Raw genomic sequence first — 115,343 nt, 5'->3', positions numbered from 1 at the left:
CGCGCTCAAGGCGCTCTGGCTGCTGCGCAAGGCGGCTTGGGCGGAGTCGAATTCGCTCTGGCTGGTGTAACCCTTGGGCAACAGTTTCTGCTGACGCACGAACGCTGCGGCGCTCTGCTTGACCCGTGCCTGCTCGGCGATGACCTGGGCCTGAGCGGAATCGACGTTGGTCTGCAAATCCTTGGGATCGAGTTTGGCCAGCACTTGCCTGGCGCTGACCCGGTCGCCGACATCGACCATGCGCTGGATGATCTTGCCACCGACCCGGAACGACAGTTCGGTCTGCACCCGGGCCTGCACATCGCCGGTCAGGGTCACGGCAGCCGCGTAATCGGCGGGTTTGACCTCTTGCACAAAGACCCGTGGCAGGTACTCCGCCGGGGCTTCTTTCTTGCCGCAAGCGGTCAACAACGTGAGCAGGCTCAGCACGACAACTGTTTTCAATCCGGGACTCGCCATGCAGACTCCTTCCTGTGTACGAACGTGCAAGTGACGATACGACTGTGAGCTTAGAACAGGGTTCAACGTTCGCTCGCGCGATCTCTATATTTCCCCTGTAGGAGCTGCCGCAGGCTGCGATCTTTTGACTTTACAAAAGCAAGATCAAAAGATCGCAGCCTGCGGCAGCTCCTACAATGGTCGCCTCAAGAGAAGGATTTTCATGCTCAAGACCCTCGCGGTGGCCAATTACCGCTCGATCAACAAACTGGTGATTCCGCTGGGCCGGCTGAACCTGATCACCGGCCCCAACGGCAGCGGCAAGTCCAATCTCTACCGCGCCTTGCGCCTGCTGGCGGAGACCGCTCAGGGTGGCGTGGTCAATGCACTGGCCCGCGAGGGCGGGCTGGACTCGACATTCTGGGCCGGGCCGGAAACCATCAGCCGGCGCATGCGCAACGGCGAAGTGGCGATCGAGCCGACGGTGCGGCAGGGCGTCAAACGGCTGCGCCTGGGGTTTGCCGGGGAGGATTTCAGCTACTCCATCAGCCTCGGCCTGCCCGACTCCAACGGCCACTTCATGTTGCCGGGAGACACTCAGCCCAGCCCCTCGCGTTTTAGCCTCGATCCGCAGATCAAGCGCGAATGCATCTGGGCCGGCCCGCTCTATCGCCCGGCCAGCCTGCTGGTGGATCGCAACGGTGCGATGATCCGCGCCCGCGAAGCCCGCAGCTGGGACGTGCTGGCGCAACACACGCAGAACTTCGACAGCCTGTTCGACCAGATCGGCAGCCTGCGCAGTTCGCCAGAGGTGTTCCAGATGCGCGAGTTCATCCGCCGCTGGCGCTTCTACGATCACTTTCGCAGCGATGCCGACGCCCCGGTGCGCCAGCCGCAACTGGGCACGCGCACGCCGGTGCTGCACCACGACGGTCGCGATCTGGCAGCCGCGTTGCAGACCATCAATGAAATCGGCGACCCCGAGGCCTTGCAGGTGGCGATCAGCGATGCGTTTCCCGGCGCACGGCTGAACATCGCACCGCTGGCCGGCGGACGCTTTGCCATCGAGTTTTTCCAGGAGGGGTTGCTGCGACCCTTGTCGGCGGCGGAGCTGTCGGACGGGACGTTGCGTTATCTGTTGCTGATTGCCGCATTGCTGACGCCAAGACCACCGTCATTGATGGTGCTCAACGAACCGGAAACCAGTCTGCACCCGGATCTTTTGCCGGCGCTGGCGCGCTTGATCATTCGCGCGTCGGAACAGTGTCAGGTGTGGGTGGTGTCCCATGCACGGCGGTTGATTTCGGCGTTGCAGGAGGATCCGGAGTGCAACTGCATCGTGCTGGAGAAAACCTTCGGCCAGACCGGAATTGTCGGGCAGCGGGTATTGGATGAGCCGGCGTGGAACTGGCCGGATTGAGCCGCGCCTGAGCGAGCGCTTTCGCGAGCAGGCTCGCTCCCACAGTTGGAATGCGTACCCCTGTGGGAGCGAGCCTGCTCGCGAAGAGGACCTTCAGGTCAGCGCAGATTTATCGGCCAATCAACCCTGCCACTTGCCACCCTCGACAATCACACTCTCAGGCCGGGTGTCATCGCTCAGCTCTTTGCGCACGTATTGGTCGTATAGCTTGAGCAGGTACTTCTCTTCACCCAGCTTCGCCAGTTCGCTGTTCACCCAGTCACGCAGCTCGACATTACCCTTCTTCACCGCCGGGGCAATCGGTGCTTCGGCGCCGAGTTTTTCCTCCAGCACACGGTAGCCCGGGTTCTGTTTGGCCCAGCTGAACAGCACCAGATTGTCCTGCGCGTAGGCATCGCCACGGCCATTGGCCAGGGCTTGCAACGACTCGGAGTTTTTCTCGAACTTCAGCAGTTTCCAGTCCGGGTGGTTCCTGGTCAGCCAGATATCGGCGGTAGTTCCGGTGGTGACGATGGTGGTGCGGCTGGCCAGGTCATCCAGTTTTTTCACCGCACTGCTTTGCGGCACTAATGCCTGCACCGCCACCTTGAGGTTCGGGTTGGTGAATTCCACCGCCTCCTTGCGCTCCGGGGTCACGGTCATGTTGGCGAGGATCAGGTCGACCTTGTCGCTCTGCAGGAACGGAATGCGGCTCGCCGGCTCCACGGCAACAAACTCGACTTTGTTCTCGTCACCGAGCAGATCCTTGGCGAAACGCCGGCCGATGTCGGTGTCGAAACCGACGTAGCGCCCGGCCTCATCGACGAAACCGAACGGTGGCTTGTCGGTGAACACGCCGACGATCAGTTTGTCGCGAGCCTTGATCTTATCCAGGTAACCGGCTGGCGCGGTGCTTTCACTGGCGACTTTAGGCTTGGCCGGTTCTTCGGTTTTGCTGCAACCGGCAAGCAAGGCAAGGCTGAGCAGGGGCAGTAAAAAAGCGGCAGTTTTCATAACAGTTCCAGTTCCTTTGTCGGATTCGTTTTTGGCAGTGTTGCAACGAAGGAGAACTTCTCCAGGAACTGCTGCGCGCGTGCGGTTTGCGGGTTCGTAAAGAAAATCTCGGGCGGGTTCTGTTCAAGGATGCGCCCGGCATCCATGAACACGATGCGGTCGGCCACCGCGCGGGCGAAGGCCATTTCGTGGGTGACGATCAGCAGGGTCATGCCCTCGCGGGCCAGGCCCTGAATCACTTGCAGCACTTCCTTGACCATCTCCGGATCAAGGGCGGCGGTGACTTCATCGAACAGCATGACCCGTGGGTTCATGCACAACGAACGGACGATGGCGATGCGTTGCTGCTGGCCGCCGGAGAGCTGGCGCGGGAAGGCATCGCGCTTGTCCGCCAGGCCCACGCGTTCGAGCAGCGCTTCGGCTTGCTGCTGCGCTTCACGGCGCTGACGCTTTTGCACCTTGAGCGGGCCAAGCAATAAATTGTCGAGCACGCTCATGTGCGGAAACAGGTGATAACTCTGGAACACCATGCCGATCTGTTGGCGCACTTCGCGCCAGTCGGTGGCCTTGTCCAACAGTTCACGACCGACAAATTTCAAGCTGCCGCTGTGCGCTTCTTCCAGACCGTTGAGGCAACGCAGCAACGTACTTTTGCCACAACCGCTGGGGCCGAGAATGACGATCACTTCGCCGCTGTGCACGCGCAGGTCGATGCCCTTGAGCACCTGCTGCTCGCCATAGCATTTGTTGAAACCCTGAAACTCGATCAATGCGCTCATGCTTGCCTCCAGCGCCGCTCCAGCACGCGCGAGGCGGCCGACAGCGGGTAGCAGATAAAAAAGAAAAACAGGAACAGCGCGCCGTAGATCAACACCGATTCGTAGGTGCGCTCGATGATCTGCTGGCCGACCTTGATCACATCGACCACGCCAATCAGCACCGCCAGCGAACTGGTCTTGATGATCCGTGTGTAAACGTTGATGGTCGGCGGCGTCATGCGTTTCAGCGCCTGCGGCAGCAACACGTAGCCGTACAGTTGCGCCGCATTCAGACCAATCGACAGTCCCGCTTCACGCTGCCCGCGCGGCAATGAATGCAATGCACCGCGCGCCACTTCGCCGACTTCGCTGGCACCCCACAGCGACAGCACCAGCACCGCACACCAGAAGCTCGGCAGGCTCAGGCCGAAGAAAATCGGCAGGCCGAAAAACAGCAGGTACAACCAGACCAGCACCGGAATCGCCCGGAACAGTTCCAGATAAACCCGCAGAATCGCGTTCAGCCACGTCACGTTGAGCGTGCGCAGTACGCCGTAGAGCACGCCGCCAACCGTGCTGATGGCGATGCTCAGGAATGAGATCGACAGGGTTTGCCCGGCGCCTTTTGCCAGTTGTGGCAACGACACCCAGAGCAGTTCAAGACCCGAACTGGCCATGCTGAAGCCTCCTTTCCAGGCGGCTGAGCAACAGCGACAGCGGCAAGAACAACAGCACGCAGATCAGCGTCAGCACGGCGAGCATTTCGTAGGTCTTGTAGTAGAGCGCGATGTAGCTCTTGGTGGTGTAGAGGATTTCCGGCACCGCCACCGCCGAGACCACGGTGGTTTCCTTGAGCAGGAAAATGAAATTGGCGAACAGCGACGGCAGGCTGAGAATCCCCGCCTGCGGCAGGATCACGTAGCGCAGCAACTGACCGTGGGACAGGCCGATGGAGCGCCCCGATTCCAGTTGCGCCTGCGGCACCGCATCGATGCCGGCGCGCAATACCTCGGTGAGGTAGGCACCGCCAAGGAAAGTCATGGTAATGATCGCTGCGGTGAATCCGGAAACCTTGATCCCCAGCGCCGGCAAGGCGAAGTAGACGAAGAACAGTTGAATCAGCAGCGGCGTGTTGCGCGCCAACTCCACATACAGGCCGACGGCGCGTTGCAGGTAAGGCGTGCGGAACACCAGAATCGTCGCGTTGAGCAGGGCCACCAGCAGCGACGTGCCGATGGCAATGAACCCGACTTGCAGCGTCACGCCCACGGCCTTGAGAAAGGCCGGCAGGGTACTGAGGATAAAGGCGTAGTCGAAAGTCATGAAGCATCCTGGACGTCGCTCGGTAAGCGACGGTCATGCAGTCCATGGACAGCGGGTAACTGTCCGGCAGGTGCTGACTTTATAGGTATAAAAACAAGTATTTAAATACCGTTAAAGCATATTGATATCACCCAAAAAACTACCCTGTGGGTTTGCCGGGAAGGAATAAGAAGGCTATTTTCCCTTGCGCTGTAGGAAGGATCTTTTTTGCCTGAAAGCCCTCCAAGGACGAACAGCTTTTGGCCAGACTCCCCCGGCCAAACCATTACAAGGAAGACAACATGGACGTAAAAGTGCCGCAGCGACTGGATCCGCAGGACATCGTGAAATTGCTCGTGGCGTTGCGCCGGGCGTTGAAGGCTCAGGTGGCCTGAGTTACCACACATCAAGATCAAAAGATCGCAGCCTGCGGCAGCTCCTACAAAAGATCGCTTTCCCCTGTAGGAGCTGCCGCAGGCTGCGATCTTTTGATTCTGGCTTTAGATCCTGTGGCGATCCCATAAATCGAGCACACAAAAAAACGCCGATGACCCTCACTGGCCATCGGCGTTTTCATACCTTGAAGGGGTGGTTCAAGCGGCGGATCAGAACGCCGGCAGTACCGCGCCGTTGTACTTCTTCTCGATGAACGCTTTGACTTCAGGGCTGGTCAGGGCAGCGGCCAGTTTCTTGATGGCGTCGCTGTTCTTGTTGTCCTCACGGGCCACCAGGAAGTTCACGTAAGGCGAGTCAGCGCCTTCGATCACCAGCGCATCCTTGGTCGGGTTCAGCTTGGCTTCCAGCGCGTAGTTGGTGTTGATCATGTCCAGATCAACCTCCTTCAGCACGCGTGGCAGCAGGGCCGATTCCAGTTCCTTGAACTTGAAGTTGTGCGGGTTCTTGGCGATGTCTTTCGGGGTCGCCAGGGCGTTTTTCGGATCTTTCAGTTCGATCAGGCCCGCCTTCTGCAGCAGGATCAGGGCACGGCCGCTGTTGCTGCCTTCGTTCGGGATGGCGATGGTCGCGCCGTCAGGCAGATCAGCCAGTTTCTTGTACTTGCTCGAGTAGCCACCGAACGGTTCAACGTGCACGCCTTGCACGGTCACCAGGTACTTGGCCTTGTCGTCCTTGTATTTGCCGGCGTTGAAGCTGTCCAGGTAAGGCTTGGTCTGGAAGTAGTTGGCATCCAGACGCTTCTCGCCCACCTGCACGTTCGGCTGCACGTAGTCGGTGAAGACCTTGATTTCCAGATCCACGCCTTCTTTGGCCAGGGTCGGTTTGATCAGCTCGAGGATTTCCGCGTGTGGCACCGGAGTCGCCGCCACCACCAGTTTCTCGCCGGCCTGGGCCAGGGAAGCAGTCAGAGCAGCCGCCAATGCGGTAAACAACAGAACCTTTTTCATGCAGTGTCCTTATCGAGAATCACGGTCGCGAATGGCGACGGCTATTAATACCAGTGCCAGTGAAGTGCTATCTCTGGCGTGAAGCGGACAATACCGGGATTTTTTATTCCCGGACAATAACGTTTATTCACGTTGATATTCCATTTTGTTCATACACGCGAGATAGCCATGAAGGCGCTGCCGCAGGTAGCGATCTTTTGATTTTCAATGGTTTAAAAGTGCTGAAAGCAAGATCAAAAGATCGCAGCCTGCGGCAGCTCCTACACGAGGCCTGCGTTTTTCAGTAACCGCTTTAGCGCCTGCTGATCGGCAGCGGTGCCATTTTCCAGGATTTGTTTGAGCTGACTTTCGATCTGCACCAGCGTCTGTGGCAGGTTCAGGTGCTCCGGGAGGATTTCATCGCCGGTGCTGACCAGCAGCGCAAAGTGAATGACGTTTTCCAGCTCGCGGGTGTTGCCCGGCCAGCTGTGGCGCTCCAAAAGGTGCTGCGCGGCTTCGCTGATCAATGGCACCGGCAGATCCAGGCGCTGGCTGTAGATGCCGAGAAAGTATTCGGCCAGCGACAGGATGTCGCCGATCCGTTCGCGCAGCGCCGGCAATTCCAGTTGCCCTTCGCTGAGGTAGTGATAAAGCCGTTCGTGAAATTTCCCCGCGTCCACCGCTTGCGCCAGATCGATGCTGGTGGCCGCTACCAGCCGTACATCCACCGGGCTTGGCTGATGGGCGCCGACGCGGGTGACTTCATGATTTTCCAGGGCGGCGAGCAGTTTGATCTGGATCGGTAGCGGCAAGTCGCCAATCTCGTCCAGATACAACGTGCCGCCGTTGGCCGAACCGAACCAGCCGGCACGACTGCTGGCCGAACCGGTGTAACTGCCGGCGGCATAGCCGAACAGCTCGGCATCGGCGTAGGTCGGGCTGATCGCGCCGCAATTGACCGAGACGAACAGACCGCTGCGATCACTGGCGCGGTGGATGTGGCGCGCGAGCAACTCTTTACCGGTGCCGGTCTCGCCACGGATCAATACCGAGATTGTCCGCGGTGCCAGGTGCTCCAGCTCCTCACGCAGCTGCCGCGAACGCGGATCGACGAAGACCAGCGCCTTGGCACGGATGCTCAGGGGACTTTTTTCCGCATCGGGAAAGGTCAGCAACGGCTGACCGAACGCTTCAAAACTCATGGCAGACTCCCGCCCACAACCGCCGGGAGACGGGGGCGATCAAAAAGAAAAAATACCACTCAAGCGCGACGCCGCGCGTGGAGTTCCAGGCGGTTTTGCAGGCGATAGAGGTAAGCGAAACCCTGCTCCCAGCGCTGGTGCCCGGACTTGACGTTGATGTGCCCGGCCCCGGCGAGAATCCCCGCTTCGGCGCCCCAATCGCGCGCCAGCTCCAGCGCGCGTGGCGCGCTGACGGCGGCGTCGTTGTCGGAGGCGACGACCTGACTGGGGAACGGCAGCAGGTCCGTCGGGATCGGTGCAAAATTACGCAGCGCCGGTGCGCAGGACGGGCGCTCGACGTCGGCCGGCGCGACCAGCAACGCCCCGCGCACCTGCCGCAGGTATTGCACGGGCGCGGTAGCCGCCCAATGCGCAACGGTGACGCAGCCGAGGCTGTGGGCAATCAGGATCACTGGCGTGCTGTCGGCGGCAATCGCTTCGGCCAGCGCCGCGACCCAGTCTTCACGGCGCGGTGTCAGCCAGTCGGCCTGCTCCACCCGGGCGCTGTTGGGCAGGCTGTTCTGCCAATGGGTTTGCCAATGATCTTCTGGCGATCCTTGCCAGCCCGGCACAATCAGGTAACGGATTGATTCGTTGCGCATGGGGGAGCTCTCCTGCGTCGTGTCTGTTCCTGATCGAGTATAGGGACGGGATTTATATTCGTTAAGGAATAAGAAGCTATTTATTAAGACCCAAAAGAAATATGGTTGGCTTCGTGTAGGAGCTGCCGAAGGCTGCGATCTTTTGATTTTGATTTTAAGAACAAGAGCAAAAGATCGCAGCCTTCGGCAGCTCCTACAGGGATCGGGTGTGGGTTTGAATCGAGATAAAAAAAGGGCCGCACCCTGCCAAGGAGACGGCCCCGGAAAAACGTAAATCCTGTTACCGCGCCGTGATCACCGACAACTTGGTAATCCCCGCCCGCTCGATCGAAGCCATGGCCCGCGCCACTTCGCCGTAGTTCACCCCGTCGTCGGCCTGCAGTTGCACGCGGACTTCCGGGTCTTTCGCCTTGGCTGACTTGAGGTTGAATTCCAGCAGGTCCGGCTGGATTTCATCCTTGTTGATAAACAGTTTGCCGGCGCCGTCGATGCTTACCACCAGCGGATCTTTCTGCTCGACCGGTGCCACCGCTTCGGTCTTGGGCAAGTTGATCGGGATCGCATTGGTCAGCAGCGGTGCGGTGACGATAAACACCACCAGCAGCACCAGCATCACATCCACCAGCGGCGTCACGTTGATCTCGCTCAGCACCTCGTCGCTGTCTTGCGTGGAGAAGGCCATATCAGGACGCCTCCTTCACTTTTGTCGCGTTGCCCGGTGCCGACACCTTGTTTGCAGTCGGGTGGATCAACACGCGGAACGCACTCTTCTGCGCCAGGCTGTAGAAGTCGTGGGCGAAGTCATCCAGATCCGCCGCCGTCAGTTTCAGACGCCGCAAAAAGTAGTTGTAAACCAGCACCGCCGGCACCGCGACCGCGATCCCCACACCGGTGGCGACCAGTGCCGCACCGATCGGACCGGCGACTGTTTCCAGGCTCGCCGAGCCTGCCGCGCTGATGCCTTTGAGCGCTTCCATGATTCCCCACACCGTGCCGAACAGGCCAATGAACGGCGAGGTACTGCCAATACTCGCGACCACCGCCAGACCGGTTTCCAGCGAACGCCGTTCGCGCACGATCTGCTGGCGCAAGGCCCGCTCCAGGCGATCCTGATGGTTGATCGCCTGGCTCAGATCATTGGCCTGCGGCGCCTCACCCACCTGAATCGCCGCGTAACCGGCCTGTGCCACCCGGGCCGCAGCGCCGGGTTGGGTTTCGCTCAATTCGGCGGCGGAGTCGAGACTCGACGCCGCCCAGAAGCGTTTATGAAACTTGCGATCCTGCGCCTTCAGACGACCGAACTGCACAGCCTTGAGCAGCGCCAGTCCCCAGGTGGCAACGGAAAAAACCACCAGCAGCCAGATCACCGCACTTTCGATGGATTCCAGTGGAGAGGCCAGTAACGTCATGATGTGTTCCCTCGTGTAAACATTTAGCGCGAATAGGTTTCGGTTTAATGAATCTTGAAATCGATGGGCACGCTGACCCAGCCGTCCTGGGCGACATCACCCTGCCTGGCCGGGACGAAGCTCCACTGTTTGACGGCGTTGAGCGCTGCGTCGTCGAGCTGCTGCCGGCCACTGCTTTTCTGAATCTGGATGTCGCCCGGTTTGCCGTTGGCCAACACGTGCACCCGTAGCAATACCGTGCCTTCCCAGCCGCGACGCTGGGCCAGCGATGGATACTCCGGCGCCGGGTTCTTCAAATACGCGGCGTTGGCCGAGGCCGGCGTTACCGGAGCCGGAGCCGCGGGTGCAGGTGGCGCTGGCGCAGCGACCGGGGCGGCCGGTTGCGGCGGCGCCGGTGGTTGCTCCACGGCTTTGGGTGCTGGCTTCGGCACCGGTTTAACCACCGGTTTCGGCTTGGGTTTAGGGATCGGTTTAGGCGGTGGCGGCTTCACCGCCAACTCGTCTTCAACCGGTGGCGGAGGTTCGACCACCGGCGCGGGCGGCGGCGGTTCAACCACGGGCGGCGCGGGTGGTGCCGGATGCGAAAACTCGATGGTCATCGGTGGAATTTCCGGCGGCACGATCGGCAACGCCGGCGTCGGATGCTGGTTGATCCAGTAGATCATCGCACCATGCACCAGCAGCGCCAGCACGCCGAGCAGGATCGCTTCACGACGGCTCAGAATGCCCTTGGGCGCGCGCTGCAAACGCAACTGCCCCAACGGCACACGATGCGGCCGGCCGAGATCGACCAATTCGCCACTTGGTGTCTGACGCCACAGCAATTCCTGTGCGCTGGCGGCGGTCTGGACATTGCCCATTGATTTACTCCCTGCGGTCTCTTTGCGTTCTTTCGCTTGGCCGATCCGTCGTTTGTTGAATCCCCCACGGCGTGATCGATGGGTCAATCATTGGGCCAGCGGCTTATCTCCGAAAGTAATCTTTCATGTTATGGATAGACATTTATGGAATATGAAAAACGGTCATTTCCGCCAAAGCCACGGGCCGCAAGGCTTCCAGCGATTCGCCGAAATCGACATGCTTTCCCGGCATAAAAAGTATTCATCCAAGGCATCGGGTTATCGATGACCCGGGATTCAGTGACAACTAATACCAACGTGATAGTTGAAAAACTTTTCAAAAGGCAAACAAAAAGGCCGATGCACTTTTAATGCATCGGCCTTCGATTTACGGAATTTTTTATTGCTTCACAAACTCCCCGGCCAGCCCCACAACATCACCATCAAAGTTAGTACGCGAACCCACCGCGCGAACTTTCGAATAGTTGTGATCCGGCGAGAACAGCGTCCAGGACTGATAGCCAGTGCCGTCATTCAGCGCCGCGAACGTGATGATCGTCGGCTGCCCGGTACTGTTCTGGAAATGGTAATGCCCGTAGGCGATGTCGTAGTTCACGCCGTTCTGGCTGAACTTGCCGCTGAAGGTGCCGTTGGAATCGTTACCATCGGTGATCGTCAGTTTGGCGCCAGCGTTAGCGTTTACATAATTGCCATTAATGCTCGACATAACGTGATTTCCTTTATCGTTGGATAAGTGTCTTCCGATGAGAGCAAGTTTCCTCCTGGAAACTCACGACACACAGGATGGTTGTCCATTGACTTATTGTCCACGGCACTTATCAACGATATTGCTATATACACTATTCATGTCGCTCATAACTTATTTCGATTCCGAAGAGCCTTAATAACTAACGGCTGACTTGGGTTTGTTGCACACCAATGGCCGGCACCAGAACTGCCGTCTCTGAACGCGGCGTTCCCGCCGGAACCCAGTCATAACTCACAGGCAGCGCGCGATAGACCCAGTTGCTGATTGCATCACTGCCCGGCGCCTTGCCCAGATACGGGCTGACATATTCCCAGACGTTTTCACCGCTGGCCGTGACCTGGAAAAACCGCCCGTTCATGCCTTCGTCGATCAGCGTATTGCCATTGGGCAAGCGTCGCGCGCTGCTGATGAATGAACTGTAGAAGGCCCAACCCGGCTGCTTCGAATTCGCTGCGCTGTATTGCCAGACGATTTCATTTTTCTGCGGGTCGATTTCCAGCACCCGCGAGCCGGAAATCAGCCCGAGGGTAACGTTTGGATAGCCCGCCGAACCCTGGTTATCGAACACCAGCAGATTACCGGCACCGGGGAGCCCGGCGGGGATGATGTGCGCGTCGTGCTGACCGACAAACTGATCCACCGGACGCGGTAATTTCTGCGCGGTTTTCGGGTTGATCAGCGGCAGGTTCGGGCCGAGGCGCCACACCACTTTGCCGCTGTGCTTGTCGATGATCGCAATGAAGTTGGCATTGCGCGAATCGAGCAACAGGTTGTCCGGATTGAAGCGTTTGTCGCCGGCATCGAACCACTTGTTCGGCCCGACCACGCTGAGGTTGTTGATGTGCAGGTAATCCGGATTTTCGCTGGCGTGCACCAGTTTCAATTGCTCCGGGGTGAAGCCGAATTCGTTCAGGTGCTCCGAGGCCAGCCACTGCCATTTCACCGCACCGTCAGGACTGACTTCATAGATCGCATCGTCGATCACCTCAGGCACTTTGAAGCCTTTGACCTTATGCACCTTGTTCGCCAGCACCACCGTGTTGCCGCTGCTCAACCGGCGCTGATCGTGGTGTTGCTGTGCTGCGCCGCCAGGGGCCTTGTCGCCCCACTGCCAAACAACTTTGCCGCTCCAGTCCAGTTCGCCGACGCTCTGATTGCCCAGACCGTTACCGGCGGAGCCGAGCTTGCCCGGATCCTTGTCACTCAGTTGCAACAGCACATGCCCGCGCGCGCCGCCGACCAGTTGCGGGTCGATGATCGCCGACGGGAAACCCGCCTGTGGCCAGGTTTTCACCTCATTGCCGTTCATGTCGATCAAGTGGGTCTGCTTGTCGGCGCCACTGAAGATCACGTACTGGTTGAACGCTTTGTTCGGGTCATAGCGGGTGACGCCGGTCGGGTACACGCTGGGGGCGGCGAACACCCCGGTGCTTGAGACTGCGCCGGATAACAACAGGGCTAAAGCGGTTTTGCCTGGCAACATGATGCAGCTCCTTGAATGACGGATCAGAAGTCGTAGCGACCGGTTACGCCGAGGGTGCGCGGCGTACCGAGCAGGCCTTCATAACCGCCGTTGCCGCCGGTCCACAGCGTCGTGTAATAGGTCTTGTCGAAGGCGTTTTTCAGCCACAGCGAAACGTCCCACTGGCCCTGATTGAAATCGCCGCGCAGACCGGTGGACAGGTTGACCACGGCGTAGCTCGGGATCTGCCCGTAGTCGGAATCCTCGACCGTGCCCACCGCTTTGGAGCGGAACGCGTAACTGCCGGTGACGTAAGGTTGCAGACCGTTGGCCAGATTCCATTCGTATTTGCCGTTGGCGTTGCCGATCCATTTCGACGCGCCAACCACCTGGTGGCCGCTGAGGTCGCAAGAGGCCGGTGCGCCGGGTGCCTGGCTGACTTCCGGCGGGCACGGTGCATCTTTGTACGAGAGATAGCTGACGTCGTTGTACGAGCCGTTGAAGTTCAGGGTCAGGCCGCGCAACGGGATCACCGTGCTTTCGAATTCGACGCCGCGTGAGCGCACCGAACCGGCGTTGGTCAGGTATTGCACGCGGTTGACGTCGTCGTAGGCGTTGGTCTGGTAGGCGTTGACCTGGGTCCAGAACACGTTGGCGTTGAGCTGCAAACGCCGGTCCCACAGCGTGCTTTTGAAGCCGAGTTCGGCGTTGTTGGCCCGTTCGGTGCCAATCAGCAGCGAGTCGGCGCCGGCGGTTGGCGCCGAACCCACCGCGAGGTTCACGCCACCGGATTTTTCCCCGTGAGACAGCGTGGCATAGCCGAGCAGGTCATCGGTGATGCGATAGCTGAGGTTGAGCAGTCCGGACGGGCTGGAGCTGTACTGATTCAGATCGCCGGAGTCGTAGGCACCCGTGCGTCCGCGACGTGCGGTGGCCGCTGCGCCGCTGACCGTGGCGCCACCAACCGGCGCATCGCGGGTGACCCAGGCGTTCTTCTCTTCATAGGTGCCACGCACGCCGGCAGTGAAGTCCAGGCGCTCGGTGAGGTGCCAGGTGCCTTGGGCGAACAGGGCGAAACTGTCGGTCTTGATGTGGCCGTTGCCGACACTGCCAATGTTGGCCAGCGCGCCGCGTGGCGTGCCGTTCCAGATATCGGCTTGCGGGCCGTAATAGGCGAAGGACTTGTTGTCGAGATCCGAGCCGAAGTAGTACGCGCCGACCACGTAATCGAAAAACTCGCCCTTGGGCGAGGCGAGGCGAAATTCCTGCGAGTACTGTTTATCTTCGACAGAAACCCCGGCGTTGTAAGTCGCGGCGACGTTGAGACCGTCGTCGTTGGCCGGGGTGAAATTCCAGAAGCGATACGAGCTGATCGAGGTCAGGGTGAAATCGCTCGGCAGCGTCCAGTTGGCCTCCACCGACGTGCCGCCCTGATGCACGGTGACGTGCTGATCGTTGTCCAGATTGACCTTGCGGTGCGAGCCGTTGACCAGCGTCGCGCCGGCGGCATTGGCCCGCGACTGGTAGAGGTTGACGCCGTTGATGGTCGGCCCGGTGTTGTACAGCACGCGGGTGCCGGCGCTGGAATCCTCTTCGTTGTAGTCGCCGATCCAGCGCAGGTTGAAGTCTTCGTGGGGCTTGAACAGCAACTGCGCACGGAAGCCATCACGCGAGCCACCGTTCAGGTCATGACCGTTGTATTCGTTCTTGATGTCGCCGTCGCTGCGGGTGCGATAGGCCGAAAAACGTCCGGCCAGTTCATCGTTGAGCGGCCCGGAAATGGTGCCCTTGGTCTGGAAATAACCGTCTTCGCCAACCGAGGTTTCGATGCTGCGTTCCGGGGTAAAGGTCGGCGCACGGGTACTGATGTTGATCACCCCGGCGGTGGTGTTCTTGCCGAACAGCGTGCCCTGCGGCCCGCGCAGCACTTCGAGCTGTTCGATGTCCATCAGGTCGAACACCGCCATCCCCGGACGGCCCAGATAGACGTTGTCGATGTACAGACCGACGCTGCCTTCCAGACCGTCGCTGGCCGGGTTGTTGCCCAGGCCACGGATCGACACGCTGGACTGGCGCGCGTGCATGTAGGCGACGTTGACGCTGGGCACCAGTTGCTGCAAATCCTGAATCCGGTAGACCCGTTGCGTCTCCAGCGTCTGACCGCTGACCACGCTCATCGGCGTCGGCACGTCTTGCGAACTTTCTTCGCGACGGCGGGTGGTGACGGTCACGGTTTCCAGCTGCGAGCTGTTGGCCGCAGGCTTGCCGGCGGGAGCCGGCGGTGGGGTGTCGGCGTCGGCGGCGTAGCTCTGAGTCCAGCTGGCACTCCCCGCCAGCAACAGGGCCAGAGGCAGGCGTTTGAGCCGTCGTGGCGTTAAGGGTGACGCAAGGTTCAACGGACTCATGGCGCGGCTCCTGGTCAAAAAACACACAGACATCTTCAACGCTGCATATTCTTTTAAGTTATTTATTTATGGATTTACAAATATTTACTGCATAAGAGATTGCCTTTATAAGGAGTCGACCTAATGCATATCCAATGCATTTCCCGGATATTTTTTATGTGAAAAATGCATATCGACTTGCGCCAACTTCGACACTTCATCGCCCTCGCCGAACAACGCAGTTTCGTCGCCGGCGCGCAGGCGGTGAACCTGTCGCAGTCGGCGTTCAGCCGCAGCATCCAGGCGCTGGAGCACAGCGTCGGCTGTCAGTTGGTCGATCGCGGGCGCAAGGAATTACCGCCGACCAAGCAGGGTCAGGTGCTGCTCGAACATGCGCGGCGACTGGTCAGCGGCGCGCAGCAGATGGCCAACGAGATCAGTCAGTTCAATGGGCTGGAGGCGGGCGAATTGCGCTTCGGTTGCGGCCCGGCGCCGGCAGCCGGATTGATCCCGCGCGCGATCGGCGCGTTCATCGGGCGCTACCCGAAAGCGCGGGTGCAATTTCAGGTCGATGACTGGCAGAGCCTGAGCAAACGCCTGCTCAGCGAAGAGTTCGAGTTCTTCGTCGCCGACACTCGCCACTTCGAAGCCGATCCGGATTACCTGACGTACCGTTTGCGGCCGCGCAAATGGCATTTCTGCTGCCGCGCCGGGCATCCATTAGCGGCATTCGAACGGGTTTCGGCCGAGCAATTGATGAGTTATCCACTGGCGGTGAGCCTTCGTCCGCCGAACCTGCGCAAGGTCATCGTCGACCTCAGCGGCCGCCCGGATTTCACCCCCAATGTCGAATGCGAAAACAGCTCAAGCCTGCTCGGCGTGGTGCTGCGCTCGGATGCCATCGGCATCGTTGGCGCGTATTCCGACGCACTGCATCAGGTCAAGGGCGAACTGGTGTGTTTGCGGATCGAGGGTTTGGCCGATGACCTGGAGGAGCTGTACACCCGTTATGGGATTGTCAGTCGGGCGGGGTATCGGTTGTCGCCGCTGGCCGAGGCGATGATTGAGCAGATCAAGGCGATTGATGCGGTAGATGAGGAGGTTTGTTCACTCGAAAATTTAGCTGTCTGAGCTACCGCTATCGCTGGCAAGCCAGCGATGGTGCCGAAACAGTCACCGATGCATCCACTGCATAAAACCCATTCCCCAAATGCACTTGCCGAACACCCCCGCCGAAAGCGACAACCCTCGCCTGTCTCTCTGACCGGTGAACCCCATGTCCAACCCGCAAAACCCTGTGCGCAACGTGCTGTACATCATGTGCGATCAACTGCGCCGCGATTACCTGTCCTGCTACGGCCATCCGCATCTGCACACGCCGAACATCGATCGCCTGGCCGCCGCTGGCGTGCGCTTCAGCCGTGCCTACACCCAGGGCACGATCTGCGGGCCGTCGCGGATGTCGGCCTACACCGGGCGCTACGTCAGCAGCCATCAGGTCGCATGGAACGCCGTGCCGTTGCCGCTGGAAGAACTGACCATCGGTGATTATCTGCGCCCGCACGGCATTCGCACTGCGCTGGTCGGCAAGACCCACGCCACGGCCAACGTCGACGCCTTGCAGCGTCTAGCGATCAACCCGGACAGCGCGCAAGCCGAAGTGCTCAACGAGGTCGGTTTCGAGCCGTACTTTCGCCACGACGGGATCTTCCCCGATGACCCGCTGTTCGACGACAAACGCGAATCCGCGCCCTACACCCATTACCTGCGCGAGCACGGTTTCGACGGGCGCAACCCCTGGCACGACTGGGCCAACGCTGCCGAAGGCGAGAACGGAGAAATCCTCAGCGGCTGGCACATGCGTCATGCGCATTTGCCAGCGCGAATTCCCGAGCAGTTCTCAGAGACTGTCTACACTACAAATCGAGCCATCGACTTCATCACCGAGCAAGGTGAGAAATCCTGGTGTTTACACCTCTCCTACATCAAACCGCACTGGCCCTATATCGTACCGGCACCATACCACGCCTTGTACAGTACGAAATCGATTCTCGAAGCGGTCCGCGCGACGCCCTCCGAAGCCAGCAAACACCCCGTATACACGGCGTTTCGCCAGCATGAGGAAAGCCGCAACTTCTCCCGTGATTCAGTACGATTGAATGTAATCCCCACCTACATGGGCCTGATCAAGCAAGTGGATGATCAACTCGGTCGGCTGTTTGATTGTTTGCAGAGCAAGGGTCGTTGGGATGACACGTTGATCGTGTTCACCAGCGATCACGGCGACTTTTTGGGTGACCATTGGCTGGGCGAGAAGGAGTTTTTGCTCGAGCAAGCGGTGGGCGTACCGTTGATCGTGCGCGACCCGCGTGCGGCGGCGGACATCACCCGCGGTACGGTGGATGAGCGATTGGCGGAAACCATTGATGCCTTGCCGTCTTTTCTCCAGGCACTGGGCCTGCCGGGCGCCGAGCATCGGCTGGAAGGCCGCTCGCTGATCCCGCTGTTGCACGGCGAAAATCCCGAGTGGCGCCGCTACGCCATCAGCGAATACGACTACGCCTTCCAGGCCCCGGCACGCGAGCGACTTGGCCAACCGATCGACCGTTGCCGCATGACCATGGTGCGCAGCGAGCGCTGGAAATACCTGGCGTACGACGGCTTCCGGCCGCAGTTGTTTGATCTGCTGAATGATCCGCAGGAGTTGCGCGATCTGGGTGACAACCCGGCGTACGCGGCGGTGCGCGAGGAGCACGCGGGGTACCTGTTTGAATGGGTGCGCGGGTTGAAGCGGCGGACCACGATCAGTCATCAGGAGATCGATTTGCGCGGGCAGCGGTTTCGCTATGGCGAGCCGGAGACCGAGAAGGTGGTGCAAATCGGTGTGTGGTAGTTAAAAGCATCGCTGGCAAGCCAGCTCCCACAGGTTTTGCGTTGTTCGCATCCTTTGTGTCCGACACCAATCTCTGTGGGAGCTGGCTTGCCAGCGATGGAGCCTTATCAAACGCCGACGATATCCGCGCCTTTAATGGTCTGACTACGTTGCCCCGAAGCCCCAACCGGCACTTCACCCTTGAGCGTCACTCGCCGCACGATGCGATCCTGAGTGCCGTAATCATCAATCGCATAATGCTGGGTCGACCGGTTGTCCCAGATCGCCACATCACCAGCCTTCCAGCGCCAGCGCACAGTGTTTTCCTGACGGATCACATGGCTCTGCAACAAGCCGAACAGGTGCGCCGAATCGGCTTGCGAATAACCCTTGATGCGTTTGACGAAGTGCCCCAGCAACAAGCTCTTCTCGCCGCTGATCGGGTGTACACGCACCACCGGGTGCTCGGTCTCGTAGACCGTCGAGGTAAAGATCTTGCGATAGCGCTCGAGCTTCTCCGCCGACACGTCCGGCTTGGCCCCGGCGTAGTCGTATTCGTTGCTGTGCACGGCGACCAGTTTGTCCGCCAGCTCGCGCAGTTCAGTCGGCAGTTCGTTGTAGGCGGTCGCGGTGTTGGCCCACAAGGTGTCGCCACCGAAGGCCGGGGCCACCACCGAGCGCAGGATCGAGGCTTTGGGGTAGGCGTCGACGAAGGTCACGTCGGTGTGCCAGGAGTTGGCGCGCTGGCCCTCGGCGCCGTCCAGTTCCAGCAGATAACGCGTGCCCTCACGCACCGGCACGGTCGGATGCGCCACGGGCTCGCCGAGCAGATGGGCGAAGGCTTCCTGGCGCTGATCGTCGAGCTGGGTCTGCTCGCGGAAGAACACCACCTTGTACTGGATCAGCGCCTGCTGAATGGCTTCGACGGTAGCGGCGTCCAATTCACCGGACAGGTGCACGCCCCGAATCTCGGCGCCGATACGGCCGGCCACCGGATGGATTTCCAGCGCGTGGACAGCGGGTTTTACAGCGAGTGCGGCATTGCTCATGGGTAGACCCTCATCGACTGCTTGCGGTTGGGCGACAGCGAAACATGGCTCTATCTATATTCCATTTACATCTAATAGATATTCACATGCTTCGTTGACGGAATAAGAGCTTGCATTTAAAACCTCAAGTAACCCTCGTCGCAAATGCCTTCGAGCTATTTTTAGGATGCCGGGAAAGCATATGGATCTTCGCCAGTTGCGCTACTTCATCGCCCTCAACGAACACCGCAGTTTTGTCCGTGCGGCGGACGCAATGGGCATCACTCAACCGGCGTTCAGCCGCAGCATCCAAGGGCTAGAGCAAGAGTTCGGCTGCGTGCTGGTGGATCGCGGCAACAAGGATCTGCGCCCCACCCCCGAAGGCCAGGTGGTGCTGCAACACGCCCTGACCCTGGTGCAGGGCGCAGCGTTGCTCAGCGCCGAAGTGACGCAAATGACCAAGCTTGATGCCGGAGAGCTGCACTTTGGTTGCGGCCCGGCGCCAGCGGTGAAACTGGTGCCGGATGCGGTGGCGCAATTCATCAACGCGCACCCGAAAGTACGCACCTGTTTTCAGGTGGATAACTGGGAAAAACTCAGCCGCGCGCTGAGCCGTGAAGAGATCGAATTCTTCATCGCCGACATCCGCCATTTCGAGGCCGATCCAAACTTCCAGACCCAGGCCCTGACGCCCAAACGCGGGGTGTTTTTCTGCCGGCCCGGGCACCCGCTGCTGGCCAAGGAAAGCCTGTCGACCAACGACATGTTCGACTACCCGCTGGCGACCACGCTGATCCCGCCAGGGATTCGCAAACTGCTGGCGAACCTCAGCGGCCGGATCGATTTTTCGCCGACCATCGAGACCGAGCATTTCCCGGCGCTGGTGAAAGTGGTGCTGCAATCCAATGCGATTGGCGTCGGCACGGAAGAGGCGTTCGTCGAAGACATTGCCCAAGGTTCACTGGCGCTGCTGCACTGGCGCAACCTGCCGCAGAATCTGGAGAGCATGAATGCGCGCTGCGGGATTGTCAGTCGTACCGGGTTTCGCCTGTCGCCCGCAGCAAGAGCGATGATCGAGACGTTGGTGGCGGTGGATAAACAGGAAATCAGCGTCGCGGTTTGAAGATCAAAAGATCGCAGCCTTCGGCAGCTCCTACATGGGAATGCGTTCTCCTGCAGGCGTTGCCGAAGGCTGCGATCTTGTGATTTTAAAGCTTGGCCGCCGCCAGTTCAGGCGCCACCCAATCGCTGACCTTGAACGGTTTGCGGATCAGTTTCTGCTGCGCCGCCAGATCCACCGAGTCCTGTAATTTGCCGAGGAACACCGGGTCCAGCGTTGACGGGAACACTTCGCTGAGTTTCTGATCCTGCAGGTCCTGGGTCAGGATCAGCGGTGGATAACTCGCCAGCCCCGACACCAGTTGCACGTAGGCATCCTTGTTGTTGTCCTGGGTCAGCCAATCCACGGCTTGTTGCTGCGCCTTGAGCAGCTTCGCCACGACCTGCGGATGCTCGTCGACAAACTTGCCGGTGCCCACCAGCACTGACTGCACACTGCCGGCCCCGCCCAGATCCTTGGTGTTCAGCGGCAATTCCGCCAGCCCCTTGGCTTGCAGAGCCGTCAGCCCGGAACTGCCCCACGATGCGTCGATCTGTTTAGCCGCCAATGCCGCGACCGCTGCGTTGAAGTCGAGGTTGATCACCTTCAGATCCTTTTCGCTCAGGCCCTGACTGGCCAGCGCCGCATCAAACGACAACTGCGTGGCGGTGCCACGAAAGATCGCCACGCGCTTGCCCTTGAGATCCTGCAAAGTCTTGATCCCCGAACCCGGCACCACGCCCAGATATTGCTTCACCCCGCGCGCACTGGCGCTGAGCAAGCGTGTGTCGAGGCCGTTGGACTTGCCGATGATCGCCGCCAGGTCGCCCAGATACGCCAGATCGACCTGACCGTTGGCAAACGCCTCGTTGATCACCGGTCCGGCGCCCTTAAAGAAGCTCCATTGAATCTTGATGCCCTGATCGGCGAAAGCTTTTTCGAAGATCTGCCGATCACGCAGCACATCCACCACACCGCCGCCGCTGTGCTGGGTGCCGGCGCTCAGGTCAGGCACAGCGATCCGGATTTCCTTGAGCTCGTCGGCCTGCGCGGTAAACGCCAGCAGGCCCGCCAGTGCCGGAATGGCAAACAGACTGAAAACTCGTTTGAAGGGAAGGTTCATGGATGTAGCTCCTTGATCACGACAGGCGTTGAGGAGCCGAAAGTAGGCCGAAGCGTGACCTTCGCTTAAATACTATAAATGCACATTTTTATAGCTATTAACGCTAAGCAAGCAACAGAGCGGGCTTCAGCGGCGTATGCATTAACAGCATCGAAAATATTCTTCGAATGCATTGGATGCGCGATGTTCTGGAAGCCTTAAATGGCGCTGCTTATCTCCAAATTCAATATTTTTGATTTCGCTTATAACAATTTATTTATAGCTAATACCACTGGAGATCGCAGCCTTCGGCAGCTCCTACAGGAGCGAATTCACGGACGCGTCCCCCTGCAGGAGCTGCCGAAGGCTGCGATCTTTTGATCTTGCTCCCGATCCAACCCGACAACGGAGGTCACCCATGGCCCGTGATTCCCTGCTCAGCCTGCCGCTGCCCGCGCCGCCCCTGAAACGTCATCGGACGTGGCCAAGCCTCAACCAACGCCTGTTGCCCTGGCTGCTGCCAGTCAGCCTGTTCGCTCTGTGGTGGCTGGCCGCGCGCAATCAATGGATGAGCGAACAGATTCTGCCGGCGCCATCGCTGGTGTGGAACAGCGCCATCGAGCTGTCCCAGGGCGAGCTGTGGAGTCATTTGTGGATCAGCCTGCAACGCCTGCTCTGGGGCTTGCTGGCTGGCATCTGCGCGGGTGCGGTGCTGGGTGCCGCACTGGGTTTCAGCCGGCGCCTCGAACGGTTGGTGTTTCCGACCTTCGCCGGTCTGGCACAGGTGCCAACGCTGGCGTGGATTCCGCTGTTCATGGTGTTTTTCGGCATCGGCGAAGTGTTGAAACTGGTGGTGCTGATCAAGGCCATCGTGGTGCCGGTGACCCTGCACACCTTGGTCGGCGTTCGAGATGCGCAACCGAAACTGCGCGAAGCCGCCGCCGTGTTGCGCCTGCCGTCGTACTTGCTGATCCGGCGTCTGGTGCTGCCCGCCGCACTGCCAGCGTTCATGGCCGGCGTACGCCTGGCCCTGGCCGCTGGCTGGACGTCCTTGCTGGCGGTGGAGCTGTTGGCGTCCAGCGAAGGCATCGGTTACCTGATGGTCTGGGCACGGCAACTGTTCATGCTCGACATCGTGTTCGTGTGCATCGTGGTTATCGGTGTGCTCGGCGTGGCGATGGATCGCGGCATCGGTTTTCTCGACCGCAAACTGGTGCACTGGCCGCACCCGGCCACCGCAGAAATCCGCGGTGGCCCGCGCTATGAAGGCTGGCAGCGGCTGCAACCGTGGTTGTTGCCGCTGAGCCTGATCGGTTTGTGGCAAGTAGCGAGCGATCAGCAATGGGTCGATGCGAACATCCTGGTCAGCCCGTTCGCGGTGCTGGAAACAACAAAAAACGGTTTGCTCGACGGCACGCTGATCAGCGGCATGGCCTTGAGTCTCGGTCGTACCCTTGGCGGCTTGCTGCTGGGCGGCGGACTTGGTTTTGCCCTCGGCTTGCTGCTGGGGCTTTCACGCACCAGCGAACGACTGCTCGGCCCGACCCTCGCCGCCATCCGTCAAATCGCGATTTTCGCCTGGGTGCCGCTGCTCACCGCGTGGTTCGGTTTGGGTGAATTGGCGAAGTGGGTGTTCGTCGCCCTCGCCGCGTTCTTTCCGTTGTTCATCGCCACTCAGCGTAGCGTCGCCAGTCTCTCGCCACACCTGAATGAAGCCGCGCAGGTACTGCGCCTGAGCCTCGGCCAGCGCCTGCGCCGTCTGGTGCTGCCGGGCGGGGCGCCGGGGATTTTTGCCGGACTGCGCCTGAGTCTGATCTACGCCTGGCTCGGCACCATCGGCGCCGAATACTTCATGCCGTCCAACGGCGGCATCGGCAGCCAGATGATCGGCGCCCAACAACTGCTGCGCATGGACCTGATCATGGCCGGGATGCTGCTGGTCGGCCTCACCGGCGCCCTGCTCAACCTCATCGGCCAACGCCTGGAAATTCGCGCCACTCGCTGGAGACACGCATGAACGCACCGATTGTCAGCTTCACCCACGTAGGCAAATCCTTCGACGTCGACGGTTTCGAACTGGAGGCGATTCGTGAATTCAACCTCGACATCGCCGAGGGCGAATTCGTCGCCATCGTCGGGTCCAGCGGTTGCGGCAAATCCACCTTGCTGCGTTTGCTGGTGGGCCTCGACACGCAGTTTCGCGGGCAGATCAGCGTCGATGGCAAAGCCGTCAGCGGCATCGGTAGCGAGCGCGGCATCGTATTTCAGGAGCACCGTTTGTTCCCGTGGCTGACGGTGGCCGACAACATCGGTCTCGGTCTGGTCAACGAACCACTGAGCGCCGCCGAAAAGCAGCAGCGCATCAACGATTTCATTGAGCTGGTCGGCCTGCGCGATTTCACCCGGGCCTATCCGCACCAGCTCTCCGGCGGCATGGCGCAGCGCGTGGCGATTGCTCGCGGACTGGTCGCCAGCCCACGGATTCTGCTGCTCGACGAACCCTTCGGCGCACTCGATGCGCTGACCCGCCAGCAGATGCAGGACGAACTGCTGGCGATCCGCGACCGGGCAAAAATCACCACGATTCTGGTCACCCACGACGTCGAGGAAGCGATCTTCCTCGCCGACCGCGTGGTGGTAATGGAGCCGCGTCCGGGACGGATCAAGCAGGTGGTCGACATCGCCTTACCGCATCCACGTCAGCGCAGCAGTTTCGACTTCCATCAGTTGCGTGAAGAACTGCTGCACGAACTGACCAGTGACGACCATTACCAACCGAGCCTGCCGGTGCAGATCCGCGATCTGCCGCTGTCGTTCATTGCCTATTGAGAGGAGCTGTATCGATGCCGCAACGCCCCAACTTTCTGGTGATTCTGGCCGACGATCTCGGCTTCTCCGATATCGGCGCCTTCGGTGGCGAAATCGCCACGCCGAACCTTGATGCGCTGGCCAATAACGGCTTGCGCCTGACCGATTTCCACACCGCACCGACCTGCTCGCCAACGCGTTCGATGCTGCTGACCGGCACCGACCACCACATCGCCGGCATCGGCACCATGGCCGAAGCGCTGACCCCGGAGTTGATCGGCAAACCGGGTTATGAGGGCTACTTGAATGACCGCGTGGTCGCCCTGCCCGAGCTGCTGCGCGAGGCCGGTTATCAGACCCTGATGAGCGGCAAATGGCACCTCGGCCTGACGGCTGAGCTGGCACCGCAGGCCCGAGGTTTCGAGCGTTCGTTTTCGCTGCTGCCGGGGGCGGCCAACCATTACGGTTTTGAACCGACCTACGACGAACACACCCCGGGCCTGCTCAAATCGACGCCAGCGCTGTACATCGAAGACGACACCTTTATCGATGAGCTGCCCAAGGATTTCTACTCGTCGGACGCCTTCGGCGACAAGCTGCTGCAGTATCTCAAGGAGCGCGATCAGAGCCGGCCATTCTTCGCTTATCTGCCCTTCTCCGCACCGCACTGGCCGTTGCAGGCACCGGCCGAGGTAGTCGAAAAATACCGTGGCCGCTATGACGCCGGTCCCGAAGTCCTGCGTCTGGAACGCCTGGAAAAACTCAAAGCGCTGGGCCTGATCGAGCCGGATGTCGAGCCGCATCCGCTGATTCAACTGAATGCACAATGGGCTGCGCTAAGCGCTGAGCAACGACAGATTTCCGCGCGAGCCATGGAGGTTTACGCGGCGATGGTCGAGCGCATGGACTGGAACATTGGCCGGGTGGTCGATTACCTGCGCCAGCAGGGCCAACTCGATAACACCTTCATCCTGTTCATGTCCGATAACGGCGCCGAGGGTGCGCTACTGGAAGCGTTCCCCAAGTTCGGCCCGGAACTGCTGACGTACCTCAACCAGCATTACGACAACAGCCTCGACAACATCGGACGTGCCAATTCCTACGTCTGGTACGGACCGAGCTGGGCGCAGGTGGCGACCGCACCGTCACGGCTGTTCAAGGCGTTCACCACCGAAGGCGGGATTCGCGTACCGGCGCTGCTGCACTATCCGCAATTGCCAATCAAAGGGCAGATCAGCCACGGTTTCGGTACGGTGATGGACATCACCCCGACGATTCTCGATCTGGCCGGTGTGCGCCATCCGGGCAAGCAATGGCACGGCAAACCGGTGGCGCCGCTGCGCGGCAAATCATGGCTGGGCTTTTTGTCTGGCGAGACGGCGCAGGTGCATGACGAGCACACCGTCACCGGCTGGGAATTGTTTGGCCGCCGGGCGATTCGCCAAGGGTCGTGGAAGGCGGTGTGGATCCCCGGGCCGGTGGGGCCGGCGACCTGGCAGCTGTATGACTTGAGCAGTGATCCGGGGGAAATTCATGATCTGGCGTCGAGTCAGCCGGACAAGCTCAACACCTTGATCGGGCATTGGCAGAAATACGTGGAGGAGACCGGGGTGATTCTCAGTGCATCGCCGTTTCAGCCGGACTGAAACGGCCAGAACCACCGCTATCGCTGGCAAGCCAGCTCCCACAAGGCTCAATGTCGTTCACAAATCCTTTGAATGACACTGAAACCTGTGGGAGCTGGCTTGCCAGCGATGAGGCCCTCAAACTCAGCTATCAAGCCCGGGCAGTGCGCACCTCTTCCTGCACCACCTCATCCCGACGAACAAAACGGTTAGCCCGCCCAAACGTGCCGAAATCATTGAACCGCACGCCCATCTCACGCATCACCTTGTGCGCCACCGGCACAGTCATCTGCCGGATGTAAAACGGTTCCTTCACCACGAAATGATGAATGCCGTGGCTGCTGCCGAAGTTGAAGCAGAACGCCTGCAGCGGCCACAGCCACCACGGATTGAGCACTTGGCATTGCTGCAGCACGTTGCCCGCCTCGATGTCGCCGTAGTAATGCATGTTCGAGCTGATGAAGTGCAGGCAAAAGGTGCGCAGCACGTTCGGGCCGATGATCACCACTGCCGCGATGTCGATCACCTGCATCACTGACAACGTGGTCGCCGACCATTCGATCGGCGAACCCACGAGGTAAGCCACGCCATTTGCCGCGTGGAAGCCGAGAAACACGTACCACGCGCCCCAGTGCAGCAGCGCCAGTGGCGCATAGACTTTCAGCGTGCGCTTGATGATGTTGATTTTGTGCGCCCAGGTCTTGGCCCTTAGCATGCGGATGAACGCCGACATCACGTTGTCGCCGACCATCAGCAACCGCGCAAAACCCCATGGTTCGCCGTTGGTGATTGCGCGCTCTTCCATGTCGGTTTCAGTGCCGGACACCTTATGGTGATTGAGGTGCAGATGGCGGCGGATCCACGGATTGATCGTGCTCGGCCGCGCCAGCCACACCAGGCCCATCATCAGGTTGTGCGGCACGCGCTGCTTGCGGAAATACATGCTGTGGATCAGGTCGTGCTCCAGCTCGTGGGTCAGGGAGGCGAAAAACGCGTTGAGCAACAGACACACCCACCACGCCATGTGGCCAGTGACGTACAGCGTCGCCGAACCGATCATCCCAGCCAGGGCAAAAGCCAGAATCCCCGCACCGAGAGCGTCCTGATGCTGCAGGATCGGGTAGCGCTCACGCAGCTCGACGCCTTTGGCCAGCACCACTTCGCGAATATGCGCTGATCGCTGGGCAGCATTGTGTCGCTGGGGACTTGCAGAAGTACGGTCCATGCTTCCATCCTCTGTTTATTGATGTTCGCATCCTGCCCTGCGAACGCTTTATTGACGGTAGCCGTGAACGCCAACCTGTTGACCGGAAGCGCCAATCAGCATGAAGGAACCGACCTCACTCGCCAGCTGGACCCGTGCCTTGCGCAAGCAACTCGATGCGCTGGGGCTGGACAGTATCGGCCTGTGCCAACAGGCCGGGCTCGACCCACAGTTGATGGACGACCCGAACGCGCGTTATCCGTTGTCCGGCACCACGCGCCTGTGGCAACTGGCGGTGCAGTTCAGCGGGGATCCGGCGATCGGTCTGCGAGTGTCGCGGTTCGTCAGCCCGACCACGTTCCATGCGCTCGGGTACGCGCTGGTGGCCAGCGGCAGCCTGCGTGAGGTGTTCGAGCGCATCGTGCGTTATCACCCGGTGGTCAGCGATGCGCTGGAGCTGGAGCTGAGCCGCAGCGACGACCGCTATCTGTTTCGTCTGAAGATTCCGTCAGGCAATCCGGCGCCGGCTTTCGAAGCCATCGACGCGTTTGCCGCGATCTATGTGCGCACCTGCCGCAATCGCCTCGGTCGCGACTACGCACCGCTGGCGGTCTACCTGCGCCGCCCGGAACCCTCCGATGCACATCAATGGCACAAAGTGTTCCGCGCCCCGGTGCATTTTTCCTGCGCCGAGGATCGCCTGGAGTTCTCCCTTACCGACTTCGACAGCCACCTCGACGACGCCAACCCGGAACTGGCCGAACACAACGAAGCGGTGCTCAAGCGCACCCTGGCCCAGCTCCAACCGCTGACCTGGGAGCGCAAGGTGCGCGACGCCATCGAAGAACAACTGCCCGAAGGCGAACCCAGCGCCGAACGCATCGCCCAGGCCTTGCACCTGAGCCTGCGCAGCCTGCAACGGCATCTGGCGGACGAGGGCTGTCGCTTCGACACGCTGCTCAACGAGAGCCGCGAAAACCTTGCGCTGCTGCACCTGCGCGATCCGCAATGTTCGTTGAGTGAAGTCAGTTACCTGCTGGGATTTGCCGACACCAGCAGCTTCAGCCGCGCGTTCAAGCGCTGGACGGGAATGACGCCGGGGCAGTTTCGCGATCAGTTGCGCTGATTGATCCGGAATGTGTGCTGAACCTACTGGCCTCTTCGCGGGCAAGCCCGCTCCCACAGTGTCCGTGTCGTACTCAAAGCTCATGTACGCCCGATATCCTGTGGGAGCGGGCTTGCCCGCGAAGGCGCCCGTCAGACAACCTCAAAACCCAGCTCGAACACCGTACCTGCAGCATCACTGCTCACCCGCACCCGCCCGCCATGCAACTGCATGATCGACTGCACAATCGCCAGCCCCAGCCCACCCGAATCTCCAGGCTGCGCCCGTGAAGGGTCGACGCGATAGAAGCGGTCGAACAGTTTGCCCAGATGTTCTGGCGCAATCACCGGGCCGTGGTTGTGTACCTGCAACCAACACACACCTGCCTCATCACGGCGGCGCAGGCTGATCGGCGTGCCTTCATCGGCGTGGCGCACCGCGTTGGCCAGCAGATTACCCAGGGCGCGTTGCAGCAGTTGCTGGTCGGCCAACAGTTCGCCGTGCAGCTGGTTTTCCAGGCGCAACTGGCGATCATCGGCCAGGGCTTCGAAGTAGTCGCACAGCTCGCTGCCGAGGCTGTGCAGATCCAGTGTTTGCAAGTCGAGCGCGCGCTCCGCCTGTTCGGCGCGGGCGAGGAACATCAGGTTTTCGGCCATGCGCTTGAGGCGTTCGAATTCTTCCATGTTCGAGGCCAGCAGCTCCTGATACTCCGCCGTGCTGCGCGGATGGTTCAGCGCCTGACCGTTGCTGGCGAGCAAGGTGTGCAAAGGCGTGCGGATCTCATGGGCCAGATCGGCCGAAAACTGCGACAGCCGCTGCACGCTGTCGTCCAGCCGCGCGAGCATGCCGTTGAGCGCCTGCACCGGTTCGAGCAGTTCGGCGGGGGTGCCGCTGGCGGGCAGACGCTGGTCGAGGCTGCGCAGATCAATGCCGCGCACCGCCGCGCTTAACTGGCGCAACGGTTGCAGGCCACGGCGCAGCAGCACCAGCCCCAGCGCGAACGCCAGCAACGCACCGAGCCCGATGGCCAGGTACAGGCGCAAGCGATAACTGGCGAGCATCTGCTCGCGCTCAGTGAGCACCTTGCCGGCGATCACCGTCAGCGGTTCGCCGTTCGGCCCTTGGGCGTCACCGGACAACAGCGCCAGCTCGGCGCCGTCCGGCGCCTGCCAGGTCAGCACATCACGACGCTGCGGTGTTCGCTCGCGCGCGATGGCGTTCAATGACGGCAGCTCGCGTTGGCGCGGGTTGATTGCGATCACGTTCGAGCCATCGGCGCGCCGCACCAGCAACAGGCTGTCGAGGTTACCGAGCATGTTCTGATAGAGACGTGGCCGCGCCTGCAAGGCGCCGAGGCTGTCGCTGTCGGCGAGCAAGGCGCGCACTTGCTCCAGGCGGCCAAGCAACGCCAGATCATCCCGGTAGGCGATCTCCGAGTCGAGCGAGCGGTAGAGAAACACGCCAATCGCGCTCAACACCAACGCGCAGACCACGGCGAACGCCAGCGCCAGACGCCAGGCGATCGACCTAGACCGCATCGTCGGGCGCCTCCAGCTGATAGCCGACCCCGCGCACGGTGTGGATCAGTTTCGGCATGTACGGATCATCGACCTTGGCCCGCAAGCGGCGCACTGCAACTTCGACCATGTTGGTGTCGCTGTCGAAATTCAGGTTCCACACCTGCGAGGCGATCAGCGTACGGGACAACACTTCGCCCTGGCGGCTTGCGAGCAATTGCAGCAGGGCAAATTCCTTGTTGGTCAGGGCGATGCGCTGGCCGCCGCGACTGACCCTACGCCGCAGCACGTCGATTTCCAGATCAGCGATGCTGTAGGACTCGGCTTCGCGCAGCGGCCCGCGCCGTAGCAGCGTACGCACCCGCGCGAGCAGTTCGGCGAAGGCGAATGGTTTTAGCAGATAGTCGTCGGCGCCCAGTTCGAGGCCGCGTACGCGGTCTTCGATGGCATCCTTGGCCGTCAGGAACAACACCGGGGTGGCGCCGCGCTGGCGGATCAGTTGCAGCAGTTGCCAGCCATTGAGGCCCGGCAGCATCACGTCGAGGATGATCAGGTCGTAGGCCTGCTGCTCGATGAAATAGCGCCCATCAAGGCCATTGAGCGCCACATCCACGGCAAACCCCGATTCGCCCAGGCCCTTGGCCAGGAAATTCGCGGTTTTGGCTTCATCTTCTACGACCAGCAAACGCATGGCACACCTCGATTGATCAGGCACACAGGCTAGGCGCCTTCGACGGCGTTGCCCATTACAAACTTGTAATCCGACTGACGGGGTTCTGACGAAGAGCGGCGGCTAAGGTGATGTCCTTCGCTTTCGGAGCCTGTTCATGACCGTCAAATACCTTGCAGCCAGCCTCGCCCTCGGCCTCAGCGCCAGCGCTTTCGCCGCCCCTGAACTGCCGCGTCACGCTGACCTCGACCTGAAAACCGCACGCCTGCTGGCCGACACCGCGCTGAGCAATTGCACCGCGACGGTATCGGTGCTCGACCGTGGCGGCAACGTGCTGGTGACCCTGCGCGGCGACGGCATCGGCCCGCACAACACCGCGGCCAGCCAGCGCAAGGCTTACACCGCGATGTCGACGAAAACCCCGACCCGGCTGTTCGCCGAGCGCGCCCGCAGCAACCCGGAAACCGCCAATCTCAACACCCTCGACGAGCTGTTGTTGCTCGGCGGCGGGATCCCGTTGTTCGCCGGCAATGAGCTGGTCGGCGCCATGGGCGTGGCCGGTTCCGGCGGCGGCGAGCAGGACGAAAACTGTGCCATCAAGGCCGCCGAAAAGGCTGGCCTGACCCTTACCCGTTCCCAATAAGGAGACTGACCATGACCACCCTGCGCATGACCTTCGCCGCACTCGGCCTGAGTGCCTTCTCCGGCCTGGCGCTGGCCGCCGGCAATCCACTGAGCGTGCACGTGCTCAACCTGGAAAACGGCCTGCCCTCGCCGGGCGTCAATGTGACGCTGGAAAAACACGTCGGCCAGAACTGGCAGCCACTGGCCCAGGGCACCACCAACGAGCAGGGACGCATCGCCGAACTGTTCCCGGCCAAACAGCCTTTCGAAGCGGGCGAATACCGGGTGGTGTTCAAGACCGGCGAGTATTTCGAGAAGAACAAGCGCGAGACGTTTTTCCCGGAGATCCCGGTGATTTTCCAGGTGAAGCAGACTGACCAGCACTACCACATCCCGTTGCTGCTCAGCCCTTACGGTTTCTCGACCTATCGCGGCTCGTAAGCCACACTCCTGCAGGTTCTGTGGTTTGCCTCAAAGATCATGGATAGTTGAGAACCCTGTGGGAGCTGGCTTGCCAGCGATGGCATCAGCTCAGCAAGCATGCATGTCGACTGATGCACCGCAATCGCTGGCAAGCCAGCTCCCACAGTGGAATGGTGTGAGTTTTCAGACAGTGGCGACGGCGCGCAATCGCTCGGCATCGAGAATCTCGATCTCGCCATACCCCAACCCGATAATCCCCTGCCCCTGTAAATCTTTGAGGATCTGATTGGTAGTCTGGCGTGACAGCGAGAGCATCGACGCCAGCTGTTCCTGAGGCAATTGCAGGACCCGGCGTGGCGCATCGATTTCACCGTAGCCCTCGGCGATCATCAGCAATCGATGCGCCAGGCGAGCCGGGGCCGGGAGCAGGCTCAACTGTTCGAGGTTGATAAAGGTCAAGCGCAGTTTGTGGCTCATCAGCAATGCCAGATGGCGCCAGTACACCGGTTGTTCATCGAGGATTTTCAGCAGCGTGGCCTGCGGGATATTCAGCAGCGTGCACGGCCCGACTGCATACGCATCGTGAGTGCGCGGCTGGCCATCGAACAGGCAGATTTCGCCGAACCAGTGCGGTGCCTCCACCAGGCTCAGCAACGCCTCCTTGCCCTGCTCGCTCACCGCCCCGATGCGGATCGCGCCGTCGAGCACCGCGTACAACCCGCAGGGCGGATCACCGCGCTGGAACAAGCGCTGCCCCGCCGTCAGCCGCCGCTCCCGGGCCGCCACCAGCAGACTATCCTGAAAGGATGTCGGCAGATGACTGAACCATTGCCCGGTCAGCAGCCGTGAACGCTTATCCATGAACACTCCCAATTGTCGCCTGCCTGACAGAGCGAACACCGAACCCGAGGCATGCTGCACGCACCCTACAGGAGGAACAACAATGAAAAGCCTCGTCGACCATCTCAGTCAATACGCCGCCTACCACCGCGACCCGCGCAACATCGCCAGCCACTTTATCGGCATTCCGCTGATCGTGGTGGCGGTGGCCGTTTTATTGTCGCGACCAGCGTGGTCACTGGGCGGCTTGTGGATCTCTCCGGCGGTGCTCTTGGCGCTGGCCTCGGCATGGTTTTATCTGCGCCTGGAAGTGAAACTCGGCGTGTTGATGACGGTGCTGATGGGCCTGTCGGTCTGGGCCGGACATGCATTGGCGCAGCAGAGCACGATGGTCTGGCTCAGCAGCGGGCTGGCGATGTTTGTGATTGGCTGGGTGATCCAGTTTGTCGGGCACCACTACGAGGGGCGCAAACCGGCGTTTGTCGATGATGTCAGCGGGTTGATTGTCGGGCCGCTGTTTGTCGTGGCCGAAGTGGCGTTCCTGCTGGGAATGCGCCACGAGTTGAAAGCGCAGATCGAGGCGCGGGCGGGGGCGGTGCGGGTCAATCCGAATCGCAATGCGGCGGCTTAGGCCGCTTTAAAAGATCGCAGCCTGCGGCAGCTCCTACAGGAGAAACGCATTCCAATGTAGGAGCTGCCGCAGGCTGCGATCTTTTGACTTTAGAGGCTGGCGACTTTCTGCCAGACCTTCGGCTTGAAGAACAGGGTTTCACCCTTGGCCAGTCCGATCAGGCTGTCGTGATCCTTCACCACTTCGGCCTCGATCAGGTCCGTTTGCCCTTCCACCTTCAACGTCACCCGTGTGGTCGCGCCCAGCGGCCGGATATCGCGCACTTCAGCGGCGTGGTGATCTTCCAGCTCATGTTTGGACAACGACACTTCGTGCGGACGGAACAGCACGTGGTTGTCGTCGCTGAGCAACAAGCGGTTGGAGTCGCCGAGGAAGTGATAAACGAAGTCGCTGGCCGGGTTTTCGTAGACGTCGCCCGGTGAGCCGATCTGCTCAATCACGCCCTTGTTCATCACCACGATGCGGTCGGCGACTTCCATCGCTTCTTCCTGGTCGTGGGTCACGAATACCGACGTCAGGTTGATGTCTTCGTGCAGGCGCGCCAGCCAGCGACGCAGCTCTTTACGCACCTTGGCGTCGAGGGCGCCGAACGGTTCGTCGAGCAGCAGCACTTTCGGCTCCACCGCCAGAGCACGGGCCAGGGCGATACGCTGACGCTGGCCGCCGGACAGTTGCTCCGGGTAGCGATCGGCCAACCAGTCCAGCTGCACCATGTTCAGCAGTTCGTGGACCTTGGTCGCGATCTGGCTTTCGCTCGGGCGCTGGTTTTTCGGTTTCATGCGCAGGCCGAACGCGACGTTGTCGAACACCGTCATGTGCCGGAACAGCGCGTAGTGCTGGAACACGAAACCGACGTTGCGATCACGCACGTCGTGGCCGGAGACGTCTTCGCCGTGAAACACGATGTTGCCCTGATCCGGAGTTTCCAGGCCGGCGATGATCCGCAGCAGCGTGGTCTTGCCGCAGCCGGACGGGCCGAGCAGCGCCACCAGTTCACCGCTCTGAATGTCCAGGCTGATGTTGTCCAGCGCCTTGAACGCATTGAAATTCTTGCTGACGTTACGCACTTCGATCGACATGAATTATTCCTCCGCGGCGCTGGCGCGCAGGCGGTTGATACGGTTTTCGCTCCACTGCTTGAGCAGCAGGATGAAGAGCGCCAGGATCAGCAACAGGCTCGCCACGGCAAACGCGGCCACGTGGTTGTATTCGTTGTAGAGGATCTCGACGTGCAGCGGCAAGGTGTTGGTCACCCCGCGAATGTGCCCGGAAACCACCGACACCGCACCGAACTCACCCATGGCCCGCGCGGTACACAGCACCACGCCATAGATCAGGCCCCATTTGATGTTGGGCACGGTGACGTGCCAGAACATCTGCCAGCCGTTGGCGCCAAGCAGCCGCGCGGCCTCCTCTTCCTGCGTGCCTTGTTCCTGCATCAGCGGGATCAGTTCACGGGCCACGAACGGCACGGTGACGAAGATCGTCGCCAGGACGATGCCCGGCAGGGCGAAGACGATCTGGATGTCGTGATCCTGCAGCCACGGCCCGAACAGGCCCTGCGCACCGAACATCAGCACGTAGACCAGACCTGCGATCACCGGCGACACCGAGAACGGCAGGTCGATCAGCGTCACCAGCATGCTCTTGCCGCGGAACGAGTATTTGCTCACGCACCACGCGGCGCTGACGCCAAACACCAGGTTCAGCGGTACCGAAATCAGCACGGCGATCACCGTGAGTTTCAGCGCCGACAAGGCGTCCGGTTCAAAGATCGCGGTGAAGAATGCGCCGAGGCCGTTCTTCAGACCTTGCGAGACCACGATGAACAGCGGCAGTACCAGAAACAGGAAAAAGATCAGCCAGCCAAGGCCGATCAGGATTCTGCGCGAAGTGGCACTGCCACGCCGCGCAGCGTTGGCCGAGGACGCGGCCGCAATAGACGATTGGGACATGGTTCGCGCCTCCTTATGGGGTTTCGATGCGCCGCTGCAACAGGTTGATCAGCAGCAACAGGACGAAGGAAACCACCAGCATCAGCACGCCGATGGACGTGGCACCGGTGTAATCGTACTGGTCGAGTTTGACCATGATCAGCAGCGGCAGGATCTCGGTTTTCATCGGCATGTTGCCGGCGATGAAAATCACCGAACCGTACTCGCCGACACCCCGGGCAAAGGCCAGGGCAAATCCAGTCAGCCACGCTGGCAACAGCGCTGGCAGGAGGATATGGCGGAACACCTGCAACGGTTTCGCACCGAGGCAAGCGGCGGCTTCTTCGACTTCACGGGGAATGTCAGCCAGTACCGGCTGCACCGTGCGCACTACGAACGGCAGGGTCACGAACGTCAGCGCCAGGGTGATGCCCAACGGGGTGTAGGCGATCTTGAAACCGAGGTCGGCGGCAAACTGGCCAACCAGCCCGGTCGGGGTGTACAGCGCGGTCAGGGCAATACCGGCCACCGCCGTCGGCAGGGCGAACGGCAGGTCGATCATCGCGTCGATGACCTTGCGCCCCGGGAAGGTGTAGCGCACCAGCACCCAGGCCAGCAGCGTGCCGATGATGCCGTTGATGATCGCCGCACACAGCGCGGTGCCGAAACTCAGCTTCAGCGCGGCCAGCACTCGCGGTGCAGAAATGATCGTCCAGAACTGATCCCAGGTGAGTTGGGCGGCGTGGACGAACATCGCCGCCAGCGGGATAAGCACAATCAGGCTGAGGTACACCAAGGTGTAACCCAGCGTCAGCCCGAAGCCGGGTATGACGGGGGAGATACGACGCGACATAAAAGTCCTTGGTTAAAAACGCATCAATGTGGGAGCGAGCCCTGTGGTGAGGGGATTTATCCCCGACCGACTGCGAAGCAGTCGCAAAACCAGAGTTCGCGGTAGATTTGATTCACCGCAAAGGTCGGCGTTGGGGCTGCTGCGCAACCCATCGGGGATGAATCCCCTCACCACAAAGGCTCACTCCCACATCTCAAGTGCCTGAACTTCAGGCTCATTGTGGGTCAGATTACTGCGCTTGGTAGATCTGGTCGAACACGCCACCGTCGTTGAAGAATTTCGGCTGCGCGGATTTCCAGCCGCCGAAGTCCTTGTCGATGGTCACCAGTTCCAGTTTCGGGAACTGCTGGGCGTACTTCGCCGCTACGTCCTTGTCGCGTGGACGGTAAAAGTTCTTCGCGGCGATCTCCTGACCGGCCGGGCTGTACAGGTGCTTCAAGTAAGCTTCAGCGATCTGCTCGTTGCCCTTTTTCTCGGCGTTCTTGTCGACCACCGCCACCGGTGGCTCGGCAAGGATCGACAGCGACGGCACGACGATGTCGAACTTGTCAGCGCCGCCGTCTTCTTTCAATGCCAGGAACGCCTCGTTTTCCCAGGCCAGCAACACGTCACCCTGACCGTTGTTGACGAAGGTGATGGTCGAGCCACGAGCGCCGGTGTCCAGTACCGGAACGTGCTTGAACAAGGTCTGCACGTACTCTTTGGCTTTTTCTTCGCTGCCGCCGTTGGCTTTCAGGCCGTAGGCCCACGCGGCGAGGAAGTTCCAGCGCGCACCGCCGGAGGTTTTCGGGTTCGGGGTGATCACCGAAACGTCGTTCTTGATCAGGTCGCCCCAGTCCTTGATGCCTTTCGGGTTGCCCTTGCGCACCAGGAACACGATGGTCGAGGTGTACGGGGTGCTGGCATCCGGCAGACGCTTCTGCCAGTCGGCAGGCAGAGTCTTGCCAAGCTTGGCGATTTCGTCGATGTCGCCGGCCAGCGCCAGGGTCACCACGTCGGCGCGCAGACCGTCGATTACCGCACGGCCCTGCTTGCCAGATCCGCCATGGGATTGCTGGATTTTCACGGTGTCGCCGGCGTGATCTTTCTGCCAGAACTTGATGAATTCGGCGTTGTAGTCCTGATACAGCTCGCGCGTCGGGTCATACGACACGTTGAGCAGTTCGTAATCCTTGGCAACTGCAGAACCGGCAAACACGGCACTGGCCAGGGCGGCCAAAGCGTAACGGCGAATCGACGACATGGTGAAAGCTCCTGGAATTCTTGGTGGTGGCTTTTTCTTATGTATTTCGGAAATCGGGGTGCCGGTTCAAAGGTCGCAGCCTGCGGCAGCGCCTACAGCCCCCTGTAGGAGCTGCCGCAGGCTGCGATCTTTTGATCTTCAAATCAGCTCGGTTTGTTACCCGGCTGCTGCAGACGGAATTTCTCTTTGCGTTCGATCTGCACGACCTGGGCGTTGTGCACAGTGATCTCCACCGCGCCGAAACGCAGATCGCGCAGGGCGCTCTGGATTTCCCGCAAGATGGTGCTTTCGTCCTGACCGTCAACGCTGCGAAGGGATGCGCTCATGGTGCTGCTCCTTTGAATGGGATATGCCTGGCAGTGGGCGGCACTGCGTTCGGCGTGGGAGCAATATAAGAGAGCTGTGGATATTCTTAAAAAGACTATTTAAGAATGTTTATATAACTGGAAAACATTATCTGACGGGCCGAGGGTTTGCGCGGTGTTCACTGAGTTTGAAGACTGTATGAAACCCTGTGGCGAGGGGATTCATCCCCGATGGACTGCGTAGCAGTCCCTGTTTTTCAGGGCCGCTACGCGACCCATCGGGGATAAATCCCCTCGCCACAGGTTTGGTGTCAGCCAGAGCAGGACTGTTAACCGATAACAGGGGCTTTGGCCCAATCAATCTCCCCCGCCGGCACCGGCCGCCCAAACCAGTAGCCCTGTCCCAGATCACAGGCCTGCTCCAGCAGAAACGCCGCCTGCTCGGCCTGTTCGATCCCTTCGGCATGCACCTGCATGCCCATGCTCCGGGCCAGCGCGATGATCACCCGAACGATCGCGGCGTCGTCCTCGTCCCACGGCAACCCGGCGACAAAACCCTGATCGATCTTGAGCTTCTGCACCGGCAGGCGCTTGAGCCGCAACAGTGATGAGTAGCCGGTACCGAAATCGTCAATGGCCAGGCGAATCCCCAGTTCACGCAAATGATGCATCTGCTCCAGCGCCACTTCCGGATCATCCATCACCGCGCTCTCGGTGACTTCCAGTTCCAGAAAGGCCGGATCCAGACCAGTCTCGTGCAGCACCTGCGCCACTTGCTGGTACAGCTCACGCCGGGCGAACAACCGCGACGACACGTTCACCGCGACGAACGACAGCACGACCCCGGCCTGCTGCCAATGGCACATCTGCGAACACGCCTGGCGCATCACCCAGGCGTCGATTTCAGCAATCATCCCGGTGCGCTCGGCAATCGGAATGAATTCCGCCGGCGACACCAGCCCGCGCTGCGGATGCTGCCAGCGCACCAGCGCTTCGACACCAATCAGGCGACTGCTGCGCAAATCGTGAACAGGCTGGTAGTAGACCCGCAGTTCCTGTTGCTCCAGCGCGCGGCGCAGCTCGAAAGCGAGCTCGACCCGTTGCTGCGCGTGGGCGGTCAGCTCTTCGGTGTACAACGCGTACCCGTTGCGGCCGCTGCTCTTGGCCTTGAACAGCGCGGCGTCGGCATTACGCAACAACTGATCGGCACTCAACGCGTCGCTGGGGAACAGGCTGATGCCGATACTGGCGTTGATGAACAGCTCGTGCCGGTCGATGCGGAATGGCTCCTTGAGCGCATCAAGAATGCGTTGCGCCAGTGCTGCCGCCTGAACCAGTTGTGGACAACTCTCCGCCAGCACCGCGAACTCATCACCGCCAAGCCGCGCCAGAGTAATCCCGGGGCCGAACAGCTCCTGCAGGCGCGCCGCCACCGCTTTGAGCAGGCGATCGCCGATGTTGTGCCCGAGGCTGTCGTTGATCATCTTGAAGTGGTCCAGATCGATCATCAGCAAGGCGCAGCCGCGCTTGTGGATCTGCGCCGACGCCAGTGCCTGCTCGGCGCGGTCGCTGAACAACAGGCGATTGGGCAAGTCGGTCAGCGGGTCGTGGTGGGCGAGGTGCTTGAGTTCGTGTTCAGAGTCCTTGATCGCACTGATGTCGGAAAACACCGCCACGTAGTGGCTGAGACGGCCCTGATCATCGTGAATCACGCGGATGGTCTGCCACTGCGGGTAAATCTCGCCGCTCTTGCGCCGGTTCCAGATCTCCCCGCTCCATTCGCCCTCGCTCTCCAGCGTGGCGAACATCGCCTGATAAAAGCCCGGCGGATGATGACCGGACTTGAACAGGCTCGGCTGGTGGCCGAGAACTTCCTCGTACTGGTAGCCGGTGATTTCCATGAACGCACGGTTGACGTGCACGATCAGACCCTCGCGGTTGGTCACCAGCACGCCCTCGCGGGTGCAGTCGAATACCGCGGCGGCCTGGCGCAGGCGTTCACGGTCGGCCTGCCGCTCGCGTAACCGCGCACCGATGCCGAGAAATTCGCACAATCTGGCCCGCGCGAGGAAGATCAGCCCCGCGCTGACGGCAGCCCAGACGTAACCGTTGATCAGTTGCCATCGCTGCAGATCGACAGACTCATCAAAGAAACTGTTCAATAAGTAACCAGTGCCTTGCAGCCAGACAACAGCAAGCAACAGGTAAAGCAGCGCTGCACGCAGGGCATCGCGGTAAGTGGCAGGCATTCGGCTGTCCATGTCCCTACAAAAAAGGTTGGAATTATAGGTCAAGAAACATCCAGCGACGCTTATCTGAAAGGGCGACTGGTTTTATCTGTGTGCTTGGTGATAATGCAACGGCTGTTTTTATCTTTATCGAGGGCCCTATAGCCTATGTGGTACGAAGGTTTTCTTGGCTTGTCGGCCTGGTCTCTGGTCGCGGTCACCCTGCTGATGACCCACGTGACAATTGTCGCCGTCACGGTCTATCTGCACCGTTACTCGGCCCATCGCTCACTTGAGCTGAATGCCGGCCTGAAACACTTTTTCCGCTTCTGGCTGTGGCTGACCACGGCGCAGAACACCCGCGAGTGGACTGCCATCCACCGCAAACACCACGCCAAGTGCGAAACCGAAGATGACCCGCACAGCCCGGTGATCAAGGGTCTGTCCACCGTGCTGCGCAAAGGCGCCGAGCTGTATCGCGCCGAAGCCGAGAATCCGGAGACCCTGCGCATCTACGGCAAGAACTGCCCGGAAGACTGGGTCGAGCGCAATCTCTACAGCCGCTATCCGCTGCTGGGTGTGGCGATCATGGGCATCATCGATCTGCTGCTGTTCGGCACCATCGGCATCACCATCTGGGCGATCCAGATGATGTGGATCCCGGTCTGGGCCGCCGGCGTGGTCAACGGTCTGGGCCATGCCATCGGCTACCGCAACTTCGAATGCCGCGACGCGGCGACCAATCTGGTGCCGTGGGGCATCCTGATCGGTGGTGAAGAGCTGCACAACAACCATCACACCTACCCCAACTCGGCCAAGCTGTCGGTGAAGAAGTGGGAATTCGACCTCGGCTGGGCGTGGATCAAAGTCTTCAGCTTCTTCAGACTGGCCAAGGTGCAGCGTGTGGCGCCGATTGCCCACCGCGTCGAAGGCAAGGGCCATCTGGACATGGACACCGCCATGGCGATCCTCAACAACCGCTTCCAGATCATGGCCCAATACCGCAAATTGGTGATCGGCCCACTGGTCAAGCAGGAGCTGGACAAGGTCGATCATTCGGTACGCCATCAATTCCATCGGGCCAAACGCCTGCTGTCGCGGGAAACCAGCCTGCTGGAAGACCGTCATCACTTGCGCATCCAGAACATGCTCGAGCACAGCCAGGCGCTGAAGGTCATTTACGAAAAACGCCTGGCCCTGCAGCAGATCTGGGTCAAGACCAGCGCCAATGGCCACGACATGCTCGCCGCCATCAAGGAATGGGTGCACGAGGCCGAGGCCAGCGGCATCCAGTCCCTGCGTGAATTCGCCGACCAGCTGAAAACCTACTCGCTGCGCCCCGCCGCAGCCTGACCGCCATGAACGAATCCCCTGTGGCGAGGGGATTCATCCCCGATCGGTAGCGCAGCTACCGCAAATTTGTCGACGCGTTCTCATTGCTGAAACGCGTCATATCTACCGCCCGGCGGGAGCTAGCTCCCTCGCCACAAAAGCGCGGAACTTAGCACCGAAAGCCCTATCTCAAAGACACTTCGCCATCCCGGCGGGCTGTACTGTGGCCGTTGTCGAAATCGCGGCACGCCCTTTGAGATATGTGCCGATGGTCAACAACAATCAACAAGACTCATCCCTCGCGCAGTGGCCCGAGGCCGCGCAAACCCTGATGGCGCTGATGCACGCCCAAGGCGAAGTCGCCCGGCTGAGCGAGCGCGAACAACTGTTCAGTTCATTGCTGGTGAGCGTCAACGCGGTGCTCTGGGCGTTCAATTGGGAAACCCGTCAGGTGCTTTACGTCAGCCCTGCCTACGAGCGAATTTTCGGTCGCTCCGCAGGGCTATTGCTGGCTGACTACAACCAATGGCGCGACAGCATCTACCCCGACGATCTCGACTATGCCGAGCGCAGCCTGGCCGAAGTGCTGCACAAAGGCGCGGTGGAAGACCGCGAATACCGGATCATCGCCGCTGACGGCCAGGTTCGCTGGCTCAGCGACAAGTGCTTCATCAACCGTCAGGACGAGCCCGGGCAACCGGTGATCATCGTCGGCATCGCCGAAGACATCACCGACAAAAAACGCATGGAAACCGAACTGCATCGCCTGGCCACCACCGACGTACTGACCCAAAGCAGCAACCGTCGCCACTTCTTCGAATGCGCCAACCGCGAGTTCGACGACGCGCGCCTGCAAGGTTCGCCACTGGCCTTCCTGCTGCTGGACATTGATGACTTCAAGCAGATCAACGACAGCTACGGCCACCCGGAAGGCGACAACGTGCTGCAACGCATCGCCGAATGCGGGCGCACCTCGTTACGTCGCGGCGATCTGTTCGGACGTATCGGCGGAGAAGAATTCGCTGCCGTGTTCCCCGGTTGTGCACCGGACATGGCGATGCAAGTGGCCGAGCGGCTGCAGCAGGAGATTCAGCGGATGGTCTTCAATGTCGACGGCCAGACCTTCGGCATCACCGTCAGCCAGGGACTGACCAGCCTCAGGAACGATGACGAAAGCCTCGACAGCCTGTTCGCCCGGGCGGACGCAGCGATGTACGAGGCCAAACGGCAGGGCAAGAACCGGATTATCTCAAGCTGAATCCACCCTCCGATTTACCTCCCCTGTAGGAGCTGCGGCACGCTGCGATCTTTCGATTTTTGCTTTGAAAGACAAGATCAAAAGATCGCAGCGTGCCGCAGCTCCTACAGGGGGATGCTCGTGAATCCGGTTACTTGCGCATCCGCATCAATTCCGGCAACCCGATCTTAAGCAGCCGCGCCGTGCGACTCTTTGCCAGCTCCTCAACGCCCTCATGCTCGGTCAGGCGGGCCATTTGCGCCGCCATGTTCATCACCAGCGCCTCACGGGAATACACCCCGCCTCCGAGCTGGTAGACGGACGCAATCAACTCGCGCAGCTCCAGCGGCAGGCGCCAGCGCGTGCGCAACGCCGAACCGTAAGCCGCGCCAAATTCCGCCAGCGCGTCACCGACTTCCTCCCACTCATCCAACTCGCCGCCGGCCTGCTTCCACTCCTGTAAACAGCGCAACAGCGCCAGATCGCCAAGGCGATGCAGCATGCCGGCGCAATAGCAGCGCTCCTGATCCAGGTCGAGCAGGCGCGCCAGGGTGCGGGCGTATTCGGCGGTATGCAACGACAAGCCCCAATAGCGCTCGGCGTAATCCGCCAGGCACGGGTCGCTGAGTTTGGCGCTGCGCTTGAGCGCCAGGCCGAGAATCAGGTTCATGCTCTGTCCGGTGCCGAGGCGATGCAGCGCCTGCCCCAGGGTCTGTACCGCCGCGCCATGATGCTGCGCCGCGCTGTTGGCGGCGGCGATCAGCACGGCGGTAATCTGCGGATCGGTACGGATCTCTTCTTCCAGCAGTTTCAGGTCGAGGCCATTGGGGTTGAGGCTGCGTTTGACCGCCACCTGCACATCGGTCATCAATGGCGCGCCGTCGGCCTGCTCGCGGCGCCGCTCGAGGAACACCGACAAGGTCATGCCCGGCGCCAGCGTCGGCACTTCGCAGAACACCTCTTCACCCGCATTCAAGAGTAAACCCTGCAGCCGCTCGGTCAGGCTTTCCATGTTCAGCGGTTTGGTCAGGTAGGCCGTCGGGGCCAGCGGGATGGCTTCGCGCACACTGGCACTGTCGTTGCGGTTGCTCATCAGAATGAATGGCAGCGGCGGATTGCGTTTGCGCTGACGCACGCTGCGCAGCACGCTCAAACCGTCGATGCCCGGCAACTCCCAATCGACAATCGCCAGGTCGTAGGGCACGTCGGTGAGTAACGACAGCGCTTGCTGGCCGTCGGCACACAAGTCCAGCCGCGCATCGCAGCGCACGTTGAGCAACACATGTTTGAGCAGGTCACGGGACCACGGATCGGCCTCGGCAATCAGCACTCGGGGTACGGCGGGTAAATCAACGGCGGTCATGCGCGCTCTCCCTTGCAATGCCTGAACCTTAGCCAATGCTGGCCCTTCGATACAGCGCAAAAGGGTTTCCGAGGCATAAAAAAACCCGCCGAAGCGGGTTTTTTCTCGATCCGATCACACAGTGCCCGGAATTACAGCTCCGAGAAGCACTCTTCGATGATCGCCAGGCCTTTGTCCAGTTGCTCGTCCGGCGAGGTCAGCGGTACGAGAACGCGCAGCACGTTGCCGTAAGTGCCGCAAGACAGCAGGATCAGACCCTTGTCACGTGCCTTGGCTACCACCGATGCCACTGCGGCCGCGTTCGGCTTGTGGCTGTCGCCGTTTTCGAACAGCTCGATCGCGATCATCGCGCCCAGCGCACGCACTTCGCCGATCACTGCCGGGTATTTGGCCTGGATGGCCTTCAGGCCGGTGACCAGACGCTCGCCAACAGCCTTGCAGCGGTCCAGCAGGTGTTCTTCTTCGAACACTTCCATCACGGCCAGGGCCGCAGCGCAAGCGATCGGGCTACCGGCGTAGGTGCCGCCCAGGCCGCCTGGAGCGATGGCGTCCATGTATTCGGCCTTGCCGCAGACACCGGCCAGCGGGAAGCCGCCAGCGATGGATTTGGCGAAGGTGGTCAGGTCGGCCGCAACGCCCATCTGTTCCATGGCGAAGAAGGTGCCGGTACGGCCAGCGCCGGTCTGCACTTCGTCAGCGATCAGCAGGATACCGTGCTGGTCGCACAGGGCGCGCAGACGCTTCATGAACTCTTTCGGCGCGACGTAGAAACCACCTTCACCCTGCACCGGCTCGATGATGATCGCGGCGATGTCTTTCGGCTCGGCGTCGTTCTTGAAGATGCGTTCGATGGAAGCGATCGAATCGTCGATGCTCACACCGTGCAGCTCGTTCGGGTACAGCGCGCGGAAGATGCCACCTGGCATCAGGCCCATGCCGGCCGAGTACGGCACGACCTTACCGGTCAGGCCCAGGGTCATCATGGTGCGACCGTGGTAGGCACCGGTGAAGGCGATCACGCCGGCACGGCCAGTGGCGGCACGGGCGATCTTCACGGCGTTTTCCACGGCTTCGGAACCGGTGGTCACCAGCAGGGTTTTCTTGGCGAAATCACCAGGCACCTTGGCGTTGATCTTTTCGCACAGCTCAACGTACGGCTCATAGGCCAGTACCTGGAAGCAGGTGTGGGTCAGCTTGTTCAGTTGTTCGGTCACGGCGGCGATGATTTTCGGGTGCACGTGGCCGGTGTTCAGTACCGCGATACCGCCGGCGAAGTCGATGAACTCACGACCTTCAACGTCAGTCACGGTAGCGTTCTTAGCCGATTCGGCAAAGATCGGGTGAATCTGGCCAACACCACGTGGAACAGCAGCGGTACGACGGGCCATCAGATCAGCGTTAGTCTTGCTCATTACAGTCCTCATTCACCGCTCATCGGGCGGCGTGGTTCAAGGATTAAGCGGGAGAAATCGGCGGTGGCAGCATGCGATGATCGACTGCCACGGCGTTCCTGGCCGCAGAGAAAATTCCGGTTTTGAAACGACGCAAAGGGACAGCGCTCTCGTGCCCTTTGCGTTTGCAGCGATCCCTTCCCCGGCTTAGATACCCAGGCAGAGGTATTTGATTTCCAGGTAATCCTCGATGCCGTACTTGGAGCCTTCACGGCCCAGGCCCGACGCCTTGATGCCGCCGAACGGCGCGACTTCGTTGGAGATCAGCCCGGTGTTGACGCCGACCATGCCGTATTCCAGGGCTTCCGCCACACGGAACACCCGGCCCAGGTCACGGGCGTAGAAGTAGGAAGCCAGACCGAACTCGGTGTCGTTGGACATCGCGATCACTTCGGCCTCGTCTTTGAAGCGGAACAGCGGCGCAAGCGGGCCGAAGGTTTCTTCCTTGGCGACAGCCGCGTCTTTCGGCACGTTGGTCAGGATGGTCGGCTCGAAGAAGTTACCTTCCATCGGCTTGCCACCGGCCAGCACGGTGGCGCCTTTGGCCACGGCATCGGCAATGTGCTCTTGCACCTTGGCCACGGCTTTCTCGTCGATCAGCGGACCCGTGGTGGTGCCTTCTTCCAGACCGTTGCCGATCTTCAGCTTGGCCACCGCGACTTTCAGCTTCTCGGCGAACGCGTCGTAGACCGAATCCTGAATGTACAGACGGTTGGCGCAGACGCAGGTCTGGCCGTTGTTGCGGTATTTGGAAATGATCGCGCCTTCGACGGCCTTATCCAGGTCCGCGTCGTCGAACACGATGAACGGCGCGTTGCCGCCCAGTTCCAGCGAGACCTTCTTGATGTCCTTGGCGCATTCCGACATCAGCTGACGGCCGATTTCGGTCGAGCCAGTGAAGGACAGCTTGCGTACGATCGGGTTGCTGGTCAGCTCGCTGCCGATGTCGCCGGCGCTGCCGGAGACCACGCTGAACACGCCTTTAGGGATGCCGGCGCGCTGAGCCAGTTCAGCCAGAGCGAAGGCGGAGAATGGGGTTTGCGAAGCCGGCTTGAGCACCATGGTGCAACCGGCGGCCAGCGCTGGGCCGGCCTTACGGGTGATCATCGCCGCCGGGAAGTTCCACGGGGTGATCGCGGCGGTCACGCCAATTGGTTGCTTGATCACGATCAGGCGCTTGTCCGGCTGGTGGCCCGGAATCACATCACCGTAAATGCGCTTGGCTTCTTCGGCGAACCACTCGATGAACGACGCGGCGTAAACGATTTCGCCCTTGGCTTCGGCCAGCGGCTTGCCCTGCTCAAGAGTCATCAAGCGCGCGAGGTCGTCCTGGTTCTCGATCATCAGTTCGAACCAGCGACGCAGCTTGCCGGCACGCTCTTTGGCGGTCAGTGCACGCCAGGCCGGCAGCGCCTTGTCGGCGGCTTCGATGGCACGGCGGGTTTCCGCAGCGCCCATCTTCGGCACGGTGCCGAGAATTTCGCCGGTGGCCGGGTTGTTGACCTTGATCGTCTGACCGTTGTCCGCATCGACCCAAGCGCCATCAATGAAGGCTTGCTGGCGGAACAACTGGGTATCTTTAAGCTGCATGTCGGCTTTCCTTAACAGCACCGCGGCCTGCGCGGAGCAAAATTATGATTGTAGAAAGGCGCCTCGCAAGGCTGCCGTCAGGGAAATCATCTACCGGGTGAGGCGCATTGATCGTGCGTTATTCACCGCACCTGCGCTTCCACACCCCGTCAAAGAGCGTTTGAAATCTCAAACGGATCGTAGGAGCAAAGGGGTTAAAGGACAATAGGTCGTTCGAAAAAAAGAACAAAAACCCTGCGTTTGCTGGATTTTTCAGATCAACGCGCAAAAAGCCCGGCCGCAGCCAAACCATAGATCAGCCGGGAAAAAGCGCCAAGCGAGGGTTTTGCAGGACGTTACAGCTTTAAGGAATGCAGCGTTTCACACCGACACGCGCACTGACAAAACCCGCCAAAACCCGGCATGGACGCCCCGAGCCGACCTAGGTATGATGTCGCCCGCTGCACCAGTAGCTCAGCTGGATAGAGTACTGCCCTCCGAAGGCAGGGGTCGTGGGTTCGAATCCCGCCTGGTGCGCCATGAATTGAAACGAGAAAGCCCCGGACTGTGGTGGTCCGGGGCTTTTTTGTGGACGCTGACTTTCATGTGACTGCGGTCACTCCGTCGTCCAGTCAAACTCGTCGTAATCGTCGTCTTCCTCTTCTTCCCCAGCCTCCTCAAAAACCTCGTCTTCTTCCACGACGTCGTCTTCCGACTGGTTCAGCAGGAACTCCTTGCGCGCCTCGGTAATCGCGCGCCGCATCTCCTCGCCCTTCTGCGGGCAGTTGAGGAGTTGGGCGATGCGGTCGATTTTTGCTGCCACTTTGCTCTCCAGCGCTTCAGCCATGGCTCGATAGTGCGCGTTTTTGCCGGGCAATGCCAAATGGCTGGGTGAACAAGCGGTCAGTTCTGGCGAATGCGCTCAAGTCGCAGGTCGAGGTTCACCCCGGGGTAGCGTTTGTGCAGATTGTTGTACAGCGCATCCGCGGCTTGCGACTGGCCGGCCTCGCGCAGGCGCAGGACTTCTCGCAGTTGCTCATCCAGGCCGTTGGCCGGCGCGACGGCGCGTTTGCTGAGTCTGGCTTCGTCGGCGCTGATCGCGTCGCTTTGCATCGGCTCGGCCATTTCCATCATCGGTGCCGGTGCGGACATGGCCGCAGCGGGCGGAGCGGCCAATGACTGCGCTTCCAGCGCTTGCTTGCGCGCCAATGGCGCGGCCGGTTTGGCGGCCGGGGTGAAGTCGAATTGCGCTGGCGGCTCGGGCGCACGTTGCACCAGCGAGAGCATCAGTGCCACACCGACCAGGCTGGCGAATGCGACCTGCCAGCGCGGTTTCTGGCAGGCCTGCAGCCAGCGTTGCCACAGGCTTGGCTTAGGCGCCGGAGCGGCGCGGCGTGCAGCGGCGAGAATCAGCGCATCGAGCTGTTCTGACGGCTCGCTGGTGTGTTGCTCGCGATAATGTTTGAGCAGTTGCTCTTCCGGCGTCTGGCGGGCGTCAGTCATGTCAGTACCTCCTCGGCCAGCAGCCGACGCAGTTTTTGCTGGGCGTAGCGCAAGCGGCTCTTGACGGTTTCCAGCGGTGTTTCGGTGAGGCTGGCGATTTGCGCCAGGTCGAGGTCGCCGTGGGCGCGCAGCAGAAACACTTCGCGCTGCTCGGTGGGCAGGGTTTGCAGGGCGCTTTCCAGGCGCTGGCTGTCGCGGCTGAGGTTCAGCCGTTGTTCGGGATCGTGGGTCTCGTCGCCGACCGCGTGCAGCTGTTCGTCGTAACTGTCGTGCAGCGGCTGATATGCACCGTGTTTACGCCAGTGATCAATCAGCCGATTGCGCGCAATCTGGAACAGCCACGTACGAAACGTCGCCCGTCCTTGTGGCTGACTGGTGCTGCGGATCAGGCTCAGCCAAGTGTCCTGAAACACCTCGTCAGCCAGTTCCGGTTTGCCGCTCAACCCGAGCAGAAAGCGATACAGACTTTGCCGATGACGGGCGTACAAAATCTCGAACGCCGCGCCGTCGCCTTCGCGATAACGCGCCAGCAGCGTTTCATCGCTGCTGGCGGTCGGGCCGTCTGGCGTAGCAAACAGCTGACTGATGAAGCCTTTGAATCGGCTCACTATTCGATCCGTCGCTCAATGGGCAGCGTATTCGATGCGGTTGAGCTGCGCAGGCTTTGCGCCAGTTCCACCAGTTGCACGAACTCGTTGCGCAAACCGAAGCGGTCCTCGCCGCGAGCGCCACGGGCCAGCGCTTCGGTGTCTTTCAGGCTGAAGTCGCCGGTGTAGCGAGCATCCTTGAGCTGCTGGGAAAACGCCGCCACCGCCGCTGCGAAACGCAGATCGTCACTGGCCGGTGCGACTTGATCGGTAATCGGCCGCTCGATCAGCAGACTTTTCCCACCTTCGGGCTGTTGATAACGCACACGCAGCATCGCCAATTCCCCGCTGTTCGTAGCCACTGGCGCCTGCGATTTACCGTAACGCAGCGGTTCCAGCCAGCCCTGCTCACCTGCCGGGACAATTTCATACAGCGCGGTCACCGTGTGTCCTGCGCCGACTTCACCGGCATCGACTTTGTCGTTGCTAAAATCCTCACGCTTCAGAGCGCGGTTTTCGTAGCCGAGCAGGCGATATTCACTGACCTGCGCCGGGTTGAATTCCACCTGCAATTTGACGTTTTTCGCCACCACGGCAAGGGTCGAACCGAATTGATCCACCAGCACTTTGCGCGCCTCGCGCAGGTTGTCGATGTAGGCGTAGTTGCCGTCGCCAGCGTCGGCCAGTTGTTCCATCAAGTGTTCATTGTAGTTATCCACACCGAAACCCAAAGTGGTCAAGGAAATCCCGGTCTTGCGTTTATCCACAGCCATTTGCTTGAGGCTGTCGAAGTCGCTGATGCCGACGTTGAAGTCACCGTCAGTGGCCAGCAGGATGCGGTTGATGCCTTTGGGAATGAACGCCTGTTGTGCCATTTGATAGGCCAGTTCGATGCCCGACGCACCTGCAGTTGAGCCGCCAGCGGTCAATTGCTCGATGGCTGTGCGAATTTTGGCTTTTTCCCGGCCAGACGTTGGCTCCAGCACCACCCGGGATTCGCCGGCATACACCACCAGCGACACCCGATCCTGCTCGCGCAACTGATCAACCAACAGTTTCAGCGTGCTTTTGACCAGCGGCAGGCCTTCGCGGCGATCCATCGAACCGGACACGTCCACCAGAAACACCAGATTGGCCGGGGCCAGTTCCGCCACGGCCCGGTCGGAGGCCTTGATGCCGATCCGCAGCAGACGGGTGTGCGGATTCCACGGGGTGACGGCCAGTTCGGTGGTCACGCCGAAGGGCGAGCCATCGCTGGGCAGCGCATCGTTGTAGGGAAAGTAATTGACCATCTCTTCCAGCCGCACGGCGCCTTCCGGAGGCAGGCGTCCCTGATTGAGCAACCGCCGGACGTTGGCGTAGGCGCCGGTATCGACGTCTGCGCTGAAGGTCGAGACCGGGGCTTCGGCCACGCTGTGGATCGGGTTATCGGCCAGCGCCTGATACTGCTCGCGCTGTTCGTCGCGGTAGCCCTGTGGATAACTTTCCGGGGCCGACATTGCCGCGAAACTCACCATTGGCGCCGGTCGCGCACTGCGCTTGGCCAGCGCACTGTCGGCAACGAGCACCTCATGCTGAATCGACGGCTGTGGCTGGGCCGGCGCCGGGACGGCAGCCGACTCCGGATTGGAAGACACGCCGCAACCGGCGACGGTCAATAACACACCAACGACAACGGGTCGCAGAAAAGGCAGGGAGCGGGACATGGGGGCTGACCTCGGGATGAAAGTGATCCATTCATCCACTGAGACGGGCAGCCCCTTCAGATCGGGTTAAACCCCGCCAAAAAATTTTTTTAGCGGTGATAACGCCGTACCACGCTGCTGTTACGCAGTACGTGGCCTTTGATCTTGTCCATCAGCTCGGCGCGGGTCAGGCCGGCGGGCAAGGCGTCCGGGGCCAGATCCAGGGCGTAGATCTGAATGATGTAGTGGTGTGCACTGTCGCCAACCGGTGGGCATGGCCCGATGTAATGGGTCGTGCCTTTGCTGTTGGTGCCGCCTACGCCTTCGAGACTGGATTTGGCGCCGACACCGGCCGGGATCTGCCGGGTGGTGGCCTTGATGCCGTAATGAATCCAGTGATCGACGCCAGCCCCTTTCTGGCCGTCCGGGTCGTGCATGACGATTGCATAGCTCTGGGTGCCCGCAGGCCCTGCGTTCCAGGCCAGTGCCGGCGACTGGTTCTTGCCACCGCAACCGGTGGCATCGCTCGCGGCGGCCGAGGTGAACAGGCGGTTGTCCGAGACACCGGGTATATCGAGGGTAAAGCGCTCGGCCGCCTGCGCCGAAAACTGCACGCAAAGGGCGACGGCGACGGCCGCCAGCCAAGGGTTGAGAGAGGTCAATCGGGTCATTCCGGGAGTACCTTGTGCAGTTGGGCCTTCGTCGGCCTGCAAACTATAGCCGTACCGTTCGTACCTTGGCAGTGGCAATTGGCTGAACCTCGCCCTGCGGCGCAAACTCGTAAGAGAAATGCCTGCCAGGAGCACGAACATGAGCCTGCACCGTGTCGCCCGTTTCGCCGATGTTCCCGAAGACCGTGGCCTGCAAGTCGAAATCGGTGAGCGCAAGATTGTCCTGCTCCACGCCAATGGCCAACTGCGCGCGTTTCAGGGTGAATGCCCACACGCCGGCGCGCCGCTGGCGGAGGGCGCCTTGTGCAACGGACGCCTGATCTGCCCGTGGCACAAGGCCGCGTTTCGCGTCGAAGACGGCGCGTTGTGCGAGCCGCCGGCCCTCGACAGTCTCAAGCGTTATCCGCTGGAGTTACGTGGCGATGAGGTCTGGGTCGATGACCAACCGCTGCCGGATGGGCACACGCCGCCGGCCGATGATTCGCGCACCTTCGTGATAGTCGGCGCAGGTGCAGCGGGCACGGCATGTGCGGCGGCACTGCGGGAGAAAGGTTTCGGTGGCCGGATCATCATGCTCGACCGCGAAGCGGATGCCGGCTACGACCGCACGGTGCTGAGCAAATTTGTCCTCGCCGGCGAAATGTCGACGCAGGAAACTCCGCCGCTGCGCGATGAAGAGTTTTATCAAAGTCAGCGCATCGAACGCCGACAAGGCGAAATCACTGCCCTCGACGCCTCAGCGAAAACCCTGCATTTGCACGATGGCCAATCCCTGCGCTACGACGCCGCGGTGCTCGCCACCGGCGGCGAGCCCAATCCGCTGCAACTGCCCGGCGCTGATCTGCCGCAGGTGTTCGTCCTGCGTTCGAAAGCCCAGGCTGAACAGATCATGCGCACCGCCAGACCCGAACAGCGGGCGCTGATCATCGGTGACAGCTTTATCGCCCTGGAATGCGCCTCCGCCCTGCGCCAGCTAGGGCTCGACGTCACGGTCAGCGCCCGCCACGCCATTCCGTTTGCCGCACAATTCGGCACAGCCGTGGGTAAAGCGATCCGTGCGCTCCACGAACAACACGGGGTGAAATTCATCACCGATCACGAAGTCCGGGAAATCATTGGCGACGGCAAAGTCGAAGCGGTGCTGCTGGACAACGGTTTGCGCGTCTCGGCGGATCTGGTGCTGGCGGGGGTCGGCGTGCATCCGGCCACCGAGGCTTTTGCGTCGCTGCCGAGGGAGAAAGACCAGTCACTGCGAGTCGACGCCGGCCTGCGTGTTTGCGACGGGCTGTGGGCAATTGGCGATATCGCCACGTTCCCCCTGAGCGGCCAGCCGCAACGCATTGAACACTGGCGCCTGGCCCAGCAGCATGCGCGCATTGCTGCCGCCAACATGTTGGGCGCCGATGAGCATTATCTGGATGTGCCGTTTTTCTGGACCTGGCACTTCGGCAGGAACTACGACTACCTTGGCCACGCCAGCCAGTGGGATGAAATCGAGTTCAGGGGCGAACCCGAGCATCCGCCCTTCATCGGCCTGTTCGGCCATAACGGCGTGGTGGTCGCCGCGGTGGCCTGCGAGGAGGAACGGGCCATGGCGATACTCGCGGAGCGGATGAAACAACCACTGGCGATGGAAGAAGCTTGGGAGCTGATTCGCGGCTGAATGCTGAACAATGTAGGAGCTGCCGAAGGCTGCGATCTTTTGATCTTGATTTTAAAGATCAAAAGATCGCAGCCTTCGGCAGCTCCTACAGGGGGGGCATCTTTCAGGTGGGGCGATTTACCGGGTCGCGATTATCGTCATCCTCGGCGTGCAGAAAGATCACCCGCGGATGCTCCAGCGGCGCCAGCGGTGGCGGCAGCTCCGCAGGCTCCAGTGGCCGAAAGTTCAGCACCACATGGCTGATGTCACCTTCCTGATCGTTGTGGATGGTCATCACCCCCGGCGTGCGCAGTTTCTGCAAGCGCTCATCGCACAGGCGGAAGCTCTTGCTCAGCCCTTCATCATCGACCACCGGTGCCGGCAATCGACGCTGGGCGAAGCTTCGGCTTTTGCGCTGTTGATAACGCGCCCAACCAATCAGGATCACCGCGTTGACCAGCGCCACCCACAGGTAGATCTGCAACGTACCCAGCGCCTCGAATGCCGAGTTGTCGATGCGTGGCCCACCGGCGTGGGTTTCGATCAGCGGCCACAGCCCGCGTATCAGCAGGAACAGCAGGCCGACCCAGGCCAGCACGGTGAGAATCACGTCGATCACGACCAGGAACGGTCGCTGGCGGGTCCGGATGATTTTCATTTGATGACCTCCTCTTCGTCGTCGCCAACCGGTTTGATGCCCCGATCAGGACTGACCCAGCGCGCACGCTTCTGATGTTGGCCAAACAAGACCTTGGGGAAGCTGACCAAGGTGGTGAGCAGACTGACCAGCCAGAAAGCGATCGGGTACCAGACGACCCAGAACATGGTTCGGCCCAGACCCGGCTCATAGCGCCGGTCGATAATGATGCTGACGGCGAACTGCACCAGACAGACGAAGGCCAGCAGCAATCCAGTGAACGCCGGGGGCATCAGGTGATGCACGGCAATCGACTCCGGCATGACGACGAACTTGCCAACGGCCCAGAAGATTACCGACAGCAGAAAGGTGAAGGCCCAACCGGTCGAAAGGCAATACTCGAACAGCAGCGGCCACAGGTAACGATGGCGGTACTGCCAGATGCCGCGGATGTTCTTGAACAGCACCTCGGCACCGCCCTGGGCCCAGCGCAGGCGCTGCTTCCACAGACCACGCAGGGTTTCCGGCATGAGGATCCAGCACAGCGCGCGCGGCTCGTAAAAGATGCTCCAGTGATCGAGTTGCAGCTTCCAGCTGATGTCGATGTCTTCGGTGATCATGTCCGGGCTCCAGTAGCCGACGCGGTTCAACGCGGTACGGCGGAACGCGACGATCACCCCGGACACGGTGAAGATCCGCCCGAACACCCGTTGCGTGCGCTTGATCAGGCCGATGATCGAGGAGAACTCACCGACCTGCACCCGCCCGACCAATGTCGAACGTGTACGGATACGCGGGTTGCCGGTCACCGCGCCGAGGCGCGCGTTGTCGAGCATCGGCGCCACCAGATAGGCCGCCGTGTTCGGTGCCAGCAGCGCGTCGCCGTCGATGCTCACCAGATATTCGCTGCGCGCAGCAATAGCGCCCATGCGCAGCGCCACAGCCTTGCCCTGGTTTTCCGCCAGGTGCAGCACCCGCAGGCGTGGGTCTTCCTGGGCGAGCCGGTCGAGCACTTCGGCGGTGTTGTCCTTGGAACCGTCGTTGATCGCGATGACTTCGATGTTCGGGTAATGCTGGGCCAGCGCCGCGTGAATGGTATCGGCGGCGTTTTCGCCTTCGTTGTAGCAAGGGATCAGGATCGAGATCAGTGGTTCGCCTTCCAGTGGCGGCGGCAGGGTGTCGTCCTTCCACGGCCAGTGGCGTTCCCAGTGCAGCCAGAAATACAGGCCACCGGCGATCCACAGGCCGGACATGAACAATGGGTAGAAGAACACGAAGTCCATCAGGAACTGCCCGGTGACCAGGAAGATCAACCCCAGCGGCACGCCGAGGACGAGCGCCAGAACAAGCAGGGCTAACAGTCTATCCAGCATGTCATGGGTTCCATTTGTTGGAGAGCGCAGGCCTTACGGTTTTCAGGTCCGGCAGGTTGTCGAGGAAGTTGTCCGGGTAGTAACCAAAACTGGTCGCCCCCTGACGCTTGAGCCGGCCCATCCAGTCCGCCAGTTGCGCACCGTCGATGTCGGCCTGATCCTTTTTCGTCCAGTCGCGGGCCTGCAGTTCGAAGACTGTGCGATCCAGTGCACCAGGGCGCTGTTTGATCTTCGCCACCAGTTCTTCAAGCCACGGGCCGGATTGCGCCTGGGTCTGTTTTTCCATCAGCGGCATGGCCATCGGCGCCGTCCAGTCGTAGGTCACGAGGAAGTCGTCGAGGTTCTGCGCAAACCAGGCTTCGCTCTGCGGATTGAGCACCGGCTCGGCGAAGATGTTGCGTGCGGTCAGCACCTGCGGGCCACGGATCGCGCGGACTTTGGCGGTCAGTTCGTTGGTGAAGTCGATCAGGTATTTACTCTTGAAGCGCGTCCAGCGCTGCATCGCCGCCGGATCATCTCGAAGCGCAGCAATGGACCCCGGCAAGCCGTGCGCGGCATAAGCTTTCAGGGCCTCAGGGCTGGCGTCTTCGAAGTCCGACAGCACCGCGTCGTCGTGGTACAGAATGCCGTCGACCGAGGTCAGGCGCGCCACGTCTTCGTAGATTTCACCGATGATCCGCCGTACTTGCGGATCGAACGGCGACAGGCGCTGATACTGGTCCGGATCGACCGAAGTGGTGCCGGTCTTCGGATCCCAGCGCGTGACACGCGGCAGTTTCGCATCGAGGCCAAAACTCAGCACCGGCATCCAGGCGAACACTTTCACGTGCGCCCGAGTGCGCAGTTGCCAGGCAACGCGGTCGAAAATATCGGCGCGCACCGGCAGGTGACGGTTGGGGAAGTACAGCGAGTGCACCAGTCCGTCGCCCTTCGGATCGGCGAAGGCCTGCAGGAACACGGTGTTGGCACCCATGTCGGCCATGCGCTGGATCAGCTTGCCGAGGTTGATTTCCTGCTGCGCCGGGTCCGGGTCGTAAACGTTGTCCAGATCGACGTGCACCACACGCATGGCGAAATCCGCTTGCACGCCGACGATGCTGTTGGCGAAATGCTCGCCGTCAGGATCCGAGGCCACCAGGAAGCGCGGACTGCTCATCAGGTTGTCGAGGGCGTCGAGACCGTCGTCCAGGGTCAGGGCCATTTCGTAGCCCTGCTCGCCGACCACGGCCAGCGAAGTGCCGTCCGCCGTGCCGTACGGCCAGACCCAGATGCGCGGTTTCTTGCCGGTGACTTTGCGGATTTTTTCCGAGATGGTCGCCACGTCATTGCTGATTCGAGCACGGAACTGCTCTTCGGACTCATAGCGCTTGGTGAGCGGATCGTAGCGTCGGGTGGCCGCCGCCGGCTGCATGTTGCCTTGCGGGTTGGCGAGGATGCCTTTGTGGCTGGCGTCGGTGTGCGCGGCGATTTCCACCAGCCCTGACTGCGAGATTTCCCGCACCTGATCCCAGGTCAGAAAGTCGGAGCGTGCGCGGGGTGCACCGGCAAAATCCACTGGTTGATTGAGCGGCGTGTCGATCCACACGCCGACCGGCGCCAGCAGAGCGTGCCAGTTGTAGGCGCGCAGCACCGGCAGCACGCGGGTGTAGAAGCTTGAATAACCATCGTCGAAGCTGAGCAGGATCGCTTTGGCCGGCAGTTCCGGGCCGCCCTTGCGCGCCGCCATGATCTGATCGACGGTGACCGGTTGGTAGCCGTTCTCCCGCAGCCACGCGAGCTGCTCGATCATGCGTTCGGTGCGCACCGCCACCACCGCCTGATCGGGGTCGCGGTCTTCGATATCGTGATAGGCGATGCCCAGCACGTGGTTTTTCGGCCAGGGTTTTTCATTGGCCGCCACCGGACGTTGCGACGGCGGCGCGAAGGCCGGGGCTTGCTGGGCGCAGGCGCTGATCAGCAGCACTCCCAGCAGAAGGATGAAACGCGTCATCAAAGGCATCTTCAAACTCTTCTAGAAGCGGAAAGTGAGGTCGACGAGCAGACGCAGATCGGTCTCCCGATCACCGTCGTAGGGCCGGTTGATCACACTGAACAAACCGCCCACCTCGAACACGTCGTTCCAGGCATAACGCTGGCCGTAGCCGAGCATCGCCATGCCGCCGGTGCCGTGATCACGCTGGCTGTAGGTGCCTGCACCGGCCTGGAACTGCTGGCTCCACGAGGTTTCGTAACGGTGGTAGAGCACATGGTTGACGTTGACCGTCGGCATCACGCTGAAGTCCGATTTCGGGTTGAAGTACGGCACATCCTCGGACTTGGAGTTGTGGCTGGTACCGACTTCCAGACCGGCATCAACCTGCACGTTCGGCGCGCTGTAGACGCCCTCGCGCCCGGTGAGCAAAGCTTCGACGCGGTTATTGCCGTCGCTGAAGTGCGACGGACTGACCGACAGCCGCCACTCGCGACTTTCGTTGGCGCGCCAGCGAATGAACGCGTTGCCGCCGTTGGCCTTGATGTCACTGTTGAGCGCCCGCAACGGCGTCTCGGCCGACAGATAGGCGAAGCTGCCGCCGTACTGCCAGTGGTCGTTGATGTCGCGGGCAATCGCGATGCGCGCGCCCTGTTTGGCGCCGTAACCGTAATCGTGGTTGGAGACCTCGGCTTCCAGGCTCATGTCGCGGGTACGACGCTCCAGGCCCACGCGCTGGAAGCGGTCGGTACCGGTGCCTTCGGCGAAGTCGCCGGTGGCATACCCGGCGCCGACGAACACCCGCCAGTCTTCATCGATCGGCGGGCTGTACAAAGTGCTCTGGATGCCGAAATCGCGGCTGCCACTGACCGCGCCCGCACCACTGCCGCCGCCTCCGTTGGCCTTGCCGCCATAGGCTTCGACGCGCAGTTCGGACATGTCGTGCACTTCGCGCTCGCGGGCCGCACGCTGCACCTGACGGTTGTCGGGAAAACGCGCGACCACGTCATCGGTCAGCGCATCCATCTGCCGCCATTCTTGCAGGGTCATCGCGGTGCGTGCCTGAGCGAGTTCCAGGCCCATGTCGCGCGGGACCATGCTCTCGGTTTCCTTGAGCTGGGTTTCCGCGCGGCGTGGCCATTGCCGGGCCAGGTACAGATCGGCCTGCGCCAGACGCAGGCCGATGTTGCCCGGGGCCTGATCGACCAGTGTCTGCAGGCGTTCCTCGCCGTGCGGCAGGTCGGAGCCGTAGGTGCCGGCCTGCGCCGCGAGTTGCTGCGCGTCCATCCATTCGTCGTTGGGGTTGCCGATCGGCAAGCCCTTGAGTTCGACGCGCGGCTTCTGGGTCTTGGCCAGGTCCTCGGCGACGTTGCGCGCTTCATCGGCGCGATCGCTTTCCAGCAACGAGTAATACAACGCGGTGGTGTCTTCGAGGCGATCACCGACATCGGCGTCCGGGGCCGACAGCACCTGGCGATACAGGTCGGTAGAGACTTCTGGCTGGCGCTGATCCAGATACGACGCGGCGACCCAGCGCAAGGCGTAGGTCGGAATCTTCACGCCTTGGCTTTGCAGCTTCTGGTATTCATTGATCACGTCAGCGGTGCGCGCCCGGGCCTTGAGTGCACCCATGCGGTCGATACGCCAGCGAATCACGTCATCGTGGGCGCTGGCATCCGGGGTCCAGGTGGCGAGCAGTTTGTCGTAATCGGCCAGCGCGCGGTCGGCGATCACGTAGCGTTCTTGTTCACTGCGGGTGGCGAGTTCGGCCAGACGCACGCGTTCGGCGGCCAGATCACCTTCGAGGCGGCGCAGGGTGACCGGGTCGATCAGCCCCGGACGTTGATTGGCCAGACGCAGCGCCGGTTCCGGCAGCCGCGCCTTTTGCAGGGCGACCACGTATTCGCGGGCGACTTCCGGCTTGCTGCCGGCACGGATAAATGCTTGATCGTATTCAAACAACGCGTCGTACTGCTTGCCGGCGCGGGTCAGGGCATAGCCCAGTGCAAGGCGGCGCGAAGGATCGTCGGGTTTGGCGGCGACCAGCGCCTTGGCGCGGGTCACGGCTTCGTCGGGTTTGCCCGCGTCAGCCTGAGTCAGGGCCAGCCCCAATTGCAGGTCAGCGTTGTCCGGCTCCAGCGCCAGCGCCTTGTTGTAGACCTGAGTCGCCTGATCCCAGCGCTTGAGGTTGCGATAGGCCCGTGCCGTGGCGGTCAGTGCCTGCACCGGCAGCGCCCGGTCACGGCCCTGGGTTTCATAGACCTGCACCACTTCGGCATCGAGGCCGGCCCAACTGGCGATCTGCAGGTGATCGCTGATCTGGCCAGTGGTCGACTGCCCCGGCGGCACCTGGCGCAGCACATTCAGCGCGGGCGTGGTCTGCCCGGCACGGGCATCACGCACCATCTGATCGTAGGGCGTGTCGGCAAACGCCAGTGCCGGCCAGAGCAACTGGCTGCACAGCGCAACACGAAACAACGGGCGTAAACCACGATGTAGAACAGGCACATCAATACGCGGCATTCGTCAGCATCCTTACATGGCCAGCCGGGTCGCAATGCCCCCCTTGCCCATTCGTAACGGAGGCTGAGCCAACAAAGACCCAGCCAAGCTTAGTCAGGCAGTCTTGCATGCAAGCGTAGTCGAATATTCAGAACACAATAATTGTTCAGAATCGTGCCACCGGCTCAGTGCAAAACCCGAACGCCAGACAGCAAAACGCCCGGCGTCCGCGAATCCAGAGGCCGGGCGTTGCTATTTAGAGCGCAGGATTACTGCACTTGCGTGACGCCAGCGAACTTGCTCATCAGGAAGCCGACGAACTGCTCGACGGTCATTTTCTGGCCGTTGAATTCCACCTGGTTGGCGGCGTAGTGCAGCTTGGTCACGACATTGGTGCCGTCGACGGTCGCCAATTGCGAACCGACTGCCATCCCGGAGAACATGTCGGCGCCGGCGCTGGCCTGGTCGACGATGGCTTTGGCGTCAGTCTGACCGTCGAGCTGCGCCTGCACGCTGAGCAGATCGATCAGCATCGGCTTGGACACCTGAATATTCAGGTCCAGCAGCGCGATCAATTGCTTGCCCAGTTGATCCGGCGGCAGGTCCATCGACTGCGGTTTGGTCAGATCAATCACCAGACTGGCGCGGCTTTCACCGTTGGCGGTTTTCAGCGACAGATTTTCCAGCGCGATCTGTGGGCTGGCGGCCAGCAGTTTCTGCAGGTCAGCCTTGACCTGTGCCGATTCGGCTTCGGTCAGGTTCAGTTCCGGTGCCGGCAGACCGGCCTCGGCAGCCGCCGCCGCTTCCTTCTCGTACGGCTGCAATTTGGTCTGGTAGATCTGCATCAGCGACATCGTCGACGGGATGTCGAGGTTCTTCAGGCTCATGGCCATGTTGGCCGAACCGATTTTCTTGTCGTTGAGGGTGACTTCACCGACCTTGTAGTCAGCGCGGCCCGAGGCATTGCTGCCGCTCTCTTCGGTGAGGTTCTTCATTTCGAAGTTCTTCACGCCGAGTACCGACTGCTTGGGACCGAAGGTGGTTTTGCTGTTGGTCAGCTCCAGGGTGTTTTCCCCGGTGTAGTAGCCGTAGCTGCTCTTGGTGAGGTTGCTGGCCAGGGTCAGACCGTTGAGTTCGACCTGCACCGGTGCCTGATCCTGCGCCACGGTGACCAGTTTCAGGCTGTCCATGTAGCCGTCAGCCTTGACCTTCTGCGCCTGGGCACTGGCGGAGATGTTCATGGTCAGGCCGGAAAACTTCAGGCTCGACTGTTCGTCCAGCGCGGTTTCCAGCGGCAGCAGTTCCAGGCTGCTGGTGGTGGATTCGTCGTAGCCGATGTTGGTCACCCCTTTGAGCGGCGCGGCGCCCTTGGTGGCGGCAAACCATTTTTCGGTGGCCGGGCTCTTTTCCAGCTCGTAATTGCTGGTGGCCATGACCGGCAGCCACTTCAGCGACACCAGGCGCGAGAACGGCAGCGGGCCGTGTTCGATGTGATCGACGAACAGCAGCTCGACCGGCTGGTCACCGAACATCTCGCCTTCGCCCTTGAGGCGGTAGTGCGCGGTGCTGGTAAAGGTGTGGCGCTCCAGCGACACCAGCTCCAGCGACGCGCTGCCATTGGAGCCGGCCATCGCGGTCTGCAGCTCTTTGTTGGCGTTGCTGACGGCGTTGTTCAGTACGCCTTCGATCTTGGTCCCGGTGTACCAGGCCCCGCCGGCGCTGATCGCACCGATGGCAACAACAATTCCGAGAAGCACGCCTGCTGATTTATTCATGAATGACCTGATCAATGTCCGTGGCTGAAAGTGTGGTCGTCTTCCCTGAACCCGTGACCGGGTCGCGGCTCGACTCCGCTGAAATTAGCGGTGGAGATTAGCACTGGCAGCGCGAAGCGGCCCAATGTTTAAAGGTTAAAGAGTGTCTATGGGGAGTGTGGACAGCTGACAGGTGGGGAGAGTTGCAGTGTTGTTGAGGACGCTATCGCTGGCAAGCCAGCTCCCACAGGACTGGTTGTGTTCACAAAATCCGAGAACACCACAAAAACTGTGGGCGCTGGCTTGCCAGCGATGGGGCCAGAGGACTCCCAGAAGATCAGGAATACTGAACCTCGATCTCATCGAGCTGATGATCAAAGCTTTTGAGCCGCGCCGTCCAGGTATACACCAGCACTTCAAAGTCGCGATCAATCACCGCCCCGCCCGGCCCGTCGGCCCGGGGATCGCAGAAATCCAGCTGATAGCGCTCACGGGCCATGGCCGTGGCGACATCCGACAGCTCACGGGCATTGTTGAGCCAGTGCCAGCCTTCATCGGCAATCTGTTTGTCGAGTTCCAGGCACTGTTTTTTCAGGGCTTCGAGGCTTTTTTCCAGCGGGGTGCCGGTCAGTTCGCCCATGACTTCGGCGAAGGTGCGTCCCGGTTGCCAGTAGCTGCCCCAGAAGTAGCGATCGAACACGGTTTCGACCCGGCGCAGGGCGACTTTGGTGTCCCAGATCAGCACCAGGGTCTTGCCCTGTTCCAACTGGCGTTTCTTGACCCGCTGCACCTGGACCGAGGCCCACGCCACGACGACGATGGCCATCACCGCGATCAACGCCGTGGCGCTGTCGAGGAAGACCATGGCCTTGTCGATCTGATGGGCCAGCATGATGCCGTAGAAATAGGTGGCCGACAGCAGCACCAGCGCTACCAGGGCGCACCAGAAGCCGAGAGCGTAAGGGTTTTTCATTATTGGTTTCCCCTAGACCAGCGCTAGCGATGTGCGCTGAAAGGGTGCGTTGCACGGGGCACCCTTTCAACACTTCAAAGCATAGCAACGGCTTCAGGGTTTGCTGGTGCTTGAGGCTTGCGTTCGTCCGCTTTCCCAGCCGCCACCCAGGGCGAGGAACAAATCGATCTGGCTCATGGCAACCTGGGTGTTGGCAGCGGCCAGTTGCGCGGTGATATCGGTGTAGGTGCGGGTCGCCTGCAGGTCGGCGAGGAACGACTCGCGCCCGGCCTGGAAGAAGCGATGGGTCTGGTCCGCTGCCAGTTTCGCCGACTGCTCGGCATCGGCCAGGGCGTCGCGGCGTTGCAGCAGTGCGCTGTACTGGGCCAGACCGGTCTGAGTTTCGCGGATGGCGTTGAGCACCACGCCGTCGAAATGCGCCAGCGCGCCCTGAGTGTTGGCTTCGGCTTCACGGATACGTGCGCGGGCGCCGTTGGTCGGCACCTTCCAGCTCAGCGACGGGCCAAAGCCCCAGCGGTTGGTCGATGGATCGCCAAGATCGGAAACGATGCCGACGGTGCCGATGGTCGCGCCGATGCTGATGTCCGGGTACAGCTCACCGGTTGCAATGCCGATGCCGGCGGTCGCGGCGGCCAGACGACGCTCGGCCTGCCGCACATCAGGCCGACGCTTGAGCAGCGCTGCACCGTCGCCCACCGGCAACTGTTGGGCGATTTTCGGCAGTTCGGCACAGGTCGCGGTGCCGGCAGGCAACTGGTCGACCGGTTTGGCCAGCAGCATCGACAGGCGGAACAATCCGGCCTGACGCGCCGCTTCGTAACGCGGCAGGTCAGCCCGCAAGGATTTGAATTGGGTTTGCGAACGGGTGACCTGGGTCTCGTCACCACGCCCGGCATCGCGCAAGCGCTGGATCAGCGTGGTGCTCTGCGATTGCAGGTCGAGGGAATGCTGAGCGATTTCCCGTTCTTCGTTGGCGGCACACACTTGGGTGTAGGCGCGAACCACGTCCGCCACCAGGGTGATGCGCGCGGTGTCGGCCGCCGCTTGCGTGGCATCGGCGTTGGCTTTCGCCGCTTCGATCCCGCGTTGCAGCGTGCCCCACAGATCGAACTGGTAAGACGCGCTGATACCGATGTCAGCGACGTTGGCCACCGGGACTTTTTCCGGCAGCAGGAACGCCTGTCCGGATTCCTGCAAGCGCTGCGCGCCCATCTTCACGCCGCCGCTCCAGCCACCGGCCGCTTCGGCTTCATCGACCTGGGCACGGGCCCGCGACAGGTTGGCCGCCGCCACGCGCAAATCCGTATTGGAAGCCATGGCCTGCTGCACCAGTTGATCCAGACGCGGGTCTTGATACAGCCGCCACCAGTCCGCCGGCACCGGCGCCGACACCACTGGTTTGCCGTCCACCGCCAGTTCGCCCTGAAAATCCTTGCGCTGCACCGCCGCGTCAGCGGGCAGGTGATAGTCCGGCCCGACCATCTGACAGGCCGAGAGCATCATGCCCAACCCGGCGATCATCAGGGCCCTGTTCATTGCGCGGGCTCCTGGGTTTTGTCGTCGATGATCGACACGGTCGCGGTCCGCCCGGCGATCATGCGGAAATCTGCCGGCACCTCGTCAAAGGCGATGCGCACCGGAATCCGTTGTGCCAGGCGCACCCAGCTGAACGCCGGGTTGACGTTGGGCAGCAGGTTGTTGCCGCTGGTGCGGTCGCGGTCTTCGATACCGGCGACGATGCTTTCGACATGCCCGCGCAGCCTGGCCTTGTCGCCGATCACGCGGATATCCACCGACTGCCCGACATGAATGCCGTCGAGTTTGGTTTCTTCGAAATAGCCGTCGATGTGGAACGAGTTGCTGTCGACCACCGACAATACCGGACGCCCGGCGGTGACGAATTCCTGCACTCGCGGCGCACGGTCGTTGACGTAACCGTCCACCGGGCTGCGGATCACCGAACGATCCAGATTGAGCTGCGCGCTGTCCACCGTCACCAGCGCTTCGGCCAGCGCCGATTGCGCCCGGGCGACTTTCGACTGGCTTTCTTCCAGTTGTTCGGCCGGCACCAGATTGCCCAGACCACGGTTACGCTTGGCTTCACGCTGCGCCTGGGCCAGGGTTTCTTCGCGATCGGCGACCGCCGCTTTAGCCTGACGCAGGGCCAGTTTGAAGCGGTCCTGGTCGATGCTGAACAGCACCTGGCCGCGTTTGATCAACTGGTTGTCCTTGACCTCGACCTGCTGGATCAGCCCGGACACGTCCGGGGCGATCTGAATAATGTCGGCGCGAATGTGGCCGTCACGGGTCCACGGCGCAAACATGTAATACATCACCATGCGCCAGACGAGGACGACGGCGAAAGTCACGATCAGCAGGGTCAGGACCACGCGACCGATAGTCAGAAACGGTTTTTTCATGTCATCAGGTATCGACTGAGTGAGTCCACGCCGTACAGCATCACGGCGTAGAGGGCCACGTTGAACAATGCCCGGTGCCAGACCAGACGGTAAAAGTGCAGGCGCGTGAGCACGCCATGCACCAGCACAAACAACACATAGGTGATGCCCATCAACACCAGCAGGGTCGGCAGGAAAATGCCGCTGATATCCAGATCACCAATCATAGGGGCGCTCCATCGGGCAGCGGTTCTTCGGCATCGCCCGCGCTGACAAATTCCACGCCGGGCAACAGCGCCAGGCGCAAACCGCTCAGGGCATGCAACAGGTTTAGCCGGGTTTCTTCGTCGCCGTGGCCTTTGAGCGCGCGGCGGGCGCGATCCATGGTCATCAGCAGCGGGCTCGGTGCTGGCAAGCGTTCGCCGGCCTTGAGGCAAGCGCGGAAATACTCGCCGACCTCAGCCACCACTTGCTGCAGCAGGGCCTTCGGCGCGCCGCTGACCCGTGGCGTGTAAGCCAGCAGATCGAGCAGGTTCAGGCCGACACGCACTTCACGCATGGCAATCCCGGTGTCCTGGCCGGTCATGGCTAGACGCGGCAAGTGCTGCATCAGACGATCGAGCAACTGCACGCCTAGATGCCGATGTTCGGCCAGATTGGCCGGCTCGGTCATGCGCACGATGTCTTTCCAGCTGAAGCGGGTCAGACGTTTGGCGGCCAGCTCGACGCCGAACGGGCGGGCGATCAGGGTCCAGATGAACGCGAACAACAGGCCCAGAGGGCCGGCCAGGTTGGAGTTCACAAAGGCGAAGAAGTCCGCGTCGTACGCGCCCTGAATGCTGATGAACGACGAGGTGTTGACCAGCGTCAGGAGCATGCCGAGGAAGAAGCGTGGCTGCACCGTCAGGGTGCCGACACAGATGAACGGAACCGCAAACGCCAGTACCAGCATCGGGAAATCGTGCAGGTTCGGCAGAATCAGGAACAAATAGAGACTGGCGAACAGCACCGACATCCCGGTCCAGAAAAAGAACCGGTAGATCTGTGGCGCCGGGTCGTCCATCGAGGCGAAGAAACTGCACGCTACCGCCGCCAGAATCACCGCACTGCCACCGTCCGGCCAGCCGAGCAGAATCCACAGCACCGAAGCGACGATGATCGCCAGAACGGTCGAGGCCACCGAATACAGCATCATCCCGCGGTCGAGAAATGGCGTCAGCCGCCCGAGGCGCCAGTGCCGGTAAACCGCGCGCCAGCTGTCCTGGCGCTCGCAGAGAATCGCGTCCTGCAGACTGCGGCAGTCTTGCCACAGATCGATGAATTCACCGAGGCGATAAATCGCGTTGGAGAACAGCAACTGCTTGCGATCTTCCAGCGCCTCACAGCTAGGCTGCAGGGCCTGGAGTTGATCCTTGAGCGCCTGCCAACGCGCCAGATCAGCGTCGTTATGGGCGAGCCATTCGCGGGTTGCAGTCAGCAGCGGGGCAAACTTTTCCACCAGTTCCGGCGTGCGTCGCTCAAGGGCGTAGAGCGAGTCTTCCAGAGCGTCGATCACCGGCAACAGGTGGATCATCCGCCCGCGCAACTCCTTGGTGTTGCGCACGGTTTGCGGTCGAGCGCCTTCGTGGGGCAACTGGCCGATCATCAATTCAAGGCTGTTGAAATTGGCGACCATGGCCATGCGCAGCGCGGCGATCTGTTCAGGCTGCACGTCGCGGCTGAGAAACTTCAGGCTGTAGGTGGTGGCGTCGGCGAACCACTTGCCCACCGCGTCGTTGAACACCGGCGCCAAGCGACGCGGCCAGAACATCGCGCCGACCACCGCCGCCACAGCGATGCCGAGAAAAATCTCTTCGGTCCGCGCTTCCGCCACGTCCCACACCGCCAGCGGATTATCCACGGTCGGCAAGGCAATCAGCGGCAAGGTATAACCGGCCAGCATCAGCGCGTAGTTATTGGCGGTGCGCAGGTGCAGCGACAGGAACAGCAAAATCCCCGTCCACAAGGCAATCACCACCACCAGCACGTACGGGCTCTGCACGAACATCGGTACGAACAGCACCGCCGCCGCCGCCCCGAGAAAGGTGCCGATGGCGCGGTACAGCGCCTTGGAACTGGTCGGACCGAGAAACGGGCTGGAGACGATGTACACCGTGGCCATCGCCCAATACGGACGCGGCATTTGCATGAGCAAGGCGATGTACAGCGCAATCATCGACGCTGCAAAGGTGCGGACCCCGTAGAACCAGTCACGGGCAGGCGGGATGCCAGAGAAAAAACCGTTCAAGAATTAATCACCACAGGCGGATTGGCCGCCTCAAAAGCTCGCAGTACCCGAAGCGTAGCTTCCAGATCACTCTGGTCGATGCCTTCGAGCACTTCATGACGCAGACGCACCAGTTCGCTTTCCACCGCTTGCACCAACTCACGGCCGGTGTCGGTCAGGCTCAGGCACTTGGCCCGACGATCCTGCGCATCTTCGGTGCGGCAGACGTAGCCGGCGTGGCACAACTGGTCGAGCAGGCGTACCAGCGACGGACTTTCCATCCCGGCTGCCTGCGCCACTTGCACCTGACGTACACCCTCGCCCAACCGCCCGATCATCAACAACGGCACGGCGCAGGCTTCGGAGATTCCATAGTTGACCAGCGTGGTCTGGCAGATCTTCCGCCAATGCCTGGCGGCCACCACCATGGCACTGCTGATGTTCATCTGGAGAGCGTCGAGGGAATTCGGCACGGGAAAATGCACACTGTTAGTTTGCTAACTATCAATATCGCATTGGTGGTGAATTTCAGTCAAGTTTTGAAACAAATCTTCTCTGCAGAGAATTTCTATAGTTCATCCGACTCGATGGCTACTCCTACTTCGTTCCTGCGCAAATGTGTGATTGACACCAAATCGAAATCATCCAGCGTATTCAGGATCGCTTCATAAATTTCTGACGAGACCAGCACAGCCACTGTTGTGTCGTGCTCCCGAAGCTCGACAGGCCCGTTGGAGATGCTTTCGATCACTGCCTCAATAGAGTCTCCAAGCGCGTCAACATCAATCGTTCTGACTGGCAAAAATGATTGCATCGACGGCTCCGGGTCGTTGAATGGGCAAGCTACTCCAACATCAATAGGGATCCTGTGGACATTCTGTAATAAGGTTTTACTCAGTCCTGTAAAACCCGCCCCTTGCGCAACAACGCATCCAGCTGATCCACCACCTCCGCCCAATCCGCATCATCAAGAATCTCGCCGCGCAAGAAATCCGCCTGACTTTTACTCCAGAAAAACGCGTCCGCCAGGTGCAGCTCGGGTTTGAGCGGTGAATGGGTGGCGATGAATTGGTCGATGCTGGTCGGGTCGTCGCCCAGTCCCAGTTGTTTGAACAGGGACGGCAGGCTGTGGGTGGGCTGCTCCATGGAGGACTCCTTCAAGAATTCGGTGGGTGGAGATTATTCGCGAGCAGGCTCGCTCCCACAGGAGAACGCAATCAACCTGTGGGAGCGAGCCTGCTCGCGAAGGCGTTAGTGGCCGCGCCTCAAAACCTAATGACTCAACTCGCGCACCTCGGCATGCGGCACCATTTTCAGAAACTCGGGCATGCTCATGTGCAGCAGGTAATTGTGGTTGCCGGCTTCCAGGTAGATATCTTTCTGCCGGGTCAGCAGCGGGTCGATGACCATGTCCAGGCCGTAGGAATCACCCAGCGGCGGCACCGCGCCGCGTTCGCAGTCATCGAAGATGTGCGCCAGGTTGCTTTCCCGGGTGATCTGCCATTCGCCGCGGCTGCGCACTTTGCTCAAATCCAGGTGCCGGCTGGCCGGCAGCACGGCCATCAGGTAATGCCCGTGGTGGTCGTCGAGAATCACCGACTTGGCCACGCGCTCGGCGGGCACCCCGGAAACCCGTGCGGTTTCCAGACTGCTGGCGGAGTGGCGGTGGGCCACGATGTCATATTCGCAATGCGCCCGGTTCAGGCTGCTTTGCACTTTTTTTGCCATACGCATGCTGCACCTCGGTGTCACGCGGAACGTTGTGCCTGTTCTGCTGAGTCTAGTTCGGCGAGGCTCAGGCGAAGGGAAATCCGCTCACCGGACACATCTGCTCATTGAGCAGAATTCATTCAGCGCCAGGCTCAACTAGACTTAAGGAAACACCCCCTGACTCTCCCGGAGGGTCACGTGAACAGCCGATGTTGTCTGTTTTTTCTGATACTGCTGGCCAGCGGCCCGGCCCTCGCGGCTGACGTCCCGCTGACGGCGGTCAATCCGGTCGGCCTGTGGCTGATCACCCTCGGCATTGCCTTTCTGATTGCCGAAGCCGCGCTGCCCAACTACGGGGTCATCGGCCTTGGCGGGATCATCATGTTCGTCATAGGCGCGCTGATCCTGAGCAACGCCGAGGTGCCGGTACCGATGATCATCGGCCTCGGCCTGCTCAGCGCCCTGCTGCTGATCGCCTTGATCGTCCGCGCCTTGAAAACCCGCCCCCGCCATACTGTCAGCGGCGATGCCGGACTGGTCGGCAGCGTGACGGCGGTGACCACCGTGCAAGCGCAAAACGCCCACAACGGCTGGGTGCATTTGCAGGGTGAACACTGGCAAGTGCACAGCGCCACACCCTTGCACACCGGGCAAACGGTGCGCGTGGTCGGGCGTAAGGGCTTGTTGCTGAAAGTCGCCGCGACTGACGCGGTGCGACACGGAGAGTGATCATGGGTCTGCAAATCGGTTTTGTTGCACTGCTGCTGTTGGTGATTGCACTCGCCGGCTCGACCTTCCGCATCCTGCGTGAGTACGAGCGCGGCGTGGTGTTCCAGCTCGGGCGCTTCTGGCAGGTCAAAGGGCCGGGGCTGATCCTGTTGATACCGGTGGTGCAGCAAATGGTCCGGGTCGACCTGCGCACCGTGGTGCTCGACGTACCGCCGCAGGATGTGATCACCCGCGACAACGTCTCGGTGAAGGTCAATGCGGTGCTGTACTTCCGCGTGCTTGACCCGCAGAAGGCGATCATTCAGGTCGAAGACTTTCTTTCGGCCACCAGCCAACTGGCGCAGACCACCCTGCGCGCGGTGCTCGGCAAACATGAACTGGATGAACTGCTGGCCGAACGCGAGCAGTTGAACATCGACATCCAGCAGGTGCTCGACGCCCAGACCGACGCCTGGGGCATCAAAGTCGCCAACGTCGAGATCAAGCACGTCGACCTCAACGAATCGATGGTCCGTGCCATCGCCAAACAGGCCGAAGCCGAACGTGAACGCCGGGCCAAGGTGATCCACGCCGAAGGCGAACTGCAGGCCTCGGAAAAACTCATGCAGGCCGCCGAAATGCTCGGCCGTCAGCCCGGCGCCATGCAGTTGCGCTACATGCAGACCTTGAGTTCGATTGCTGGCGACAAGAGCTCGACGATTGTCTTTCCCCTGCCCATCGAATTGCTCAAGGGGATGGCGGATCTGTCGGGAAAAACCTGACAGCAAAAGATCGCAGCCTGCGGCAGTTCCTGCATCGGTTATGCGTACACCCTGTAGGAGCTGCCGAAGGCTGCGATCTTTCAAGCGTTACGCAGCAACTCAAGATTCATAAAGGCATCCTGGGCACATTGTCGAACCCGTTCGCGCAACCACGGCGAAGCCTCGCGACGCTTGTCTTCGCCATCGGCAACAAAGCGCTGGGACGGCTGCTTGGCATGCTGCATCGTCGCCGCCAACACCTGCTGCCGCTGCTCGACATTCAAACGAAAAAACTTCGCCAATCGTCCGGCCATGGCCTCGGGCAACTCGCTGTAGTTCACCAGCAGTCCGTCACCCTCACGGCAGTGCAGATACGCCGACGCCAGCAAGTGTCCAAGTCGTCGTGCAATGAAGTCTTCACTGCCGGTAAATGGCAAACCATCGTCGAGCACACAATCACCAAGCATCCCCGGCACCATGTGCATCCCCGGACGACGCACGTGCGATACGGCAATTTCCAGCGGATCGCGATACACGAACAGCCACGGCGTGTCGGGAAAGCATGCCTGCAACAACGGCCATTCGCCGATGTTCCAGGCATCGAGCTTGATCACCAGTCGCTGCTCGATACCGCGTCGACGTTGACCGTAGGCCGAGAGCAGTCCACTGATCGCTGCCCGCCGCTCGGCTTCGGGCAGCTCACCGCGCAAAAGTGCATCAAGCGGCGGTGGCTCCGAGACTACGATGTGGTCATCGAGCCGCGCGAGCATCTGGCTGACCAATGTCGAACCGCAACGCGAGGCGTGCAGGATAAAGGCACTCGGGGCCAATCCCGGGCTTTGTGCTTGCCACTCGGTCAGCACCGATAGCGGCGTCTGCCGGCAAAAAGCCTGATTGAACGGCAACCGCAGCGCTTCTTCGACGGCGTCACGAAAAAAAGGCTGATGCAGTGGTGTGTCAGCAAACCAGCACCAGTCCACTTGCCATTGCTCCGCCAGCGGCCAGATCCGGATCGGCAGCCAGCCGTCGAAGTTCAGCCTTTCCATTGTTCGTTCCATTGCCGACGACCGTTGCGCATCGCGGCGCGCAGTTCTTCGCGGGAGAATGGCAAGCCGTGTTCGGCGGCCAGCTCCAGAGTGCGCTCGATGAATATTTCGGGGTCCGTCATGTGCTGCAGAGTCGCCGCCAACGCTGCATCACCTGCAACCAGTCGCTGGAATCGCTGTAACGCCGAATCGGCCGATTGCGGTGCAGGGGTGTCGCGCAAACCTTCGGCGATCTTCTGCGTGAGCCAGGCCCCGGGCCGGCAGTCGAGCACCAGATGAATCCGCGCGCAGGTATCGAAGTTATCCACCCGATGCACACGAGCAAGATCGAGAAACCAGCACTCCCCCGCCGACATCGGCACGCGTTGACCCTCGAGCCAGAAGTCCACGGCGGGCGGGCTGAGCAGTGGAATGTGCAGGCGCAGATCGGCTTCCGGGCCTTCCAGATCGTAATCACGGTGCTCATGAATCCGCCCGCCCGGCCCCAGTCGCAGCAGGCGTGCGCTGACGATATCCAGCGCCAGCTCACGTAGCCCCAACCGCCAGCGTTCATCGCGCAGCCAGGGCGTGCGCTGCACTGTTTCACCGCGTCCGGGCGATAACTCGGTCAGGGCATCGGCGGCCGAAATCAGTGCCACGCCGCTCCAGTCGCCCGTGAAGTAATCGGTGTTGAAGTGTCCGCGCCAAGCCTCTTCGGCAATCGCCTGCAGCGCCTGCAACAGCAGCGGCAAGTCCACTGCCACCGGCAGACGCGAACAGACCGGGCGGCTCATGCCTTGGGCAACACCGCGCATTCGCCAAGCCAGCTCAGCAGCCGGTCCAGACAGGCATCCACGGTCTGCACGCCGGTGTCGAGCACCAGCGAGGCCTGCGCGGGCGGCTCGTACGGTGCCGAAACCCCGGTGAAACCGGCCATCTCGCCACGCCGTGCGCGGGCGTAATGACCCTTCGGATCACGCTGTTCGCACACCGTCAGCGATGCGCTGCACCAGACCTCCCGATAGTCCGCAACCAAACGCTGGGCGAACACCTCTCGCAGTTCCAGCAACGGCGCGATCATCGCCAGAATCACGATCTGCCCGTTTTCCACCAGCAGCGCTGCCAGCTCGCTGGCACGGCGGATGTTCTCCAGGCGATCGGCGTCGCCAAACCCCAGATCGCGGTTGAGCCCGGCCCGCAAGCCGTCGCCATCGAGCACCACGCTCTGCACTCCACGGGCAAACAACTCGGCGTGCAGCGCTTGGGCCAGCGTCGATTTGCCCGCCGCCGGCAGACCGGTGAGCAAAATCGCCGCACCGCGATGGCCGTTGCGGGCCTCGCGCTGCCTGCGGCTAATGCTGGCGACGGGCGCCTGCAGATTATTTGGCAGCAGCATGCGCCACCACTGGCACCGAAATATCCCCCGACGCCCACGCCGATTCCCGGTTAGCCAACGCCGTGGCGATCGACTGCACTTCGGTGGACTGCACCTGATCCGGCAACGGATCGAGGCCGGCGCTGGCGAAGATCTGCCCATAGGCATTGCGCAGATCGGCATACGACAGATCGCGGCGCAGATCCGCTTGCAGGTTGTTCAGTTCGCCCTGAATCAACTCCAGCTCGCCGATGCCGGCGGCCTGGTGCCGATTGCGCAACTGACCGACGATCTGCCCGTCGATGTCCGACAGTTGCTGGTTGGTCTTGAACTGACGCAGCGCCTCTTGATAGTTGGCATTGGCCACATACAGCTGCGCCAGCACCGCGATCGACATCGCCTGACGGCGTGCGGTGGCGACTTCTTCGCCGGCCTTGGCCACATCGATGGCTGCCGGGGCAGAGATCACATTGAACAGGTTCCAGGTGACTTTCACCCCATAGTCGGCCCAGCGATCGTTCACCAGAAACGAGTTGCTGTCGTAGTGTCCGCCGGCGGAAAACTCCAGGCCCGGCAACATGCGCAACATCGCCTTGCGGGTTTCAGCAGCACTGATCCGGGTCTGGTAATCCTGCTCGCGCAGTTCCGGACGGCTGGTCAGGGCTTCCTGCTCCAGCCTGGAAATATCGACCTTGAGTTCCGGGATCTGATAACCGTCGTCAGTGGCCAGCGTCAGGTTGGTGCCCAGCGGCAGATTGATCAGGGTCGCCAGTTCGGTTTTCGCCAGCGACAACGCCCGGCGTTGCTCTTCCAGTTGCCGGGTCGCTTCGATCAGCGAACGCTGGTAACCGAGGGACTGCACCGGATCACCGATGCGCTGCTCGCTCATGCTTTCGCTGTTGCGGCGGGCGGTGTCGACCCGGGCCATCAGGCTGTCGATCTGTTTGAGCAGACGTTCGGCCGCCATCGCCCGCCAATAGGCCGAGCGCACGTCCTGAACGATGGTGTTGATCACTTTGCGCCGGCGTTCCTGAACGATCAGGCGCTGGTCGCCCTGTTGCTTGGCGTTGATGTAGCTGACGCCGAAGTCGAGGACGTTCCAGACCATGGTCAGGTCGGCGACGTTGCGGTCGCGGTCCTGGGAGGTCGACGGTTCCAGGGACTGGGTGCCGGTGCGTACGCTCTGGCTGCTGGAGGCGCTGACATTGTTGCGTCCGACGTAACCGGCATCCAGCGCCATGCGTGGCAGCATGTCGAAGCTGGCGAGGTCGAGCTGCCGCTTGGCCAGCGCTTCCTCCATGATTTTCAAGCGCCCTTCGAGGTTGTATTTCACCGCGCGGGCCATGGCCTGGTGCAGGGTCAGCGGACCGCTCAGCGGTTCCTGACCCTTGTACATGCTTTGCAGGTCGGCTTTGGCCCGTTGTTCGCTGACACTGCGTTCGATCGGTTCACTGGTGACTGCACATCCGCTGATTGCCAGCGCCAGCAGGCTGGCGCCGAACAATTTTTGACTTTTCTTCATCCCTGCATCGCCCCTGGGTGCTGCGCATATTGAGTTGTTGTGTGTGTTATCAGGCCTGCATTTCGCTGATACCGACCTGTTGCAGAGCCGCCGCCAGGTTGTCGACCCGGTGCTGCTCGCTGTCCTTGATCTGTTGCAGTTGCTGGCCCAGGGTCGGCGCGCCGAACACACCGCGCAGACCCTGGGAAATATCGCCGCCCGTGATCGAATGACGGTCGAAGGCATTCAGCGAATCGCGCTCTGCGGCGCTGTCCTGATGGAACAGGCTCGACAGCGTACTGCTGCCGAACACCCCGCCATCGCCACCGCCAAACCCGAGGAAGCCATGGCCGGAACCATCGCCGCCGCTGTCGCTGCTGGTGAAAACCTGGGCGATGAAGCTCGGGCTCAGGGCGCCGTGGTTGATGAAAATGTCACCCAGCGGACGGATGCCGTTGCCGATCACCCGTTGTTCGAACAACGGCGCGAAGGTCAGCGGTGAGCCGAGGTCGCCGGTGGGCGGTGTGAAGATGAGCGGTTGCAGCGGGACGTTCGGCGCCGGTGGTGGCACGACGGGGTCGCTGCTGCGGAACTCCGGATCCGGCGGCACCACCACCAACGGCGAGGTCGGTGTCACCGGCGGTACGACCACCGGCACCGTATTGATCACGTAGTTCCCGGACTGACTGATCCCGCTGCCGCTGTTGCCCGACTGGTCACTGACCCCGGCCGTGTTGATGCTGATTGCATTGCTGGCGCTGTTGACGTTGGCGGTCGGCGTCAAGGTCGCCGTCCAGGTCTTGCCACCGTCGCTGCTGCTCAGGTTGGACAGGGTGCCATTGGCCACGCTGAGGTCCGCCAGATCGAAACCGCTGACCGCTTCGTTGAAGGTGATGATCACCTGCGAAGTCTGGCCGACACCCAGATTCGGATTGGCAACCACGACCGTGGCGGTCGGGCGCTCGCTGTCGAGGGCGTAGTTGTTCGACACCGCCACGGTGCTGCCGGCGTTGCCCGCCAGGTCGGTGACGTTGCTGGTGTCCAGCGCGATGAAGTTGCTCGGGTCGGTCACGTTCGCGGTCGGCGTGAAAGTCGCGGTCCAGGTCTTGCCGCCATCGCTGCTGCTCAGGTTGCTCAGGTCGCCATTGGTCACGCTCAGGTCGGACAGGTCGAAATTGCTCACCGCCTCGCTGAAGGTGAAGGTCACCGTGGTGGTCTGGCCGATGCCCAGATGCGGATTGGCAACCACAATGTCCACCGTCGGCCGGGTTGCATCGAGGATGTAGTTGTTGGAGATGGCGATGCTCGCGCCGAGGTTGCCGGCCAGATCCTGGACGCCGGCGGTGTCGATCAGGATCAGGTTGGTCGGGTCGTTGACGTTAGCCGTTGGCGTGAAGGTCGCGGTCCAGGTCACACCGCCGTCGCTGCTGGTCAGGTTCGACAGCGCACCGTTGGCGACGCTGATATCCCCCAGATCGAACCCGATCACCGCTTCGCTGAACGTGATGGTCACGGTGGTGGTTTCACCGATGCCCAGGCGATTGTCGGCGACCACGATGGTGGCGGTCGGCAGCGCGGTGTCGATGGCGAAGTTGTTGGAGTCGGTGATGCCGATACCGCTATTGCCTGAGACGTTGGTCACTCCGGCATTGCTCAGGCTGATCAGGTTGGTCGCGTCAGTGACATTGGCGGTCGGGGTAAAGGTCGCCGTCCAGGTGACACCGCCGTCGCTGCTGCTGACATTGCTCAGCGTGCCGTTGGCGATGGTCAGGTCGCTGTTGTCGAAACCGCTGACCGCTTCGCTGAAGGTGATGGTCACCAGCGAGGTTTCCCCGGCCTTGAGCGAAGTGTCGGCAACCACGATGGTGGCAGTCGGCACCTGAGTCTGCACCTGATAGTTGGCGGAGCTGGTGGTGCCGGTGCCGGTGTTGCCGGCCAGGTCGGTAATACCGGTGTTGTTCAGGACAATCAGGTTGGTGAGGTCGGTGATGCCGATATTCGGCGTGAACGTGGCCGTCCATGTAATGCCGCCGTCGCTCGACGAAACGTTGCTCAGTGTGCCGTTGGCAACGCTCAGGTCGGAATTGTCGAATCCGGTCACGGCCTCGCTGAAGGTGATGGTCACCAACGCGGTTTCACCGGGACGCAGGTCGCTGTCGGCCATGACAATGGTCGCCGTCGGACGCTGACTGTCGACCGCATAGTTGTTGGAATCGGTGGTGCCGCTGCCGGCGTTGCCCGCGAGGTCGGCGATGCCGGTGTTGTCCAGGGTGATCACATTGCTGGTGTCGGTAATCCCTGCCGCCGGGGTGAAGGTCGCTGTCCAGGTGATGCCGCCATCACTGCTGCTGACTGCGCTCAACGTGCCGTTGGCGATGGTCAGGTCGGCGTTGGTGAAACCGGTGACCGCTTCGCTGAAGGTGATGGTCACCAGACTGGTCTGGCCGACGCCGAGCGCGGTGTCGGCCACCACGACAGTGGCGGTCGGGCGCTGGGTGTCGATCGAGTAATTGTTGGAATCGGTGGTGCCGCTGCCGGCATTGCCCGACAGGTTTTGAACACCGGAATTGTCCAGCGTAATCAGGTTGGTGGCGTCGGTGATGTTGGTGGTCGGTGTGAACGTTGCCGTCCAGGTAATGCCGCCGTCGCTGCTGCTCACCGCGCTGAGCGTGCCGTTGGCGATGGTCAGGTCGGCATTGGTGAAACCGGTAACCGCTTCGCTGAAGGTGATGGTTACCAGCGAGGTTTCGCCGATTTTCAGCGAGTTGTCGGCAACGATGACGGTCGCGGTCGGCAGCACGGTGTCGATGGTGTAATTGTTGGAGTTGGTGGTGCCGCTACCGGCGTTACCCGCGAGGTCCGCGATGCCGGTGTTGGCCAGCGTGATCAGGTTGCTCGCGTCGTTGACGCCCACGTTCGGGGTGAACGTCGCCGTCCAGGTAATGCCGCCGTCGCTGCTGCTCACCGCCGTCAACGTACCGTTGGCGATGGTCAGGTCGGCGTTGGTGAAACCGCTCACCGCTTCGCTGAACGTGATGGTCACCAGCGAGGTTTCGCCGGCCGTAAGGTTGCTGTCGGCGACCACGATGGTCGCGGTCGGGCGCTGGGTGTCAATGGCGTAGTTGTTGGAGTCGGTGGTGCCGCTGCCAGCGTTGCCCGCCAGGTCGGCAATGCCGGTGTTGTCCAGAGTGATCAGGTTGGTGATGTCGGTGATGCTGGCGCTCGGGGTGAACGTCGCGGTCCAAGTGATGCCGCCATCGCTGCTGCTCACCGCCGTCAACGTACCGTTGGCGATGGTCAGGTCGGCGTTGGTGAAGCCGGTCACCGCTTCGCTGAAGGTGATGGTCACCAGCGAGGTTTCGCCGATTCGCAGGTTGTTGTCGGCCACCACGATGGTCGCGGTCGGGCGCACGGTATCGATGGCGTAGTTGTTGGAATCGGTGGTCCCGCTGCCGGCGTTGCCGTTCAGATCCGCGATGCCGGTGTTGTTCAGGGTGATCAGGTTGGTCGCGTCGGTGATGCTGGCGGTCGGCGTGAAGGTCGACGTCCAGGTAATGCCGCCGTCGCTGCTGCTGACCGCCGTCAAGGTGCCGTTGGCAATCGTCAGGTCGGCGTTGGTGAAACCGGTGACCGCTTCGCTGAAGGTGATGGTCACCAGCGAGGTTTCACCGATCCGCAGGTTGTTGTCGGCCACCACAATGGTCGCGGTCGGCCGCGCAGTGTCGATGGCGTAGTTGTTGGAATTGGTGGTGCCAGTGCCGGCATTGCCAGCCAGATCGACGACCCCGGTGTTATCCAGGGTGATCAGGTTAGTGGTGTCGGTGATGTTGCTGGTCGGGGTGAGCGTGGCGGTCCAGGTGATGCCGCCGTCACTGCTGCTCAGACCGCTCAGGCTGCCGTTGGCTACGGTAAGGTCGGCGGTGGTGAAGCCGCTGACCGCTTCGCTGAAGGTGATGGTCACCAGCGAGGTTTCACCGGCCGCCAAATTGGTGTCGGCCACCACAATGGTCGCGGTCGGGCGCAGGGTATCGATCACGTAGTTGGCCGAATCCGTCGTGCCGCTGCCGGCGTTGCCAGCGAGGTCGGCGATACCGGTGTTGTCCAGGGTGATCAGGTTGGTGGTGTCGGTGATGCTGGCGGTCGGTGTGAAGGTTCCAGTCCAGGTGATGCCACCGTCGCTGCTGCTCACCGCGCTCAGCGTACCGTTGGCGATGGTCAGGTCGGCGTTGGTGAAACCGGTCACGGCTTCACTGAAGGTGAAAGTCACCAGCGAGGTATCGCCGATCTTCAACGCCGTATCGGACATCACGATGGTCACGGTCGGGCGCGCGGTATCAATCGCATAGTTGACGGAGCTGGTGGTGCCGACGCCCGCCACGCCGTCGCTGATCGCGGTCACCCCGGTGTTGTCGAGGGTGATCAGGTTGGTGGCGTCGGTGAGGTTGTTGGTCGGAGTGAACGTCGCGGTCCAGGTCAGGCCGCCGTCGCTGCTGCTCACCGCTGTCAGCGTGCCGTTGGCAATGGTCAGGTCGGCGTTGGTGAAACCGCTCACCGCCCGGCTGAAGGTAATGGTCACCAGCGAGGTTTCGCCGATTTTCAACGCCGTGTCGGCCATCACGATGGTCGCGGTGGGTGGTTCCACATAAGCGGTATTGAGTGTGCCGCCATTGTTGTAGATCGCCGCGAAAGCCAATGGTACAGAGCCCGTCACGCCGCCGCCCAGTTCTGCGCCGCCGGCGCCGCTGCCGGCCGCGTTGCCGCTGATGGCGCTGAAGTTGGCGGCGGTGATCAGCACCGTACCGCCCTGGTTCCAGATCGCGCCGACACCTCGTCCGCCGTCGCCGCCATTGAGGTTGTTGCTGCCCTGGCCGCTACCGCCGCCGCCACCGCCGCCCGCGCCGATGTTGTTGCTGATGACCGACGTCCCGACGATTTTAAGAGTCCCGGTCGAGGCGTTGTAAATACCGCCAGCAGCATTGCCGCCTGCGCCGCCGACTTTGTCCCAACCGGCCCCGCCACCGCCGCCGCCGATGGAAATCGTGCCGTTGTTGGCCGTGCCGCCATTGCCACCGTTGCTGTAGTAGGAAACGCCCAACCCGCCGGCACCACCGGTGCTGCTGCCACCGCGACCGCCCATGTGCGTCGCATCGTAGCCGCCGCCGTAACCGCCGACGCCGCCGCTGCCGGCCTGCCCGCCGAGGGTGCCGGTGCCCGGCCCGGCCGTGCCGCCATGACCGCCGCCCTGACCACCGAGGCCACCGCCACCGCCGCCGCCACCGCCGTAGTATGTCCCGGTGACCCCACCGCCACCGCCACCACCGGCCGCCGCGTTACCCGTTACCGAAACGTTATTCAGGGTCAGGATGCCGGCGTTGAAAATCCCCCCGCCCATGGCGCCGGTTGCGCCGTAGCCGCCATTGCCGCCGTTGCCCGAGACCAGTCCGCGAGTAATGACCAGACCATCGAGTGTCACCGTACTGCTAGAGGTGATTTCCACCACCCGCGTCCGGTACTGGCCATCGAGGGTGACGTCCGCCACCCCGTCGTTGTTCAGGTCGCCATCAACGGTGATGTTCTTGTTGATCAGCAATTCCGAGGTGAGCTGCACCGTCATGCCGCTGCTGAAGGTCACGATGTCGCCGTTCTGCGCCGACGCCAGCGCTGCGCGCAGCGAGCCGACCCCGGTGTTCGCGTTGTTGGTGGCGGTCCACGTGGCGAGGCCCCACTGATACTCGCTCATCGACAGGGTCGACAGCACGTTGGCGCTCTCGATCTTGCCCGTGGCGATCTCCAGATCCCAGTCGCCGCCCACGCCGGTGCGGTTGTTCGAGGCGGCTACATCGCGGCCGGTCAATTGTGCCAGCGAGTCGACGAAGCTCAGGCCGCGGTCGCCCTCGGCGGTGTAGCAGCCGTAAATGAGGATGTCGCCGCCAACGTTCATGTCCTTGCCGATGTCCGCCAGCAGCGCACTGCGCTGCGCGACGTTGTCGGCCGACAGATAGCTGTTGCCGAGCCACAGGTCACCGGCGTTGCCGTGAGCGATGATCTGCACCGAACTGACGCCCGAATGCTGGTCGAGGTAATCGGCGATCTGCTGCAAGCCGTCCTTGCTTGCATCGAGCTTGACCACTTGCGCGCCGGGGGCGACGCCTTTGAGCAGGCTGTCGGCATCCTTGACCCGGGCATCGACGAACACCACGCTCTGGCCCGGTACCGCGACAGGGCTGGCAGCCGGCGTGGCATCGGCCTGGCCGTGGGTGTCTTTGCTGGCCACCGGATGATCGGCCGTCGGTGCCTTGGCCACGTCGGCGGCGGGATGACTGTCGGCCTGGGCGGCGGTGTCAGCGACCGTGGCCGCGACGGCACCGTCGAACAGCATGCGCGGTTCCAGCGACATGATCAGCGGCGCAGTCAGCGTCCGTTGGCCTTCGGTTACCCGCGACTTTTGTTTGCTCCACCACATGTTGCTCACCCGGACTCGAACAGTTGTAAACGCATCAATGAAAAACGCCGCGATCAACTGATCGCGGCGTCGGACTTCATACGAATCACATTGGCAGCACTGGCTGAGCCATCGAGCCAAAAGGACAGATCGGCGTATTGCTTGAACAGGTCCGGCGGCAGAATCGTGCGCCGGGACTGCAGGGCAACCTTGGGTTTGACCTTGTGCAAGCCGGCCACACCCAGCGCCTGGTCGAACGCCGGCGCGTCATAGGCCAGGTGTTCGAAATCGTGCTCGAACCAGGGCTCGCCAATGAAGTCGTAGACCAGCCGCAGCACGCGCTCCGGGGCCTGGGTCAACAAGTCGTAATCGACGATCAGCAGCGAATCGGCGTGCTCGCCGTAATAGGCTTCCTTGAGCGCCGCCCAGGCAAAACCGACCAGACGATTGCGCTGGGCCAGGGTTTCACAGCGGCTGTAGACGGTATTGCGCTCGACGGCATCGCCGAACAGCTTGGTGTTTTCATAAGGGTTGGCGCGGTACAACCGTTCCAGGCTGTCCATCACCCAGGCGACGTTGCGCACGCAGGCAATGACTTTGGCTTTGGGGAACAGATCGCTGATGGCCGGCAGGCGCGAACTCCACTGCCGGTTGGTGTCGAACACCACCGGTTTGTCAGCCTTGTCGGCGTAGTAGGCATCGAACAGTCCGCGCAGCAGGCGCCGGCGCATGTCGGTGTCGATCACCGCGCCGAATTCGCTGCCGGCGCTGCATTGTTCAAGGACACCGGAAAACAGCGCGCCGACCGGGCTGGTCATGCCGGCATGAAAGCGCGGGTTCTGCAGAAGAATCGCAGAAAGCAGGGTGGAACCTGAGCGCGGCAAGCCGGAGATAAAGTGGAATTGCTGCAATCCCTTCACCCTACTTTGTAAGTCCTTTTGTCCGACGAGCGTAGTCCAACAATACCCTTTCGACTAGTAGTGTTTTGATATCAAAATAGAGCAAAACGGACTATGAAAGCCCGTTTTAATCGCGAAAAAAATGGTGAAGCGTTTAAGTCATTTCTCCGTCGTCCCGTTATCAGTGGTCAACGAAAAAAGTCGCGCATTTGCGCCACCGGCATGGGTCTGATCACGCAGTTGCCAGGTCGTCGGCAAGGGTCGGAATGGGTCAGGCACGTCCACGTCCAGATCGCCGATCAACCAGACCCGGGCACTGCCCTTGGGCAGGTCATCGAGTCGGTCCAGGTAGACCTCCTCGGACACCAGGGTGCCGAAACCGTAGTGATTCGGACGCGTCGAACGGCCATCGGCAGCGGGCGGGGTATACAGCCGCACCTGAGCGTCAGTGCGGTTGTAGTAGACGTAACTGAGGTACCAGAGCATGTCGCTGGTGACGATCCGGTCACCGCTGACGAAATGCCGGTTGATGTAATCGACCATGACGTTGAACTGATCGTGCGGGTCGACCGTGGCGTTGGTGTTCACACCCACCAACTCAACCCCGACCCATGCCACCAGGATCGTCACTGCCAGCACACGAGTGCGGCGGTACAACCGGTCAATGGCCAGCGCCGCCAGCATCGGCAACCCCAGCGCATAGGCTGTCAGGTAACGTTCGATGAACACCGGGCTGATGAACGACACCGCGAACACCAGCAACAACGGCATACCGGTGTAAAGCGCCAGCAAGACGCTGCCATGGTTCACGCTGCGGTCGCGGGCCACGGCCACGCCCGCCAGCGCCAGCAGGGCCAGCGGTACGCCGCAGAACAGCAGCAACGGGAGATGCTCGCCGTCGTCCTGGATCAACCAGAGCCAGATCATCGACGGCAGCGAGGACAGGGTCACCGGATCTTCCCAACCCACATCGCCACCGACCTTGAGTTCTTCCATGTGTTGCGTCAGATCAAGCAGGTTCGGCAACCACGGCAGGTAGAGCACGACGATGGCCAGATTGGCCAGCCACCAGTCCTTGCGCTGGATATGCCGCAGGCGATAACCCGGCAGCAGGCGAATCAGCCCCAGATACAGCCAATGGCTCAGCGCGGCCAGCACTGCAAAGTAGTGGGTGTACAACGCGGCGCTCATCAGCAATGCATAGATCAGCAGATACCGGCGGCGCTGCGGGCGCCTGACCCAGCAGATCAGCGCCAGTGTGGTAGCGATCAGGAGCAGGCCGAGCAGCGAGTACATGCGCACTTCCTGGCTGTAGCGCACCGCCGTCGGCAGCAACGCCAGCAGCACCCCGGCGATGATCGCGGCGCGGCGGGTGGCCAGGCGATCGACCAGGCAGACACCCAGCCCGACCGTGGCGATGCCGGCCACAGCGCTGAGGCTGCGAATCGACAGGATGCCTTCACCGAATAACCCGATCCAGCCGTGCAGCAGCATGAAATACAACGGCGGATGCACGTCGAACGCCGCGTGCTCCCAGATACCACTGAGCGAATAGTTCGCCAGCAGCAGGCTTGAGCCTTCGTCGCCCCAGATCGCGGCAGCGGTCAGGTCATAAAAACGCACCACCGTCGCCAGCAACAGAATCGGTATCAGCCACTGCTGGCGAGCCCAGCGCCATAGACGCCGGACACCGGCGTTCGGTGCGGCAAACGGGTCCTGGGTATCCCCCAGCGGAGTCTCGCGACGCGCTTCCATCAACCTTCCCTTACAGATTTACCGAGTAAAAACCAGCATCACTCATTGCGCACACTGTAGGCCAGAGGCGAAGTCGACGCGCGGCCATGACGACGTCCGGCAAGTCCGCTGATCCGGGTCTACGCTACGGCGTGGCGTGACCTGCCCGCGCAAATGCAAGGCGTCAGCACAGCCTGTGGACCTGCCCTGCAACCAGGCTACCGCGCGGCGCGCCGACCACATAACAGAAGGATGAGGAACCATGGAAGTCTTTATGGGTACGATTCAACCGTTCGCCTTCAACTTCGCCCCCAGTGGCTGGGCCTTGTGCAACGGACAAATCCTGGGCATCTCGCAATACCAGGCATTGTTCGCCTTGCTGGGCACCTTCTACGGCGGCAACGGCACGACCAATTTTCAGTTGCCCAACCTGCAAGGTCGGGTGCCCGTGGCACAGGGTACCGGACAGGGGCTGACGCCGCGTGTCATCGGTGAGGTGTATGGCACGGAAAACGTCACCGCCACGATCGCCAACATGCCCAACCACACCCACGCGATGACCGGCCTTTCCGCCAACACCGCCCTGCAACTGGCGGTGCCTGCAAGCAATCCGGCGACCGTGCCGACCGCCACCAACTCGTACATCGGCGCTTCCGGCGGCGGCCCTGGCTCGGCAAACATCTATTCCGATGCCCAAGGTGCCACACCGGTTCCCATCAAAGGCCTGACCACCACGGTCACCGGGGACATTTCCTCCACGGGCGGCAGTCAGCCGTTATCCATCGTCAACCCCTCTCTGGTCGTCAACTTCAGCGTTGCCCTGAACGGGATATTCCCTTCGCGCAACTGATCATGTGTCGGGGGGCCTCACGGCCCCCGGCCGTTCTTTTTTCAACGGAGTCAGATCATGCTGCAAGCGGTTCAGATCCAACACGTCCAGCCGTTGCTCGGACAGCAAAGCACGCTGCACCTGCCAGATGGCACGGCATTGCCGATTCAGATCGAGCATCTTGATGAGGTTCCAGCGGCGAAAACCCGCTACAGCGAGCGCATGCCGTTCTGCCTCGAATTCAACAGCCTGGTGCCGACCGGGTTCGTCGACGGCCTCTGCGCACTGGAGCTGCCGGAACTCGGGCGAGTGGAAGATATTTTCGTGTCGCGAGTGCCGGCGATGGGGCGGGATCCGCAACTGGGTTACTTCTGCATGTCCTTCAACTGAAATCCCGCCTCACTGCGGATACCACACCAGCCGTTCCGCCGCCGGATTGCGTTCTTCCACCGCAAATCCCAACGCCAGATAGTGTTGCCGTGCGTGGGGGTTGTTGGCCCAGACCACCGTTGCCACCGGGCAACGAACCTGCTGCGCGGCCTTTTGCACGCCTTGCAACACCGCGCGGCCGTACCCCTTGCCCCGCGCCTGGGGAATGAAGGCGATGTACAACACGCGGATTTCATTGGGGCCGAAGTCGGTGCTCAGCGCCCCGATGGCCGTGCCGAGTTTTTCCACGACGTAGTGCAGGGCGTTGGGATGGTTATCACCCACGCCCTGCTCATGCACCTGAAATTGCTGGGCGATCACTTGCTGCACCACTTCCTGCTCGGCGTCGATCCATTGCAGATCCGGGCGCGCCGACTGATAGAGGCGGTGCAAAAACGGCTCGTCGGTGGCCCGCGCAGGTCGCACCACCAATCCGTCTGCCGTCACACCCGCGTTGCTCGCCATGTTCACGCTCCCTAGAAACCGCTTTCCCTGACCCCCAGCGCCGCCAACCGGCGCCAGGCCACGCCGAGTACCGACTCGCCCCTGCCCTGCAGCACCACCACACCGCGCAACGGTTGAGCCGGGGTGGGCGGCTGATCCAGCGTAGTCAATCGCGCGCCATATTGCGCTTGTACAGGCTCGGCTCGTTGCTGTTGATCGCGACGCACGGCAATCGGCCCGTGATGATCGGAGGTCAGCGCCTCCTGATCGACATAGGCCACGCCATTGGTATCGATTTCATCCAGTTTTACGGCGAGCGCCGGATGCATCGGATCATCGGCGATGAACCGCCCGGTCGCACCCGGTTTGACTCGCCACAACTCGGCTTCGGCGATATAGCCACGCAGGCGCGAACCGTCCTCGACCACCCGCGCCAGCGCATCCTTGCTCGACAGCCAGCGCCCCGGCGTCAGATTGGGCAGCACATCACGCACAGTGCCGGCATGGGGCGCGCGCAGCAGCAGGCGTTCGCGGCGAGCGCTCAGACCACGGTATTGCGCCACGGCTTCGGCGAGGCGTTGCTCGATGATACTGGCGTCGGCCGCGGTTTCACTGCGACCGGCCTGTCGGCGCATCAGCAATTGCTGGATCTGGATTTCCCGGCGGACGATGGCCTGCTGCGATTCGAGGTCTGGCGACTCCAGTTCGATCAGTACATCGCCCTGGGCGACTGTCTGGCCATCCGCGACCTTGACTGTTTTGACCCGCGCCGCCACCGGCGCATGCAACGCACTGGCCCGACCGCCCTCAAGCATCGTCGGCAGTTCGACCGCGCTGCGCCACGGCACGATCAGCACCAGCAACAGGCCGAGTACCGCCAGGCTGCTGACCAGCACACGCGGGCCATGCGCTTGTTCGCGGCGGCTCCACCACTGACGCCACTCATTCATGATCGGCAGAAAGATGAACCACACCAGTTCCACCAGCATCAGGAAGATCCCCAACACCTTGAAGAACAAGTGATAGACCGCCAGCGCGATCCCGAAAAACAACGCCGCACGCCATAACCACGAGCCATACCCCCAGATCAGCAAACGCCGCTGCATCGTCGGCGACCAAGGCTCCGGCGCCGGGGCGCCATAGCCGAACAAACACTCACGCAGGCGCCAGCGACAGAAGGCAAAGGCCCGGCCCTGCAGGTTGTCGACCTCCCACAGATCGCTGAGCAAAAAGTAGCCATCGAAACGCATGAACGGGTTGAGATTGACCACCAGCGTGGTGATCCAGGTCGCACTGGCGAGCATGAACGCCGCCGTCCGGGCCGGGCCGTCGGGCAATAGCGACCAGACCAGCAACGCGATGCACGCCAGCAACAACTCCGCCAGCACCCCGCCGGCGCCGATCAGCAGCCGCGCACGCCGGTCGTTGACCCGCCAGGCGTCACTGACGTCGGTGTAAAACATCGGCAGCAAGACCATGAACGCCACGCCCATGCTCTGCACCCGACAGCCGGCGCGCTTGGCCATGAATGCGTGGCCGAACTCGTGACAGAGCTTGGCGAAGAACAGCGCCACAGCAAACGAGAGCGCCCCACCGAGGCTGAACAGGTGCGGAAAGGTGCCGACAAAGCGCTGCCAGTCCCGCGAAACCAGAAACACCCCGAGCGCCAGCGTTACCGGCAGACCGACGCGCAACAGTCGTGGCCCGAAGCGCTCCAGCCACGGCCACGCGCGATTGAGAAAAGCGTCCGGGCGCCACAATGGAATGCGAAAAAACAGATATTGGTGAAGCAGGATTTTCCACAGGCTCTGCCGTTGCGCGAGGGCCTTGAGCGAGTAACTGGCACGCTGCTGATCGTCGAGGGCGCTGATCAGGTCATGCCCGCGCAGAAATGTCAGCAGTTGCTCCAACTCGACACCGTCCAGCGGCAGGCCCGGCTCGCGGTTGGCGGCGCGCAGCACTTGCTCGGGATCGCCCAGCGACCAGTGGCGCAACAGGCGCATCGCCGCCGCGCCGAGTTTGAAATACCGACCGCGCACCGGATCGGCCAGGGTCCAGCGCGGTGAACCGTCCAGTGCTGGCGCCGCGGGCGACAGTTGCAGGTCGGCACGCAGGCTCGGCAGATTCATTTACAGACCCACGCTCTGGCGCAGACCGGCAAGCGGGCGGCGCAGCAGATACAAGGCCAGCGGCGCGCGGTCGCCGAATATCTTGGCCGTACCGCGCAGGCCGATGCGCGGCGGTGCCTCGGTAAAATTCGCATCCAGTCGATACGCCAGTTGGCCGCCAGCGGTGGGCTGCGCTTCATAGGCCGAACGCTCAAGTCTGGCGGTGTGGCGTTGCAGCGGATCGCTGTCGAGGAACAACGCAATATCGGCGCCCGGTTCCAGCGCAATCGCGTCGCCCACCGCCAGTTCGATACGCAGTTCGGCCTGATTCGGGTCGGCGATTTCCATCAAGCGCTCGCCGGTCTGCACCGGTCTGCCGGTCAGGCGCTCGGCATCGGCGAACACTGCGATCCCGTCACGCTCGGCGCGCACTTCGCTACGCGCCAGCAACTCGCGGGCGTAATCGCGCTCGGCGCGTTTTTGCTCGGCACGGGCGGCGAGCAAATCGACCCTGGCACTGGACTCGGCATCGGCAAACGAACGTTGCGAGTTGGATTTCAGTTCTGCTTCCGCCACGCCCAAGGCACGCTCGGCCACGTCAGCCTGGGCCTTGAGCGTGGTGCTTTCAAACCGCAGCAGCAGGTCGCCGGCTTTCACCGGTTGATTGGGCTTGACCAGAAACTCGGCGATCACCCCGTCCAGCGGCGCCGCCACCACGCGCCCGCCCTGCGGCACGACTTCCGCCGGCGCCAATACCGACTGGCGCACCGGGATCAACAACCCGAGCAACAGCACCGCCACCAGCGCCACCTGACGCTTGCGGGTCCAGCGCAGCCGCCACGGCTTGCGCGGCTGCAACGCCAGCAACGCATGACTGTAGGTGTCGCCCAGTTGTGACAGCAGCACTTGTTCGGAAGGGTTCCACGGCACATCGCGGGCCAGCCACAAACCGCCGAACACCTCGCCCTCGCGGTCGATCAGTGGCAGCCAGAACACTTGAGCGGCAGACAGACTGCTCCAGTCAGCCTGAATCGCTTCGCCCACCTGCTCAGGCGTGATGACCCGCGCAATCTTCAATCCATCCTGCTTGAACAACTGCGCCACCGCCTGCTCGACGAATGCCACAAACGGTGCATTCGGCTCGACCGTACTGACGCCAGTCACCGCCTGTACCTTGCCAGCGATCAGTAATGCCGCATGGCGATACCCGAACAGCGCCTGGCCGTCGTTGACCAGGCTATAGGCCAGTTGCGAGGCATCGCGAGCAGCACGTGTCTGTCGTTCGAGATCCAGAAACCGCGCAAACACCTGTTCGGCGCCGCCGGCCACCGGGGCGTTCATTTAAGCTCCGCAAAATGCGCCGTGCCGCTCATGCCGGCGAGCAAGCCCTTGGCTTCGGGAAGTGTGGCGACCAGCAACAGGGTCTGACTGCCTTCGTCAATCCGCGCACCGAGTCGTTTGACCGTGGCATCGATCGGCTGGCCGGTTTCGTCGGGGATAAAGCTGAAGGTCTGGCCGGGTTTGAGTCTGGCCATCCAGCGCGACGGCACCAGCAAGTGGATCTCCAGGGTGCGGTTGTCGACCACATCGAGCAGTGGCGCGCCGGCCGGCACACTTTCGTAGCGTTGCACCTTACGCTCGACCACTTGCCCGTCGAACGGCGCAACCACGCTGCAGCGTTTGACCTGAACCTGATAAACCTGAGATTGCGCCTGGGTCTCGCTGACCTTGGCCTCGGCCCGCGCCACTTCGAAACGCCCGACGGAATTGAGCGCCGCCAGTTGCCGATTGTGCGCCAGCTCCTCACCGGCACCGCGGCTGGCGGCCTGGGCGGCATTGAGCTGCGCCTGATACGCCGAGCAATCGAACTTCGCCAGCACATCGCCCTTCTTGAACGACTCGCCCTCGCTGAACGGCAACTCGACAATCCGCCCCGACAACTCACTGGCCAGCGTCGCCTGATCCCGAGCGCGCAACACACCCCGCGCCTCACTGCTCGCCGTGGCTGTCGCAGGCGTTGCGTTATCCAGCAGCGGATCGTCTGGCCCGGGCGTTTGCGCCTGAACTGCACACGTAACAAAGGTCAATCCGATAACCCAACCGCGCAAACGCTGCATAACCGCTACTCCCTGACGGATGAGCGGAGTCTACGACAGCGAGGAATAGCGTCAAGCGAAAGGCCATCACTGTGCCGTTACGCTTGCTGTAATCCGACCGAAGCGCTATGGTCAACCCATCGAAAATATGACTTTGATGGAATATTCCATAACACTCATATTAGTGCCCATGAATTGGGATATCGAATACACCGACGAGTTCGGCAACTGGTGGGAAGAACTGACTGAGAGCGAGCAGAGTTCTGTGGCGGCAAGCGTCAAACTGCTTGGGCAATTCGGGCCAGGCCTGCGTTTTCCGCATAGCAGTGCAATCAATGGCGCGCGGCATGGTCATTTACGGGAATTGCGCGTCCAGCATGGCGGGCGACCGTATCGCGTGCTCTATGCGTTTGATCCAAGACGCTGCGCGTTGCTTTTGATCGGTGGAGATAAAACCGGTCAGGACCGCTGGTATGAACTCAACGTCCCGCTCGCCGATCGACTGTACGATGAGCATCTCGAAACATTGCGCAAAGAGGGTTGCAACAATGGCTAAGAAATTCGCCGACCTCGAAGCACGCATGACACCCGAAGCACGGGCGCTTGCCGATTCGATCTACCAACAACACATCAAGGAAATGCCGCTTAACGAACTGCGACAAGCCAAGGCCTTGAGCCAGGCCACGCTGGCTGAAATGCTGCACGTCAACCAAGCGGCCATCTCGAAAATGGAGCGCCGTACCGATATGTACATCAGCACGTTGCGCAACTATATCCGGGCAATGGGTGGCGAACTTGAAATCATCGCGACCTTTCCCGACGGGCAAATCAAAATCGAAAATTTCGCAGGCTGAACAGCCATAACCCGCTTCAACCTGTGAATCTTCCACTGTGCAATAGCCGTATAGTGGCCAATCGAATTCGCCGATTTGCTCCCTCACGCGCAATCTCAGCGCTGCGCCATCTCCCCCACCGGATACACCGACTCCCATCCCCCACCCAACGCCTTGTATAACCCGACCATCGCCAACGACACACCCGTCGAACTCTCCACCCACTGCTCCTGAGTCGCCAGCAACGCGCCTTGCACGGTGAGGACGTTGACGAAATCGACCACGCCTTCGACGTACTGCTGCTGTGCGGTGCGCAGGGCGATCTGGTTCTGCCGCACGGCTTCGGCGAGGCTGTCGCGGCGGCGTTGGCTGGCGTTGTAGGCGGTCAACTGGTCGTCGATTTCATGCCAGGCGCGCAGCACGGTCTGCTGATAGGCGATGGCCGCTTCCTGTTGCTGGGCTTCGCGCAGTTGCAGCATGCCGCGCAGCCGTCCGCCGTCGAACAGCGGCAGGCTGAATTGCGGGCCGATACCAAAAGCCCGCGAGCCCCAGGAACCGAAATCGCTCAGCTGCATTGCCTGCGAGCCGAGGTTGCCGGACAGGGTGATGCGCGGATAGAAGTCGCCTCTGGCCACGCCGATGTTGGCAGTGGCGGCGTGCAGGCGCGCCTCGGCCTGGCGGATGTCCGGTCGGCGTTCGGCCAGCTGTGACGGCAGGCCGATGGCGACTTGCAGCGGTGACTGCGGCACCGCGGCATCTGTGGATAACTCCTTGGCCAGCGCTTGGGGCGCTTCGCCCATCAACAGGCTGATCGCGTTGATCAGTTGCGACTGACGCTGCTCAAGGGCCGGCAGGCGCGATTCGATGGCCGCGACCTGGGCGGCGGCTTCGGCGACGTCCAGATCGGTCGCCACACCGTCGTTCAGGCGCAGTTGCGACAGCTTGAGGCTGTGCCGGGCGACATCGAGGTTCTGCTCGGTGACCGCGCGGGTGTTCTGCACGCCGCGCAGCTGGATGTAGTTCTGTGCTGTATCGGCGAGGACCGCGAGCAGCACGCCGCGACGGTCGTTTTCGGCGACTTCGAGGTTGGCATCGGCAGCCTCGGTCTCGCGGCGCACGCGGCCCCAGACATCCAGTTCCCACGAGGCGGAGAAACCGGCGTCCCACAGGTTGAAGGCGGAATCGCCGTTGTGTCCGGACGGGTCATTCAGGCCTTCGCCGCTGTTGCGTTTGCGCGCGTAGCTGCCGTTAGCGGCGGTGGTCGGGTAGCGATCCGCGGTGATCACCTGGCGCGCGGCACGGCTTTGTTGCAAGCGGCTGCCGGCCAGCTGCAGATCGAGGTTGCTGTTCATCGCCCGCTGGGTCAGGGCTGAGAGTTGCGGGTCGTGAAAAACTTCCCACCAGCGTTGGTTCAGCGGTTCGCTGACGGCCTGGCTGGGGGCGGACTTGGCGGGTTTGGCCCAGTCGGTGATCTGGCGGGCTTCAGGCTTGTGGAAGTCCGGACCGACGGTGCAGGCGCTGAGGCCAAGGGTAAGCAAGGCACTTAAGGTGAGTTGCTGCCACGGACCTCTTCGCTGGCAAGCCAGCTCCCACAGAGAACTCTGTTTGGAGTGAGAATCCCGGCCAGTCTGCACACCCTCTGTGGGAGCTGGCTTGCCAGCGATGTCGCCAGCCGATTCAACAAAAATCATCGCTGAGTCACCTCGCGCTCCGCCGACGCCGAACGGCGAGTGTCGATACTCGCCTCCACCGACATGCCCACCCGCAAACGCTCGGCCAATGGCTGACCCGACTCAAGCACGATCTTCACCGGAATCCGCTGCACGACTTTGGTGAAGTTGCCCGTGGCGTTGTCCGGTTTCACCGCGGCGAATGTCACGCCAGTGGCCGGGGCGATGCTTTCGACGCGACCGCTCAAGGCCTCACCGCCGAGGCTGTCGACGTGCACCTGCACTTGCTGGCCCGGTTGCACGTCGGTGAGCTGAGTTTCCTGAAAGTTGGCAACCACATACGCCTGCTGCAACGGCACCACCGCCAGCAACTTGCTGCCCGGCGTGACATAGGCGCCGACACGCACCGCGCGCTCGCCGACCATGCCGTCCTGCGGCGCAGTGATGCGCGTGTAGGACAGCTCGAAACTGGCGATTTCCAGTGCCGCTTGCGCATGCTTCAGATTGCCTTCGGCGGCATCGCGTTGCGCCGTGAGGATCTCCACCTGCTTGCGCTCGGCCGCCAGTTTCGCGCTGGCCGTATCGAGACGCGCGCTCGCCTGATCGATGCGAGTGCGCGCCTGCTGCGCATTCTGCACCGTGCCGGCGCCGACGCCAGCGAGGTGGTTGTAGCGGTTGAGCTCTTGCTGGGCGAAGGCCATTTCTGCCTTGGCCGAGACCACCGAGGCCTGCGCCTGAGCGATCACCGAGGTCTGCCGCTCCAGCGTGGCCCTGGCGTTTTGCAACTGGGCGCGGGCGACCAGGGTTTGCGCATCGGCCGCTTCAGCGGCGGCGCGCAAATCGCGATCATCGATCAACGCCAGCAATTGCCCGGCCTTGACCTGCTGGTTGTCTTCCACCAGCACTTCCTTGATGAACCCGGCCACGCGCGGCACCACTAACGTGTAGTCGGCGGAAACGAACGCGTCGTTGGTATTTTGCTGGGTGCGCTTGCCGAACAGTCCCGGCACCGCCAGGTACAGCAACACGCCGACCGCCAGTGCGGCGGCCACGGCCACCGCGAGTTTTTGCTTTGCTTGAGTCGTCATAAAAACCTTCGGTATCTGTGAAGCAATCAGGTCGGCGCGCGCGGCGGAAAAATCCGCGTCGGCAGCCAGAAAATCAGCAGGATCAGCGCCACCGCGACGCCGGCCATGCACACATAGAGATCAGAGGACGTCAGCACCACGGCCTGTTCGTGCAGGCGATGAGCAAGGCCCGGATCGCTGCGATCGGCCAACGGTGAATTACCGAGGTTGTCGATCAACATGGTCGAGTGGAAATGCAGGCGCGCGGTGGTCAGCGCCTCGATGACGCCGGTGGCGATCACCGCCGCCAAGCCTTTAACCGTGTTGAACCACGCCGAAGCGAACGGGCCGTCCTGTGGCTGGATGCTGCCGGTGGAGAGCATCAACAGCGGCAGTACTGACATCGGCTGACCGAAAATCTGCAGCCATTGCAGGACGTAGAAATTGTCGCGGATCCACTCCGAAGTCAGCAGCGAGCCGCCCAGGCAAGACAGAGTAAGCATGCTCAAACCGATGCCCAGCACCCAGCGACAATCGACCCAGCGCAGGTTGCACAGCGCCGCCACCAGCGGCAGCGCGATCAGCTGCGGCAACGCCGCGATCAGCATGATCGGCGCGGTCTGCACCGGGCGATAACCCTGCACCTGCGCGAGATAGCTCGACGGAATCAGCACCACCGCCTGCAATACCACCAGCACCCCGGCCAGGGTCATCAGTGCGAACGCCAGGTTGCGAATACCGAGCATCTGCAGCTTGAAAAACGGAATCGGCTGCGACCATTCATGGATCAGAAACGCCAGCAGCAACAGCGAGCCGGCGCCGAGCAATGCGCAGATCAGGTTCGATTCGAACCAGTCCAGCCGATTGCCTTGCAGCAAGCCAATCACCAGCATGCAGATCGCCGGAAAACCCAGCAGCAGGCCTTTCCAGTTGAACGTCTTGAGGCGTTCCAGGCGCAGCGGATCCTGCGGAATGCCCCAGGCCACCATCGCCATGGCAATCAGACACGGCACGATGATTTGCCAGAACGTCCATTGCCAGCCGACGTATTCGCTCCACAATCCGGCCAGCGGCGTGCCAAGACCCGGGCCGAACGTCGCCGTCAGCGCATAGCCGGCCAGGCCATAAAGTTTGAAATTGGCCGGCAGAAAGCGCAGGGCAACGGTCATCAGCATCGGCGGCAACGCGCCGCCGGCCAGGCCTTGCAGGGTGCGCATCAGCAACAGGCTTTCGTAGTTCGGGGCGAACGGGCACAGCACGCCGAGCAGCGTGAACAGGCTGATCGCGCAGAGGGTGAAGCGGCGCAGGGAAAACGTCACCGAGCACCACGGTGCAAACGCCATCGCCGCCACCGAAGTCGCGGCGTAGCAGGACACCAGCCAGGTGCCTTCGTCGTAACCGATGTTCAGCGCACCACGGATGTCGGCCAAAGCGACTTTGGTCACCATCTCGTTGAGGCCCGAGACCAGCACCGCCAGCAGCACGCCGACCAGGCCGGTGATGATCCGCGCGCCAAACACCGGTGGCGTGGCCGCCGTCGCCGGACTGGCCGCAGCGACGGGCGCCGGGACGGTCAGGGATGTCATGAATACACACTCCGGGGGAAAAATACCGGAGCATTTTAGTAAGGCTTACTGCTGACGAAAATTGACTTATCGGCAGGTTATAAGTGCGTCAGACACAATTGTTTAAAGCAGAAGATCGCAGCCTTCGACAGCTCCTGCAGACTGCGCTTCCCTGTAGGAGCTGCCGAAGGCTGCGATCTTTTGACCCTTCAGGGCTGCGCGGCCAGCCACGTCTCATCGCAACAGGCCTTCAGCGTTTCGCGCAGCCAGCGGTGTGCCGGGTCTTTGTCGAAGCGCGGGTGCCAGGCCTGGGTCAGCATCAGCGTCGGCAACGGGATCGGCAGGTTGAAAGAACGCAGCTTCAAGCCCAGCCGCCGCACGCTGAGCAACGCTTCCTTGGGCACCGGCAGGATCAGGTCGGAATCGGGCAAGGCAAACATCGCCGCGTGGAAGCTTGGCGCAATCACCGCCACCCGCCGCTCCAGGCCTAAGGCGTTCAGCGCGGTGTCGATGGGGCCGCGAGCAATGCCACGGCGCGACATGCTGATATGTGAGTAACCGGCATAGCGCTCGGCAGTGATTTCGCCGTCGAGCAGTGGGTGATCCTCACGTACCAGACCGACGAAATGCGTGGAAAACAGGTTCTGCACTTTGACTTCCGGGGTCACCGGACGGGTGTTGCTGACACTCAGATCAATCCGTCCTTCCCGCAGCGCTTCGTCGTCGCCATCGCCCTCGGGGACGAAGCGCAATTCGCAGTGCGGCGCCTGCTGGTCGAGGGTATCGAACAGCTTGCCGCCATATACGCCGATGAAAAAGTCGTTGGCGCGGATGCTGAAACGCCGCCGCAAGGTACCCAATTCCACGCTGTCGGCGGAGCGAAACAGCAGCGCCGCCTGCTCGACGACATCGCGCACCTGCTCGCGCAATTCGAGGGCTTTGGGGGTCGGTACCAGGCCGCGACCGGCGCGCACCAGGATCGGGTCGCCGATGGCTTCACGGATGCGCGTCAGGGTGCGGCTCATGGCGGCAGGGCTGAGGTTCATACGCCGTGCGGCGCCAACCACACTGCCCTCGTCGAGCAGGGCGTCGAGGGCGACCAGAAGGTTCATGTCCGGGAGTTGCATGCTGAGCACTCTTGGCTGATCTGGATTGATTCAGGCGCAATGCTAGCAAACATGTCTCAAGTTTGGCGGCTGCTGTAGGGGCGCCATCGCTGGCAAGCCAGCTCCCACAGGACTTTCGGCGGTCACAGAATCAGTGAACGCCACAATCCTTGTGGGAGCTGGCTTGCCAGCGATGGGGGCAACTCAGTCAATACACATCAGCGCTGCATGCCCCAGCGCTTTACGGTCACCCGCTCCAGCGTATCGAACACCAGATTCTCCACCAGCAACCCGATCAGGATCACCACCGCCAACCCGGCAAACACCTTGTCGGTGTACAGCTCATTGCGGTTCTGGAAGATGTACCAACCTAACCCACCCTTGCCGCTGGTGGCGCCGAACACCAGCTCGGCTGCGATCAGCGTGCGCCAGGCAAACGCCCAGCCGATTTTCAACCCGGCGAGGATCGACGGCAGCGCTGCCGGGATCAGGATGAACAGCACAAAACGCATGCCCTTCAGCCCGTAGTTACGCCCGGCCATGCGCAGGGTTTCCGAGACGCCGAGAAAGCCTGCGTAGGTGTTCAACGCCAGCGCCCACAGCACCGAATGCACCAGTACGAAAATCAGGCTGTTCTGCCCAAGACCGAACCAAAGCAACGCCAGCGGCAGCAAGGCAATCGCCGGCAGCGGGTTGAACATCGAGGTCAGGGTGCTCAGCAGGTCGCGACCGAGCTGGGTCGACACCGCCAGCGTGGTCAGGGCGAATGCCAGGACGATGCCGATCAGATAGCCCTTGATCAGCACCACCAGCGATATCCACACTTTGCCCAGCAACTCACCGCTGCGCAGGCCGTCGTACAGCGCGTGGCCGGTCTGCAGAACGCTCGGCAGCAACAGGTCGTTGTTCTGCACCCGGGCGATCACTTCCCAGAGGATCGCCAGCAGAATCAGGATCACACTCTTACGCAGCCAGCCCTGTTGCCACAGGCGTTGCGCCAACGGCAATTCGCGCTCAAGCGGCACGCTGGTCAATGGTTCAAGGACGGTTTCAAACTCTTGTCGTACAGACGATGGCTGGCTCATCAGGCAATCCTCCAGAACGCTCAATAAGCGATACGAATGTCGTTGAAGTCATGGTCACGCTCGGTCTCCGGCGACTGGCCTTCATCGAACAGCAAGCGGTGAATGCGCCGTGCCGATTCCTGAAACGCCACGCCGCCGAGGCTTTGCAGATCGTATTGATGGCTGTGCACCTCAGCGCGTACCCGCCCCGGATGCGGCGACAGCAGCAGGATGCGATTGCCGACCACCAGCGCCTCTTCAATCGAGTGGGTGACGAACAGCAAGGTGAAGCGCACTTCTTCCCAGAGCAGCAGCAATTCTTCCTGCATCTTGCGCCGGGTCAGCGCATCCAGCGCGGCGAACGGCTCGTCCATTAAAAGGATTTTCGGCTGCATCGCCAGCGCGCGGGCAATCGCCACCCGCGCCTTCATGCCGCCGGACAAGGTGTGGGGATAGGCGTCGGCGAATGCTGCCAGACCGACTTTTTCCAGGTAGTGCAGTGCACGTTCTTCGGCGTCTTTTTTGTTCAAGGTTCGCGAGGCCAGCAGCGGAAACATCACGTTCTGTTTCACGGTTTTCCACGGCGGCAGTTGATCGAATTCTTGGAACACCACGATCCGGTCCGGACCCGGTCCCTCGACCCGCTGACCTTGCAGGCGAATCTCGCCTTCGCTCGGCGCAATGAAACCGGCGGCCGCCTTGAGCAAGGTCGACTTGCCGCAGCCGGACGGGCCGAGCAGCACAAAGCGGTCCGCCGGATCGATTTCGAAACTGACCTGATGGGTGGCCCGCACCACCCGTTGCGGGGTGCGGTATTCGAGGCTGACGTTATCCACCGCCAGCAGCGCTTGCGTGTTGGCGACCGAGTTGCTGGCCGCGTGGCCTTGCAAGAGGGCGTTCATCTCGATCAGCTCCCTTGCAGCGGTTTGGCGTCTTGGAAGAAGTAGTCCTTCCACGATTCCGGTTTGTTCTTGATCGCGCCGACGCGGTAAAGAAATTCGGCCAGTGGATAAGTATTTTTCGGCGTGACGCTGAACTCGAACTGCGGGTTGTCGATGATTTTCAGCAGCTCGGCGCGGTCGATCCTGGCCTTGGTCACGCGGATGTAGGTGTCCGCCGCCGCGCCCTTATCGTTCTGGGCAAATTGCGCGGCTTCGCTCAGCGCCTCGACGAAAGCTTTGTAGGTTTTCGGGTTCTCATTGCGGAATTTCTCGGTGGCAAACAGCACCGTCGGCGAGTTCGGGCCGAGGATGTCGTAGGAGTTGAGCACCACGTGCACGTTCGGGTTCTGCAGCGCCTGATCCTGGAACGGCGGGTTGGAGAAATGCCCGGTCAGTTCGGTGCCGCCGGCAATCAGCGCAGCGGTCGCATCCGGGTGCGGTACGGCGATGGTGTACTTGTCGAGGCGATTGAATTCCTTGTCACCCCACTGCTTGGCCGCGGCGTATTGCAGGAAGCGCGACTGCACCGACACGCCCACCGCCGGCACCGCAATGCGGTCCTTCTCGGTGAAGTCGGCAATGGTTTTGACCTTGGGATTGTTGCTGACCAGGTAGTACGGGAAGTTGCCCAGCGAGGCGACAGCCTTGACGTTCTGCTTGCCGTGGGTGCGATCCCAGATGGTCAGCAACGGGCCGACCCCGGCGCCGGCAATGTCGATGGAACCGGACAAGAGCGCATCGTTGACCGCCGCGCCGCCCGAGAGCTGCGTCCAGTCGACCTTGATGTCGAGGCCTTGCTGCTTGCCGTACTTCTCGATCAGGCCCTGATCGCGCACAACGTTGAGCAATAAATAGACAATCCCGAACTGTTCGGCGATGCGGATTTCACCTTCGGCGTGGGCCACGGTCGGCGCCACCAGGCTGCCGGCAAGCAGGCTGAAACCCAGGCCAATGGCCGCCGCCAGCGGTGCAAAGGGAAGACGTTTGGACATGATCGAATCTCCGGCAAATCAGAAAGGCGCGTCGCCCTGAATGGTCGTGCGATACAGCTTGCGGCGCAGGTGCGCGGGGCAGCCGGCGGCAAGGTGAATCAGCGAACGGTTGTCCCAGAACACCATGTCGTGGGGCTGCCACTGATGGCGGTAGATGTTTTGCGGCAGCACGCTGTGGGCGTAGAGCTCGGCCAGCAGCTGTTGGCTCTCGTCCTCCGGCAGACCGACGATGCGGGTGGTAAAGCCTTCGCTGACGAACAACGCCTTGCGGCCGTTTTCCGGGTGGGTACGGACGATCGGGTGCACCACTTCGGCGACCTGCGCCAGTTGCTCCGGGGTCAGGGTCGGACGCCAGTTGCCTTCGAATTTGGTTTCGCTGTAGCGCGCGGTGTAGGAATGCGCGGCCGAGCGCCCTTCCACGGCTTTGCGCAACGCCTCGGGCAGGTTGTCCCAGGCTTTGTGCATGTCGGCAAACAAGGTGTCGCCGCCCTCGGACGGTAATTCCTGCGCATGCAGCATCGAGCCGAGACTCGGCAGTTCTTTATAGGAGAGATCGGAGTGCCAGAACTTGCCGGCGTCACCGAGACCGATGTTCTGGCCGTTCTCGACGATGTTGGAGACGATGAGAATTTCCGGGTGATTGGCCAGCAGGAACTGCTTGAGCACATGGATCTGCAGCACGCCGAAACGACGGCTGAAATCGATCTGCTGTTGCGGGGTGATGCGCTGGTCGCGGAACACCACGACATGGTGATCCAGATGCGCGCGATGAATGCGCGCGAAGTCATGGTCGTTGACTGGCCGGGTCAGGTCCAGGCCGATGATTTCGGCACCGACGGCACCGCTGAATGGGCGAATCTCGAAGGTTTGCGGCGCGGCAGTCGCGGCGCTTGGGGTGGCAGTAGCTGCGGACATCTTTCAATCTCCCACGCACGGCGCGCTCACGGGCGCGCACGTCGATCAGACACTCACGCTGGATTGCGTGTCGGTTCAGGTCGTGCGGCGCGCCGATTGGTCGGCAGGTACGCAGGTGGGTGACTTTAAAGCTATAAGAACTGGAAATTAAATACCGTTAATGAATAACGATATGGCGGATGGTGAGGAATGTACGGGATGGTGAGTGACGGTTTTTGTCACTTCTGGGCGTAATGTGGCAATTTCACTGGCGTCTTCGCTGGCAAGCCAGCTCCCACAGATTCCGATGTCGAGCACACAATCGTGTTCCAACCGAAAACTCTGTGGGAGCTGGCTTGCCAGCGATGAGGCCATAAAGACCGCTAGAGCATCAACGCTCGTGCAACGCCTCGGCCCGCGCGCGGATGATCGGCTTGAGCAGATAGCTCAGCACCGACTTCTTGCCGGTGATGATATCCACCGACGCGACCATCCCCGGAATGATCAGCAGCGGCTTTTCATCGGTGCCCAAGTGGCTGCGCTCGGTGCGCACCTTGATCATGTAGTAGGTGGTTTTCTTGTCTTCGTCGGTGATGGTGTCGGCGCCAATCTGCTCCAGCTTGGCTTTGAGTCCGCCGTAAATGGTGTAGTCGTACGCGGTGAATTTGACGATCGCTTCCTGCCCCGGATGCAGGAACGCAATGTCCTGCGGGCGGATCTTGGCTTCGACCAGCAAGGTGTCGTCCAGCGGCACGATTTCCACCATGTCGCTGCCCGGCTGGATCACGCCGCCAATGGTGTTGACCAGCAACTTGTTGACGATGCCGCGCACCGGCGAGGTGACCAGCGTCCGGCTGACCCGGTCTTCCAGCGCCTTGCCGGTGGCCTGGGCCTTGTTCAGGTCGGTGCGGGCTTCGTTGAGCTGAGTCAGCGCTTCGCTGCGGAATTTGCCGCGCGTCTCGTCGATCTTGCGCTGGACCTCCTTGATTGCCGATTCGGCGCGCGGGATGGCCAGCGTGGTGGCGTCGAGCTGACCACGGGTTTCGACCTCGGCACGCTTGAGGCGCAGCACCTCCACCGGCGATACGGCACCCTGCGCCACCAGCGGCTCGGACATGTTGATTTCCTGGCGCTGCAGGCCCAGTTGCTGACGATATTGCGCTTGCTTGGAACTGAATTCGCGCAGTTCTTGTTGACGCTGAATCAGTTGTTCCTGCAGTCCACCGATTTCGTCATGCAATTGCTGACGACGGCTGATGTACAACGACTCTTCGCTTTTCGCCTGACCCGGCACGGCTTTAAGCACGTCCTCCGGGAAGTTCAGCGGACGGTCATCGACCTCGGCGCTCAGGCGCTCGACGCGCAACAGCATCGACAGGCGACCAGCTTCGGTTTCGCCGACGTTGGAAGCAAATCGCGTGTCGTCCAGGCGAATCAGCGGTGCGCCGGCCTCGACGATCTGACCTTCCTTGACGAACATTTCCGAGACGATCCCGCCCTCCAGGTTCTGGATTTTCTGGATCTTCGACGACGGAATCGCCTTGCCGTCGCCCTTGGTCACTTCGTCGATCACGGCGAAGTTGGCCCACAGCAGCAGGAACAGGAAGAAGCCGATGATTGCCCAGATGGTCAGGCGCACGACGCGCGGGGCGTCCTCGATCAGCGCTTTGTTGACCTCCGGCAGCGGCTGGCCCTGCAACGAGGCAGAACCCTTGAAGTAGCGACGGATCGACTCTTTGACACCCGACTTAAGCAACACTGATCTGCCCCTTCTTCAACGCTTCCATCACGGCGGCTTTCGGGCCATCGGCGAGAATCTGTCCACGGTCGACCACCAGCAGCCGGTCGACCAGCGACAGCAGCGAGGCCCGGTGCGTCACCAGCACCACGGTCTTGTTTTCAACCACGGCAGCCAAGCGTTGCTTGAGGCGTTCTTCGCCGGTGTTGTCCATGGCGCTGGTCGGTTCGTCGAGCAGCAGGATTGGTGGGTTGAGCAGCAGCGCCCGCGCCAGTGCGACGTTCTGCCGTTGGCCACCGGACAGGTTCTGCCCGCGTTCACCGACTTGCAGTTCATAACCCTGCGGATGCAGGCGGGCGAATTCGTGCACGCCCGCGAGCTCTGCGGCTTGCAGCACCAGCTCGTCTTCGACGTAGCGCGCGCCGGAGATCAGGTTGTCACGCAGGGTGCCGGCCAGTAACTGGATGTCCTGCGGCACGTAGCCGATGTTGTAGCGCAGCTCGCTGACGTCGATCTGGCGGATGTCGACGCCATCTACCAGCAGCGCGCCGTCATCCGGTTGGTACAAGCCGACCAGCAGTTTCGCCAGCGAACTCTTGCCCGAACCGCTGCGGCCGATGATGCCGATCTTCTCGCCGGGACGAATGACCAGGTTGATGTTCTTCAGCGCCGGGTTCTGTTGTTCCGGGTAGGTGAAGTTCAGCTGACGGCACTCGATCGCGCCCTGCAACACCTTGCGGCTCAGCGGACGCTCTTCGAAATTGCGCTCCTGCGGCAGCTCCATCATTTGGTCAACCGAGGTCATGGTCACCCGCGCCTGCTGATAACGCGTCAGCAAACCGGACAGCGAGGCCAGCGGGCTGAGCGCGCGGCCGCTGAGCATGTAGCAGGCAATCAGACCGCCCATGCTCAGGTTGCCGGCGATGATCTGGTACACCCCGAAGACGATCATGATCACCCCGGCCAGTTGCTGAATCAGCAGGGTGATGTTCATCGCCAGACCGGAGAGCATTTTCACCCGCAGCTCGAGGCGGCTGAGGGTGCCGATGGTCTGTTCCCACTGATACTGGCGTTCGCTTTCGGCGTTGTTGACCTTGACCGCGTCGAGGCCGGCGAGGGTTTCGATCAGGCTCGACTGCCGCTCGGCGCCGAGGGCCATGGTGCGCTCCATGGTCGCGACCAGCGGTTTCTGCAGCGCGTAACCGATCAACAAGGCAATCGGGAACGCCAGCACCGGAATCCACACCAGATGCCCGCCGAGAATCGCGATGACGATGAAGATCAGGAGGGTGAACGGCAGGTCGATCAGGCTGGTCAGGGTCAGCGAGGCGAGAAAGTCGCGCAGGCTCTGAAACTCATGGATGTTCTGCGCAAAACTGCCGACCCGCGCCGGGCGGTACTTCATGGCCATGCCGACGATGCGTTCGAACAGCGTCGCGGAGATGATCAGGTCGGTTTTCTTGCCGGCCAGATCCAGGCACAGACTGCGCAGGCTCTTGAGAATCAGATCGAAAATGTAGGCACCGGTGATGCCCAGCGCCAGCACCCACAGGGTCGCTTCGGCCTGGTTCGGCACCACGCGGTCGTAGACGTTCATCACGAACAGCGGCGCGGCCATGGCGATGATGTTGATCAGGAAACTCGCGGCGATCGCATCGGCGTACAGCCAGCGCGAACGCTTGAGGGTGTCGCGAAACCACGAGCGTGCACGCGGGATCAGCGTGCCGTGGTTGACGTCGAATTTGTGCTGCGGCTGGGCGAAGAACACTTTGCCGGTGTAGTCGTCGGCCAGCAGTTCGCGGCTGACCACCGATTCGCCGCCGTCGCTTTCGCTGAGCAGCACCCGGGCTTCGTTGTCACCTTGCCAGCCGAGCAGGACCGCGCTGCGGCCATCCTTGAGCAGCAACAGCGCCGGCATGGCAATCGCCGGAATCTCTTCCAGCTTGCGTTGCAGCACCCGACCCTGCAGCCCGGCGCGAGCCGCTGCGCGGGGCAGCAACTCGACGCTCAGGCGCTGCTTGGGCAGCGGCAGACCGGTGGTGAGCATCGCCGCACTGGCGGGTTTCTGGTGCAGCATGCACAGAGCGAGCAGACCATCCAGCAACGGATCGTCGTGCATCGCGCGCGGATCATGAATGAGTTGAACTCGACTGACTTCTGATTCCACGCTCGGCACTCTTGGCTAACAATTGAACAATGAAGGTTCTGCTCAATTCATACCGGGCAGTTGGACCTTCGGCTTCACATCGTTCTGCACGACGGATGCCAACGGTGCGACCACTCCCTGGCTCTTGAGCAACTCGCCCATGGTCGCCTTGATTCGATACTGAGTAAATAACTGAATGTTCTTGATCTCGGCCAAACGGCGCGAAGCGGTGAACAACTCGTTTTCGCTGTCGAGCAAATCGAGCAGGGTGCGCTCGCCGAGGCTGAACTGACGCTGGTAGGCGGTACGCACGGCGGTGCTGTGATCAACGTACTGCTGAGCGATCGGCACCTGCGCATTGGCGTTGTTCAGGGCATTCCAGGCCAGACCCAGTTCTTCATTCAATTGACGCAGAGCGTTGTTGCGGATGTCCAGCGCCTGGTTGGACAGGTACGACTTGGATTCCAGATCGGCCTTGTTGCTGCCACCGGAGTACAGGTTGAAGCGCATGCGCAGCATGGCCTGCCACTCGTTGTTATGGCCGTTCTGACCGTCAAGATCGTTGTCGGCGGTGCGACCCAGCTCGGCGTCGAAACGTGGGTAGAAGGTCGACTTGGCGGTTTCGTACTGCTTCTCGGCAGCAGCGATATCGGACTCGGCCGAGCGCAGGATCGGGCTGTTTTCCAGCATCTGCTGCCGCGCTTCATTGAGGTTGGCCGGCATCATTGCCATGAACGGCGCCGGACGCTCCAGCTGGTCAGGCATCTGGCCGACGGCACTGAGGAAGTTGGTCTCGGAGTCGGCGAGGTTGGTCTGCTCGGTGATCAGGTTATTGCGCGCCTGGGCCATCCGCGCTTCGGCCTGATCGAGGTCGGCACCACTGCCGACGCCGCGCTGGGTGCGCAGTTGAATCTGGTCGTAGATGCGCTGGTGGCTCTTGAGGTTTTCTTCGGCCAGACGCACGAATTCGCGGCGGGTCAACACGTCCAGGTACACCTGGGCGACGGTCAGCGCGGTGCGCTCGGAAGTCCCCAGCAGGGAGTAGGCGCGGGAGTTGACGGTGGCTTGTTGACGCCCGACTTCGCTCGACGTCGCAAAACCGTCAAAGACCATTTGCGAGAGACGTAAACTTGACTCACTGCGGTTCAGCGTCTCCCAGTGGTTGCCGCCACCGTTGGCGCGCGTGGTCACGCTGTCGGTGCCCTCACGGCCATAACCACCCAGCAGGTCGACCTTGGGCAGGTATCCACCTTTCGCAGCCTTTAACTGATAATCCGCCGCCAGACGACTGTTGACCCCTGCCTGGATTTCCGGATGGACATCCAGTGCCTGTTGCATGGCTTCCGGTAAGGATTGTGCATGGGCGAAAGAGGCGGCCAGAGCGAAGGGTAGAGCCTTGAACAAGTGCAAACGCATGGTAAAGATTTCCCAGGACTTCTTGTCTTGAATCACAGCAAAACGTGCTGCTGCGTCGGATGATTGGCAACCGGAATGACCGTATGTCGGAAAGTTCAAAATAGGAACTGGATCACACGCTGAGGGACAGGTCGCCGCGGAAATATCAATGTGACATTAGTGGGGCGATTGTTTAGGATGGCACCCAGAAGGTCAATAGTTTGGCATAAAGTTAATAGCGAAAGAATCTAGCCAAAATATTGACGAAAAGAAGCGTCAAACTTGATTCGCAAATTTTAAAAGTACGTCCAGACTGAATCGGCGCCGAAGCCATCAGGCAATGGAAGTCAACTGAACGTAACACCCGGAGAGTCTTCAATGAGCAGTGTTGTTGCCATCGTCAAAAGCATTGTCGGTCAGGTATTCGTGGTATCCCCCGAGGGTGTACGCCGCGTGCTCGTTGAAGGCGATCGCCTGTTCGTCGGCGACCAGATCGATACTGGCCTCTCCGGCGCTGTATCGCTGGAACTGGCGGATGGCCGCACCCTGGACCTGGGTCGCGAAACGCAGTGGAGCGCCAACGCGCCCGACTCCAGCACGGACCTGGCCGAAGCCACCGCGCAGGCCGCACCTTCTGTAACCGAGTTGCAGCAGGCCATCGCCGCCGGCGCCGACCCGACCACTGCTCTTGAAGCCACCGCTGCCGGCGCGACCGCCGCGGGGACTGGCGGCGCGGCAGGCGGCGGCCACAGTTTCGTGATGCTCGACGCCACTGCTGGCCGCGTCGACCCGACCATCGGCTTCCCGACCGCGGGCATCAACGCCGGTGCGCAAGCGGCGCAGAACATCACCGGTGGCCAGACCACCGACACCACCGCCAACGCCCTGCGTGAGTCGACCCTGAGCCTCAGCGCCACGCCGACCATCACCGAAGCCGGCGGCGTGCTGGTCTACACCGCGACCCTGACCCAGGCGCCGCTGACCGACCTGACCATCACCCTGTCCAACGGCTCGGTGATCGTGATTCCCGCCGGCTCCACCACCGGCACCGTCAACGTGCCGCTGGCGCCGAACGACACCGTTTATAACGACCCGACCCAGATCGACGTGACCGTCACCGGCACCACTGGCGGCAACGGCATCACCGTGACCCCGCCGACCACTCCGGCCACGACCCAGGTCACCGACACCATCGACACCACCACTGTCACCCTGACCGCTGGCAGCAGCGTCACTGAAGGCGGCCAGATCACCTACACCGCGACCTTGACCAACCCGGCACAGACGCCGGTCACCGTCACCCTGTCCAACGGTTCGACCATCACCATCGAAGCCGGCCAGACCACGGGCACTGTCAACGTGCCAACCGCGCCGAATGACGTCTACAACAACGGCAGCACCGTCAGCACCACCATCACTGGTGCCACTGGCGGCAACTTCGAAAACCTGGTGCCGAACACGACGCCAGCCGTGACGAACATCGTCGATTCGCGCGACACCACCGGCCTGACCCTGACCGCTACCGGCAGCGTGGTTGAAGGTGGCCAGATCACCTACACCGCGACCCTGACCAACCCGGCGCAGACGCCGGTCACCGTCACCCTGTCCAATGGCTCGACCATCACCATCGAAGCCGGCCAGACCACGGGCACCATCAACGTGCCGACTGCGCCAAACGACGTCTATAACAACGGCGGCACCGTCAGCACCACGATTACCGGTGCTACCGGCGGCAACTTCGAGAACCTGGTGCCAAACACGACGCCAGCGACCACCACCGTCACTGACTCCATCGACACCACCAACCTGTCGCTGAGTGCCACTGGCACCGTGGCCGAAGGCGGTTCGATCGTTTACACCGCGACCCTGACCAATCCGGCCGGTACCCCGGTGACCGTGACGTTGAGCAACGGCTCCGTCATCACCATCGAAGCTGGCAAGACCACCGGTACCGTAACCGTTCCAGCCCCTGCCGATGACGTCTACAAAGACGCCGGCAAAGTCGAAGTCAGCATTACCGGCACCAGCGGTGGCAATTTCGAGAACCTGGTACCAAGTACCGATCCAGCCGTCACCGAAGTCACCGACACCATCGACACTTCGACGGTCAAACTGACCGCCGATACCTCGGTCGCTGAAGGCGGCACCGTCACTTACACCGCCACCGTAGGCGCGCCGGTCACCGGTTCGCCAGTGACCGTGACCCTGGCGAACGGCCAGACCATCACCATCGAAGTCGGCAAGACCACCGGCACCGTGACTACCACCGCACCGAACGATGCGCTGACCGGCAACCCGCCGCTGACCAACGCCATCACCAACGTCAGTGGCGGTAACTACGAGAACCTCGTCGCCGACAAAACCCCGGTTTCGACCACCGTTACCGACACCGTCGACACCACCAATCTGTCGCTGAGTGCCACTGGCTCCGTCGCTGAAGGCGGTTCGATCGTTTACACCGCGACCCTGACCAACGCTGCCGGTTCGCCGGTCACCGTGACCCTGAGCAACGGCGCCGTGATCACCATCGAGGCCGGTAAAACTACCGGCACCGTGACCGTTCCGGCGCCTGCCGATGACGTCTATAAAGACGCCGGCAAAGTGGAAGTCAGCATTACCGGAACCAGCGGTGGCAATTTCGAGAACCTCGTTCCAAGCACCGAGCCCGCTGTCACCGAAGTGACCGACACCATCGATACTTCGACCGTCAAACTGTCCGCTGACACTTCGGTCGCCGAGGGCGGCACGGTGACTTACACCGCTACGGTTGGCGCCCCCGTGACCGGTTCGCCGGTTGTCGTGACTCTGGCCAACGGCCAGACCATCACTATCGAAGTGGGTAAAACCACCGGCACCGTGACCACCACCGCGCCGAACGATGCGTTGAACGGTCACGAACCACTGACCAACGCGATCACTGGCGTGAGCGGTGGCAACTACGAAAACCTCGTCGCCGACAAAACCCCGGTTTCGACCAGCGTTACCGACACCGTTGACACCACCAACCTGTCGCTGAGTGCCACTGGCTCCGTCGCTGAAGGCGGTTCGATCGTCTACACCTCAACCCTGACCAATCCAGCGGGCACACCAGTCACCGTGACCCTGAGCAACGGTTCGGTGATCACTATTGAAGCCGGTAAAACGACCGGCACCGTGACGGTTCCGGCGCCAGCCGATGACGTCTACAAAGACGCCGGCAAGGTCGAAGTCACGATCAAGGATGCGTCCGGCGGCAACTTCGAAAATCTGGTGCCGAGCACCGTTCCGGCCGTCACCGAAGTCACCGACACCATCGATACCTCTACCGTGAAGCTCAGCGCCGATACTTCGGTGGCTGAAGGTGGCACCGTCACTTACACCGCGACCGTAGGCGCACCAGTCACCGGCTCGCCAGTGACTGTCACGTTGGCCAACGGCCAGACCATCACCATCGAAGTGGGTAAAACCACCGGCACTGTGACCACTGTCGCGCCAAATGACGCATTGACCGGCCACGCGCCATTGACCAACGCGATCACTAACGTGAGCGGCGGCAATTACGAAAACCTCGTCGCCGACAAGACGCCGGTCAGCACCACCGTCACTGACACCGTGGACACGACGAATCTGTCGCTCAGCGCCACCAACTCGGTCGCCGAGGGCGGTTCGATCACTTACACCGCGACCCTCACCAATGCCGCTGGCTCGCCAGTCACCGTGACGCTGTCCAACGGTTCGGTGATTACCATCGAAGCGGGCAAGACCACCGGCACCGTGACGGTTCCAGCGCCAGCCGATGACGTCTACAAAGACGCCGGCAAGGTTGAAGTCACCATCAACGGTGCAACCGGTGGCAACTTCGAGAACCTTGTTCCGAGCACTGTTCCGGCAGTGACTGAAGTCACTGACACCATCGACACCACGTCGGTGAAACTGACCGCAACCGAGTCCGCTGCTGAAGGTGGCACCGTCACCTACACCGCGACTGTCGGTGCTCCGGTAACCGGCTCGCCTGTGGTCGTGACCCTGGCCAATGGTCAGAACATCACCATCGAAGTCGGCAAGACCACCGGCACTGTGACCACCACCGCACCGAACGATGCGTTGAACGGTCATGCGCCGCTGACTAACGCCATCACCGACGTGAGCGGCGGCAACTACGAGAATCTGGTTGCAGACAAAACCCCGGTCAGCACCACCGTGACCGACACCGTCGACACCACCAACCTGTCGCTGAGCGCGACTCCGGCGGTGAACGAAGGCGGCCAGATCACCTACACCGCCACCCTGACCAACGCCGCCGGCACTCCGGTGACCGTGACGTTGAGCAATGGCGCAGTGATCACCATCGACGCCGGCAAAACTTCCGGCACCGTGACCGTCGATGCACCGAAGGATGACGTCTACAAGGACGCCGGCACCGTTGAAGCGACCATCAAGGGCGCGACCGGTGGCGACTTCGAAAACCTGGTCACCAGCAACACGCCGGCGGTGACCACCGTCAACGACACCATCGACACCTCCACCGTGTCGCTGACCGCCACCGCCAACGTCGCCGAAGGCGAGACCGTGGTCTACACCGCGAGCGTGACCGCACCTGTAACCGGCTCGCCAGTTGTGGTCACTCTGTCCAATGGCCAGACCATCACCATCGCCGTCGGTGAGACCACCGGCAGCGTGAATTTCGTCGCGCCGAACAGCCCATTGGCGGGCGGCAGCTCGCTAAGCGTCGCCATCGACAAGGTTGCCGGCGGTAACTATGAAAACCTGGTGGCCGACAAGACACCGGCAAACACCTCAGTGTCGGACACTGTCGACACCACCAACCTGAACCTGACCGCCAGCGACTCCGTTGCAGAAGGTGGCTCGATCGTCTACACCGCGACCCTGACCAACCCGGCCGGGACTCCGGTGACCGTGACCCTGTCCAACGGCGCGGTGATCACCATCGAAGCCGGTAAAACCACCGGTACCGTGACCGTTCCAGCTCCGGCCGATGACGTTTACAAAGACGCCGGTAAAGTCGAAGCGACCATTTCCAGCGCCACCGGTGGCAACTTCGAGAATCTGGTGCCTAGCACGGTTCCGGCCGTCACCAACGTTACCGACACCATCGATACCACCACGGTCAAACTGACCGCGACCGAGTCTGCGGCTGAAGGTGGCACCGTCACCTATACCGCTACCGTGGGCGCACCAGTGACCGGTTCGCCTGTGGTCGTGACCCTGGCCAACGGTCAGAACATCACCATCGAAGTCGGCAAAACCACCGGCACCGTCACCACCACCGCGCCGAACGATGCGCTGACCGGCCATGCGCCGCTGACCAACGCCATCACCGACGTGAGCGGCGGTAACTACGAAAACCTTGTGGCGGATAAAACGCCGGTTTCGACTAATGTCACCGACACCGTCGACACCACCAACCTGTCGCTGTCCGCGACCGGTACCGTGGCCGAAGGTGGCTCGATCGTTTACACCGCAACCCTGACCAATCCGGCCGGGACTCCGGTGACCGTGACCCTGTCCAACGGCGCGGTGATCACCATCGAAGCCGGTAAAACCACCGGCACCGTGACCGTTCCAGCTCCGGCCGATGACGTTTACAAAGACGCGGGTAAAGTCGAAGCAACCATTTCCACCGCGACCGGTGGCAACTTCGAGAATCTGGTGCCTAGCACGGTTCCGGCCGTCACCAACGTTACCGACACCATCGACACCACCACGGTCAAACTGACCGCGACCGAGTCTGCGGCTGAGGGTGGCACCGTCACCTACACCGCAACCGTCGGTGCACCGGTAACCGGTTCGCCAGTGACCGTGACTCTCGCCAACGGCCAGAACATCACCATCGAAGTGGGTAAAACCACCGGTACTGTAACCACTACAGCACCGAACGACGCGCTGACCGGCCATGCGCCGTTGACCAACGCCATCACTAACGTGACCGGTGGCAATTACGAGAATCTGGTCGCCGACAAAACCCCGGTTTCGACCACCGTTACCGATACAGTCGACACCACCAACCTGTCGCTGAGCGCAACCAATTCGGTCGCCGAGGGTGGTTCGATCATCTACACCGCGACCTTGACCAACGCCGCTGGCTCGCCAGTCACCGTGACGTTGAGCAACGGCGCCGTCATCACCATCGAGGCCGGCAAAACCACCGGCACCGTAACCGTTCCAGCGCCAGCCGATGACGTTTACAAAGACGCAGGCAAAGTCGAAGCGACCATTTCGACCGCCACCGGTGGCAACTTCGAGAACCTGGTGCCGAGCACTGTTCCAGCCGTCACCAACGTGACCGACACCATCGACACCTCGACCGTCAAACTGACTGCCGACACTTCGGTGGCCGAAGGTGGCACCGTCACCTATACCGCAACCGTCGGTGCGCCGGTAACCGGTTCTCCGGTTGTGGTTACCTTGGCCAACGGCCAGAACATCACCATCGAAGTGGGTAAAACCACAGGCACCGTGACCAGCACTGCACCGAACGATGCGCTGACCGGTCATGCGCCGCTGACCAACTCGATCACCGGTGTGACTGGTGGCAATTACGAAAACCTCGTGGCTGACAAAACCCCGGTCAGCACTAACGTCACCGATACCGTCGACACCACCAACCTGTCGCTCAATGCGACCGGCACCGTGGCCGAGGGTGGCTCGATCGTTTACACCGCGACCCTGACCAATGCGGCTGGCTCGCCAGTCACCGTGACTCTGTCGAACGGCGCCGTGATCACCATCGACGCCGGTAAAACCACTGGCACTGTGACCGTTCCGGCGCCAGCCGATGACGTGTACAAAGACGCAGGTAAAGTCGAAGCGACCATTTCCACCGCGACCGGTGGCAACTTCGAAAACCTGGTACCGAGCACCGTGCCGGCTGTCACTCAGGTCACCGACACCATCGATACCACCACGGTCAAGCTGACCGCGTCTGAGTCTGCGGCAGAAGGCGGCACCGTCACCTATACCGCTACCGTCGGCGCGCCAGTGACCGGTTCGCCTGTGGTCGTGACCCTGGCCAACGGTCAGAACATCACCATCGAGGTGGGTAAAACCACTGGCACCGTCACCACCACCGCACCGAACGATGCGCTGAACGGTCATGCGCCTTTGACCAATGCCATCACCGACGTGAGCGGCGGTAACTACGAGAATCTGGTCGCTGACAAGACACCGGTTTCGACCACCGTTACCGACACTGTCGACACCACCAACCTGTCCCTCAGCGCAACCAACTCGGTCGCCGAGGGTGGTTCGATCATCTACACCGCGACCTTGACCAACGCCGCTGGCTCACCAGTCACCGTGACGTTGAGCAACGGCGCCGTGATTACCATCGAAGCGGGCAAAACCACTGGCACTGTGACCGTTCCGGCACCTGCCGATGACGTGTACAAAGACGCCGGCACCGTTCAAGCAACGATCACCAACGCTACCGGTGGCAACTTCGAAAATCTGGTACCGAGTACTGTGCCGGCTGTGACTCAGGTCACCGACACCATTGATACCACCACGGTCAAACTGACCGCGACCGAGTCTGCTGCCGAAGGTGGTACCGTCACCTACACCGCGACCGTTGGTGCGCCAGTGACTGGCTCGCCAGTCGTGGTGACCCTGGCCAACGGTCAGAACATCACCATCGAAGTCGGCAAAACCACCGGCACCGTCACCACCACCGCACCGAACGATGCGCTGACCGGTCATGCGCCATTGACCAACGCGATCACTGACGTGAGCGGTGGCAACTACGAGAACCTCGTTGCCGACAAAACCCCGGTCAACACCACGGTCACCGATACAGTCGACACCACCAACCTGTCGCTGTCCGCGACCGGTACCGTGGCCGAAGGTGGCTCGATCGTTTACACCGCGACCCTGACCAACGCCGCTGGCTCCCCAGTCACCGTGACCCTGTCGAACGGCGCCGTGATCACCATCGACGCCGGTAAAACCACCGGCACCGTGACCGTTCCGGCTCCGGCTGATGACGTCTACAAAGACGCCGGCACCGTTGAGGCCACGATCAAGAGCGCGACTGGCGGCAATTTCGAAAACCTGGTGACCAGCAACACCCCGGCCGTGACCAGCGTCACCGATACCATCGATACCACCACGGTCAAACTGACCGCGACCGAGTCTGCGGCTGAAGGTGGCACTGTCACTTACACCGCGACCGTCGGTGCGCCAGTCACCGGTTCGCCGGTTGTGGTGACTCTGGCCAACGGTCAGAACATCACCATCGAAGTCGGTAAAACCACCGGCACGGTGACCACCACCGCGCCGAATGACGTATTGACCGGTCATGCACCGTTGACCAACGCCATTACTAACGTGACCGGCGGCAACTACGAAAATCTGGTGGCCGACAAGACCCCGGTCAGCACCACCGTGACCGACACTGTCGACACCACCAACCTGTCCCTGAGCGCAACCAACTCGGTCGCCGAGGGTGGTTCGATCATCTACACCGCAACCCTGACCAACGCCGCTGGCTCGCCAGTGACCGTGACGTTGAGCAACGGTGCAGTCATCACCATCGACGCGGGCAAAACCACCGGCACCGTCACCGTTCCGGCTCCAGCGGACGACGTCTACAAAGACGCCGGTACCGTGCAGGCGACCATCAAGTCGGCGACAGGTGGCAACTTCGAAAATCTGGTACCAAGCACCACGCCGGCCGTAACCAACGTCACCGACACCATCGACACCACTGGGGTGAAACTCACCGCCACTGGCACCGTGGCTGAAGGTGGCACCGTCACCTACACCGCCACCGTCGGTGCGCCAGTCACGGGTTCGCCTGTCGTTGTGACACTTGCCAACGGCCAGACGATCACCATCGACATCGGCAAGACCACCGGCACCGTGACCGCCATCGCGCCGAACGATGCGCTGACCGGCCACGCGCCGTTGACCAACTCGATCACTGACGTGACTGGCGGCAACTACGAAAATCTGGTGGCCGACAAGACGCCGGTCAGCACCACTGTGACCGACACTGTTGACACCACCAACCTGTCCCTGAGCGCCACTAATACGGTCGCCGAGGGTGGTTCGATCATTTACACCGCAACCCTGACCAACGCGGCCGGCTCGCCAGTCACCGTGACTCTGTCGAACGGCGCCGTGATCACCATCGACGCCGGCAAAACCACCGGCACCGTGACCGTGCCGGCTCCGGCTGACGACGTCTACAAAGATGCCGGCACCGTCCAGGCCACCATCACCAATGCCAGCGGTGGCAATTTCGAAAATCTGGTACCAAGCACCACGCCAGCCGTGACCAGTGTCACCGACACCATCGACACCACCACCGTGAAGCTGAGCGCCACCGGCACCGCAGCGGAAGGCGGCAACGTTGTCTACACCGCCACCGTCGGTGCGCCAGTCACTGGCTCGCCAGTCGTGGTAACCCTGGCTAACGGCCAGACGATCACCATCGACATCGGCAAGACCACCGGCACCGTGACCACTGCTGCGCCAAACGACGCGCTGACCGGCCACGCTCCACTGACCAATGCCATCACCAACGTCAGCGGCGGCAACTACGAGAACCTCGTGGCCGACAAAACGCCGGTCAGCACCACCGTGACCGATACCGTCGACACCACCAACCTGTCGCTGTCCGCGACCGGCACCGTGGCCGAAGGCGGCTCGATCGTTTACACCGCAACCCTGACTAACGCCGCTGGCTCGCCAGTGACCGTGACCCTGAGCAACGGCGCCGTGATCACCATCGACGCCGGCAAAACCACCGGCACCGTCACCGTCCCTGCTCCGGCCGACGACGTCTATAAAGACGCCGGCACCGTGCAGGCCACGATCAAGACTGCCACCGGTGGCAGCTTCGAAAATCTGGTACCAAGCACCACGCCAGCCGTGACCAGCGTCACCGACACCATCGACACCACTGGCGTGAAGCTCAGCGCCACGGGCACCGTGGCCGAAGGTGGCACCGTCACCTACACCGCCACCGTCGGCGCACCTGTGACTGGCTCGCCAGTCGTGGTGACCCTGGCCAACGGCCAGACGATCACCATCGACATCGGCAAGACCACCGGCACCGTGACCAGCATCGCGCCAAACGATGCACTGACCGGCCACGCGCCGTTGACCAACTCGATCAGCAACGTGACCGGCGGCAATTACGAAAACCTCGTGGCCGACAAGACCCCGGTCAGCACCACCGTGACCGACACCGTCGACACCACCAGCCTTTCGCTGAGCGCGACCCCGGCGGTGAACGAGGGCGGCCAGATCACCTACACCGCGACCCTGAGCAACGCCGCCGGCTCGCCAGTGACCGTGACCCTGAGCAACGGTTCGGTGATCACCATCGACGCCGGCAAAACCACTGGCACCGTGACCGTTCCGGCTCCGGCTGACGATGTCTACAAAGACGCCGGCAGCGTGCAGGCGACCATCACCAACGCCAGCGGTGGCAACTTCGAGAACCTGGTACCGAGCACGACACCGGCCGTCACCAGCGTCGCCGATACCATCGACACCACCACCGTCAGCATCACCGGCAGCACCTCGGTGACCGAAGGCCAGACCGCCAGCTACACCGTCAGCCTGACCCACCCGGCGCAAACCGACGTGACCCTGAAAATCGTCTACAGCGGCACCGCCGCCGACGGTTCGGACTTCACTGGCGTGTACACCGTGAAGATCCCGGCAGGCGCCAGCAGCGCGCAGTTCAACGTCGCGACCATCGATGACAAGATCACCGAAGGCACCGAGAACTTCGTGGTCAAGATCGACTCGGCCACCGGCGGCAACTTCGAGAACCTGGCTGTCAGCAGCACCAACGGCAGCGTCAGCACCTCGATCATCGACAACGATGCGCCACCGGTCATCGACCTGGATGCCAACAACTCCAGCGGCGCCACCGGTGCCGACTACAAGGTGACGTTCACCGAAAACACCCCGGGCGCCGGCGTGTCGATTGCCGACACTGACCTGACGATCACCGACCCGGACAGCACCATGCTGACCGGTGCGACCATCGTCCTGACCAACCGTCAGGACGGCGATGCGCTGAACCTTGGCAACAGCGTCAACGGCATCACCATCAATGCCAACAGCACCAACGGCACCGTGACCCTGACCCTGTCGGGTAACGCGACGCTGGCCGACTACATGCAGGCCATCAAGAACATCACCTTCACCAACAGCAGTGAAGACCCGAGCACCGTGCCACGGATCATCACCGTGACCGTGACCGATGGCGGCAACTACTCCAACACTGCGACCACCACGGTCAACGTGGTGGCGGTCAACGATGCGCCGGTTGCGGCTCCGGTCAACGTCACCGGCACCGAAGACACCCCGCTGATCCTCGGCTGGTCGACCTTCGGTGTGACCGACGTGGACAGTCCGGCCAGCAGCCTGGGGATCAAAATCACCCAGCTGCCGGGCGAAGGCAAACTGCAGTACCTGGACGGTTCGACCTGGAAAGACGTCGCCAACAACCAGACCTTCAGCAAGGCTGACATCGACGCGGGCAAGCTGCGCTTCCTGCCGGATGCCAACGAGTCGGGCGTCAACGGTTACAGCGGCACCGGCATGGGCAACAACCAGGCCGACTACGCGCAGATCAAGTTCCAGCCCACCGACGGCCAACTGCTGGGCAACACCGGCACCGTGAAGATCGACATCACGCCAGTGGCGGATGCACCGACCGTGAGCGTGGCCGACAACAGCGTGAAATCCACCGGACTGGTCAAGGAAGTCTGGACCGGTCTGGCGGGCCTGGGTACCAGCGGCAATGGCGCTGACTCGACCACGCTGAAAAACGTGATCGATGGCGCCGGCACCCCGAACTCCAGCACCAACGTGACCAACGTGCAGTCGG

At 61.6% G+C, this 115,343-nt stretch carries 91 protein-coding genes and 1 tRNA gene (2 of these 92 cut by a window edge); 22 read left to right on the top strand and 70 right to left on the bottom strand.

Translation table 11 applies throughout. The annotated features are described in order from the left end of the window. Positions 1-459, bottom strand: partial view of an efflux RND transporter periplasmic adaptor subunit gene (locus tag GTQ41_RS01270; RefSeq protein ID WP_047290789.1) — the 5' end (the start) only. It extends 645 nt beyond the left edge of the window; only the first 459 of its 1,104 coding nucleotides appear in the window; the start codon lies at positions 457-459; the stop codon falls past the left edge of the window. Between the two features lie 202 nt (positions 460-661). Here GTQ41_RS01270 and GTQ41_RS01265 point away from each other — a divergent pair, with 202 nt between their 5' ends. Continuing rightward, complete coding sequence (locus GTQ41_RS01265) at positions 662-1,858, top strand: AAA family ATPase (protein WP_047290788.1); 1,197 nt, start codon at positions 662-664, stop codon at positions 1,856-1,858. A gap of 120 nt (positions 1,859-1,978) precedes the next feature. Here the strand turns inward: GTQ41_RS01265 and GTQ41_RS01260 are convergent, their stop codons facing one another. From GTQ41_RS01260 to GTQ41_RS01200, 13 genes are all read right to left on the bottom strand, one after another. Continuing rightward, entirely contained in the window at positions 1,979-2,851 is an 873-nt protein-coding gene (locus GTQ41_RS01260) for a transporter substrate-binding domain-containing protein (RefSeq protein WP_047290787.1), read from the bottom strand. Continuing rightward, positions 2,848-3,630 (bottom strand): amino acid ABC transporter ATP-binding protein, encoded by a 783-nt coding sequence (locus GTQ41_RS01255; RefSeq protein ID WP_047290786.1) that lies wholly within the window; start codon positions 3,628-3,630, stop codon positions 2,848-2,850. Before GTQ41_RS01255 ends, GTQ41_RS01260 begins: the two co-directional genes overlap by 4 nt. Next, positions 3,627-4,286, bottom strand: coding sequence for an amino acid ABC transporter permease (locus GTQ41_RS01250; RefSeq protein WP_217325410.1), 660 nt, complete (start codon positions 4,284-4,286; stop codon positions 3,627-3,629). The genes GTQ41_RS01255 and GTQ41_RS01250 overlap by 4 nt, the downstream gene beginning before the upstream one ends. Then, entirely contained in the window at positions 4,267-4,932 is a 666-nt protein-coding gene (locus tag GTQ41_RS01245; protein ID WP_041071136.1) for an amino acid ABC transporter permease, read from the bottom strand. Before GTQ41_RS01245 ends, GTQ41_RS01250 begins: the two co-directional genes overlap by 20 nt. Before the next feature lie 584 nt (positions 4,933-5,516). After that, the gene (locus GTQ41_RS01240; protein ID WP_041071133.1) at positions 5,517-6,314 is read right to left on the bottom strand and encodes a MetQ/NlpA family ABC transporter substrate-binding protein; all 798 of its coding nucleotides are present in this window, start codon (positions 6,312-6,314) and stop codon (positions 5,517-5,519) included. A gap of 260 nt (positions 6,315-6,574) precedes the next feature. Then, positions 6,575-7,495, bottom strand: a complete 921-nt coding sequence (locus GTQ41_RS01235) for a sigma 54-interacting transcriptional regulator (RefSeq protein WP_047290784.1) — start codon at positions 7,493-7,495, stop codon at positions 6,575-6,577. Between the two features lie 59 nt (positions 7,496-7,554). Then, the gene (locus GTQ41_RS01230; protein ID WP_047290783.1) at positions 7,555-8,136 is read right to left on the bottom strand and encodes an alpha/beta hydrolase; all 582 of its coding nucleotides are present in this window, start codon (positions 8,134-8,136) and stop codon (positions 7,555-7,557) included. Between the two features lie 280 nt (positions 8,137-8,416). Then, entirely contained in the window at positions 8,417-8,818 is a 402-nt protein-coding gene (locus GTQ41_RS01225; RefSeq protein ID WP_003220570.1) for a biopolymer transporter ExbD, read from the bottom strand. Position 8,819: 1 nt separating this feature from the next. Continuing rightward, positions 8,820-9,545: a MotA/TolQ/ExbB proton channel family protein gene (locus GTQ41_RS01220; RefSeq protein ID WP_041071117.1), complete on the bottom strand. Its 726-nt coding sequence runs from the start codon at positions 9,543-9,545 to the stop codon at positions 8,820-8,822. Positions 9,546-9,589: 44 nt separating this feature from the next. Beyond that, the gene (locus GTQ41_RS01215; protein ID WP_047290782.1) at positions 9,590-10,405 is read right to left on the bottom strand and encodes an energy transducer TonB; all 816 of its coding nucleotides are present in this window, start codon (positions 10,403-10,405) and stop codon (positions 9,590-9,592) included. A 379-nt stretch (positions 10,406-10,784) separates the two neighbouring features. Then, a complete protein-coding gene (locus GTQ41_RS01210) occupies positions 10,785-11,111 on the bottom strand; it encodes a hypothetical protein (RefSeq protein WP_007952780.1) in 327 nt (108 codons plus the stop codon). A 181-nt stretch (positions 11,112-11,292) separates the two neighbouring features. Further along, positions 11,293-12,636 (bottom strand): aryl-sulfate sulfotransferase, encoded by a 1,344-nt coding sequence (locus GTQ41_RS01205; RefSeq protein WP_047290781.1) that lies wholly within the window; start codon positions 12,634-12,636, stop codon positions 11,293-11,295. A gap of 23 nt (positions 12,637-12,659) precedes the next feature. Continuing rightward, entirely contained in the window at positions 12,660-15,020 is a 2,361-nt protein-coding gene (locus tag GTQ41_RS01200; RefSeq protein ID WP_047290780.1) for a TonB-dependent receptor, read from the bottom strand. 165 nt (positions 15,021-15,185) lie between these two features. Here GTQ41_RS01200 and GTQ41_RS01195 point away from each other — a divergent pair, with 165 nt between their 5' ends. Next, complete coding sequence (locus tag GTQ41_RS01195) at positions 15,186-16,130, top strand: LysR family transcriptional regulator (RefSeq protein ID WP_047290779.1); 945 nt, start codon at positions 15,186-15,188, stop codon at positions 16,128-16,130. A 145-nt stretch (positions 16,131-16,275) separates the two neighbouring features. Beyond that, complete coding sequence (locus GTQ41_RS01190) at positions 16,276-17,892, top strand: alkaline phosphatase family protein (RefSeq protein ID WP_047290778.1); 1,617 nt, start codon at positions 16,276-16,278, stop codon at positions 17,890-17,892. A 107-nt stretch (positions 17,893-17,999) separates the two neighbouring features. On the opposite strand, the gene GTQ41_RS01185 is transcribed toward GTQ41_RS01190, so the two are convergent. Then, a complete protein-coding gene (locus tag GTQ41_RS01185) occupies positions 18,000-18,920 on the bottom strand; it encodes a TauD/TfdA family dioxygenase (RefSeq protein WP_007963459.1) in 921 nt (306 codons plus the stop codon). Between the two features lie 181 nt (positions 18,921-19,101). On the opposite strand from GTQ41_RS01185, the gene GTQ41_RS01180 reads away from it, so the two are divergent. Further along, the gene (locus GTQ41_RS01180; protein ID WP_047290777.1) at positions 19,102-20,022 is read left to right on the top strand and encodes a LysR family transcriptional regulator; all 921 of its coding nucleotides are present in this window, start codon (positions 19,102-19,104) and stop codon (positions 20,020-20,022) included. Between the two features lie 85 nt (positions 20,023-20,107). On the opposite strand, the gene GTQ41_RS01175 is transcribed toward GTQ41_RS01180, so the two are convergent. Further along, positions 20,108-21,121: an ABC transporter substrate-binding protein gene (locus GTQ41_RS01175; protein ID WP_047290776.1), complete on the bottom strand. Its 1,014-nt coding sequence runs from the start codon at positions 21,119-21,121 to the stop codon at positions 20,108-20,110. 397 nt (positions 21,122-21,518) lie between these two features. Here GTQ41_RS01175 and GTQ41_RS01170 point away from each other — a divergent pair, with 397 nt between their 5' ends. From GTQ41_RS01170 to GTQ41_RS01160, 3 genes are read left to right on the top strand one after another with little or no spacing between them, the layout of a single operon-like run. Beyond that, on the top strand, positions 21,519-23,117 hold the full coding sequence (locus GTQ41_RS01170) for an ABC transporter permease (protein ID WP_047290775.1): 1,599 nt from the start codon (positions 21,519-21,521) through the stop codon (positions 23,115-23,117). Further along, a complete protein-coding gene (locus tag GTQ41_RS01165) occupies positions 23,114-23,929 on the top strand; it encodes an ABC transporter ATP-binding protein (RefSeq protein WP_047290774.1) in 816 nt (271 codons plus the stop codon). Before GTQ41_RS01170 ends, GTQ41_RS01165 begins: the two co-directional genes overlap by 4 nt. Positions 23,930-23,943: 14 nt before the next feature. After that, positions 23,944-25,554: an arylsulfatase gene (locus GTQ41_RS01160; RefSeq protein ID WP_047290773.1), complete on the top strand. Its 1,611-nt coding sequence runs from the start codon at positions 23,944-23,946 to the stop codon at positions 25,552-25,554. A 130-nt stretch (positions 25,555-25,684) separates the two neighbouring features. On the opposite strand, the gene GTQ41_RS01155 is transcribed toward GTQ41_RS01160, so the two are convergent. After that, complete coding sequence (locus tag GTQ41_RS01155; RefSeq protein ID WP_047290772.1) at positions 25,685-26,758, bottom strand: fatty acid desaturase; 1,074 nt, start codon at positions 26,756-26,758, stop codon at positions 25,685-25,687. A 100-nt stretch (positions 26,759-26,858) separates the two neighbouring features. Here GTQ41_RS01155 and GTQ41_RS01150 point away from each other — a divergent pair, with 100 nt between their 5' ends. Next, positions 26,859-27,863: an AraC family transcriptional regulator gene (locus GTQ41_RS01150; RefSeq protein WP_047290771.1), complete on the top strand. Its 1,005-nt coding sequence runs from the start codon at positions 26,859-26,861 to the stop codon at positions 27,861-27,863. Positions 27,864-27,994: 131 nt separating this feature from the next. Here GTQ41_RS01150 and GTQ41_RS01145 read toward each other — a convergent pair whose 3' ends face one another. Further along, entirely contained in the window at positions 27,995-29,380 is a 1,386-nt protein-coding gene (locus GTQ41_RS01145) for a heavy metal sensor histidine kinase (protein ID WP_047290770.1), read from the bottom strand. Beyond that, the gene (locus GTQ41_RS01140; protein ID WP_047290769.1) at positions 29,370-30,050 is read right to left on the bottom strand and encodes a heavy metal response regulator transcription factor; all 681 of its coding nucleotides are present in this window, start codon (positions 30,048-30,050) and stop codon (positions 29,370-29,372) included. The genes GTQ41_RS01145 and GTQ41_RS01140 overlap by 11 nt, the downstream gene beginning before the upstream one ends. Before the next feature lie 136 nt (positions 30,051-30,186). Between GTQ41_RS01140 and GTQ41_RS01135 the strand changes: the two genes are divergently transcribed. Continuing rightward, on the top strand, positions 30,187-30,672 hold the full coding sequence (locus tag GTQ41_RS01135; RefSeq protein ID WP_047290768.1) for a heme-binding protein: 486 nt from the start codon (positions 30,187-30,189) through the stop codon (positions 30,670-30,672). Between the two features lie 11 nt (positions 30,673-30,683). Further along, entirely contained in the window at positions 30,684-31,094 is a 411-nt protein-coding gene (gene uraH, locus GTQ41_RS01130; protein WP_047290767.1) for a hydroxyisourate hydrolase, read from the top strand. Positions 31,095-31,259: 165 nt separating this feature from the next. On the opposite strand, the gene GTQ41_RS01125 is transcribed toward uraH, so the two are convergent. Then, complete coding sequence (locus GTQ41_RS01125; RefSeq protein WP_047290766.1) at positions 31,260-31,937, bottom strand: Crp/Fnr family transcriptional regulator; 678 nt, start codon at positions 31,935-31,937, stop codon at positions 31,260-31,262. Between the two features lie 82 nt (positions 31,938-32,019). On the opposite strand from GTQ41_RS01125, the gene GTQ41_RS01120 reads away from it, so the two are divergent. Beyond that, entirely contained in the window at positions 32,020-32,547 is a 528-nt protein-coding gene (locus GTQ41_RS01120) for a DUF962 domain-containing protein (protein WP_047290765.1), read from the top strand. 89 nt (positions 32,548-32,636) lie between these two features. Here the strand turns inward: GTQ41_RS01120 and GTQ41_RS01115 are convergent, their stop codons facing one another. The 6 genes from GTQ41_RS01115 to dibA form a co-directional block, all read right to left on the bottom strand. Continuing rightward, the gene (locus GTQ41_RS01115) at positions 32,637-33,626 is read right to left on the bottom strand and encodes a sulfate/molybdate ABC transporter ATP-binding protein (RefSeq protein ID WP_047290764.1); all 990 of its coding nucleotides are present in this window, start codon (positions 33,624-33,626) and stop codon (positions 32,637-32,639) included. A 3-nt stretch (positions 33,627-33,629) separates the two neighbouring features. Beyond that, positions 33,630-34,502: a sulfate ABC transporter permease subunit CysW gene (cysW, locus tag GTQ41_RS01110; protein ID WP_007952817.1), complete on the bottom strand. Its 873-nt coding sequence runs from the start codon at positions 34,500-34,502 to the stop codon at positions 33,630-33,632. 13 nt (positions 34,503-34,515) lie between these two features. Next, positions 34,516-35,334 carry a sulfate ABC transporter permease subunit CysT gene (cysT, locus tag GTQ41_RS01105; RefSeq protein ID WP_007952818.1) on the bottom strand — a complete coding sequence of 273 codons (819 nt, stop codon included), beginning with the start codon at positions 35,332-35,334 and terminating at the stop codon, positions 34,516-34,518. A gap of 229 nt (positions 35,335-35,563) precedes the next feature. Further along, entirely contained in the window at positions 35,564-36,577 is a 1,014-nt protein-coding gene (locus GTQ41_RS01100) for a sulfate ABC transporter substrate-binding protein (RefSeq protein WP_047290763.1), read from the bottom strand. Between the two features lie 143 nt (positions 36,578-36,720). Beyond that, entirely contained in the window at positions 36,721-36,903 is a 183-nt protein-coding gene (gene oscA / locus GTQ41_RS01095; RefSeq protein ID WP_039772974.1) for a sulfur starvation response protein OscA, read from the bottom strand. Between the two features lie 308 nt (positions 36,904-37,211). Continuing rightward, positions 37,212-39,131: a phosphodiesterase DibA gene (gene dibA, locus GTQ41_RS01090; RefSeq protein ID WP_047290762.1), complete on the bottom strand. Its 1,920-nt coding sequence runs from the start codon at positions 39,129-39,131 to the stop codon at positions 37,212-37,214. Between the two features lie 147 nt (positions 39,132-39,278). On the opposite strand from dibA, the gene desA reads away from it, so the two are divergent. Then, a complete protein-coding gene (desA, locus tag GTQ41_RS01085; RefSeq protein ID WP_047290761.1) occupies positions 39,279-40,463 on the top strand; it encodes a delta-9 fatty acid desaturase DesA in 1,185 nt (394 codons plus the stop codon). Positions 40,464-40,710: 247 nt separating this feature from the next. After that, positions 40,711-41,700: a sensor domain-containing diguanylate cyclase gene (locus GTQ41_RS01080; RefSeq protein ID WP_047290760.1), complete on the top strand. Its 990-nt coding sequence runs from the start codon at positions 40,711-40,713 to the stop codon at positions 41,698-41,700. Positions 41,701-41,830: 130 nt separating this feature from the next. On the opposite strand, the gene GTQ41_RS01075 is transcribed toward GTQ41_RS01080, so the two are convergent. The 3 genes from GTQ41_RS01075 to gabD form a co-directional block, all read right to left on the bottom strand. Then, a complete protein-coding gene (locus GTQ41_RS01075; protein ID WP_047290759.1) occupies positions 41,831-43,042 on the bottom strand; it encodes a response regulator in 1,212 nt (403 codons plus the stop codon). A 131-nt stretch (positions 43,043-43,173) separates the two neighbouring features. Next, positions 43,174-44,454, bottom strand: coding sequence for a 4-aminobutyrate--2-oxoglutarate transaminase (gabT, locus tag GTQ41_RS01070; protein ID WP_047290758.1), 1,281 nt, complete (start codon positions 44,452-44,454; stop codon positions 43,174-43,176). A 186-nt stretch (positions 44,455-44,640) separates the two neighbouring features. Continuing rightward, on the bottom strand, positions 44,641-46,083 hold the full coding sequence (gene gabD, locus GTQ41_RS01065) for an NADP-dependent succinate-semialdehyde dehydrogenase (RefSeq protein ID WP_007963502.1): 1,443 nt from the start codon (positions 46,081-46,083) through the stop codon (positions 44,641-44,643). Between the two features lie 442 nt (positions 46,084-46,525). Between gabD and GTQ41_RS01060 the strand changes: the two genes are divergently transcribed. After that, positions 46,526-46,602 (top strand) — tRNA-Arg (locus GTQ41_RS01060). Positions 46,603-46,678: 76 nt separating this feature from the next. On the opposite strand, the gene GTQ41_RS01055 is transcribed toward GTQ41_RS01060, so the two are convergent. From GTQ41_RS01055 to GTQ41_RS01035, 5 genes are all read right to left on the bottom strand, one after another. Beyond that, the gene (locus GTQ41_RS01055; protein ID WP_196302410.1) at positions 46,679-46,909 is read right to left on the bottom strand and encodes a hypothetical protein; all 231 of its coding nucleotides are present in this window, start codon (positions 46,907-46,909) and stop codon (positions 46,679-46,681) included. 56 nt (positions 46,910-46,965) lie between these two features. Continuing rightward, on the bottom strand, positions 46,966-47,565 hold the full coding sequence (locus tag GTQ41_RS01050; RefSeq protein ID WP_047290757.1) for a hypothetical protein: 600 nt from the start codon (positions 47,563-47,565) through the stop codon (positions 46,966-46,968). Continuing rightward, positions 47,562-48,143 carry an RNA polymerase sigma factor gene (locus tag GTQ41_RS01045; protein ID WP_230679351.1) on the bottom strand — a complete coding sequence of 194 codons (582 nt, stop codon included), beginning with the start codon at positions 48,141-48,143 and terminating at the stop codon, positions 47,562-47,564. Before GTQ41_RS01045 ends, GTQ41_RS01050 begins: the two co-directional genes overlap by 4 nt. A gap of 29 nt (positions 48,144-48,172) precedes the next feature. Beyond that, on the bottom strand, positions 48,173-49,858 hold the full coding sequence (locus GTQ41_RS01040; RefSeq protein ID WP_047290755.1) for a VWA domain-containing protein: 1,686 nt from the start codon (positions 49,856-49,858) through the stop codon (positions 48,173-48,175). 89 nt (positions 49,859-49,947) lie between these two features. Beyond that, on the bottom strand, positions 49,948-50,508 hold the full coding sequence (locus tag GTQ41_RS01035) for a YbhB/YbcL family Raf kinase inhibitor-like protein (RefSeq protein ID WP_047290754.1): 561 nt from the start codon (positions 50,506-50,508) through the stop codon (positions 49,948-49,950). Positions 50,509-50,647: 139 nt separating this feature from the next. Between GTQ41_RS01035 and GTQ41_RS01030 the strand changes: the two genes are divergently transcribed. Beyond that, a complete protein-coding gene (locus GTQ41_RS01030) occupies positions 50,648-52,171 on the top strand; it encodes an FAD-dependent oxidoreductase (RefSeq protein ID WP_047290753.1) in 1,524 nt (507 codons plus the stop codon). Positions 52,172-52,274: 103 nt separating this feature from the next. On the opposite strand, the gene pgaD is transcribed toward GTQ41_RS01030, so the two are convergent. The 14 genes from pgaD to GTQ41_RS00960 all read right to left on the bottom strand — a co-directional run bounded on the left by pgaD (position 52,275) and on the right by GTQ41_RS00960 (position 67,757). Then, positions 52,275-52,808, bottom strand: a complete 534-nt coding sequence (gene pgaD / locus GTQ41_RS01025; protein ID WP_047290751.1) for a poly-beta-1,6-N-acetyl-D-glucosamine biosynthesis protein PgaD — start codon at positions 52,806-52,808, stop codon at positions 52,275-52,277. After that, positions 52,805-54,160 carry a poly-beta-1,6-N-acetyl-D-glucosamine synthase gene (gene pgaC / locus GTQ41_RS01020; protein WP_047290750.1) on the bottom strand — a complete coding sequence of 452 codons (1,356 nt, stop codon included), beginning with the start codon at positions 54,158-54,160 and terminating at the stop codon, positions 52,805-52,807. The genes pgaD and pgaC overlap by 4 nt, the downstream gene beginning before the upstream one ends. Position 54,161: 1 nt before the next feature. After that, on the bottom strand, positions 54,162-56,159 hold the full coding sequence (pgaB, locus tag GTQ41_RS01015; RefSeq protein ID WP_047290749.1) for a poly-beta-1,6-N-acetyl-D-glucosamine N-deacetylase PgaB: 1,998 nt from the start codon (positions 56,157-56,159) through the stop codon (positions 54,162-54,164). 12 nt (positions 56,160-56,171) lie between these two features. Further along, positions 56,172-58,652 carry a poly-beta-1,6 N-acetyl-D-glucosamine export porin PgaA gene (gene pgaA, locus GTQ41_RS01010; RefSeq protein WP_047290748.1) on the bottom strand — a complete coding sequence of 827 codons (2,481 nt, stop codon included), beginning with the start codon at positions 58,650-58,652 and terminating at the stop codon, positions 56,172-56,174. Positions 58,653-58,900: 248 nt separating this feature from the next. Further along, complete coding sequence (locus GTQ41_RS01005; protein ID WP_047290747.1) at positions 58,901-60,406, bottom strand: YdgA family protein; 1,506 nt, start codon at positions 60,404-60,406, stop codon at positions 58,901-58,903. A gap of 316 nt (positions 60,407-60,722) precedes the next feature. Beyond that, positions 60,723-61,358 (bottom strand): hypothetical protein, encoded by a 636-nt coding sequence (locus tag GTQ41_RS01000; RefSeq protein WP_047290746.1) that lies wholly within the window; start codon positions 61,356-61,358, stop codon positions 60,723-60,725. A 93-nt stretch (positions 61,359-61,451) separates the two neighbouring features. Further along, complete coding sequence (locus tag GTQ41_RS00995; protein WP_047290745.1) at positions 61,452-62,894, bottom strand: efflux transporter outer membrane subunit; 1,443 nt, start codon at positions 62,892-62,894, stop codon at positions 61,452-61,454. After that, the gene (locus GTQ41_RS00990; RefSeq protein ID WP_047290744.1) at positions 62,891-63,778 is read right to left on the bottom strand and encodes an HlyD family secretion protein; all 888 of its coding nucleotides are present in this window, start codon (positions 63,776-63,778) and stop codon (positions 62,891-62,893) included. The genes GTQ41_RS00995 and GTQ41_RS00990 overlap by 4 nt, the downstream gene beginning before the upstream one ends. Next, positions 63,775-63,984, bottom strand: coding sequence for a DUF1656 domain-containing protein (locus GTQ41_RS00985; RefSeq protein WP_007957657.1), 210 nt, complete (start codon positions 63,982-63,984; stop codon positions 63,775-63,777). The genes GTQ41_RS00990 and GTQ41_RS00985 overlap by 4 nt, the downstream gene beginning before the upstream one ends. After that, complete coding sequence (locus GTQ41_RS00980; protein WP_047290743.1) at positions 63,981-66,044, bottom strand: FUSC family protein; 2,064 nt, start codon at positions 66,042-66,044, stop codon at positions 63,981-63,983. Before GTQ41_RS00980 ends, GTQ41_RS00985 begins: the two co-directional genes overlap by 4 nt. Beyond that, positions 66,041-66,469 (bottom strand): MarR family winged helix-turn-helix transcriptional regulator, encoded by a 429-nt coding sequence (locus tag GTQ41_RS00975; RefSeq protein WP_047290742.1) that lies wholly within the window; start codon positions 66,467-66,469, stop codon positions 66,041-66,043. The genes GTQ41_RS00980 and GTQ41_RS00975 overlap by 4 nt, the downstream gene beginning before the upstream one ends. A gap of 122 nt (positions 66,470-66,591) precedes the next feature. After that, on the bottom strand, positions 66,592-66,837 hold the full coding sequence (locus GTQ41_RS00970; protein WP_047290741.1) for a hypothetical protein: 246 nt from the start codon (positions 66,835-66,837) through the stop codon (positions 66,592-66,594). 80 nt (positions 66,838-66,917) lie between these two features. After that, positions 66,918-67,169 (bottom strand): DUF2789 domain-containing protein, encoded by a 252-nt coding sequence (locus tag GTQ41_RS00965; protein WP_047290740.1) that lies wholly within the window; start codon positions 67,167-67,169, stop codon positions 66,918-66,920. A 126-nt stretch (positions 67,170-67,295) separates the two neighbouring features. Continuing rightward, the gene (locus tag GTQ41_RS00960; RefSeq protein WP_047290739.1) at positions 67,296-67,757 is read right to left on the bottom strand and encodes an aminoacyl-tRNA deacylase; all 462 of its coding nucleotides are present in this window, start codon (positions 67,755-67,757) and stop codon (positions 67,296-67,298) included. 174 nt (positions 67,758-67,931) lie between these two features. Here GTQ41_RS00960 and GTQ41_RS00955 point away from each other — a divergent pair, with 174 nt between their 5' ends. After that, on the top strand, positions 67,932-68,462 hold the full coding sequence (locus GTQ41_RS00955) for an NfeD family protein (protein ID WP_047290738.1): 531 nt from the start codon (positions 67,932-67,934) through the stop codon (positions 68,460-68,462). A gap of 2 nt (positions 68,463-68,464) precedes the next feature. Next, positions 68,465-69,223, top strand: a complete 759-nt coding sequence (locus GTQ41_RS00950; protein ID WP_041070974.1) for a slipin family protein — start codon at positions 68,465-68,467, stop codon at positions 69,221-69,223. An 80-nt stretch (positions 69,224-69,303) separates the two neighbouring features. Here GTQ41_RS00950 and GTQ41_RS00945 read toward each other — a convergent pair whose 3' ends face one another. From GTQ41_RS00945 to GTQ41_RS00915, 7 genes are all read right to left on the bottom strand, one after another. Continuing rightward, entirely contained in the window at positions 69,304-70,248 is a 945-nt protein-coding gene (locus GTQ41_RS00945) for an aspartyl beta-hydroxylase (protein WP_047290737.1), read from the bottom strand. Next, positions 70,236-71,021 carry an aspartyl/asparaginyl beta-hydroxylase domain-containing protein gene (locus GTQ41_RS00940; protein WP_047290752.1) on the bottom strand — a complete coding sequence of 262 codons (786 nt, stop codon included), beginning with the start codon at positions 71,019-71,021 and terminating at the stop codon, positions 70,236-70,238. Before GTQ41_RS00940 ends, GTQ41_RS00945 begins: the two co-directional genes overlap by 13 nt. Beyond that, positions 71,018-71,623 carry an adenylyl-sulfate kinase gene (cysC, locus tag GTQ41_RS00935; protein ID WP_047290736.1) on the bottom strand — a complete coding sequence of 202 codons (606 nt, stop codon included), beginning with the start codon at positions 71,621-71,623 and terminating at the stop codon, positions 71,018-71,020. Before cysC ends, GTQ41_RS00940 begins: the two co-directional genes overlap by 4 nt. Beyond that, positions 71,607-73,124, bottom strand: coding sequence for a TolC family protein (locus tag GTQ41_RS00930; RefSeq protein WP_047290735.1), 1,518 nt, complete (start codon positions 73,122-73,124; stop codon positions 71,607-71,609). Before GTQ41_RS00930 ends, cysC begins: the two co-directional genes overlap by 17 nt. A 49-nt stretch (positions 73,125-73,173) precedes the next feature. Beyond that, positions 73,174-79,482, bottom strand: coding sequence for an Ig-like domain-containing protein (locus GTQ41_RS00925; RefSeq protein ID WP_254369346.1), 6,309 nt, complete (start codon positions 79,480-79,482; stop codon positions 73,174-73,176). A gap of 137 nt (positions 79,483-79,619) precedes the next feature. Continuing rightward, positions 79,620-80,465, bottom strand: coding sequence for a sulfotransferase (locus tag GTQ41_RS00920; protein WP_047290731.1), 846 nt, complete (start codon positions 80,463-80,465; stop codon positions 79,620-79,622). Positions 80,466-80,603: 138 nt separating this feature from the next. Further along, positions 80,604-82,199, bottom strand: coding sequence for a glycosyltransferase family 39 protein (locus GTQ41_RS00915; RefSeq protein ID WP_047290730.1), 1,596 nt, complete (start codon positions 82,197-82,199; stop codon positions 80,604-80,606). 241 nt (positions 82,200-82,440) lie between these two features. Here GTQ41_RS00915 and GTQ41_RS00910 point away from each other — a divergent pair, with 241 nt between their 5' ends. Together GTQ41_RS00910 and GTQ41_RS00905 are read left to right on the top strand one after the other, a co-directional pair. Continuing rightward, positions 82,441-83,028: a phage tail protein gene (locus GTQ41_RS00910; protein ID WP_047290729.1), complete on the top strand. Its 588-nt coding sequence runs from the start codon at positions 82,441-82,443 to the stop codon at positions 83,026-83,028. 57 nt (positions 83,029-83,085) lie between these two features. Further along, complete coding sequence (locus GTQ41_RS00905) at positions 83,086-83,397, top strand: hypothetical protein (protein ID WP_047290728.1); 312 nt, start codon at positions 83,086-83,088, stop codon at positions 83,395-83,397. A 9-nt stretch (positions 83,398-83,406) separates the two neighbouring features. Here GTQ41_RS00905 and GTQ41_RS00900 read toward each other — a convergent pair whose 3' ends face one another. From GTQ41_RS00900 to GTQ41_RS00885, 4 genes are read right to left on the bottom strand one after another with little or no spacing between them, the layout of a single operon-like run. Continuing rightward, a complete protein-coding gene (locus GTQ41_RS00900) occupies positions 83,407-83,901 on the bottom strand; it encodes a GNAT family N-acetyltransferase (protein ID WP_047290727.1) in 495 nt (164 codons plus the stop codon). Positions 83,902-83,912: 11 nt separating this feature from the next. Next, the gene (locus tag GTQ41_RS00895; protein ID WP_047290726.1) at positions 83,913-86,009 is read right to left on the bottom strand and encodes a biotin/lipoyl-binding protein; all 2,097 of its coding nucleotides are present in this window, start codon (positions 86,007-86,009) and stop codon (positions 83,913-83,915) included. Continuing rightward, positions 86,010-87,329: an efflux RND transporter periplasmic adaptor subunit gene (locus GTQ41_RS00890; RefSeq protein WP_047290725.1), complete on the bottom strand. Its 1,320-nt coding sequence runs from the start codon at positions 87,327-87,329 to the stop codon at positions 86,010-86,012. Further along, on the bottom strand, positions 87,326-88,105 hold the full coding sequence (locus GTQ41_RS00885; protein ID WP_047290724.1) for an efflux RND transporter periplasmic adaptor subunit: 780 nt from the start codon (positions 88,103-88,105) through the stop codon (positions 87,326-87,328). The genes GTQ41_RS00890 and GTQ41_RS00885 overlap by 4 nt, the downstream gene beginning before the upstream one ends. Positions 88,106-88,274: 169 nt before the next feature. On the opposite strand from GTQ41_RS00885, the gene GTQ41_RS00880 reads away from it, so the two are divergent. Further along, complete coding sequence (locus GTQ41_RS00880; RefSeq protein ID WP_047290723.1) at positions 88,275-88,640, top strand: type II toxin-antitoxin system RelE/ParE family toxin; 366 nt, start codon at positions 88,275-88,277, stop codon at positions 88,638-88,640. Further along, positions 88,633-88,938, top strand: coding sequence for an XRE family transcriptional regulator (locus GTQ41_RS00875; RefSeq protein ID WP_047290722.1), 306 nt, complete (start codon positions 88,633-88,635; stop codon positions 88,936-88,938). Before GTQ41_RS00880 ends, GTQ41_RS00875 begins: the two co-directional genes overlap by 8 nt. Positions 88,939-89,033: 95 nt before the next feature. On the opposite strand, the gene GTQ41_RS00870 is transcribed toward GTQ41_RS00875, so the two are convergent. From GTQ41_RS00870 to GTQ41_RS00820, 11 genes are all read right to left on the bottom strand, one after another. Then, positions 89,034-90,608: an efflux transporter outer membrane subunit gene (locus GTQ41_RS00870; RefSeq protein WP_196302409.1), complete on the bottom strand. Its 1,575-nt coding sequence runs from the start codon at positions 90,606-90,608 to the stop codon at positions 89,034-89,036. Beyond that, positions 90,605-91,675: an HlyD family secretion protein gene (locus tag GTQ41_RS00865; RefSeq protein WP_047290721.1), complete on the bottom strand. Its 1,071-nt coding sequence runs from the start codon at positions 91,673-91,675 to the stop codon at positions 90,605-90,607. The genes GTQ41_RS00870 and GTQ41_RS00865 overlap by 4 nt, the downstream gene beginning before the upstream one ends. Positions 91,676-91,701: 26 nt before the next feature. Next, on the bottom strand, positions 91,702-93,240 hold the full coding sequence (locus tag GTQ41_RS00860; RefSeq protein WP_047290720.1) for an MFS transporter: 1,539 nt from the start codon (positions 93,238-93,240) through the stop codon (positions 91,702-91,704). Positions 93,241-93,428: 188 nt separating this feature from the next. Beyond that, the gene (locus GTQ41_RS00855) at positions 93,429-94,346 is read right to left on the bottom strand and encodes a LysR family transcriptional regulator (protein ID WP_007961495.1); all 918 of its coding nucleotides are present in this window, start codon (positions 94,344-94,346) and stop codon (positions 93,429-93,431) included. A 197-nt stretch (positions 94,347-94,543) separates the two neighbouring features. Beyond that, positions 94,544-95,410, bottom strand: a complete 867-nt coding sequence (locus GTQ41_RS00850; protein ID WP_047290719.1) for an ABC transporter permease — start codon at positions 95,408-95,410, stop codon at positions 94,544-94,546. A 20-nt stretch (positions 95,411-95,430) separates the two neighbouring features. Continuing rightward, a complete protein-coding gene (locus tag GTQ41_RS00845; protein ID WP_047290718.1) occupies positions 95,431-96,291 on the bottom strand; it encodes an ABC transporter ATP-binding protein in 861 nt (286 codons plus the stop codon). A gap of 5 nt (positions 96,292-96,296) precedes the next feature. After that, positions 96,297-97,322 (bottom strand): ABC transporter substrate-binding protein, encoded by a 1,026-nt coding sequence (locus GTQ41_RS00840; RefSeq protein WP_047290717.1) that lies wholly within the window; start codon positions 97,320-97,322, stop codon positions 96,297-96,299. Between the two features lie 18 nt (positions 97,323-97,340). Continuing rightward, complete coding sequence (locus tag GTQ41_RS00835) at positions 97,341-98,237, bottom strand: TauD/TfdA family dioxygenase (protein ID WP_047290716.1); 897 nt, start codon at positions 98,235-98,237, stop codon at positions 97,341-97,343. A 370-nt stretch (positions 98,238-98,607) separates the two neighbouring features. After that, positions 98,608-99,975, bottom strand: a complete 1,368-nt coding sequence (locus GTQ41_RS00830) for an HlyD family type I secretion periplasmic adaptor subunit (protein WP_217325408.1) — start codon at positions 99,973-99,975, stop codon at positions 98,608-98,610. Continuing rightward, complete coding sequence (locus tag GTQ41_RS00825; RefSeq protein ID WP_047290714.1) at positions 99,965-102,121, bottom strand: type I secretion system permease/ATPase; 2,157 nt, start codon at positions 102,119-102,121, stop codon at positions 99,965-99,967. Before GTQ41_RS00825 ends, GTQ41_RS00830 begins: the two co-directional genes overlap by 11 nt. A 42-nt stretch (positions 102,122-102,163) precedes the next feature. Beyond that, positions 102,164-103,516 (bottom strand): TolC family outer membrane protein, encoded by a 1,353-nt coding sequence (locus GTQ41_RS00820; RefSeq protein ID WP_041070916.1) that lies wholly within the window; start codon positions 103,514-103,516, stop codon positions 102,164-102,166. 357 nt (positions 103,517-103,873) lie between these two features. Here GTQ41_RS00820 and GTQ41_RS00815 point away from each other — a divergent pair, with 357 nt between their 5' ends. Beyond that, on the top strand, positions 103,874-115,343 hold the 5' portion of the coding sequence (locus GTQ41_RS00815) for a retention module-containing protein (RefSeq protein WP_217325407.1). The gene runs 2,366 nt beyond the window's last position; 11,470 of the gene's 13,836 nt are visible here — the first part of the coding sequence; its start codon is at positions 103,874-103,876; the stop codon falls past the right edge of the window.

This window comes from Pseudomonas sp. AN-B15 (assembly GCF_019056475.1).
In the GTDB taxonomy this organism is placed as follows: Bacteria; Pseudomonadota; Gammaproteobacteria; order Pseudomonadales; family Pseudomonadaceae; genus Aquipseudomonas; species Aquipseudomonas parakoreensis.
Note: the sequence above shows the minus strand (reverse complement) of the source record. Positions and strands in the feature narration are given on the sequence as shown.

Excerpts from the sequence above, each read along its gene's own strand:
- GTQ41_RS01265 (WP_047290788.1), top strand. The coding sequence starts at position 662 with ATGCTCAAGACCCTCGCGGTGGCCAATTACCGCTCGATCAACAAACTG.
- GTQ41_RS01260 (WP_047290787.1), bottom strand. The coding sequence starts at position 2,851 with ATGAAAACTGCCGCTTTTTTACTGCCCCTGCTCAGCCTTGCCTTGCTT.
- GTQ41_RS01255 (WP_047290786.1), bottom strand. The coding sequence starts at position 3,630 with ATGAGCGCATTGATCGAGTTTCAGGGTTTCAACAAATGCTATGGCGAG.
- GTQ41_RS01250 (WP_217325410.1), bottom strand. The coding sequence starts at position 4,286 with ATGGCCAGTTCGGGTCTTGAACTGCTCTGGGTGTCGTTGCCACAACTG.
- GTQ41_RS01245 (WP_041071136.1), bottom strand. The coding sequence starts at position 4,932 with ATGACTTTCGACTACGCCTTTATCCTCAGTACCCTGCCGGCCTTTCTC.
- GTQ41_RS01240 (WP_041071133.1), bottom strand. The coding sequence starts at position 6,314 with ATGAAAAAGGTTCTGTTGTTTACCGCATTGGCGGCTGCTCTGACTGCT.
- GTQ41_RS01235 (WP_047290784.1), bottom strand. The coding sequence starts at position 7,495 with ATGAGTTTTGAAGCGTTCGGTCAGCCGTTGCTGACCTTTCCCGATGCG.
- GTQ41_RS01230 (WP_047290783.1), bottom strand. The coding sequence starts at position 8,136 with ATGCGCAACGAATCAATCCGTTACCTGATTGTGCCGGGCTGGCAAGGA.
- GTQ41_RS01225 (WP_003220570.1), bottom strand. The coding sequence starts at position 8,818 with ATGGCCTTCTCCACGCAAGACAGCGACGAGGTGCTGAGCGAGATCAAC.
- GTQ41_RS01220 (WP_041071117.1), bottom strand. The coding sequence starts at position 9,545 with ATGACGTTACTGGCCTCTCCACTGGAATCCATCGAAAGTGCGGTGATC.
- GTQ41_RS01215 (WP_047290782.1), bottom strand. The coding sequence starts at position 10,405 with ATGGGCAATGTCCAGACCGCCGCCAGCGCACAGGAATTGCTGTGGCGT.
- GTQ41_RS01210 (WP_007952780.1), bottom strand. The coding sequence starts at position 11,111 with ATGTCGAGCATTAATGGCAATTATGTAAACGCTAACGCTGGCGCCAAA.
- GTQ41_RS01205 (WP_047290781.1), bottom strand. The coding sequence starts at position 12,636 with ATGTTGCCAGGCAAAACCGCTTTAGCCCTGTTGTTATCCGGCGCAGTC.
- GTQ41_RS01200 (WP_047290780.1), bottom strand. The coding sequence starts at position 15,020 with ATGAGTCCGTTGAACCTTGCGTCACCCTTAACGCCACGACGGCTCAAA.
- GTQ41_RS01195 (WP_047290779.1), top strand. The coding sequence starts at position 15,186 with ATGCATATCGACTTGCGCCAACTTCGACACTTCATCGCCCTCGCCGAA.
- GTQ41_RS01190 (WP_047290778.1), top strand. The coding sequence starts at position 16,276 with ATGTCCAACCCGCAAAACCCTGTGCGCAACGTGCTGTACATCATGTGC.
- GTQ41_RS01185 (WP_007963459.1), bottom strand. The coding sequence starts at position 18,920 with ATGAGCAATGCCGCACTCGCTGTAAAACCCGCTGTCCACGCGCTGGAA.
- GTQ41_RS01180 (WP_047290777.1), top strand. The coding sequence starts at position 19,102 with ATGGATCTTCGCCAGTTGCGCTACTTCATCGCCCTCAACGAACACCGC.
- GTQ41_RS01175 (WP_047290776.1), bottom strand. The coding sequence starts at position 21,121 with ATGAACCTTCCCTTCAAACGAGTTTTCAGTCTGTTTGCCATTCCGGCA.
- GTQ41_RS01170 (WP_047290775.1), top strand. The coding sequence starts at position 21,519 with ATGGCCCGTGATTCCCTGCTCAGCCTGCCGCTGCCCGCGCCGCCCCTG.
- GTQ41_RS01165 (WP_047290774.1), top strand. The coding sequence starts at position 23,114 with ATGAACGCACCGATTGTCAGCTTCACCCACGTAGGCAAATCCTTCGAC.
- GTQ41_RS01160 (WP_047290773.1), top strand. The coding sequence starts at position 23,944 with ATGCCGCAACGCCCCAACTTTCTGGTGATTCTGGCCGACGATCTCGGC.
- GTQ41_RS01155 (WP_047290772.1), bottom strand. The coding sequence starts at position 26,758 with ATGGACCGTACTTCTGCAAGTCCCCAGCGACACAATGCTGCCCAGCGA.
- GTQ41_RS01150 (WP_047290771.1), top strand. The coding sequence starts at position 26,859 with ATGAAGGAACCGACCTCACTCGCCAGCTGGACCCGTGCCTTGCGCAAG.
- GTQ41_RS01145 (WP_047290770.1), bottom strand. The coding sequence starts at position 29,380 with ATGCGGTCTAGGTCGATCGCCTGGCGTCTGGCGCTGGCGTTCGCCGTG.
- GTQ41_RS01140 (WP_047290769.1), bottom strand. The coding sequence starts at position 30,050 with ATGCGTTTGCTGGTCGTAGAAGATGAAGCCAAAACCGCGAATTTCCTG.
- GTQ41_RS01135 (WP_047290768.1), top strand. The coding sequence starts at position 30,187 with ATGACCGTCAAATACCTTGCAGCCAGCCTCGCCCTCGGCCTCAGCGCC.
- uraH (WP_047290767.1), top strand. The coding sequence starts at position 30,684 with ATGACCACCCTGCGCATGACCTTCGCCGCACTCGGCCTGAGTGCCTTC.
- GTQ41_RS01125 (WP_047290766.1), bottom strand. The coding sequence starts at position 31,937 with ATGGATAAGCGTTCACGGCTGCTGACCGGGCAATGGTTCAGTCATCTG.
- GTQ41_RS01120 (WP_047290765.1), top strand. The coding sequence starts at position 32,020 with ATGAAAAGCCTCGTCGACCATCTCAGTCAATACGCCGCCTACCACCGC.
- GTQ41_RS01115 (WP_047290764.1), bottom strand. The coding sequence starts at position 33,626 with ATGTCGATCGAAGTGCGTAACGTCAGCAAGAATTTCAATGCGTTCAAG.
- cysW (WP_007952817.1), bottom strand. The coding sequence starts at position 34,502 with ATGTCCCAATCGTCTATTGCGGCCGCGTCCTCGGCCAACGCTGCGCGG.
- cysT (WP_007952818.1), bottom strand. The coding sequence starts at position 35,334 with ATGTCGCGTCGTATCTCCCCCGTCATACCCGGCTTCGGGCTGACGCTG.
- GTQ41_RS01100 (WP_047290763.1), bottom strand. The coding sequence starts at position 36,577 with ATGTCGTCGATTCGCCGTTACGCTTTGGCCGCCCTGGCCAGTGCCGTG.
- oscA (WP_039772974.1), bottom strand. The coding sequence starts at position 36,903 with ATGAGCGCATCCCTTCGCAGCGTTGACGGTCAGGACGAAAGCACCATC.
- dibA (WP_047290762.1), bottom strand. The coding sequence starts at position 39,131 with ATGCCTGCCACTTACCGCGATGCCCTGCGTGCAGCGCTGCTTTACCTG.
- desA (WP_047290761.1), top strand. The coding sequence starts at position 39,279 with ATGTGGTACGAAGGTTTTCTTGGCTTGTCGGCCTGGTCTCTGGTCGCG.
- GTQ41_RS01080 (WP_047290760.1), top strand. The coding sequence starts at position 40,711 with ATGGTCAACAACAATCAACAAGACTCATCCCTCGCGCAGTGGCCCGAG.
- GTQ41_RS01075 (WP_047290759.1), bottom strand. The coding sequence starts at position 43,042 with ATGACCGCCGTTGATTTACCCGCCGTACCCCGAGTGCTGATTGCCGAG.
- gabT (WP_047290758.1), bottom strand. The coding sequence starts at position 44,454 with ATGAGCAAGACTAACGCTGATCTGATGGCCCGTCGTACCGCTGCTGTT.
- gabD (WP_007963502.1), bottom strand. The coding sequence starts at position 46,083 with ATGCAGCTTAAAGATACCCAGTTGTTCCGCCAGCAAGCCTTCATTGAT.
- GTQ41_RS01055 (WP_196302410.1), bottom strand. The coding sequence starts at position 46,909 with ATGGCTGAAGCGCTGGAGAGCAAAGTGGCAGCAAAAATCGACCGCATC.
- GTQ41_RS01050 (WP_047290757.1), bottom strand. The coding sequence starts at position 47,565 with ATGACTGACGCCCGCCAGACGCCGGAAGAGCAACTGCTCAAACATTAT.
- GTQ41_RS01040 (WP_047290755.1), bottom strand. The coding sequence starts at position 49,858 with ATGTCCCGCTCCCTGCCTTTTCTGCGACCCGTTGTCGTTGGTGTGTTA.
- GTQ41_RS01035 (WP_047290754.1), bottom strand. The coding sequence starts at position 50,508 with ATGACCCGATTGACCTCTCTCAACCCTTGGCTGGCGGCCGTCGCCGTC.
- GTQ41_RS01030 (WP_047290753.1), top strand. The coding sequence starts at position 50,648 with ATGAGCCTGCACCGTGTCGCCCGTTTCGCCGATGTTCCCGAAGACCGT.
- pgaD (WP_047290751.1), bottom strand. The coding sequence starts at position 52,808 with ATGAAAATCATCCGGACCCGCCAGCGACCGTTCCTGGTCGTGATCGAC.
- pgaC (WP_047290750.1), bottom strand. The coding sequence starts at position 54,160 with ATGCTGGATAGACTGTTAGCCCTGCTTGTTCTGGCGCTCGTCCTCGGC.
- pgaB (WP_047290749.1), bottom strand. The coding sequence starts at position 56,159 with ATGCCTTTGATGACGCGTTTCATCCTTCTGCTGGGAGTGCTGCTGATC.
- pgaA (WP_047290748.1), bottom strand. The coding sequence starts at position 58,652 with ATGCCGCGTATTGATGTGCCTGTTCTACATCGTGGTTTACGCCCGTTG.
- GTQ41_RS01005 (WP_047290747.1), bottom strand. The coding sequence starts at position 60,406 with ATGAATAAATCAGCAGGCGTGCTTCTCGGAATTGTTGTTGCCATCGGT.
- GTQ41_RS01000 (WP_047290746.1), bottom strand. The coding sequence starts at position 61,358 with ATGAAAAACCCTTACGCTCTCGGCTTCTGGTGCGCCCTGGTAGCGCTG.
- GTQ41_RS00995 (WP_047290745.1), bottom strand. The coding sequence starts at position 62,894 with ATGAACAGGGCCCTGATGATCGCCGGGTTGGGCATGATGCTCTCGGCC.
- GTQ41_RS00990 (WP_047290744.1), bottom strand. The coding sequence starts at position 63,778 with ATGAAAAAACCGTTTCTGACTATCGGTCGCGTGGTCCTGACCCTGCTG.
- GTQ41_RS00985 (WP_007957657.1), bottom strand. The coding sequence starts at position 63,984 with ATGATTGGTGATCTGGATATCAGCGGCATTTTCCTGCCGACCCTGCTG.
- GTQ41_RS00975 (WP_047290742.1), bottom strand. The coding sequence starts at position 66,469 with ATGAACATCAGCAGTGCCATGGTGGTGGCCGCCAGGCATTGGCGGAAG.
- GTQ41_RS00970 (WP_047290741.1), bottom strand. The coding sequence starts at position 66,837 with ATGCAATCATTTTTGCCAGTCAGAACGATTGATGTTGACGCGCTTGGA.
- GTQ41_RS00965 (WP_047290740.1), bottom strand. The coding sequence starts at position 67,169 with ATGGAGCAGCCCACCCACAGCCTGCCGTCCCTGTTCAAACAACTGGGA.
- GTQ41_RS00960 (WP_047290739.1), bottom strand. The coding sequence starts at position 67,757 with ATGCGTATGGCAAAAAAAGTGCAAAGCAGCCTGAACCGGGCGCATTGC.
- GTQ41_RS00950 (WP_041070974.1), top strand. The coding sequence starts at position 68,465 with ATGGGTCTGCAAATCGGTTTTGTTGCACTGCTGCTGTTGGTGATTGCA.
- GTQ41_RS00945 (WP_047290737.1), bottom strand. The coding sequence starts at position 70,248 with ATGGAAAGGCTGAACTTCGACGGCTGGCTGCCGATCCGGATCTGGCCG.
- GTQ41_RS00940 (WP_047290752.1), bottom strand. The coding sequence starts at position 71,021 with ATGAGCCGCCCGGTCTGTTCGCGTCTGCCGGTGGCAGTGGACTTGCCG.
- cysC (WP_047290736.1), bottom strand. The coding sequence starts at position 71,623 with ATGCTGCTGCCAAATAATCTGCAGGCGCCCGTCGCCAGCATTAGCCGC.
- GTQ41_RS00930 (WP_047290735.1), bottom strand. The coding sequence starts at position 73,124 with ATGAAGAAAAGTCAAAAATTGTTCGGCGCCAGCCTGCTGGCGCTGGCA.
- GTQ41_RS00925 (WP_254369346.1), bottom strand. The coding sequence starts at position 79,482 with ATGCTGTTCGACGGTGCCGTCGCGGCCACGGTCGCTGACACCGCCGCC.
- GTQ41_RS00915 (WP_047290730.1), bottom strand. The coding sequence starts at position 82,199 with ATGGAAGCGCGTCGCGAGACTCCGCTGGGGGATACCCAGGACCCGTTT.
- GTQ41_RS00910 (WP_047290729.1), top strand. The coding sequence starts at position 82,441 with ATGGAAGTCTTTATGGGTACGATTCAACCGTTCGCCTTCAACTTCGCC.
- GTQ41_RS00905 (WP_047290728.1), top strand. The coding sequence starts at position 83,086 with ATGCTGCAAGCGGTTCAGATCCAACACGTCCAGCCGTTGCTCGGACAG.
- GTQ41_RS00900 (WP_047290727.1), bottom strand. The coding sequence starts at position 83,901 with ATGGCGAGCAACGCGGGTGTGACGGCAGACGGATTGGTGGTGCGACCT.
- GTQ41_RS00895 (WP_047290726.1), bottom strand. The coding sequence starts at position 86,009 with ATGAATCTGCCGAGCCTGCGTGCCGACCTGCAACTGTCGCCCGCGGCG.
- GTQ41_RS00890 (WP_047290725.1), bottom strand. The coding sequence starts at position 87,329 with ATGAACGCCCCGGTGGCCGGCGGCGCCGAACAGGTGTTTGCGCGGTTT.
- GTQ41_RS00885 (WP_047290724.1), bottom strand. The coding sequence starts at position 88,105 with ATGCAGCGTTTGCGCGGTTGGGTTATCGGATTGACCTTTGTTACGTGT.
- GTQ41_RS00880 (WP_047290723.1), top strand. The coding sequence starts at position 88,275 with ATGAATTGGGATATCGAATACACCGACGAGTTCGGCAACTGGTGGGAA.
- GTQ41_RS00875 (WP_047290722.1), top strand. The coding sequence starts at position 88,633 with ATGGCTAAGAAATTCGCCGACCTCGAAGCACGCATGACACCCGAAGCA.
- GTQ41_RS00870 (WP_196302409.1), bottom strand. The coding sequence starts at position 90,608 with ATGATTTTTGTTGAATCGGCTGGCGACATCGCTGGCAAGCCAGCTCCC.
- GTQ41_RS00865 (WP_047290721.1), bottom strand. The coding sequence starts at position 91,675 with ATGACGACTCAAGCAAAGCAAAAACTCGCGGTGGCCGTGGCCGCCGCA.
- GTQ41_RS00860 (WP_047290720.1), bottom strand. The coding sequence starts at position 93,240 with ATGACATCCCTGACCGTCCCGGCGCCCGTCGCTGCGGCCAGTCCGGCG.
- GTQ41_RS00855 (WP_007961495.1), bottom strand. The coding sequence starts at position 94,346 with ATGCAACTCCCGGACATGAACCTTCTGGTCGCCCTCGACGCCCTGCTC.
- GTQ41_RS00850 (WP_047290719.1), bottom strand. The coding sequence starts at position 95,410 with ATGAGCCAGCCATCGTCTGTACGACAAGAGTTTGAAACCGTCCTTGAA.
- GTQ41_RS00845 (WP_047290718.1), bottom strand. The coding sequence starts at position 96,291 with ATGAACGCCCTCTTGCAAGGCCACGCGGCCAGCAACTCGGTCGCCAAC.
- GTQ41_RS00840 (WP_047290717.1), bottom strand. The coding sequence starts at position 97,322 with ATGTCCAAACGTCTTCCCTTTGCACCGCTGGCGGCGGCCATTGGCCTG.
- GTQ41_RS00835 (WP_047290716.1), bottom strand. The coding sequence starts at position 98,237 with ATGTCCGCAGCTACTGCCACCCCAAGCGCCGCGACTGCCGCGCCGCAA.
- GTQ41_RS00820 (WP_041070916.1), bottom strand. The coding sequence starts at position 103,516 with ATGCGTTTGCACTTGTTCAAGGCTCTACCCTTCGCTCTGGCCGCCTCT.